Source organism: Leifsonia sp. NPDC056824, assembly GCF_042789575.1.
In the GTDB taxonomy this organism is placed as follows: domain Bacteria; phylum Actinomycetota; class Actinomycetes; order Actinomycetales; family Microbacteriaceae; genus Leifsonia.
Genome location: NZ_JBHUAV010000001.1, coordinates 875,168 through 986,304 on the forward strand (window position 1 = coordinate 875,168; position 111,137 = coordinate 986,304).

Below are 111,137 nucleotides of genomic sequence, written 5' to 3' on the forward strand. Positions count from 1 at the left end.
GGGTCGCCCTCCCTCCTCTCTAACACCCCCCCCCCCCCACCATTCGTTCTATCCGGCGTTAACCACCCTACGCCCTCCGCTATTTTCACACGTCTGGGCGGTGTGGCTAGGGGCGGACGAGGGACTTGATGGCGCGGCGCTCGTCCATGGCGGCGTAGGCCTCGGCGATCTCGGAGAGCGGCAGCTCGAGGTCGAAGACCTTGCCGGGCTCGATCGCGCCGGACCAGACGTCCTGCAGCAGCTCCTCCACGTAGTTGCGGACGGGGGCCACGCCGCCGTTCACGCCGACGTTCGTGTTGAACAGGGGGCGGATGGGCAGCTCGGCGCCGCCGTTCGGCACGCCGACGTAGCCGACCATCCCGCCGGGACGGGCCGAACGGATGGCCTGGTCCATCGACTCCTTCGTGCCGACGGCCTCCAGGACGCAGTCCGGGCCGATGCCGCCGAACAGCTCCTTGACGGCCGCGATGCCTTCGTCGCCGCGCTCGGCGACGATGTCGGTCGCGCCGAACTCGCGGGCGAGCGCCTGACGCGACTCGTGCCGCGACATGGCCACGATGCGGGAGGCGCCGAGACGCTTGGACGCGAGCACGGCGCACAGGCCGACCGCGCCGTCGCCGACCACGACGACCGTGCTGCCCTCGGTGACGCCGGCGGAGACGGCGGCGTGGTGGCCGGTGCCCATCACGTCCGACAGGGTCAGCAGGCTCGGGATCAGCTCCGCGCGCGGATACTCCGGCGTCGCGACGAGCGAGCCGTCGGCGTGCGGGACGCGCACCTTCTCGCCCTGGCCACCGTCGGCGAAGCCGCCGACCTGGTCATCGCCGCCCCACCAGCCGCCGTGCAGGCAGGAGGTGCTGACACCGTTCTTGCAGTTCTCGCAGGTCATGTCGCAGTCGTAGAACGGGGCGATCACGAAGTCGCCGACCGAGATCGTGCTCACGTCGGGACCGACCTCCTCCACGACACCGACGAACTCGTGGCCGATGCGGCGCGGGGAGTCGGTCGCGGTGACGCCGCGGTACGGCCACAGGTCGGACCCGCAGACGCAGGCCGCGACGACGCGCACGATGGCGTCGCCACCGGTCGAGAGGACGGGGTCGGGGACTTCTTCGAGGCGCACGTCGCGCTCTCCGTGGATGATGGTCGCAAGCATGCCTCCAGCCTACGCGTGGGAGGTGAATACCCCCTCTCTGCGGGCCAGAGGAGCGCCCGGTGGATGCCCTAAGCTCGCATCCGTGCTCCACGGAACCCCCGCCGAGGAGCCGAGGAAGGATCGCCAGTGCCCGAGGTGTCGCGACGTGCCGTGACGGCGCTGCGCATGCTCGTGCTCGGGGCGTCCGAGCCTGGCGCCGGGGAGCCGCGGACCGTCCGGCTGCGTCCCGTCGAGCCCGTGGAGACGACGCCCGACGCGACGCCTGCCGGCCCTCCTGGCGTGGTGACGCTCAGGCCGGCGACCCCCGCCGACGAGGCGTTCCTCCGCCGCGTCTTCCGGGACGCCCGGCGCTGGGAGCTCCCGGGGGCGGAGGGCGCAGAGCTCGATCCCGCGCTCGGGCCGAAGTACCGCGCGCACTCGGCCGACCGCCGCGACCGCTACCCCGCCGCCGAGACCGCCATCGTCCTGGAGGGCGGGGAGCCGGTCGGCACCGTCACGCTGCACCACGAAGACGGCCGCACCCACGTCGTCGAGCTCGCCGTGCTCGCCGAGCGCCGCGGCCACGGCATCGCCTCCCGCGTGCTGACCGGGCTGCTCGCCACGCACCGCCGGCTCACCGTCACGGTGTGGGAGCAGAACCTCGGCGCCCAGCGGCTGTACGAGCGGCACGGCTTCGCGGTCGTCGCCGAGCAGTTCGGCTACCTGCTGATGGCGACGGAGGCCGACCGCTGACGGCCGGCACCCGCACCTGCGGCTAGGCCTGCTCCTCGCGCACCGGCGCGACGGCCAGCCGCTCGCCGGACGGGTCCAGGTCGACCCGCACCGTGTCGCCGTCGCGGATCTCGCCCGCGAGCAGCTCGGTGGCCAGCCGGTCCTCGATCTCGCGCTGCATCAGCCGGCGCAGCGGACGCGCCCCGTAGATCGGGTCGTAGCCGCGCTCGGCCAGCCAGCGCCGGGCGTCCGGGGTGACCGCCAGCTCCAGCCGGCGCTCCTCCAGCCGGCGCATCAGCCGGTCGATGTTGAGCTCCACGATCTCGCCGAGCTCCTCCTGGGTGAGCGTCGAGAACACGACGATGTCGTCCAGCCGGTTGACGAACTCCGGCTTGAACGCCTGCCGCACCATCTGCAGCACGGCCTCCTCGCGCTCCATCTCGTTCAGGGTCGGGTCGACCAGGTGCTGGCTGCCCAGGTTGGAGGTCAGGATCAGGATGGTGTTGCGGAAGTCGACCGTGCGGCCCTGGCCGTCGGTGAGGCGGCCGTCGTCCAGCACCTGCAGGAGCACGTCGAACACCTCGGGGTGCGCCTTCTCCACCTCGTCCAGCAGGATGACCGAGTACGGACGCCGCCGCACGGCCTCCGTCAGCTGGCCGCCCTGCTCGTAACCGACATAGCCGGGAGGGGCGCCGACGAGCCGGGAGACGGAGAACTTCTCCCCGTACTCGCTCATGTCGATGCGCACCATCGCCTTCTCGTCGTCGAACAGGAACGCGGCGAGCGCCTTCGCGAGCTCGGTCTTGCCGACGCCGGTCGGGCCGAGGAACAGGAACGATCCGGTCGGGCGGCCGGGGTCGGAGATGCCCGCCCTGGTGCGCCGCACGGCGTCGGCGACCGCCTGCACGGCCTTCTTCTGGCCGATGATGCGGCGGCCGAGCTCGTGCTCCAGGTTCAGCAGCTTCTCGGTCTCGCCCTGGGTGAGCCGGTCCACCGGGATGCCGGTCCAGGCGGCCACGACCGCGGCGATGTCGTCGGCGGTGACCTGCTCGTTCACCATCCGCGGGTGGCTGTGCTCGGCCTGCTCGGCCTCCGCCAGCTCGCGCTCGATGTTCGGGATGGTCTCGTACTCGATCTTGGAGGCCTCCTGGTAGCGACCGTCGCGCAGCGCGAGGTCGCGGTGAGTCTTGGCCTCCTCGAGCTGCGACCGCAGCGCGCCCACCCGGTTGAGTGCGGCCTTCTCGGCGCGCCAGCGCTCCTGGAGCTCTTCGAGGGTGCCCTCCTGCTCGTTGAGGCGCTCGCGGAGCTGCTCGAGGCGGGCTTTGCTGGCGTCGTCCTTCTCCTTCTTGAGCGCGAACTCCTCCAGCTTCATGCGCTCCACCTGGCGTTGGAGGGTGTCGATCTCCACGGGGGCGGAGTCGATCTCCATCTTCAGCCGGCTGGCGGCCTCGTCGATCAGGTCGATCGCCTTGTCCGGGAGCTGGCGCGCGGTGATGTAGCGGTTGGAGAGGGAGGCCGCGGCGACCAGTGCGGAGTCCTCGATCGTGACGCCGTGGTGCGCCTCGTAACGGCCCTTCAGACCGCGCAGGATGGCGACCGTGTCCTCCACGCTGGGCTCGCCGACGTAGACCTGCTGGAAGCGTCGCTCCAGCGCGGCGTCCTTCTCGATGAACTCGCGGTACTCGTTGAGCGTCGTGGCGCCGATGAGGCGCAGCTCGCCGCGGGCCAGCATCGGCTTCAGCATGTTGGAGGCCGCGACCGAGCCCTCCCCGCCGCCCGCGCCCATCAGGATGTGCAGCTCGTCGACGAAGGTGATGATCTCGCCCTCGGCGTCGTTGATCTCCTTGAGGACGGCCTTCAGCCGCTCCTCGAACTGGCCGCGGTACATCGCGCCGGCGACCAGGGCGGAGAGGTCGAGCGTGACGAGCTGCTTGCCCTTGAGCGAGTCGGCGACGTCGCCGGCGACGATGCGCTGGGCCAAGCCCTCCACGACCGCGGTCTTGCCGACGCCCGGCTCGCCGATGAGCACCGGGTTGTTTTTGGTGCGCCGGGTCAGCACCTGGCTGACGCGGCGGATCTCGGCGTCCCGCCCGATGACCGGGTCGAGCTTGCCGCTCTTGGCGATCTCGGTCAGGTTGATGCCGTACTGTTCGAGCGCGCTCTTCGCGTCCTCCTGCGTGGAGGGGGCGCCCTGCATGTTCGCCATGCTGGTGGGTTTCCTTTCGAAGTCCTGTGACAAAGTTGAGTCTAGTAGGCGCAACTTTGGTTCTGCCAGAGGTATTCCGATGCGGCTACCCTGACTCACATGATCGACCCGTTGGACGCGCGAGTGGTATTGCTCGACGGCGAGACCGCGGCCACGCTCGCTCAGGTCCTCCCACTGCTGCTGCTGACACTCATGGTCGAACTTCGGAGGGTGGAGGTCCACCGGCGCGGGCGCATCCGGCTCACGCGCACGCTGCTCGCGCTGTTCTTCATCGCGTTCGGGATCGTGGAGCTGGTGCTGGTGATGTCGATCGACGGAACGCTCATCCCGTTCGAGTGGACCGACCTGTTATTGGCGCTGCTGATCTTCGGACTGCTCGGACTGCTGTTCTGGCTGTCGCTGCTGGACGCGCCCGGTGCGAAGCGCCGCGCCCGCGACGACGCGCGCTCCGAGCACCCGCGCTCCTGAGTCGCCGAAGGGCACGTCGTTGTCACTTCCGCGGGCGAAAAGTGACAACGACGTGCCCCTCGGGTCACGCGTTGGGGTGCTGGGTTACGGGGCTCCGGGGATGCTCAGGATTTCGAGGATCTCGATCGTGCCGCCCCAGGCCACATGCGGGTGCCCGTCGAGCACGCTCTTCAGGGCCTCCAGCGAGTCCGCCTGGAGGATCGAGTAGCCGCCGATGAACGAGGTCGCGCCGGGGTCGGCTCCGTCGACGGTCTCGGTGGGCGAACCCAGGTCGACCAGAGCGTCGCCCGCCTTCTGGGCCCAGTCCATCCAGGGCTTCATGCCCTCCGCGGCGGCCGCGGGGTCCTGGTCGGCCATCTGCTGGGACGCGGGCGCGCTCGCGCGGTACAGGATCAGGTAATTGCTCATGGGTTTCTCCTTCGGACGTGTGTGTGCGATCCGATTCTCACTAAACCGATTGGTTTACGCAAGGTGTCTGTGACGAATTGCAGAGTGCCCCATGGGCGGCGCATACTCAACCACATGGTTTACGTGCAGGAGTCCGCGTCGGAGGTCGAGCTCGACGCCGTGTTCGCCGCCCTCGCCCATCCCGTGCGAAGGGACCTCCTTCGCTTTCTGGCGACCCGTGCGCCGATGCGGATGTCGGCGATCGCGGCCGCCCGCGGCATCTCACCACAGCTGCTCAACAAGCACGTCGCGTCGCTGGAGAAGGCCGGCCTCGCCGTGCGTCGGCGATCGGGGCGCGAGAAGGACCTCGTCATCGACGAGGGCCGTCTCGCCGTCGCGCAGACCTGGCTGCTGGAGACCCGGCGCTTCTGGGAGAGCCGGCTCGACTCGCTCGACGCCTACATCGCCGAGCTCGGGATGCAGCTCGGCAACGACGAAGGAGCCGAACGATGACCGACCTCCAGGTACGGATCGAGCGGGTGTTCGCGATCGACCGCTCTCTCATGTGGACGCTGTGGACCACCCCCGAGCACGCCTCCCGCTGGATGCGCCCCTCGGTGACCGACTACGCTCCCACCACCGCGTGGGTGGACGCGCGGGTCGGAGGCGGCTACCGCTTCGAGATGCACTTCGGCGAGGAGACGTACGCCACCTCCGGTCGCTATCTGGTGGTCGCCCCGATCGATCGCCTCTCGTTCACCTGGAAATGGGACGAGGACGAGTTCGAGACGATCGTCGACGTCGAGTTCACGGACCACCCCGGCGGGACGCAGGTCAGCATCGTGCACTCCCGGTTCGAGGCCGACGACCAGGCCGACCGGCACGGGCACGGCTGGCGGGGTTGCCTCCAGTCGCTGGCGGACGTTTACGAGACGTCGCTAACGGAGGAGATCCGGGCCGACACTCCGCCGCTCAGCAGCTAACGGAGGAGATCGCGGGGGATGGGGGCTGGGACTCCTCCGTTGCCGACGGCCGGAGGGGGCGTCGGCAACGGAGGAGTTGCGGCGGCGGGAGGGGTGGATGTCCTCCGTTAGGCGTCGTTGGTGGGGGTGTGGGGGGTGGACTCCTCCGTTGGCTGCGGGCGCCGGCGTGTGAGGAGGAGGATGACGACGCCGATCACCGCGAGCAGAACGATGCCGATGGCGATGCCGATGACCAGGCCGAGGTCGTTGCCGGAAGAGGCCTTGGTCGGGACGGCGGTCGACGCGGTGGAGGTCGGCGCTGGCGCGGCGGCGCCGGGGGTCGCGACGACGTTCGACGCGGCGGCGCAGCCGGGGGTCGTACGGCCGGCCGCGGCCGACGTCCCGGCCGGCGGCTGGTACGTGAAGCCGTACGACCCGGACACCGTGTGGCCGTCCGCCGAGACGATCTGCCAGTCCACCGTGTACCCGCCGGCGGCGCCGAGCGCGACCGGGGCCGAGACCGCGGTGTCGAGGATGGTCGGGCATCCCGTCTCGTAATGCTTGCCGGCCGCGTCGGTGACCCGGAGGAGCGCCGACGACCCGTTGCCGCCCAGGTCGAGCACGCGGTCGTTGAACGTCAGCTTCACCTGGCTCAGCGGCTCGGTCTGCGTGGCGCCGCTCGCGGGCGACGTGTCCACCAGGTAGTCGTGGGCGCTCGCGGCGACGGACGGCACCAGTGCCAGCGCGACCGTCGCCAGGAGGCCGCCGACCCCGGCGATCATGCGCGTCGTCATTCTCGTCATGTCACTGCTCCTTCTGGGCGCGGGGCCGCCGGGTCGCCGCGAACACCGCGACGACGAGGGCGATGGCGCCCAGCGCGAGGCCGCCGATGCCGAGGCCGATCGCGACCGCCGCGGCGCCGGGCGAGGCGGCCGCGCTGGACGGCGCCGTCGCCCCGGTGGTGGCGAGCACGTTCGACGCGCCGTCGGCCGGGGGCGCGTCGTTGATGTAGACCGTCGGCGCGGGGTGCTCGGGCTCGGCGCCGGAAGCCGGCGTCTTCTGGTCCCAGTTCACGACCGTGCCGTCCGAGTAGTACTGGTGGACCGGGAGGACGATGCTGCCGGTGTCGGGGACCGCCCCCGCCGAGATCACGAACCGCTGGAACTGGCCCGGCGCGACCTGGACACCGGACGCGGCCGTCCAGATGACCTTGACCGGCGCCTCCGTGACCGTGCCGTCGTCTGTCTTGATGGGCGTGGCCAGCTTCTCGGTGACCACCTTCGTGCTCCAGCCGGCGATCGGCTGGTAGACGACGGAGCCGAGCGGGGTGCTGGTCGGGAGGTCGACCTCCAGCTTGACGGTGCCCGCGGACGCGGACTCGGTCGGGACATTGAAGGTGAGCGTCGGGTAGCTGCCGGGCGAGGCCTGGTTCGGTCCGACGGTGACGTGAGCGCTGGCGGCGAGCGGCGACGCCAGGGCGAGGGCGATGGCGGCGATCGAGGCGGCGCCGGCGATGCTCCAACTGCGAGTGCGGGTGCGCGCGTGCGTGCGCGCGGTAGTGCTGTTCATGTTCGTCCGGTTTCTCGGCCGCGCGGAGGCGGCCGGGTGGGGTGGGAGGGTGCGCTGCGTTCCCCGGCGACGAGCACGAGCGCTCAGCCGGCCGGGAGGACGGCCCGCGGCGGACCCCTGTGCCGCAGCGCGCCGATCAGCGCCTCCACCCCGCGCAGGGTCGCAGGAACGGTGTCGATCGGCGTGACGGCACGGCCCAGTGCGACGGGCGTCACCGCGGCGACGCGGTCGACGAACCGGCGCAGCCGGAAGAACGTGAACCGCGCGACGGCGAGCAGCGCCCGCTCGCCGCGCAGCAGCACGGCGATGGTCAGAGCGGCGGCCGCGGCGTGGGCCAGCCACATCCAGGCGTCCTCCCCGAGGAAGGTCGGGCCGGCCGTCACCGCGTCCTGCGCAACGCCTGCGCCCGGCACGAGCGTCAGGTGCATGCCCGCGTGCAGGTGGCCGCCCATCGGCATCCCGCTGAAGCTCGCCGACGGGCTCAGAGTGAACAGGGCGTGGAAGAGGAACTGGCTGACCGCCACCGACAGCGTCACGCGCCAGAGGGCGACCCGGCGGCCGACGAGGACGATGCTCGCGAGCGACGAGAAGACCAGGCTGAGCGTGAGGGCGAGGGCGCTGGGCGCCTGGCCGCCTCCGGCCATGTGGAACAGCGCGGCGACGAGCGTCGCGACGCCGGCGGCCGCGAAGCCGCGGACGACCCGGGCTCCGCGCGAACTCATGCCCCCACTCTACGCGGCGTCGAAGAACCGGCTACGCCCACGAACGCGGGCCGCCGAGCCCCCCGGGGTCAGTGGGGGCTCGGCGGTCGCGTCGGGCAGGAAGGGCCGCGTTGTGCTCGGGTCAGAGCGCGGCCGGGTCCCTGTCGTCGATGTTGGCCGGGGCCTTCGCGTCGAGCTCAGCCGGGAGCTCGAGCGGACGACGGGTGTAGTAGCCCTTCGCCTTGCGGTAGAAGAGTGCGAGCGGCACCAGGCCGAGCACGATCAAGCCGAGGCCCAGGATGTTGACGATCCAGGCGGCGTTGACGAAGTTCAGCCGGATGCCTTCCTCGAAGATGTACCCCATGAAGACGGCGCCGACGGCCGGCCAGAGCCCGATCAGGATGAAGTTCTTCGCCGACTTGAAGAGCACCCGCCGGTAGGCCACCACGACCGCCACCCCGGCGAGCGTGTAGTAGAACGCGATCTGGATGCCGATGGAGGCGATCGCGTTGGTCATGATGTCGCCGATGCTGCCGCCCACGAGGTTCGATCCGATGAACAGCAGGATGGACACCCCGACGACGATGAGCGTCGCGAAGGCGGGCGTCCGCCAGCGGGGGTGCAACGTCCCGAAGACCTTCGGGATCGTGTTGTCGCGGCCCATCGAGAACAGCGTCCGGGTCACCTGGATCAGCGTCGTCTCCAGCGTGGCGATGGTCGACAGGGCGACCGCGATCACCAGGATCTTGCCGCCCCAGCCCGGCCAGACGGCCTCGCCCAGCACCGAGAGGACGTTCGCGCTGTTGTGCTCGATCGTCTTCGCCGGGAGGATGACCATCGTCGCGATGGTGAAGATCTCGAACAGCAGGAAGACGATGACCACGCCGATGATGCCGGCGGAGCCGGCGTTCTTGTGCCCGTCCTTGGTCTCCTCGTTGAGGTTGGACGAGACGTCCCAGCCCCAGTAGTAGAAGGCTGCGACCAGCGCAGCCGCGACGAACACGCCGGCGCCCGTGAGGTGGCTGAAGCCCAGCCAATCCCACGAGAAGGACGGCCCGGCGTGCGTCCCGCCCGAGGCGTGGACGATCATCAGCACGGCGAACAGGACGAGGATGCCGACCTCGATGAGGGACATGATCCACTGCGCCCGCGCGGTCACATGGACGCCGAAGAGCACGCAGGCCGCCATCACGAGGAACCAGATGGACCCGACGCCGGTGACGAGCAGAGTGTTATTGGCCTGGTCCGGGGCGAACAGGGTGACCGTCATCGCTCCCGCGGGAAGCGCGCCGGCGACCATGAAGATCGTCGCCGAGATGACGAGCGCCCAGCCGGAGAGGAACCCCAGGATCGGGTGCAGAGCACGCGCGACCCAGGAGTACGAGGCTCCCGCGTTCACGTCGGCGCGGCCGAGGTAGAGGAACGCCCACGCGATGCCGAGCATCGGGATGCCGCACCAGAGGAGCGCGGCGGGCGCGCCGAGTGCTGCGGCGCCCACGAGGGTCGCTGTCGTGGCTGCGATGGAGTACGCGGGGGCGCTGCCCGCCACGGCCATCACGATGGAGCCGGCGGCGCTCACCCCGTCCGCCTGCAGTGCGTGCTTGTCTTCGCCCCCACGAGGGTCGGCTCCGTTGCCGAGTGCTACGGAATCCGGCCGGGAATATTCCTGCGTCATTGCTCTCCCTGGCTAGGGTCGCGTATGCGACAGGGGGACGTTAGCAATTCCCGGACCCGAGGACAAGACTTTTCGCCACGAAATCGGTTGTGAATGTGAAGAAAACAGACGAAAACCGAGGCGGATGTCGGGCTACTCAGAGATTTTCGACACTTTCCGTTCCCAACGGCGGGGTCTCGACGGCTCCGCGGGACGGCTGGGCCGCGCGTGCAGCGGTGTGATCGGCCTCCGCCAGCACGAAGGTGGCACGCTCGACCGTGCCTCCCGCGAGGCGGAAGCCCAGCCGGAGCGCCAGCCGGGCCGACGAGACATTGGATCGCTCCACGACCGCGGTCACCAGGCACGCCCTCAGCTCGTCGAAAGCGACGTCCAGCATCGCCCGGGCGGCCTCTGTGGCGTAGCCGTGGCCGCCCTCCGACGTGAGCTGCAGCCAGCCGACCTCCGCGATCCGGGTCTCCGGCGCGACCGTGCGCAGGTGCAGGGAGACGTCTCCGATGACGCGGCCGTCGTGCTCCACCGCGAGCACCAGGAGATCGCCGGGAGCGGAGAGCGTGCGGTGTGCCGTGCGAGCCAGGAGGTGCGCGTCCACTTGACGCGAGGTCCGCAGCGGCCAGTCGAGGCCGCGGCGCACCTCCTCGTCGTCCTCGATGCGACGCCAATCGGGTGCGTCCGCCGGGCGGTAGGGCCGCAGCAGCAGGCGCGCCGTCCTCACCTGGTGCGCCTCGACCGGGAGCCCGAGCACGGGCGCGGCCCACAGGGCGCGCAGCGATCGCAGCGGGCGCGGGCGACGCGGGAGAGAGGTCACAGCGTCCTCCTCTCCTGCTTCGACGGTAGAACGCGCGTGCTATGGCTGCGCTGCGACCTGTGCGGTCAGCGTGAGAAGCCTGGAAGCGTCGCATAGTCCACGCACAGGGCGATGCGGTCGACCCCCGACGGGGTGTCTTCAATTCGGGGGCCGAGTGTGCCTAGGGTTGCGCATGAGCGGCGACGAGGAGCGGCAGCCCGGGAAGGTCTCCCGGCGCGCGGTCATCGGCGTGTCGGTGGGCGCCGTCGCAGTGGTGGCCGCCGGCGCGGTCGGCGTCGGCTCGCTGCTCTCCGCGGACCGGTCCGCACCGGGCGGGACGTCCCCCACCGGCTCCGCGATGCTGACCGTCGCGCATCACGGCGGCTCCCGGGACTGGCCGGAGATGTCGATGCTCGGCTACCGCAACTCCGTCCGGCTCGGGGCAAGGGCTCTGGAGGTCTCCCTCGCGCGCACCCGCGACGGAGTCTGGTTCGGGCTGCACGACGCCACCCTCGACCGCACGTCGGGGACCACGGACTTCGTGGCGGCGGAGCACACCTGGGCGGAGGTCTCCCGGCACCGGATCTCGGCCGCAGGGACCACGAACCCGTCGCAACCGGCGCAGCCGTACGCGCGCTTCGAGGACATCGTCGCCGCGTTTGCCGCGACCCATGTGCTCTACGTCGACCCGAAGGTCGTTCCGGGCATCCACTTCCCCGAGCTGTTCGCGATCATGTCGCGCGCGCCGTCGCCGACGCGCGCCTTCGTGGCCAAGGGCTACTGCACGGCGACCGACTGGCCGGGCCAGGCCGCCGCGCGCGGCTACCGCGGCTGGGGGTACTACTACGCGTCGGAGGTGGAGGCCGACAAGAAGCTGCTGCCGTCGACGCAGGCGCGCTGGACGACGCTGGGCCTCGACTACAACGGCTCCCGCGCGGTGTGGGAGCGGATGCGGAAGCTCGGCAAGCCGGTGCTGGCCCACGTCGTTCCGGACGCCACCGGCGCCGAGACCGCACGCGAACGCGGCGCCTCCGGCATGGTCGTCTCCGGCGTCCGCGAAGTCCTCGCGCCGAAGGGCACGTAAACGCCCCTAAAACCGCGTTTTAGGGGCGTTTACGTGCCCCTCGGCCGTTGTGAGACCGAGGCGGTGATGGTGAATTTGGGGTTGCGGGCGATCTGGCGCGTGGGGCCGACGGCGCGCTCCAGGACGGCGCGATAGCCGAGGTGCGAGTTCCACACCGTCCACAGCTCGCCTCCGGGCGCGAGCACCCGGCCGGCGTCGGCGAACATCCGGTGCGCGATCCCGGTGTGCACGGCGCTGCCGATGTGGAAAGGCGGGTTGAGCACGATGAGGTCGGCCGACGCGTCCGGGTGGGATGCCAGGCCGTCGTCGCGAACGACCTCCACCCGGTCGGCGACGCCGTTGGCCACGGCCGTCGCCCGCGCCGACGCGACCGCCGCCGCGGACTGATCGGTCGCGATCACGCGCAGGCCCGGCCGGGAGGCGGCGAGCGCGGAGGCCAGCACCCCCGTCCCGCAGCCGAGGTCGATCGCCGTGCCGGCCTCCGGCACCGCGTCGCCGAGCACGGTCAGCAGGAACCGCGTCCCGATGTCCACCGTCGCGCCCGCGAACGCCGCGCCGTACGCGCAGACGTGGAGGCCGGTCGCGTCGTCGAACGCCCGGTCGGGCCAGCGGTCGAGCGCGGTCGCGGCAGCCGGCTCGGGCGTGCGCGCCGTGAGGACGCGGGCCTTCTGCCGGGCGAGCGACGCCTGCACGTCGCCGAAGACCTCCCCCAGCACGCCGTTCATCGCGGTCGTCATGTGCTTGAGCATCCCTCCCGCGAAGACCACGACCTCCTGATGCGCGTGCTCGGCGGTCAGCGCGGCGATCTCGGCGAGCGCCTCCAGGCTCCGCGGCAGGCGCAGCAGCACGGTGCGGGCGCCGGCGACGAGGGAGGCGTCGAGCGGCCGATGCTCGTACGTGCCGTCGAGTCCGAGGTCGGCGGCGTTGGCGTCGAGCGCCCGCTCGGCGGTGAGCGGGTCCTGGTGCACGCGGATGCCGCGGGCGCCGCGAGCCGCCGCGGCCAGGGTGAGCGCCCCGTACGCGTCGCCGATGACGACCAGCCCGTCGCGGAGGACATCGTCGCCGGCGAGGTCGGCGACGAGGCGGTCGGCGGCGTCCGACCCGAAGAGGTTCGGCGCTTCGACGTCGGGGCGGCGGCGGAGGCGCTCGTAGGGGAACACCGGTTCAGTCAACCAGACCGGGCCGCGCGGTGTGGTACTCCTGAGCCATGACCGACCCCGACCCGCACGTCCTCGCCCCCGGACTCGCGCCGACGCCGTTCACCGCCGCGGAGATCCGCACCGGCTGCCCCGAAGGCCGGGTGTCGGTGGTCCGCAACCGGGACGGGCTGACCGCCATCCGTTTCGTCGAGGGCGACGACGAGGGCGCCTGGATCGAGGACACGCCCCTCGACGAGGAGGGCCGGCCCGCCGGCGCGGTCGAGCGTGAGCGGTCCAGCTGGCTGGAGCTGCAGGAGCACGCCGCCTTCCCCGTGGAGCACACGACGATCGACCGCGTGGAACTCCTCGGGCCGCTGGAGCAGCGCCGCTGCCTCCGTTACCGGGTGCGGCGCGGGGAGGCGACGCTGGTGTTCTGGTTCGCCGTCGACCTGCCGGGGATGCCGATCCGGGTGGACCGCTGCGAGGGCGGGCAGACGGTCACCATCTTCGAGGTGGTGGCGGTCTCCGGGGTCCCCGCCGCCTAGAACGTGACGTCGGCGGCCCCGACGACCTCTGCCGTGCGCCCCGGCGCTCGGTGGTTGCCCCAGTACAGGTTGGTGTGCGCGATGACGAGGTCGGGCGTCGGCGCGCCCCACTCGCTCAGGTCCTCCGTGGTGTGGGCGTCGCCGACCAGCGTCACGTCGTAGCCGCGCACGAGGCCGCCGTGGATGGTCGAGCGGATGCACTCGTCCGTCTGCGATCCGGTGACGACGAGCCGGCCGACGCCCGCGGCGGCGAGCACGTCCTCCAGCTGGGTCTCCTCGAACGCGTCGGCGTAGTGCTTGGGCACCAGGGCCTCCGCCTCGTCGCGCGACAGCTCGGGCACGTACTCCCAGGCCTCACTGCCGTACTCGACGTTCTCGTCGGAGTGCTGGACCCAGACGACCGGGACGCCTTCCGAGCGCGCCCGGTCGACGAGACCGCGGATGTTGTCGACCACGTCGTCCCGGCGGTACGCGCCGCCGATGACACCGTTCTGGACGTCGATCACGAGCAGCGCGGAGCCCTCGCGGCCCTGGAGTGTTGTCATGCGATCCCCCTCACGCCCGCCGGCTGCCGTGCTCGGCGAACGGGACGAGGTTACCCCTCGCCGAAGGGGAACGCGACACGCAGCCGCTCGGTCGCACCGGCCCGGGCGAAGACCGGGATGCGGTCGATCGGCGCGGCCGTGTCGACCGTCCGGCCTCCGGCGATGCGCTCGCCGGTCCAGACGTCCACCCAGTCGCCCTCCGGCAGGTAGACGGCGACCGTGTCGGCGCCCGGCTCCAGCACCGGGGCGACCAGGAGGTCGTCGCCCAGCATCCACTCGCCGCCGGCCCGCCAGACCTCGGGGTCGCCGGGGTGGTCGAAGAACAGCGGGCGCATCAGCGGCCGGTCGGTCGCGATGGTCTTCGCGGCCTCCTCGGCCAGGTAGGGGAGCAAGCGCTCGCGGAGCTGCACGAACTCGCGGAACAGCGGGAGGACGCGCTCGTCGCCGGTGCGCTCGGCGATGTTCCACGGGGTGCGGTCGCGCGACGGGGTGCGGTGGTGGTTGAACTCGGAGTGGTACTGCATGATCGGCATGAACACGCTCGCCGCGGTCGCGCGCAGGTACAGCTCGGCGTCCGGGATGTCGCCGGAGAACCCGGCGATGTCCCAGCCCCAGTACACGACGCCGCTCGCGGCGGCGGAGAGGCCGGCGTTCACCGACCAGCGGAAAGCGTCCCAGGTGGAGTTCTCGTCGCCGGCCCAGAACGCGCCGTGCGCCTGCGAGCCGGAGTATCCGGCGCGGCTGAACGTGACGGGCGCCTTGCCGGAGGAGCGCAGGAGGTCGCCGTAGGCCGCGGCGTACGCGACCGGGAAGAGGTTGTTCTTCTCGTCGCCGCGCCGGCCGTCGAGGTAGACCAGTTCACCGCCCCAGGCGTGCTCGCCGCCGTCGGTCTTGAAGCCGTCCACGCCGACCTCGTCCACGAGGTAGCGGCGCTTCTCCGTCCACCACTCCGCAGCGCGGCGGTCGGTGAGGTCGGGCATCAGGGCGAGCGGGAACCACCAGCCGCGGTTGCGGTACGGACGGGTCCCGCCGCCGGGCGCCGGCTCGGCGATCAGGACATCGGCGTCGATCGCCGCCTGCGCGTCGGCCGCCGCCTGGCCCTGCGGGTGCGGGCGCATCTTCATCAGCGGGATCTGCCACAGGTGCAGGCGGATGTCGCGCGCGTGCAGCTCGTCGGTCATCCCCTTGGGGTCGGGCCAGGCGCCCTCCGCGGGGAAGTCGAAGTCGGCGAGGCGGTGCGGCGCGCCGTCCTCGGTCACCGCGTACCGGGCGTCCCGGAACGCCGTGAAGGTGCTCTCGTCGCTCCACGCCTCGACGACGACGGAGCCGACGGGGATGTCGTGCTCGCGGTGGAGGTCCATCTGCCGCATGACCTCGGCCTGGGTGTTCCACTCGTTGCCGCTCGCCCAGAGCCGGAAGACCCAAGACGGCAGCTCCTCTGCGCGGCCCACGCCGTCAAGGAAGCCGCCCAGCACGGTCGCCGGGTCGCCGTCGAAGAAGCGGACATCGAGCGAGCCGTCCGGCCCGGTCTGCGCCTCCACCCCGATGACCTGGGGGTCGGTGGCGCCGAGGTCGAACCAGACCCGGCGCGAGGTGACGACGTGGAATCCCCAGCCGTCGCCGCCGATCACATGAGCGAAGGGCATCGGGAGGTAGGTCTTCCGCTCCGCGCCCTGGCTCTTGTACTGCTCGAAGACGACGGAGTCGAGCTCGGTGCCGGTGTGGTCGAGGGTGTCGTAACGCTCGCCGAACCCGGTGATGTGCTCGCCGGCCGCCAGGCGGAGGGCGAAGCGCACCCGGTGCACGCGCACGCCGTCGTCGAGGGCCTCGATCGAGCCGGGCACGACGCGGGAGGCGCCGATGGCCGCCACGAGGTCCGGCGCGGGGCGCCAGGTCGCTGCGCGGAAGTCGAACCAGCGGGTGCGCTCGACGCGCCCGTCCTCGTGGTGCGCGGTGAAGCGGTAGCGGTACGTGCCGCCGGCCAGGAGCGCCGGGGTGGCGACCTGCCAGCCGCCGACCGCGCGGGCGAGTTTGGCCTGTGCCGACGCGAGGTGGCCGCCGTCGGTGACCCGGCCGCGGGAGGTCGTCGCGACGCGCTCCAGGGTCAGCTCGGCGGTCTGTGCCTGCTCGACGGTCTGGGCCGCGCCACCGTCCGGCGTCCAGACGAACTCCGCGGTGACGGCGTCGACCGTGGCGTCGGCACGCACGCCGAGGGTTGCGGTCGACCCGGCCTCCGGTTCGACGGGCCAGCGCTGCTCGGTGTCGACGGAGTAGGGGTGACCGGAGCCGGCGGGACGGTGACGGATCATCGTGCGAGTCCTTCCAGGACGGAGTCGGTAGCGGGATCAGAAGCGGTGGCGTCGAGGGCGGCGCCGAGGCGCAGCAGCATGGCATGGCTCCAAAGCAGGGGCGTGGCCACGGTCCCCCACCGTTCCACCCACTCCCAGCGCATGCGCGGCGCGATCAGATGGGCGCCGACCTGCTCGGGGAGGTCGAGCTCCTCGGTGGCGGTGGAGGCCGCCCAGTCGTACAGCTCGACCGCGCGGTCGCGGTCGCCGGCGGCGAGCTGGGCGAGGCCGAGGAAGCAGCTCAGCAGCGGCCACTGGCCTCCGCCGAAGAAGGTGTCACCGAGATACCGGTGCGTTCCGCCGTTGACGGTGAGGTGGCGCTCCAGCACATCGATGGTCGCCGCGCCGAGCCCGGAGGCGGGGTCGGCGAAGCCCAGCGGGGCGAGCGCGGCGGCGAGGCTGCCGTCGACCGCCGTGCTGCCCAGCCACTTCACGAGGTGACCGGAAAGCGTCCCGCGCTCGGCCACCAGCTCGCGGATCGCAGCCGAGGCCTGCCGGGCGCCGGTCTCCCGCGTGCCGTCGAGAAGGCCGGCGTCGGCCACGGCGTCCAGCCCGGCCGCGACGCACGCCAGCGTGGAGACGTGCACATGCTCGCTGTGCTCCTCCCACCAGTCGTAGCAGGGGCGGTCCCACGAGGCGACGAGGTAGTCCACCGTCAGCTCGATCGCCGGCAGCCAGCGCGCGGCGTCCGCGCCGTGGCGACCGGTGTGCTCCACCAGCGCCCACAGCCACGTCCCGTAACCGTCGAGCTGGAAGTCCCACCACTCGTCGTCACCGACGCCGCCGGCGAACGTATAGCGGGCGGGCAGCATCTGCGCGCCGGCCGGGGGCCGTCCGGCCTCCGTCTCCGCGACGATCCAGCGGATGTGGTCAGCGCGCTCCGTGAGGACGGCGGCGCACCAGTCGAAGAACCGCTCGGCGCTCTCCGCCTCGCCGACCGCCGACATGCCGTCCGCGATGAACGCGCCGTCGCGGAACCAGCAGTAGCCGGTGTACGCCGAGAACGTCGGGCTGGCCGGGTAGGCGCCCTCCGGCGTCTGGAGGCGGCCGATCAGCGCGCGGCTGTGCTCGGCGAGGGGGGAGGCGGTGTAACGGGGCACGTCGGTTCTTCCGTGTTGTGGTTGAGCGGGCCCGGCCGCGCCGGAGTGGGGGGACTCCGACGCGGCCGGACGATTTCTCACTTGAGCAGTGAGGTGACCTGGTCGGCCGTCGACGGGATCGAGGAGGACGTCTTCTGGCGTCCCGCGGCGATCTCGCCGAGGGCGTTCGTCACGGTGTCCTGGATCTTCTGCGAGTTGGCGCCGAGCTGCGGAGCGGTCGCGACGTGGTCGAGCGAGTCGAACACGGCCTGACGGTTCGCGGGCGTTCCGGCGGTCAGGTACGGCTTGAGCAGCGCGTCGTCGCTGATCGCGGGGATCTCCCAGCCCGACTTCAGGCGCACGTCCACCATCTCCTTGGAGCTGGTGAGGTAGTCGGCCCACTTCTGCGCTGCCGCCTTGTCCTTCGCGTCCTTGGAGACCACGACCGCGTTCGAGAACGTGGCGCTCGCCTTCTGGGTGTCACCCGGCTCGACCTGCACGTCCCAGCCGAAGGGAAGCGTGCCCAGCGTGCTGAACATCCAGATGCCGGTGTGCCACATGGCGAGCTTGCCCGCCTTGAACAGGTTGGTGTCGAAGTCGGCCGTGCCGGCGCCCTGCGCGGCGGTCGGCATCACGGTGCCCGACTTGCCCGCGATCCAGTCGGCGGCCTTCTGGCCGGCTGCGTCGTCGAACGCGGCCTTCTTGCCCGTGCTGCTGAGGAACTGGCCGCCCGCCTGCTGGACCGCCTTGTAGTACTCGTTGTACGTGACGGGCTGGTAGTCGCCCCAGACTCCGGCCGACTTGTCGGTCAGCTTCTCGGCCGCCGCCTTCTCGTCCGCCCAGGTCCAGTCCTTGGTCGGGTACTTCACGCCCGCCTTGTCGAAGAGGCTCTTGTTGTAGAACAGCACGACGTTCGAGAACGAGGTCGGCAGGCCGAACTGCTTGCCGCCGGTCTTGTAAGTGTCCAGCACCGAGGTGCGGTACTTGGCGGAGTCCACGTTGTCGAGCGGCGCGAGCACGCCGTCCGCCTGGTAGGTCGCGTAGCTTCCCGCGTCGACGTCGAACACGTCGGCCTGCGTGCCGGCCGACAGGTCGGTCTGCAGCTTCGTGAAGTAGTTGGCGTAGTCGGTGGTGGTGACCTTGACCGTGATGTTCGGGTTGGCCTTCTCGAACGCCGAGACGATGGCCTGGAGGTTCTTCTCGTTGCCTCCGTTCGAGATGAAGTTGGAGTACGTGACGGTGGCCTTGCCGCCGTCCGAGCTGCCGGAGGACGAGCAACCGGCCAGTCCGACCGCGGCGAGGGCCGCGACGGCGATGCCGGCGACGAGTGATTTCTTCATGGGGGTGCGATCTCCTTCGATGCTGTGACTGTGTATTCGGGGGATGGGGGGTGGGGATGGAGGGGCTGCCGGGCTACTTGAGACCGGTGCCTGCGACGCCCTGCACGATGTACTTCTGGGCGAAGAGGTAGAGCGCGAACATCGGCAGGATGCTGATCACCGAGCCGGCCATCAGGACGTCCCACTGCGTGGAGTACTGGCCCTGGAGGCTGGAGAGGGCGACGGGCAGCGTCTGCATGAGCGGATCGCGCAGGATGATGAGCGGCCAGAGGAAGCTGTTCCAGGTGTTGAGGAACGCGAAGACCGCGAGGGTGGCGAGCGCCGGCCGGATCAGCGGGAGCACGATCTGGAAGAACACCCGGAAGTGGCCTGCGCCGTCGAGGGTCGCCGCCTGGTCGAGCTCGTAGGGCACGGTGCCGATCGCCTGCCGCAGCAGGAAGACGCCGAACGCGGACGCGATCGTCGGGAGGATGGCTCCCGCGTAGGTGTTGATCAGCCCGAGCGACTTCATCTCGACGAACAGCGGCACGATGAGCACCTGGAACGGGATCATCATGGTCGCCAGGTAGAGCAGGAAGATCGCTCCGCGGCCCCGGAACGGCAGCCGCGCGAACACGTAGGCGGCCATCGCACTCGTCACGAGCTGGAACGCCGTGCTGATCACGGCGATGATCAGCGAGTTCAGGATCACCTGGGCGAACGGCACCCGCTCGAACAGGGCCAGGTACGGCGCCAGCGACGGGTTGTCCGGGATGAGCTTCGGCGTGCTGGTGAGGCTGGCGCCGGGGCTGATCGAGGTGACGACCGTCCAGACGAACGGGAAGATCATCACCAGCGCGCCCACGGTGACGGCGACGTAGAGCAGCGTCTTCGCGACCGGGTTACGCATAGTTCACCCACTTCTTCTGGCCGTAGAACTGCACGAGCGTGACGATGAGGATGACGATGAAGAGGAGCCACGAGAGGGCGGAGGCCATGCCTGCCTGTCCGTAACGGAAGGTCAGGTCGTAGACCTGCTGCACGACCACCTGGCTGGAGTTGTTCGGGCCGCCTCCCGTCATCACGTACACCTGGTCGAAGACCTGGAAGCCGTTGATCAGGGAGAGCACGATCACGAAGAAGGTCGAGGGCGACAGCATCGGCAGCGTGATGCTGAACAGCCGCCGCCACCAGCCCGCGCCGTCGATCTCCGCGGCCTCGTACAGGTCGGGGTTGATGGTCTGGAGGCCGGCCAGCAGGATGACCATGACGAAGCCGAGGTCCTTCCATGCGGACGCCAGGATGATCGACGGCATCGACCATGCCGGGTCCGCCCACCAGCCGGGACCGTGGATGCCGACCAGGCCGAGGACGTAGTTGACGACGCCGACGCTGGGGTTGAGCAGCCAGCGCCAGACCAGCGCCACCACCACCCAGCTCGTGACGACCGGGAGGAAGTACACGCCGCGGAGGAAGGAGCGGCCCTTGAGCTTGGAGTTGAGCGCCAGCGCGAGCCCGAGGCCGCCGACGTAGACGAGCGGCAGGTAGCCCACGATGTAGTAGACGGTGTGCAGGAACGCCTGCTGCGTCGCCGGGTCGGTGAGCAGGTGGGCGTAGTTGTCGAAGCCGACCCACTTCATGTCACCGATGAGGTTCCACTCGTGGAGGCTGGTCCACGCCGCCGAGATCATCGGGCCGATCACGAACGCGAGCAACGGGATGAGGCTCGGCAGGAGGAACACCGCGACGATGCCCCCGTAGCCGAGGCGGCGCTTCAGCGGTCGCTTGCGCGACGGACGCGAGCCGCCTGGCTTGCGCTCCGCGACCTCGGTGGGCCGCACGGCCGACATGACCATCAGCGGCCTCCCGCCGTGGAGACGAGACGTTCGCGGACCAGCCGGCCCTGCTCGCCGGCGACACCGCTGGAGTCGAACGGGGTGGCGAGCACGAGCGCCGCGGCGCCCTGCGCCCAGCGGTCGTCCTGCCAGCTCTCGACGGCGACGGCGACACCGCGCTTTCCGGGCACGAGCGAGGCGCGCAGGGCGGGCTCGAACGTGGCTGCCCAGTGCTGCCAGGCCTCGACGCCCTCGCCGAGGAGGACGACGAGCTCGGGGTCGAGGACGTTGACGACGCCGGCGAGCGCGCGACCGAAGACGCGGCCGGCGTCGGCGTAGATCTGCGTGGCGCGCTCGTCCCCGGCGTTCGCTGCGGCGCGGAGCGTGTCGATGCCGTCGGTCTCGCCGAGCACGCCGGCCTCCCGGCCCGCGGCGACGAGTGCGCCCTGGCCGACGATGGCCTCCAGGCAGCCGCGGTTGCCGCACTGGCAGAGCGGGCCGTCGGGGACCACGGGGACGTGCCCCATGTCGCCGGCGCCGCCCGCGCGGCCGCGGAGGATCGCGCCGGCGGCGACGACACCGGCGCCGACGCCGTTGCCGATCGTCACGACGAGGAAGTCCTGGAAGTCGCGGCCCTGGCCGAAGAGCTTCTCGGCCACGGTCAGCGCGTTCACGTTGTTCTCGACCACGACCGGGAGATCGAGGGCGCGCCGCAGCGTCGCGCCGAGCGGCACCTGGTTCCAGCGGAGCTGGGTCGAGTCCACCACTCCGACGCCCTGTTCGAGAACGGTGCCGGGCAAGCCGACCCCGACGCCGAGGACGGGGGTGCCGTCGCCGGACGCGATGAAGGCGCGGAGGCGCTCGACCAGACCGGAGGCGGCGAACGGCGAGACCGCGTCGAACTCCTCCGTGGCCGAGCGGAGCACCGAGCCGTCGATGCCGACCTCCACGAAGGCGATGTGGTCGGGGGCGACCTTGACGCCGATCGAGGACGCGGTGCGGGAGACGAGCCCCAGCATGCGGGCGGGGCGGCCGCCTCCGGAGCTGGCGTGGTCGAGCTCCTCCAGCAGTCCGTCGGCGAGGAGGTCGCGCGTGAGCTGGGTGACCAGCGCCGGGGAGACGCCGAGCCTGCGGGCCAGGTCGGCCCGCGATGCCGGGCCCTGCGCGCCGAGGTGGGCGAGGATCGCCGTGCGATTCACATCGGTGCGGGAGAGGGAGGAGAGCGCCATTGCCTGCCTTTGTTCAGGAGTAAATAAACCATAGAACATAGTCATGAACAAAGCAACAGCGGAAAATGGTGCGCCCGAGCGCTGTCAGTCGGTGTTGTTGCGGTCTGCGAGGAAGCGGTCCCGCAGCTCGTCGTGCTCCCTGAGCATCGCGTCGTACTCTTCTTCCAGCTCGCCGATCCTGCGGCCCGCGTACGCGACGTTCTCGCCCGCGGCGTCCGAGACGCGCTGGAGTTCCTGCCGGAAGCCCGGGTCGTCACCCACGCCCTCGTGCGCGCCGAGACGATAGAACGCTTCTCGCACCTGGTCGATCCTGGAGCGGTAGTGGCCGATGTACTGCTCGGCCGCCTCGATTCGCATCCGTGCGGCCCTGCGCTCGTCGTCCTGGGCGTCCTCAAGCTCTGCCAGCGATCGGTAGGTCACCATGCGATGCTGTTCACCCCCTTGGCATAGTCGTTCTCGGCCTTCAGCTCGCCGATTCCGCGCTGAACTGTGTCCGCCACGGCGCCGGCGAGGACCGTGTTGCCGACCTCGGCGGAGCCGAGGGCGAGACCGATGCCGGCAGCCGCGGAGACCACGATCGCGGACTCGCTGACCTTCACGGCGGAGTTGCCGGCGTGGACGATCGGCGGCATCAGGCTGTCCAGGAGTTGGACCGCCGCACCGTGGACCTGGGCCTCGATCCAGTCCTGGACCTCCTGGACGCCGGACTGTATCTCGCGGTCGAGGCCGTCGAAGAGCTCCTGCACGAAATCTGCGGGGTCCATGTCTTTTCCTACCCGCCAAGCCCGAACGTCGCAGCCCACTGCGCGTCCTGCGCGAGGGCGTGACGCACCGACCGGGTGATGCCCTCGCTGAGCTGGCCCACCCGCACGAGGTGGCGGTCGACCCGGTCATCGACCTCCCGCACGGCGTCCCGATCGACGTTCTGGTGGACGTGCAAGCGGTTCTTCTCGATGCAGTGCTCGATGTCGAAGGCGGTGATCGTGGGCAGGACCGCGGCGGCGTTCTTCGCCGACAGCAGACCGTCCTCCATCCGGGAGACGACCCGGCCGTTGGCCTGCTTGATGGCGACCAGCGCGGTCGCGGCGCCGCCGACGCTCGCCCCGAGGCTCAGAGCGGCGATCGAGTCGACCGCCACCATCGCCCCCGACGCGTTCTTGGCGAGCGTCTTCATCGCCACCGGGTTACGCGTGATGCCCGCCAGTCCCAGGATGAGCGGATGAACCGCCTCGGACACCCCGGGAAGGAGCGAATCGACGATGTTCGCGAGGATGTCCTCCAGGCCATGGCCTTCAACGCCGGCGCCCACGATCGAACCATGATCGAATGTGAACGCCCCACCCTTACCGATGTTGTGGTACTCTAACGCTTCGCGGCCACGCTCATCGGTCACGAAATCGGCGGCGCCCGTCCGATTGCCATAGAGGTTGCCGATGAGGTCCCACTCGTTGACGTAGTTGTGCAGCCGGCTGCGACCCGCCAGCTTCTCCGCCTCCAACCGCTTCTTCGCCTCGGGGGACAGCCACTCCCACGGGTCCGGCCCGTTGAACGTCGTCGCGTCCCAGTTCTTCTCCGCCGCGATCAGCAACGCGAGGAACCCGCCCAGCGAATGCCCCACGGTCGAGATGGATGAATCAGGATGCGCCTTGCTCACCCGGTCGGCGAACTGCTTCGCGTCGGCCACCTGGCTCAACGGGCCCTGCGTGCTGCCGACGATAGTCACGACGTCCTCCAGGAGGTCGGCACGGTGATCGGGATTCGTACCCGCGTAGGACACGACGATGTGCGACATGTCCGGCACGCCGTCCACGATGGGTGCGACCGCGATTGCCTGGAAGCCGTTCGCGGGGTGGTCCTGGGTGTCGATGACCTGGTAAGCCTGCGTGTGGTCTCCGCTACCAGCGTCGAACTCTTCGCCTACGCTCAGCGGAGGGTCTTGATGTAGTCGGTCTACGTCGTACGCCTTGTTTGCGAGGTCCCTGTACTCTTCCGCAGTCGTCACTCGATCACCTCCGATGTTCCGTCGCTGTAGACCAGTGTCAACGCGAGATGCGGGGCAGGCGTCGGCGCTTCGGGCGGCCTGCCGTCACCGCCCACGAACGATGGGCCGAGGTCTGGGCTGATGATCACGTGATACTCACTGCCATCGACCGTTGCGATCGCATTTGCTCTCCACGACGCACCGGCGGCCGGCCTGCGGCCGTCCTGGGTGAACCGCACCTTCTCGACGTTCGGTTGCCACTCGTCACGGAAGTAGAGCGCGGCCGCTCGCTGCTGTTCCTTGACGGGAGGGTCTGGTGTCATGAGGCGATTCCTTATCGGTGAACAGGCCGTCAGTCCAACGATCAGCGCGACGCCGAGCACCGCGGCGCCCACCACTCGAACAACTCGCATGCCCACCTGCTCCCGCGTCAGTCGAAGACCCGATTCCGCGACTGGACGGACGCGACCGGCCGGATGGAAGACGGGTCGGTCTACTCAACACGATGCCCGCCACGGCGAGCGGGCCCGAGTCGAGCGCCGCCCGGCGTTTCGGCCCAATGATCACCCGACCGTTCACACGCGCAACCTCGGCTGGCAACAGCCGGAAAATGGTGCGCCCCCTCGGCCGGGTCATCACGGCCGAGGGGGCGGGTTTCAGAAAGACGGCGCACGGCCGCCCCGGACTCACACGGTGAACCGGATCGGCTCCCCGAGCGTGGCAACGGACGTGCCGACCTGCACCGCGTACTCGCCCGGCTCCGTGCGCCAGGCGTGGTCGTCGACCGACCAGTACTGCAGTGAGCGCGGCTCCAGCTCGACGGTCGCGACCGCGGCCTCCCCCGCCTCCGCGCGGATCAGCGCGTAGCCGGCCAGCCAGAGCACCGGGCGCTCGATGTCGGACTCGGACACCCGGGACAGGTAGACCTGCACGACCTGCTTGCCCGCGCGGCCGCCCACGTTCGTGACCGGGACGCTGACCGCGTGCCCGTCGAGGGTCGCCTCGCCGAGCTCCCACTCGGTGTAGCCGAGGCCGTGGCCGAACGGGATGGCCGGAGCCGGGCCGCCGAGCGCTGCACGGCGCAGCCACTCGCGATAGCCGACGTCGAGCTTCGCGTCGTAGAACAGCTTCCCGTCGATCGGCTCGACCTGCCAGACCGGCACGTCCTCCTCGTCCGCGGCCCAGGTGGTCGGGATGCGGCCGCCGGGCTCGCGGGCGCCTGTCAGCACGTCGGCGAGCGCGCCGCCGGTCTCCTGGCCCGGGAACCAGGTGAGCAGCACGGCCGGAGCCTCCTCCAGCCAGGGGAGGATGACGGGGCCGCCGGAGTTGACGACCACCACGGTGCGCGGGTTGACCGCGAGCACGCGGCGGACGAGCTCGTCCTGGCCCTCCGGGAGGCGCAGTCCCGCGCGGTCGAAGCCCTCCGACTCCAGGGTCTCGGTGGTGCCGACGACGACCACGGCGACGTCGGAGGCCGCGGCCAGCTCGACCGCGCGCGCCAGCTCGGCCTCGGGGTCGGCGAACGGCTCCTCGTAGCCGAAGGTGAACATGACGGCCGCCAGCCCGGCCTGCTGCTGCGGGCGGTGCTCCAGCCGCAGCGAGACGCTCTGGCCGGCCTTCAGGTCGACGGGGAACGACTGCTTCGGCGGGTTGAGGAACGCCATGAACGGGTCGGTGCCCTCCGGGAAGAACAGTCCGTCGCTCTTCAGCTCGCCGTCCACCTCGAAGCGGAACAGGCCGAGGCCCGCGAAGCCGACCGAGTACTCGCCGTCCTCCGGCGCGGTGAAGTCGGCGGTGGCCTCCACTACGGCGGTCTCGCCGAGGATCGGGTCGCCGAGCCAGACCAGCTTGCCGGAGGCGCGGTGCTCGTCGAGCAGCACGGCGCCGTCCTCCGCGAGGAACCGGACGCGCACGCCGGGCTCGCCGGTCACCGGGTCGGTCGCCACGCGAGCGTCGATCGGGAGGACCGACTCCGACGACTTCACGCCCGCCGCGTAGCGGACCCGCTCTGCGCCGTACGCCTCGACCAGCCCGTCGAAGGGGGTGACGACGTGGTCGGGGAACACCGTCGCGGAGCCGCCGCCCTGCGTGCGGGCGATCCGGGCGTGCTCGCCCACCACGGCGAGGGTCGGCGCGGCGGCCGGATCGAAGGGCAGCACGCCGTCGTTGCGCACCAGCACCATCCCGTCGGCCGCCGCCTCGCGCAGCAGGGCGTCGATGCGCTCCTGCGGCCACGGCTCGGCGAGCGGGGTCGCGGCCTCCACACCCTCGAGAGCGCCGAGGCGCCCGGCGAGGCGGAGGATGCGGCGCACCTTCTCGTCGATGGCGGCCTCGTCCACCTGGCCGGCCTGCACGGCCTGCACCAGCGCGTCGCCCCAGACGCCCTCCGGGCCGGGCATCGCGAGGTCCTGCGCGGAGCTCCCCGCGGCGACGGTGTCGCGCACGCCCATCCAGTCGGAGACCACGACGCCGTCGAAGCCCCACTCCTCTTTCAAGGGCGAGCGCAGCAGGTCGTTCTCGGTCATCGTCACGCCGTTGACCGAGTTGTAGGAGGACATCACCAGCCAGGCGCCGCCCTCCACGACCATGCGCTCGAACGGGGCGAGGTACACCTCGCGCAGGGTGCGCTCGTCCACCTGCACGTCGACCGTCATCCGGTCGGTCTCGCTGTCGTTCGCAACGTAGTGCTTGGGCGTTGCGCCGACGCCGCAGGACTGGATGCCCTTCACGAACGCGGTGCCGACGACGCCCGAGAGCCACGGGTCCTCGCTGTACGCCTCGAAGTGCCGGCCGCCGCGCGGCGAGCGCTGGATGTTGACGGTGGGGCCGAGCGCCACGCCGACGCCCTTGCGCCGGGCCTCCGCCGCGATGAGCTGGCCGAGGCGGTGCACCCGCTCGACGTCCCAGGACGCGGCGAGGGAGGTCGGCGACGGCAGGCTGGCGGAGGAGTCGCGCTCGTCCCAGAGCTGGCCGCGGACGCCGGCCGGGCCGTCGGAGACCACGATGGTCTCCAGGCCGATCTGCGGCTCGTCGTGCAGGGTCCAGAAGGACGCGCCGGTGAGGAGGCGCACCTTCTGCTCGAGCGAGAGGGAGCCGAGCAGGCCGTCGAGGAACTCGTCGGCGACGTCGGTGGCGGTGGTGAGGTCGGTCATGACGGTGGTGCTCCTAGCGGACGGATTTGATCGGGAGGACGGCGAAGGCGCCCAGCAGGGCGATCACGATCCCGATCGGGAACAGCGCGGCGTAACCGCCGAGCGAGAGGATGACGATACTCGCGATTCCGGGGGCGAGCGTCTGCGGAAGGGTCGCGGCGATGTTCAGCACGCCGAGGTCCTTGGCGAAGTCGTTCTTGGACGGCAGCACCTCGCTCATCAGCGCGGTGTCGACGGCCTGGAACGCTCCGAAGCCGAGGCCCGCGACGAACGCGAACAGCATCATCCCGACGAGCGACGGGAAGATCAGCGGGAACACCATCGAGAGGGCCAGCACCGATCCGGCGACGATGACGACGACCTTCCGCCGCCCGAGCTTGTCGGAGAGCGGACCGCCGATGAGGGTGGTGATGATCGTGCCGGCCATGCTGATCAGGCTGAGCACCGGGACGAACGCGCCGGCCTTGGTGCCGAGCCCGACGTAGTCGCGCAGGATGAAGAGCTGGTAGCCGGTGACCATGAAGTAGCCCGCGTACAGCAGCAGGCGGCCGGTGAAGCCCCAGAAGAAGTCGGGGTGCTTGACGGGGTTGACCCAGAACGTGCGGAGGAAGGCGCCGAGGCTGAACGGCGGCTTCGGCTCGCCCTTGTTGGAGCGGTCCGGGTTGAAGACGACGAAGAGCACCAGGACGATCAGCGCGAAGCCGGCGAAGACGAGGTAGCCGGTGGCCACGTTCGAGAGGAACATCGCACCCGCGATGCTGCCGCCGAGTGCTCCGATCATGAGACCGAGGCCGGACAGCGACGAGAACGTGCCCCGGGCGCCGCTCGGGACGCGGTCGGGGAGGATCGCCGACAGCGGACCCTGCGCGAAGTTGTAGCAGACCTGGATCATGACCCACGCGATGCCGACCTGGACGATCGAGTTCGACGCTCCCATGAAGATCAGCGAGAGCCCGCCGAGCAGACCGCCGGCGACCATCCACGGGGCGCGGCGGCCGAAGCGGCTGCGCGTGCGGTCCGAGACCAGGCCGGCGATGGGCTGCGCGACCATCGCGGCGAACGCGCCGATCGTGGCGATGAGGCCGAAGGCGCCGACGCTCGCGTCCTTGCCCACGATGTTCGTGATCTGCGTCGGAAGCAGCAGGCCGGGAACCGCGCCCCAGATGCCGAAGACGGCGATGTTCGCCAGCGACATCCACAGCATCAGCTTCAGGAGCTTGCCGCGCACCTTGACCTTCTGCGGCGCCTGAGCGGACACAGCGGAGGTCGGCGCGGCCGAGAACGCCGAGTCGGCGGTGGTCAGCGTGGAGCCGAACGCCACGCTGTCGGGCGCGCCGGAGAGGTTCGGCGGGAGGGTGGGCTGGACCGGGCGGGGGCCCTCGGGGAAGTCATCAGACGGCGTTGTCACGGGGAAGTGTCCTTTCAGAGCAGGCGACGTTGCGTGCTAACACGCGTAACCATACGCCAGGGTTCTCCCCCAATACAAGCCATCGGTCGGTTTTGCTGACGCGAGTAAGCAAAACCATTGCCGAGACCTAGACTGAGCACACCATGTTCACGCCCCAGGTCGTCAAAGCCCCGACCAGCGCCGACGTCGCGCTCGCGGCGGGCGTCTCGCGCGCGACCGTGTCGTTCGTCCTCAACGACAAGCCGAACTCCCGGGTCTCCGACGACACCAGGCACCGCGTCCTGGAGGCCGCCCGTCTGCTGGGCTACACGCCCAACACCGCAGCCAGGTCACTGGCGAGCGGCGAGTCCGTCGCCGGGCTGCTCGTCGCGTCCTCCGCGATCGACCACGGCGCCACCGTCGCGCGGGCGCTCGACGCACTGCTCGCCCGCACCGTCGACGACGGCATCGACGCCCTCCGGCACGCCGACACCGCGACGACCGGCGCCGAGGCCGGGCAGCTCTGGGCCAAGCTGCGGCCGGAGGCCGTGCTCGCCGAGGCCGCGCGCTGCGACGCGGAGGCCACCGAAGTGCTGCGCCTAGCGGGGGTGCGCGCGCTCGTCGTGCACGGCACCGCCGCGGTCGACTACGCGCCGTCGCTCGTCATCCCGCAGCGCCCGTTCGGCGGCCTCGCCGTCGAGCACCTCGTGGCGCTGGGCCACGAACACATCGTCTACCTCGCGCCGGCGACGCCCAGCCCCGCCGCCGCCGACCGCCTCACCGGCGCCCGTGAGACCGCCGAGCTGCTCGGCGTCCGGCTCGACGTCACGCACGCCGCCGCCTCGGCCGGCACCCTCCGCGACTGGGCGCACGGCCTCCGCTACGACACGCACGCGCCCACCGCCATCGCGGCCTCCGACGACGGACTCGCGATGGCCGCGATCCGCGCCCTCGCGGACGCGGGGCTGCGCGCGCCGGCCGACCTGTCGGTGGTCGGCGCCGACGACCACCCGGGCGCTGCGGACTTCCTGCCGCGGCTGAGCACGGTCACGTTCGATGCGGACGCACTCGCGGGGACCCTGCTGGATGCCTTCGCCCGCATGCGCGCGGGCGAGCGGGTAGAGCTGCTGGAGGCGCCGCCGATCCGGCTGGTGGGGCGGGAGTCGTCGGCCGCGCCGACGCGCTGACGACGACACCACCCCTTCACGAGCGGCACCCGGTTAAGGGGCCGCTCTCCGCCCCGAACGCCTCCACTGCCCGCTTACGCTTTAACCCGTGGGGACTCTCGCCTGGCTCACGCTCGCTCTCGGGCTGCTCGCCGCCTACCCGGTGGTGCGCTTCGCCGCGCGCGGATGGCGGTTCCGGGCGGGGTCGACCGTACGCTTCGTCGTCATCGGCCAGGTCGCCGGGCTCGCCTTCATCCTCGCGTGGTGCCTCTTCGCGCCGCGGGCCGACCTGGGCGGGATCGGCTGGTTCGCGATCGCTATCGCCGCCGTCGGGATCCCGCTCGCGCTCGGCGACGCGCTGCAGTCGGTCGGCCGGCTGCGGGTGCTCTCGATCGCGCTCACGGCCGTCACCGCGCTGACCGCGGTCGCCGCCGGGACGCTCACGATCGCCCCAACCCTCGCGACGGCGACCGTGGCGCGGAAGGCCGTGCCGGTCACCGAGCAGACGCTGACCGACGGCGCCCAGCTCACCGTCCACATCCCGCCGACCGCCTCCGGATTCTCCGCCCGCGACGCGCACCTCTTCGTGCCGCCGGGCTGGCTGCGCGACCCGTCCAGCACGCGTCCCGTCGTCGAGATGATGATGGGACAGCCGGGCAACCCGACCCTGGGCGCGACGCTCGACGCCCTCCACGGCATCGGCGACGAGCGGCTGAACGACGCCCCGTTCATCCTCGTCGTGGACCAGCTCGGGAACGTCGAGGCCAACCCGCCGTGCAGCGACACCAGTGCAGGCAAGATCGACACCTACCTGTCGAAGGACGTCCCGGCCTGGATACGCGGCAACCTCCCCGTGAGCGGCGACCGCGCGAACTGGGCGATCGCCGGATACTCGCACGGAGGCGAGTGCGCGGCCTACCTCGGCGCGACCCACCCCGGGATCTGGGGGAACGTCGTCTCCATCTCGGGGCCGGACAAGCCGGGCGAGCACCGGCCGACCTACACGCGCGACACCTACTACGGCGGCAGCCAGGCGACCTACGAGGCAGCCTGGCCGGAGAACATCCTCGCCGCCACCCACTACCCGCAGCCGACCCGGGCGATCTTCGTCGCCGGCGCGCTGGACCCGCACTTCCGCCCGCAGGTGGAGGCGACCGCGACGGCCGCAGAGAAGGCGGGGTGGAAGGTCACCTACTGGGCCGTCCCCGACTCCACCCACACCCAGGCGCTGGAGCCCGGGCTGAAGACCGCGTACAACCAGCTCATCGGCGTCTGGCTGGCGTCCGGCGCGGTGGCGCCGCAGGCCGACCGTCTGCTCTGCACTCCCGACGTGAACGCGCGGGCCTGCGGCCTGACGCAGGCGGGGGCCGTGGCCGGCACGGTGACGATCGTCGACCTCAGCGTGCTCGCCGTGTTCCTCGGGGCGCAGCTGCTGCTGTTCTTCCGCCGCGGGCGCCGGCTCCGCGCCGAGGCCGACGCCGCGTAGCGCCCACGCCCCGCACTTTCGTGCCGAATGTGGTGTTTCCCGTCGCTATTCGCGACATTCGTCACGAATCGCGGCGCGGCTACGCGGCGACGGTGTCGCGCGCGGCGGTGAACGCGGCGACGCAGCGGCGGATCTCGTCGTCGGTGTGCGCGGCCGAGAGCTGCACGCGGATGCGCGCCTTGCCGCGCGGCACCACCGGGAACGAGAACGCCGTCACGTAGACGCCGTGCTTCTGCATCTCGTCCGCGATCCGCGCGGTGAGCGCGGCGTCGCCGAACATCACGGGCACGATCGGGTGCTCGCCCGGCAGGAGGTCGAAGCCGGCCTCCGTCATCAGCTCGCGGAACAGCGCGGCGTTCGACACGAGGCGCGCGCGCAGCTCGTCGGACTGCTCCAGCAGGTCGAGCGCGGCGAGCGTGCCGGCGACGATCGACGGCGCGAGCGTGTTCGAGAACAGGTAGGGCCGGGCGCGCTGACGCAGCAGGTCGACGACCTCCTGGCGGGAGGAGACGTAGCCTCCGGACGCGCCGCCGAGCGCCTTGCCGAAGGTGCCGGTGTAGATGTCGACGCGGTCGGCGACGCCGCAGAACTCCGGCGTGCCGCGGCCGTGCTCGCCGACGAAGCCGACGGCATGCGAGTCGTCCACGAAGACCAGGGCGCCGAACTCGTCGGCCAGGTCGCAGATCTCGGCGAGCGGCGCGATGTAGCCGTCCATCGAGAACACACCGTCGGTGACGATCACCGTGTGGCGGGCGCCGGCGTCACGCGCCGCGGTGAGCTGGGCGCGGAGGTCGGCCATGTCGCGGTTCTTGTACCGGAACCGCTGCGCCTTCGACAGCCGGATGCCGTCGATGATGGAGGCGTGGTTGAGCTCGTCCGAGACGATCGCGTCCTCCGCGGAGAACAGCGTCTCGAACACACCGCCGTTGGCGTCGAAGCACGACGAGAACAGGATCGTGGCCTCGGTTCCGAGGAACGCGGACACCCGCCGCTCCAGTTCGAGGTGCTGCTCCTGCGTGCCGCAGATGAACCGCACGCTCGCCATCCCGTAGCCCCAGTCGTCGAGCGCGGACTTCGCCGCGTCGCGGAGGGCGGGATGGTCGGCGAGGCCGAGGTAGTTGTTGGCGCAGAAGTTCAGCACCTCAGCGCCGTCAGCGGTGATCAGCGCCGCCTGTGGACCGTGGATGCTGCGCTCGCGCTTGGTGAGCCCGGCCTCCTCGATCTCCGTCAGCTGCGCCGCGAGGTGGTCGCGAAACGTCCCGTACATCAGAGCTCCGTCCAGTCGAGGATGACCTTGCCGCCGCCGGCCGCCGCAGCCGCAGCGAACCCCTTCTCCCAGTCGCGGGCCGCGAAGCGGTCGGACACGATGGAGGCGATGGAGTCGTGCAGCGGCTTGGAGGTCTGCAGCATGGCGCCCATGGCGTTCCAGGTCTCGAACATCTCGCGCCCGTAGATGCCCTTCAGCGTGAGCATGTGCGTCACGACGATGCCCCAGTCGATGGCGATCTGCTGCGACGGGAGGCCGAGCATCGCGATGCGGCCGCCGTGGTTCATGTTCTCGATCATCGAGGGCAGCGCGGTGGGGGCGCCGCTCATCTCGAAGCCGACGTCGAAGCCCTCGCGCATGCCGAGCGCCCGCTGGGCCTCCCGGATGTCGTGCTTCGAGACGTCGACGGTGAAGTCCGCGCCCATGCCCTTCGCGAGCTCCAGCCGCTGCGCGCTCACGTCGGTGCCGACGATGAAGCGGGCGCCGACGTGGCGGGCGACGGCGATGGCCATCAGACCGATCGGCCCGCAGCCGGTGACGAGCACGTCCTCCCCGACGACGGGGAACGCGAGGGCGGTGTGGACGACGTTGCCGAGCGGGTCGAACAGGGCGCCGACCTCCGGCTCGATGCCGTTGTGGTGCACCCACACGTTCGTGGCCGGCAGCACCAGGAACTCGGCGAACGCGCCGTCGCGCTGCACGCCCACGCCCTGCGTGCGGATGCACATCTGGCGGCGGCCGGCGCGGCAGTTGCGGCAGGTGCCGCAGACGATGTGGCCCTCACCGGAGACCTTGTCGCCGACCTCCACGTCGTGGACGAGGGAGCCGACCTCCACGACCTCGCCGTAGAACTCGTGGCCGGGGACCAGCGGTGCGGCGACGGCGGAGGCCGCCCAGTCGTCCCACCGCAGGATGTGCAGGTCGGTGCCGCAGATGCCGGTGCGGAGCACCCGGATCTTGACGTCCTCCGGCCCGATCACGGGCTCCGGAACCTCGACCAGGGCCAGACCTGGCGCGGCTTCGCTCTTGAACAGGGCCTTCATGTTCGCCATCCTCGTGGGTCGTGCGTGTGCGTCTTCGCTGTGGCCGCCGTGCCTTGTGAGCGTGGAGGCCGCGCACCAGCCTACCCGCGGCACGGGCGCACACGGCACAGATGACGGATGCGAGACGGGTGCGGGTCAGTAAGCTCTCGGGCATGGCGGGCGAATTGGTCGGCGGCAGCGGGGGCGGCGCCGCCCTCCCCGCGGGCGGCCGCGAGTGGATGGACGCCGACAGCGCGCTCTGGCACACCGCGCGCATCCTCGACTCGGTGACCGGCGGCGTCGTGCCCGACCAGGGCATCCGCACGCTGTTCCCGCTCCACGACGGGGAGGTCGCGCTCGCACAGGGCACGTACACGCTCGACTCGATGCGCGCGCTCGGCGACGGCAGCTACCAGCGCACCGGCTCGTTCGCGTTCGGGGTGGGCGTGATCGGTCTTGCGGTGACCGCCGGCACCCTCGCCGCCAACGCCTCGCGGAACAATGCAGCCCGCGCGCAGGCCGCGGCCGACGCGCAGGTGGTCTGGCGACCCGACCACGCGGGGCTGCTGACGGTGACGAACCTCGGCTTCTTCATCGTCACCAGCGCCGGCACGTTCTGGTGGGAGTGGGCGTCCGTCGACCTCATGGAGGTGGTCGCCTTCAACACGGTCGTGCTGCAGGGCCGGTCCGATCGTGGGCCGGTCACCTGGCGGGTCTACTCGCACTGGTCGGAGCTGCTGTTCGTGCTGTGGGCGCAGGCCAGGCACCCCGGCCACCCGCAGCTCGCCGGGCGCGCCTGGCTGCCGGAGCGGTGGGAGGCCTGGGCCGGTTCGATGGGGCGTCCGCTTCCGGCCGCGCAGCGTTAGAGTGCGGACATGAAGCGCGCACTCATCGTGATCGATGTCCAGAACGAGTACGTCACCGGCAACCTGAAGATCTGCCACCCCGACCTGATGACCTCCATCCCGAACATCGAGGTCGCGATGGACGCGGCCGCCGACCACGACGTGAAGCTCGTGCTCGTGCAGCACGTCGAAGACGAAGGGTCGCCGCTGTTCGCCCGCGGATCGGAGGGCGCCGCCCTGCACTCGTCGGTCGCCGACCGGAAGCCGGACCTCCTGGTCACCAAGCAGGGCGTCTCCTCCTTCGCGGGCACCGAACTCGAAAACTGGCTGCGCTCGGAAGGCATCGACACCGTCGCGATCGCCGGCTACATGACCCAGCACTGCTGCGCCGGCACGGCACGCGACGCGGCGGCGCTCGGCTTCACCGTCGAGTTCCTGTCCGACGCCACCGGGACGCTCGACCTCGTCAACGAAGCGGGCTCGATCTCCGCGGACGCCCTCCACATCAGCGTGCTCATGACGATGGACTCGGAGTTCGCCGCCCTCGCGACCACCGAGGAGTGGACGCTGGCGGTGGAGGCCGGCGACACCCTCCCGGTCTCGAACCTCTGGGACAGCACCGGCCACGCGCGCGTGCCGGGCAAGCACGAGGAGTTGCACAAGCTGATGCGCGAGGTGCGCGCCGGGATTGACAGCGACATCGCCGCCGAGGAGGCGCGCGAGTTCCGGAACACCCTCTACGTCGGCCAGGGCGCCTCCACCTCGCTCTGACGACGACCGCCGAGGGGCACGTAAACGCCCCTAAAAGTGCGTTTTAGGGGCGTTTACGTGCCCTTCGATCGTGTATGTCTCCGCAGGTGCGCGGCCGTCCAGCTGAGAGGCGCCTGGGCGCCGTCCCCCGCCCGGTGAACGCCGCGTGAAGCGTGGGCGAGCAGTTGCGTGCGCGCATGGCGTCCCGTGCGCGCGCGGGCCACGATCGACGAGGTTGAACGCCCCCGTTCGGGGGCGACCTCTCGAAAGGATGCTGATGGCCCCCATCAGACGGACCGCGCGCCCCCGGGTCCTCGCAGCCAGCGCCGCCATCGCCGGCGGAGCGCTGCTCGTCGGCGTCACCGCGGCGCCCTCCCTCGCCGACGAAGGGCAGGGCCACGGCGCCCGCGCCGATGTGAAGCACGTCCTCCTGCTCTCGGTGGACGGCCTCCACCAGAAGGACCTCGACTGGTACGTCCGCACGCACCCCGCGTCCGCGATGGCGGCGCTGGCGGCGCACGGCACCGACTATACGAACGCCTCCACGCCGGTCCCGTCCGACTCGTTCCCCGGGATGGTCGCCCAGGCCACCGGCGGCAACCCGGGCACCACGGGCGTCTACTACGACGACACCTTCAACCACGCGCTCCTGCCCGCCGGCACGACGAACTGCGCCGGCGTGAAGCCGGGCGCCGAGGTCGCCTTCACGGAGGCCGCCGACAAGGACCAGACGAGCATCGACGCCGGCCAGGGCCTCGCCGGTCTCCCCGGCAGCATCCTGTCGATGACGGGCACCCCCGCCTCCCTGCTCGACCCCGCGCAGCTCCCGGTCGACCCGGCCACCTGCAAGCCGGTCTACCCGCACCAGTACATCAAGGTGAACACGATCTTCGAGGTCGCCAAGCAGGCCGGCCTCCACACGGCGTGGAGCGACAAGCACCCCGCCTACGAGATCCTCAACGGCCCGTCGGGCACCGGAGTCGACGACCTCTTCACCCCGGAGATCAACAGCAACGCCGCAGCGCCGTTCACCGGCGACTGGACCAAGGACAACCTGGCCACGCAGCAGTACGACGGCTACAAGGTGCAGGCCGTGCTCAACGAGATCGACGGCAAGGACCACTCGGGCACGAAGACCGCACCGGTTCCCGGGATCTTCGGCATGAACTTCCAGACGGTCTCGACCGCGCAGAAGCTGCCGACCTCCGACGGCCTCACCGGCGGCTACCTGGCCGACGGCTCGACCCCTGGACCGCTGCTGAGCAAGGCGCTCGGCTACCTCGACGCGTCGCTCGGCGCGTTCACCGCGGAGCTGAAGAAGACCGGTCACGCGGGCGACACGACGATCATCCTGTCGGCCAAGCACGGCCAATCCCCGACGAACCCGGCCGCCCTCAAGCGCGTCGACGACGGCCCGATCATCGCCGGCCTCAACGCCGCGTGGAAGGCCGCCCACCCGGCCGCGGGCGACCTGGTCGCGTTCTCGACGGACGACGACATCATGCAGCTCTGGCTGAACGACCGCACCCAGGCGGCGGCCGACTTCGCCAAGCAGTACCTGGCGACGCACACCGCGGCGGGCAACAACATCTCCGACGCGCCGGTCACGGTCCAGGCCTCCGGCCTCACCACGATCTACGCCGGAGCGGGCGTCGCGAAGTACTTCGGCACCGCCTCCACCGACGCGCGCATCCCGGACGTGCTGGGCATCGCGCAGACCGGCGTCGTCTACACGGGCGGCACCTCGAAGATCGCGGAGCACGGCGGCGCGAGCGCCGACGACCGCAACGTCCCGATCCTGGTCTCGGCCCCCGGCGCGAAGCACGCGCAGCGGATCGGCGCCCCGGTCGAGACGACGCAGATCGCGCCGACGATCCTCAGCCAGCTCGGGCTCGACCCGCGCGCCCTCCAGGCGGTGAAGATCGAGGGGACGAAGGTCCTCCCCGCTTCGCAGCGCTAGCAACACGACTGAGGGGCACGTTGTTGTCACTTTCCACGCGGAAAAGTGACAACGACGTGCCCCTCGGCGTTCGGGCGCGGGGAGGGCGCGGCTAGCGCTCGAGGGGGCGCCAGACGACGATCTGGTTGCTGCGGCGGACGCGGGTGCCGGCGCGCATCGAGACGACCTCGCCCTCCGATCCGGCGGCGAAGACGCGCCGGCCCGGGCGGTTGAGCAGCTCGTCGGCGAGCGCCGACTCCAGGTCGCGCACCCGGTCGCTCAGCGCGCTGACGTGATCCTCCAGCTCCAGGATGCGGCGGATGCCCTCCAGACTGACGCCCTCGGAGCCCAGCCGCGCGACCTCGCGGAGCTTCTCGACGTCACGCATCGAGTAGCGGCGCGACTTGCCGGCCGTGCGGCCCGGGCTCACGAGCCCGAGCCGGTCGTACTGCCGGAGCGTCTGCGGGTGCATCCCCGCCAGCTCGGCGGCGATCGAGATCACGAAGACCTGGGTGTTCTCGTCCATGGCTAGCCCCGAGCCTTGGCCAGGATGTCCTCTCGCGGGTTCTCGTCGGGAAGCTTCTCGGCGAAGGCCTCGAGAGCCTCCTTGGCGTCACTGGAGAGGTGCGACGGCACCGCGATCTGCACGACGGCGAGGAGGTCGCCCGTGCCCTTCGCGGTCTGCACGCCCCGGCCCTTCACCCGCAGCACGCGGCCGCTCGGGGTGCCGGGGGCCACGCGCAGCTTGACCGGCTCGCCGCCGAGGGTCGGCACCTCGATGGTCGCGCCGAGCGCGGCCTCCGCGAAGGTGACCGGCACGGTGACGCGGAGGTTCAGGCCGTCGCGCTCGAACACCGGATGCTTGCGCACGGTGACGGTGAGGACGATGTCGCCGGCCTCCCCGCCGTCCGGGCTGGGCTGGCCCTTGCCGCGCAGCTTGATCTTCTGGCCGTCGGCCACGCCCGCGGGGATCTTGACCTTGAACGGCTTGCCGTCCGCGGCCTGGAGGCTGATGGTCTCGCCCTTGGTGGCCGTGAGGAAATCGATGGTGGTGTGCGCGGTCACGTCGTTGCCGCGGGTCGGTCCGCCGTAGCCGCGGTAGCCGCCGCTCGTCGTGCCGAACCGGCCGTTGCCGAACAGGCCGCCGAAGACGTCGTCGAAGCCGCCCTGGCCGCCTTGCTGGAACGTGTAGCGCTGGCCGCCCTGGCCGCCGCCGAACATCCCGCCGAACACGTCGTCGAAGCCGCCCTGGCCGCCCGTGCCCGGAGCGGTGAACCGCGCACCGGAGCCCATCGCGCGGATCTGGTCGTACTCCTTGCGCTGCTCGGGGTCGGCGAGCACCGAGTGCGCCTCGCTGATCTCCTTGAACTTGGCCTCGGCGGCCGGGTCGCCCGGGTTGGAGTCCGGGTGGTACTTGCGCGCGAGCTTGCGGTACGTCTTCTTGAGGTCCGCCTCGCTGACGTCCTTGGAGACGCCTAGGACCTTGTAGAAGTCCTTGTCGAACCAGTCCTGGCTTGCCACGGCGCCTCCTCTCCTGCCTGAGCTGTCGTGGTCGGTGCCCTCGTGGGGCCCGCTGTCTGTGTCGAAGTCTGCATGTGTCGTGGCGCCAGGAGCGGCGGGACACGCATCCCGCCGCTCCTGGCGCTCGTCGTCCGGCCGGTCAGGCCGGGGTGGCGACGACCACCTTGGCCACCCGGACCACGGTGGAGCCCAGCCGGTAGCCGGTCTCCACCACGTCGGCGACGGTGTCGGCCGTCACGCCGGGTGTGGGCTGCTGGAAGATCGCCTCGTGGACCTGCGGGTCGAAGGGCTCGCCCTTCTCGCCGTACGGGGTGAGGCCGAGCCGCTCGACTGCGGTGCGCAGCTTGGCCGCGATGGTCGCGAACGCGCTGCCCTCCGTGAGGTCGCCGTGCTTGTCGGCGCGCTCCACGTCGTCGAGCACCGGGATGAGACCCTTGACGGCGTCCCCGATCGCGCGCTCGCGCTCGATCTCCCGGTTGGCCTCGGTGCGCTTGCGGTAGTTCGCGTACTCCGCGGTCACCCGCTGGAGGTCGGCGAGCCGCTCCGCCGCGAGTTGGTCGGACGTGGTCTGGCCGGAGAGGATGTCGAGGTCGTCGTCCGACAGGACGCTCGCCTCCTCCTCGTCGGCCGGACCGACGTCCACCAGCTCTTCGTGCGAGAGGTCGTGCTCGTCGCCCTGCGGCTCGCGAACCTTGCCGGTCTCGGGGTCGATCCTCCGCTTGTCGCGGATGATCGGCTCCTCGCGCTCGGGCTCCTGGGAACCCTGCCCGTCTCGGTTCTTGTCGGCCATGGTTACTTCTTCTCCTCGTCCTCGACGACCTCGGCGTCGATGACGTCCTCATCGTCGGAGGAGGAGCCCTCGCCGTCCGCGCCCGCCTCGCCCGCGTCGCCGGCCGGGGCCTCGGACGCCTGTGCGGCCGAGTAGATGGCCTGGCCGATCTTCTGCTGGCTCTCGTTCAGCTTGTCGTACGCGGTCTTCAGGGCCTCGTCGTCGTCGCCGGCGAGCGCGGTCTTCAGTGCGTCGATGTCGCCCTGGACCTCGTTCTTGACGTCCTCCGGGAGCTTGTCCTCGTTCTCCTTGATGAGCTTCTCGTTCGAGTAGACGAGCTGCTCGGCCTGGTTGCGGGTCTCGGCGGACTCGCGGCGCTTCTTGTCCTCCGCCGCGTGCTCCTCGGCCTCGCGCACCATGCGCTCGATGTCGTCCTTCGGCAGGCTGGAGCCGCCGGTGATCGTCATCGACTGCTCCTTGCCGGTGCCCTTGTCCTTGGCGGAGACGTGCACGATGCCGTTGGCGTCGATGTCGAAGGTGACCTCGATCTGCGGGATGCCGCGGGGGGCCGGGGCGATGCCGGTCAGCTCGAAGGTGCCGAGCGGCTTGTTGTCGCGGGTGAACTCGCGCTCGCCCTGGAAGACCTGGATCGCGACGGACGGCTGGTTGTCGTCGGCCGTGGTGAAGGTCTCGCTGCGCTTGGTGGGGATGGCCGTGTTGCGCTCGATGAGCTTGGTCATGATCCCGCCCTTGGTCTCGATGCCGAGGGACAGCGGGGTGACGTCGATCAGGAGGACGTCCTTGCGCTCGCCCTTGAGGACACCGGCCTGCAGGGCGGCGCCGACGGCGACGACCTCGTCCGGGTTCACGCCCTTGTTGGGCTCCTTGCCGCCGGTCTCCTGCTTCACGAGCTCGCTCACGGCGGGCATGCGGGTGGAGCCGCCGACGAGGACGACGTGCGCGATGTCGGACACTTTGATGCCGGCCTCGCGGATGACGTCCTGGAAGGGCTTCTTGGTGCGGTCGAGGAGGTCGCTGGTCATCTGCTCGAACTGGGCGCGGGTGAGCGTCTCGTCGAGGTTGGCCGGGCCGTTCTCGGTCAGCGACAGGTAGGGGAGCTGGATGCTGGTGCTCATCGAGGAGCTGAGCTCCTTCTTGGCCTGCTCGGCGGCCTCCTTGAGGCGCTGCAGCGCGATCTTGTCCTTGGAGACGTCGACGCCGGTGGAGTCCTTGAAGCGCTTGATCAGCCAGTCGACGACCCGCTGGTCCCAGTCGTCGCCGCCGAGGCGGTTGTCACCGGCGGTCGAGCGCACCTGGATGGTCGAGAAGTCGTCGTCCTTGCCCACCTCGAGGAGGGAGACGTCGAAGGTTCCGCCACCGAGGTCGAAGACGAGGATGAGCTCGTCCTCCTTGCCCTTGTCGAGGCCGTACGCGAGGGCCGCGGCGGTGGGCTCGTTGATGATGCGCAGCACGTTGAGGCCCGCGATCTCGCCGGCCTCCTTGGTGGCCTGGCGCTCGGCGTCGTTGAAGTACGCCGGAACGGTGACGACCGCGTCGGTGACGGTGTCGCCGAGGTACTGCTCGGCGTCGCGCTTGAGCTTCTGCAGGATGCGGGCCGAGATCTCCTGGGCGGTGTACTTCTTGCCGTCGATCTCCTGGGTCCAGGTGGTGCCCATGTGGCGCTTGACGGACGAGATGGTGCGGTCGACGTTGGTGACCGCCTGGCGCTTGGCGGTCTCGCCGACGAGCACCTCACCGTCCTTGGTGAACGCGACGACGGACGGGGTGGTGCGGAAGCCCTCCGCGTTGGCGATGACCGTGGGCTCGCCGCCCTCGAGCACCGAGACGACGGAGTTGGTGGTTCCGAGGTCGATTCCTACTGCTCGTGACATATGTGCTTTCTCTCCTTTGTTGCTGGCGTGGATAGCCGGTGAAGTCATGGGGTCAAGAGTTGAGCCTCGACGGCTCAAGCCTGACATCCCGGGTGGGATGCTGTCAAGCCGCGCGGATCAAAACTTGAGTACCTTTGACTCAACTTTGAGAGCGACCGGGCTATTCCGCTCAGCCGAGGAATTCCTGGTCAGAGGCTGAGTCGTCTCACCGACCATGCGCTACGAGGGCGCGCTCTCGGGGGCGAGGCCATGACGAGGGCGGCGGCGAGCGCTTCCCGGACGCCGCGGCGCACGGCCGGGACCAGCCACGCGCCGCGCAGCCTGCGTGGATCGCTGACCGCGAATCCCCCTTTATTCCGCCAACACCTCGTCCTCTTCGATCACAGGGAGGCTTCGACGCTCTATCAATTCACGCGGGAGAACGTGCTGATTCACGGGAGTCGCAGCGAGCACCTGAGAGACCATTCGGGTCATGAACTGTGCAGGGCGAATGTCTTCGGGAACTCGGTCAAGCTCGATCGTGGGTCGAGCAGAATCACCGTCTTCCCAAGAAACGAGAGCTAGCCCTGTCGCCGTGTACCCGTTGTTGCCTCCGACGTCGCGAAGCTTGCGCATCATGTCCACAGTCCGTTCGAATGCAGACGGCTCAGAGTCAACGATCGTCGCCCGCTGGACGAAGAAGAATCCCACTGCCGCGAGAGGGTAACGGCCACGCAAATTGCCTGCATCGCCGTATGCCTCTTCGAACCGATTGGGCAGGTTCTTGCCGAATGAAGACACCTGTGTCTTCGTGCTCAGGAGCAATTCCGGCCCTCGATCCCAACGCGCGATCGCTACATCCACTTGCTTTTCGTACGCACGCCCCAGGAAGTGCGCGTCCGACGGAGCCACCGAAGGCATGGATTCGACTCTGGCGCGGACCTCCTGAGCGAGAGCTAACGGAAGCCGCTCAAGAAGTACCGCGACATCGCGAGGGAGAATGCGCGGGCGAACTGGCCGGGGCCACACTTCGTCCAGGCCGAATCCCGCGCGACGCAATTCGTAGGACAACCACGAATCCACAGCGTTTGCCAACGCGCCTGTTGCCGACGCTTTGCCGGCCTTGATGGGGATCTCAAGCAGTTGCTCGAAAGCATCGTAGTCCGGCGCGTAGTGAGGCTCGTCGCCCGCTTCGTGAATCCACGGATCTTCTGGAATGAGGTCAGCGAGAAGATCGTCAAACGCGGAAAAGCTATCGGTTCGTGCCATCGTTCAACCTTGGCCGGGCTCTGCGCCTCTCGCAACACGCCTCGCGGTCAACCCCCGCCTCGCCTCTCGTAGGTGCTCCAAAGCGTCGTTGCCGATGGTGAACCCGTTGCGCCGGAGAACCTCGTCGACGCAACCAACCGCTCCGAGCAGGTCGTTCGATCTGAGGCGCGCTCGGACGGTGCGTTCGATGGCCAGCAGGTCCTCGATCGAGCGTTCGACGACGTCCACGCTGGGAACAGGAAGCTCATCTGCCTCTCGTGGTTCCAGTTTCAACATCCCCCCGCCATAAGATCGGCCGACGATCTCAGATCCCAGAAGCGTGATGCTGTTCAAAGTGGCCAACGGGAGGGCCCGAGAGCCTACCCATCTGAGCTCCGGATGCAGGAAAAGACCGTGCACGCTGTTCAGGTTGTGGACTCGGGCCGAGTTGGCAGCGAACCTCGGGGTGTCTGAGTTCATGTAGGTAACGAAAAGATCCGGGGCTGGAACAAGTGGCACGCGCCACCAGGGTGTCCGCACCCGGCATTTGTAGGCCTCATTCACACCGGCAGCCTCGCCGCTTGAGATGTACTCGCGCGCGGCCTTCGACGGCTCCGACGGAGGCCGGAACAAGTACGTCGAACTCCCAGACGCCCCTAGTGCATTCCAGTCAGAGCGTGAGAAGCGAAGCGACCTCAAGTGCTTGCTCCCCGGTGGGGCGAGGGCAATGACGTCTTTGCGCTCCAGTCCAAGCTCACGCACGCGGTGCGGCGACAAAGCGAAGTACTTGTTGTTCCCGGTCACCGCACCCAGCGTGGTTTCACCCCAGGTGTTCAAACGGGCGAAGGAATCACCACCCACGATCGACGCATAGATGTCGCGCGCGCCGCCGGACATCATTGATGAAGTCCACTTAGCTTCGGGCGAGGCCGGCGTCCATTTCTGCGCCGTCAAGTTGTCCGAGAGCTCCGTCGGATCTTTGACTTGAAAAATGGACGCGTGCCCGGCTGATCCCTCATCGAATCCGTCCGCAAGAAGAAGAACGACTTCCTCCAAGACGCCCGGAAACACGCGTTCCTCGAAAAGCACGATGCTCACGTCACGGAAGCGTTCAAAGAGGAACTTACGAACAGGGGAAGCGTAATTGACACTCAGGAGTTCCGCGGGGAGGACAAGACCCATCCGACCGCCCCTCTTGAGGAACAAGGCTGCGTGCACCGTGAATGCGGCCCAGCTGGAGGCCAAGGCCGTGAGGTTGACGCCGGCCCGAAGCGCGGCGCCTCGCGATCGGACCCGCGACTCTCCAGAAAAACTCTGGTAACGAACGTAAGGCGGATTGCCGACGACCGCGTCAAATCGCGGTGATGGATCAACTAAAAAGAAGTCACCCACGTCAATAGTCGAACCGGCCCCCTGCGCCGCCAAAAGCGCCGCCGCGCGCGCAGCCGAGTCAGCGTGAAGTTCAACACCATGCAACTGATGACCGCTCGACAGATCGTCGGCTCCGAGCTCGTTGAGCCGTCGCGAAGCCGATAGCAAGAAGGCAGCCTCGCCGCACGACGGCTCCATTACCGTTTCGTGTTCACCTCGGATCGCCCAGCAGGCAATGAAGTCCGCGATTCTCTGCGGCGTAAAGAACGCACCGCGAGCCTTCCGAACCTCGGCAGTGTCGGGTTCGGAATGCGCGGCGGTTGACATACGTCAATCCTGCCTCAGCCCGCCGACACAGCCACACGCAACGGGAGCGAGTCGCTGGTTTGAGGTAACGTCATCCGGTTCCGCTCAGCCCAGAACCGGGGCGTCGCTGTCCGACGGCGCCGGGTCGGGCAGACGCCGCATCCGCAGCGCGTTGCCCGCGCCCAGCAGGCCGGCGGCGAGCGGGACCAGCAACGCGACCTGCAGCGCGAGCGGCCGCGCCTCGGTGTTGATGCGGACGACCTCCGCGCGCACCTCCGGCGTCTCGGTGGCGAGCTGCTTCTCCAGCTGGGTGTTCGACATCACCTGGGCGTCCTCCTCCAGCGCGGTCGCCACCTGCTGCTTGTCGGCGGCCGGGAGCACGGTGCTCGCGTTCGTCAGCGAGGTGAAGGCGAAGGCCAGCGTCGCGAGCATGATCGCGCCGGCGAACGCCAGGCCGAACGACAGTCCGAACGAGCCGGCGGCGGAGTTGACACCGGCGGCCTCGCTGACGCGTTCGTCGCTGATCGGCGACAGCGTGTAGTTGTTGAGCTGCGAGACCAGGAGGCCGAGGCCGCTGCCCGACACGATGAGCGGGATGGTCAGGAACCAGCCGTTCGTGGCGATCGGGACGATCGGCAGCAGGATCGCGATGCCGGCCACGTTGAGCAGGAAGCCCCACAGGATCAGGTTCGCCGGGCGGCCCTTCGCCCTCCGGCCGGCGAGCAGCGCGACGACGAACATGCTCAGCGACAGCGGGGCGATCGAGAGGCCGGCCTGCAGCGCGTTGTACTCCAGCACCATCTGCAGGTAGATGGGCAGCGCGATCATGGTGCCGCCGAGCGCCACCTGCTGGAGGAGCTGGCCGCTGACGCCCGTACGGAACAGCTTCGACGAGAACAGCGCGGGGTCGAGGAGGGTCGGCTTGGCGCGGCGGGCGCGCGACCGCAGCCAGAACACCAGGCCGACGAGGGCCGCGACGCCGACGACGATGAGCAGGAGCACGTACTGGCCACCCTCCTGCCAGACCAGGATGCCGGTGACGATGCCGCCCATCCCGACCACCGACAGCAGCGCGCCGACCAGGTCGATCGAACGCGAGCCGGTGTACGGGACGTCGTGGACCAGCCCGATCCCGGCGAGCACCACCGCGATGATGACAGCCTCCAGCAGGAAGCCGACCCGCCAGGACAGGAAGGTCGTGATGAACCCGCCCAGCAGCGGCCCGACCGCGGCGGCGATGGCCGCCGAGGCGCCCACGAGCGCATAAACGCGCTTCTGGTGGGCGCCCTCGAAGTTGCCGTGAATGAGCGACTGCATCGCCGGCAGCAGCAGCGAGGCGCCGATCCCGCCGACCACCGCCCAGAAGATGACGATCGCGAGGAGGTTCTGAGCGAGGGTCATCGCGATCGCGCCGACCGCGTAACCGAGCAGGCCGAGGATGTAGGCGAGCTTGCGGCCGATGAGGTCGCCGGTCTTGCCGCCGATCAGGATGAACGCGGCCGAGACCAGGGCCTCGAGCGCGATCGCGCCCTGGACTCCGCTGACCGTGGTGTGGAGGTCGTGGACGACGGCGGAGATCGACACGTTCATCAGCGAGGTGTCGACGACGAGCACGAACATCGCCATCGCGAGCAGGATCGCAAGGCGGACGTTGAAAGGCGCGTCCCCGCCGGCCCCGCCGTCCCCGCCGCTCATGCGCACAGGAAAGCACAGCGGGCGCAGGTTTGGCGACAGCCGATTCACACCCGTTCCACAACCCGCGTCGATAGCGTCGTGAGCATGGATTCGGACCCGGCCCCGTTGCTCTCCACCCGGGCTATCGAGGCTCTGCAGAGCATCGACCCGGCCACGCTGAGCGAGGTGCAGGCGTTCCGCGAGGACTTCGCGCGGTTCATCATGCCGTACAAGTTCGGCATCGACGAGATCTCCACCAAGGTGTCCATCCTGCGCGAGGAGTTCGCCGAGCTGCAGGACTACAACCCCATCGAGCACATCTCCAGCCGGCTGAAGTCGGCCGAGAGCCTGGAGCAGAAGGTCATCCGCAAGAACTGCGAACCGTCGTTCGACGCGATCCGGGAGGCCATCACCGACATCGCAGGCGTGCGGATCGTGTGCTCGTTCGTCTCGGACGTCTACCGCGTGTTCGAGCTGCTGACGGCGCAGGAGGACGTGCGCGTGCTGCGGGTGAAGGACTACATCGCGCATCCGAAGCCCAACGGCTACAAGAGCCTGCACGTCATCGTCGAGGTGCCGGTCTTCCTCAGCGGCGGCCCGGTGGCCGTGCCGGTGGAGGTGCAGCTCCGCACGGTGGCGATGGACTTCTGGGCGAGCCTCGAGCACAAGATCTACTACAAGTACGACGGTGAGGTGCCGGAGCCGCTGCTGCGCGACCTCACCGCGGCGGCGGGCACGGCGGGGCAGCTCGACATCACCATGGAGGACATCCACCGGCAGGTTCGCGGGGACGGCGGGGCGGAGCAGTACGCGTTACCGGTGTCGGTGTAGCAGGGCGCTCGTCGATTCGCGCGCCGCGAGCATGCGAGGATAACCCGGTGAGCGAGAGCACCGAACCGTCCGAGCCGTCAACGGACGCCGAATTCCCGCGGCGCCGCTCGCGCGCGCTGGTCCTCATCCTGGTCATCGCCGTCGTCGTCGTTCTCGCCGACCAGCTCACCAAGCTGTGGGCGACCGCCGGCCTCCAGGTGGGCGTCTACCACTCGCTGATCGGGAACCTTCTCGGCATCCAGCTCATCTACAACTCGGGGGCGGCGTTCTCGTTCCTGGTGGACCAGACCTGGGTGTTCACGATCATCGCCGCGCTGGCGGTCGTCGCGCTCCTCTGCTTCTCGCGGCGGGTCGGCGCGCGATCGTGGGCGGTCGCATTCGGCCTCCTGCTCGGCGGCGCGGTGACCCACCTGGGCGACCGGCTGTTCCGGGCGCCGTCGTTCGGGCAGGGGCATGTGGTCGACTTCATCGCCTACGCGAACTGGTTCATCGGGAACGTGGCGGACATCGCGATCTTCTGCGGCGCGGTGCTGGCGCTCATCCTCGCCGTCGTCGGGGTGCCGCTCCGCGGCGGCCCGCGCCACCATCACGGCGACGATTCCGCACGAATCGACGCTTAGCGCGCGCGAAACGCGACATTCGTCACGAATCGCGGGACGGACATTCCGCACGAATCGCGGCTTAGCGCGCGCGAAACGCGACATTCGTCACGAATCGCGGCGCGCGACAGTGGCGAGGTAGTCGTCGAAGGTGGTGGTGCCGAGTTGCGCGTCGGGGCCGGGCAGGAGCGTGCCGTCGCGGAGGGCGCGGCCCCAGCGGCCGGGCAGCGGCACCGCGAAGACGCGGGCCTGCGACCCCGTTGCGGCGAGGTAGCGGCGGACGAGGGTGGGCATGTCCTCCACCTTCGGGCCGCCGAGGTCGCGGCTGAGCCCGATCGGCTCCCCGGTCGCCAGCTCGGCGAGACGCGCGCCGACCTCCGCCGCCGCGACCGGCTGCGAGCGCACCGCCGGAACCGCCTTCACGCGACCGCGGGAACGGGCCGCGAGCTGGGACGCGAACTCGTGGAACTGCGTCGCCCGCAGCAGGCTCCAGCCGTCCCCGCTCGCCATCACCAGCCGCTCCTGCGCGGCCTTGCCCGCGTAGTACGCGTACGGCGCCGCCGCCGCGCCCACGATCGAGAGCGCGACATGGTGCTTCACGCCGGCCGCTCGCTCCGCGGTGAGGAGCGCCGTCGTCACCGCCTCGAAGAAGCGCGTGGAGGCCGCCCCTCCCATCGTCGTCACCGACGTCACATCCACGACGGCCGCGCAGCCGTCGAGGGCGCGGGCGAGCCGGTGCGCCTCACCGGTGTCGTGGGCCGCCGCGAGGAGGTCCGTGCCCGCGGAGCGGCTGAGCACCACCGCCTCGTGCCCGGCCTTCCTCAACGCGTCGACCGTGCGAGCGCCCACCACGCCGGTGCCACCGGCGACTGCGACCTTCATCGTGTCCATACCGACAGCATCCGCACCAATGGCCTCCTGGACAACCTCTCATCCGAGCGGGCCGCGCGCCGACGTACGATCGGGCCATGACATTCACCGGGTTCGACGAGGACGCGCTCGCGTTCTACCGCGAGCTGACCGTGCACAACGACAAGGCATTCTGGCTGGAGAACCGGGAGCGCTACGAGACGCGCGTCGCGGGCCCCCTCCACGCGCTCGCCGACGCGCTGGAGCCGGAGTTCGGCGCGGGGAAGCTGTTCCGGCCGTATCGCGACGTGCGGTTCTCGGCGGACAAGTCGCCGTACAAGCTGCACGCGGCGATGACCTTCGAACGCGGCGGCTACGTGCAGGTGTCCGCCGAGGGGCTGGCCGCCGGAGCCGGCGCGCACCAGCTCGACAAGCAGCAGCTCGACCGGTACCGCCGCGCGGTGGACGCCCCGAATACCGGCGGCGAGCTGACGGCTGCGGTGGAGGCCGTGCGGGCGGCTGGGATCGGCATCGAGGGCACCGACCAGCTCAAGACGGCGCCGCGCGGGTTCACGGCCGACCATCCCCGCGCCGAGCTGCTGCGGTACAAGGGACTGATCACCTGGGAGCAGTGGGGCGTCCCCGACTGGTTCGCGACGCCGGAGGCCGCCGAGCGGATCGCGGGGTTCCTGCACGACAGCGAGCCGGTGACGGAGTGGCTGCGGGTGAACGTTCTCGACGGCGGCGACGGCACGAGCTGACCTCGGACACGCGGTTCACCGCGCGTTCCCCGCCACGCCCTACGCTGTCCCCATGACGACCGAACGACCGGCGGGCGGCGACGGCGACGCCCTCGCGACCGCGGCGAGCCCGATCTTCGCCGACAGCTCCACCGAGCGCCGCATCCCGCGCAGCTGGGTGGCTTCGTGGGCGCTGTGGGATGCCGGCGGCGCGGCCTTCAACGCGGTCATCACGACGTTCGTCTTCACCGTCTACCTGACCAGCAGCTACTTCATCTCCCCCGCGCTCGTCTCGGCGCAGGACGCGGAGAAGGACGCCTCCGGCCCGGCGCACCACGCGGTGACCGGCGCGATCGCTGGACTCTCCAGCGGGCTGGCGTGGGGCATCGGGATCGCCGGGATCGTCGTCGCCGTCCTCGCGCCCGTGCTCGGCCGACGAACGGACGGGTCCGGCCGCCGCAAGCTGTGGCTCGGGATCAACACCGGCGTCGTGGTGGTCATCACCGCGCTGATGTTCTTCGTCGTGGGCGAGCCGTCGTTCTTCCTGTTCGGCGTCGTCCTCGTCGCGGTCGGGACCGTGTTCTACGAGATCGCGACCGTCAACTACAACGCGATGCTGGTGCAGGTCTCGACGCCGAAGACGGTCGGCCGGGTGAGCGGACTCGGCTGGGCCAGCGGCTACTTCGGCGGCATCCTGCTGCTCGTCCTCGTGCTCGTGCTGCTCGCGTCCCCCAACGGCGACGGCACGGGAGGCGTCCTCCACGTCTCGACGGACCAGGGGCTCAACTACCGGCTCGTCGCACTGGTGGCCGCGATCTGGGCGCTCGCGCTGTCCATCCCTGTTTTGCTGAAGGTGCCGGAGGCGCCGGCCAACCGGCGGCTGCCGCGGGTCGGGTTCTTCGCGTCGTACGGGCAGCTGTTCCGCGACCTCGGGGTGCTGTGGCGGGAGAGCAGGAACACGGTGCTGTTCCTCATCTCGTCCGCGCTGTTCCGGGACGGGCTGGTCGGCGTGTTCACGTTCGGCGGCATCCTCGCGAAGGGGACGTTCGGGTTCAGCCAGTCGGGCGTGATCGTGTTCGCGATCGCAGCGAACGTGGTCGCGGGGCTGAGCACGGTGCTGTCCGGGCGGTTCGACGACCGGTTCGGCGCGAAGCCGGTGATCGTCACGGCGCTGGTCGGGCTGGTGATCGCCGGACTCGCGGTGTTCTTCCTCCACGACGGCGGGGCGATCGCGTTCTGGGTGTTCGGGCTGATCCTGTGTCTGTTCGTCGGGCCGGCGCAGTCCGCGAGCCGGACCTTCCTGACCCGGGTCACGCCGGCCGGGCGCGAAGGCGAGGTGTTCGGGCTGTACGCGACGTGCGGGCGCGCGGTGTCGTTCGTGGCGCCGCTGCTGTTCGCGCTGTTCGTCGCGATCGGCGGGGCGCAGTACTGGGGCATCCTCGGGATCGTGGTCGTGCTGCTGGTGGGGTTGGTGCTGCTGATTCCGGTGCGGTCGCCGCGGTAGCGAACGGAGGAGATCCGGGGCGACGCGCCGGGGTGTGGCAGTGAGCGGAGGAGATCGGGGCTGCGGGGAGTGGGAAGTCCTCCGTTGGCTACGGGGTCAGGGGCGGCAGGGGCGGGCCGGTCAGCGGGGCCAGGCTTGGACGAAGCGGGCGAAGAGTTCGGCGAAGGTGCGGGCCTCCTCGGGGGTGAAACTGGCGAGGGCGGTCTCGACCGCGGAGCGGCGGTGGTCCTGGACCTCGCCGAGCTGTGAACGTCCGGCAGTGGTGAGCTGGATGAGCGCCCGCCGTGCGTCGGACGGGTCTGGCACGCGCCGCACGAGCCCGCGCTCGACGCCCTCCTGCACGAGCCGGCTCGCGCGCGGCTGATCGACGCCGATCGCGGTGGCGAGCGAGCTGACCGAGAGCTGCCGCCCCTCCGCGTCGGCCGCCGCCAGCGCCTCCAGCATCCGGATGCGGGCGAAGCGGCCGAGCGAGCCGTCGCGTCCGCGGCGACCGGGGCCGGGGCGGGCGGAGTCGCCGAACGGTCCGGGGAAGCCGGCCCACGGGCCGCGCGGGGACCAGGTGTGCGGGTCGAAGCCGTGCGGGGTGGGGTGGGAGTGGCCGTGATGGTCGTGGGGGGTGGCGCCGTTGCGGGAGTCGGTGCTGTCGCCGGCGGAGTGCATGGAGTCCTGGTCGGCGCCATCGGTGGCGCGGGTCTGGTCCGTGCCGTTGCCGTGGTCGTGGTTCGCGTGGCCGTGGCCGGGGTAGGCGCCGTGGTCCCACGGTCCCGTCGGGCGGCGGCGCGACTGGTCACGGCGGACGGCGACCAGTGAGCGCTCGATGAGTGCGACCACGTCCGCTTCGGGCGAACGGTCCTGCTCTTGACGATCCTCAGCCATGCATGTAACTATACATTTACTTGTAACAGTACATAGAAACCGAAGGGAGTCTCCCGATGACGACCATCGACGACTCGAACACCCACGATTCATCCGATACCCCGCCGTACTTCTGGTTCGGCGAGATCAGCGGGCGCCTCCGCGCCCGGACGCGCGACGAGCTCCACGAGCTCGACCTCGGGCGCCGAGGCTGGCGCGTGCTGCACACCCTCGCGGACGGCCCGGCCACCGCCGACGAGCTCTACGCCGCCCTCCCGCACCGCGGACGCCGCGGCGGCACATTCGGAGGCCGGCCCACCCGCGCCGACCGTCCAGCCGAGGCGGACGTGCGCGCGGACGGCGACGCCCCCTCCGGCGAGCAAGCCCACGCGGCCGCCGCGCCGCGGGAGTGGCGCGGCCACCCCGACTGGATGCGGCGCGAGTGGGAGCGCCGCCAGCAGATGTACCGCGCGTGGATGGAGCACGACAGCGCCCGCGCGCAGGCCGGGCCGCACGACCACGACGGGCACGACCACCACGGACCCGACCACGGCGGACACGCGCACGGCGACGAACAGCAGGGGCACGACAGCTACGGACCCGACCACGGCGACGCCCACCAGGTACACGACGGGCACGACCACAGCGACGACCACCAGGGGCACGACCACGACCACCACCACGAGCACGACGACCACTCCCACCACGACCACCACGGCGCCGAGCAGGCGTTCGAGCGCGGCTTCGAGCGCGGCTTCGTCCGCGGCGTCGAGCGTGCGCACGCCGGGCATGGCTTCGGCCCAGGCGGGTTCGGCTACGGCGGCTTCGGGCCCGGCCGCTACGGACGCGGCTACGGCCCCGGCCGGTTCGGTCCGGACGCGTGGGCTCACGAGCACTCCGGGCACGGTCGCCCGCCGTTCGCCGGCGGGCACGGCTTCGACGGGCGCTGCCGCGGCGGCGTCGACCGCATCCTCGCGGACTTCGTCGAGCGCGGCTGGGTCTGGTTCGACGGGGACCGCGCGACGCTGACCGACGAGGGACGTGCGGCGCACGACGGCGCCGCCGAGCGCATCCGCACGGCGCGGGCGACCGCCTCCGAGGGCATCGATCCCGCCGACCTCGCCACCACGCTCGCCACCCTCGAGGCGATGGCGCGCAACCTCGGCTGGACGCCGAACGCGCAGGAGGCCGAGGAGTCCGCCACGACCACTGACACCGAAGAAGGCACCGAAGAGGGCACCGACGCCGACTGACCCGCCGGCCCGGACCCGAGGGGACGCGACCACCGGCCGCGCCCCCTCGCCGCGTCCCCTCCGTGCGCCCCCTCACCCCGTCCCGCCCGCGCCTAGGATGGACGTATGACCTCACCGCGCGAAGAGGTCGTCCTGCTCGCGGAGGACGGCACCCCGATCGGGACCGCGGACAAGGCGACCGTCCACACCACGGACACGCCCCTCCACCTGGCCTTCTCCTGCCATCTCTTCGACGGCGAGGGCCGCATCCTCGTGACCCGCCGCGCGCTGAGCAAGGCCACCTGGCCGGGCGTCTGGACCAACTCGTTCTGCGGGCATCCCGCGCCGGGCGAGTCGATGGAGGACGCGATCGCGCGCCGCGCCGCCGACGAGCTCGGCACCGCGGTGGAGAACCTGGTGCCGGTGATCCCCGACTTCCAGTACCGCGCCACCGACGCCGGCGGCATCGTCGAGTACGAGGTCTGCCCGGTGTTCACCGCGACGATCGCCGGGGACCTGAAACCGTCCTCCGACGAAGTCGCCGAATGGGAGTGGGTCGACCCGCGCGCACTGCTGGCCGCGGTGGAGGCCACACCGTGGGCGTTCAGCCCCTGGCTGACCCTCCAGCTGCCCGCCCTCTATGCCGACGATGCACCCGAAGCTTCAGGCCAGCTGTGAGTCTGACTCACTATTTTCCACCTGTGTAATCGACTGTGGATAACTCCGCGGCGCGTATGCCGCGAAGCGAATCCATTCGGAGACGAAGCAGTTCGCCGGGGTAGCAGTTGCGGGACCGCACGGCCACTGCGCGAAACGGATCAGCCCGTGCGCACCGCGTCGACGTGCTGCTCCAGCCACCAGGTGCGGCCCTCGTCGTTCGAGACCCAGCCGTCCCATTCGAACGACTCGCCGGTGATCTTCGAGAAGTTCCAGCGGATCGGCCGACCGTCGGTCTGGGTGCCGTCCTGTCGGATGCCGTCGCGGCGATGCGGTGTGGCGACCAGGGTGCAGAAGTCGCCGGCCCCGGCGCCGAACCAGCTCACCCGCCACGCGCCGAGCGTCGAGTCGTAGACGCGCACGGTCGAGCCGTGGGCGACGAGGGACCCGGGATGCTCGGGATCAGGCGCCACCAGCACGTCCTGCACGGCCCGGCCGCCGAGCGTGTACGCGAACACCCACTCCTCGACCCGCTCCGTCCACGCGCCGGACGCCTCGTCGAGGAAGCGGACGTCGGCCCGCCAGCTCCCGACGAGCTGCCCGAACAGGTGCATCCGCTGCGGACGCTCCGGCGTCGGCTCGGCCGCGATCAGGGCTCGCGCGAAAAGGGAATCGGTCGACTCGCTCATGGGCAGCCCTCTCGGGTCGGGGGGACTAGCTGGACGGGCGTCCGGCTTCGGTAGCGGACACGTCGGTCCGGTGGAAGTTGAGGAACGAACGCGAGGCCGTCGGCCCGCGCTGGCCCTGGTACCGCGAGCTGTACTCGGCCGACCCGTACGGCTTCTCGGCCGCGGACGACAGCCGGAAGAAGCACATCTGGCCGATCTTCATCCCCGGCCACAGCTTGATCGGCAGCGTCGCGACGTTGCTCAGTTCCAGGGTCACATGCCCGGAGAAGCCGGGGTCGATGAAGCCGGCCGTGGAGTGGGTGAGGAGGCCGAGCCGCCCGAGCGAGCTCTTGCCCTCCAGCCGCGCGGCGACGTCGTCGGGCAGGCTCACCAGCTCGAAGGTGGACCCGAGCACGAACTCGCCCGGGTGCAGGATGAACGCCTGGTCGGGGTCCACCTCGACGAACCGGGTCAGCTCCGGCTGGTCGATCGCGGGGTCGATGAACGGGTACTTGTGGTTGTCGAACAGCCGGAAGAAGCGGTCGAGCCGCACGTCGATGCTCGACGGCTGGACCATCGCCGGCTCGTACGGCTCCAGCGCGATCCGCCCGGCACCCAGTTCGGCCTTGATGTCACGATCGGAGAGAAGCACGCGCCCAGCCTATCGGGTGCGCGGGGAGCGGGATCGGGGGTTACGCCGGAGGTCGACGGTCACAACCGCAGCCCGCCCTCCAGGAACGAGAACGCCCTGTCCACGAGCGGGGCGAGCTCGGCGTCCGGGTCCTCCGCGAGCTCCGAGAGCACCGCGAACATGCTGCCGATGATGGCCCCCGCCAGGGTGCGGACGGCGAAGTCGTCGCGCGGGCGGCCGGCACGGTCGGCGATCGTCTCGGAGACCAGGAGCATCGACTGCATGAGCTGGTCGAGGATCGCGCCGCGCAAGGCGGGGACGGCCAGGACCAGATCGAGGCGCTCGCGCTGCTCCTTCAGCTGCTCCGCGGTCAGGTCACCGAAAGCCTCCCGGAGTGCGGCGCGCATCGCCGCGATCGGCGGGACGTCGGCGGGCTGGGCGAGGAAGGCGGCGACGATCTGCGGGTCGAAGTCGTCGAAGAGGACGACGGACTCCTTGGTCGGGAAGTATCGGAAGAACGTGCTCGCCGACACCTCGGCCGCGTCGATGACCTGGTCGATCGTCGTGGCGTCGTAGCCCTGCTCGGTGAACAGGCGCAGCGCGTGCGACTGGATGGCCGCCCGCGTCCGCGCCTTCTTGCGCTCGCGGAGGCCGGGCCTGTCAGACGTGCCGTCCGGCATGCGTGCTCCTTCCGTCCGGGATGGTGGCGGCCACCGCTGCGGGCGCCGAGGCGAGGTGCGCACCGCGCTCCGTACGCGGCAGGACCACCATCGCCATGATGCCTCCCGCGACCGCGATGCCGGCGGAGACCCACAGCGACACGCTCATCCCCTGCGTGAACGCGTCGCGCACGGCCGCCGCGAGCGCGGTCGAGTGGAGCCGGTCGGCCACCGCGATACCGGCGTAGACGCTGGACTTCGCCGCCGAGGCGACCGCCGCGGGCACCGGCGCCGACGCGAACACCGAGGCGAGCTGCGCCGTGTAGACGGCCGCGACCACGCTTCCGAGGATGGCGGTGCCGAGCGGGGCGCTCGTCTTCTGGAGCGCCTGGACGACGCCCGATCCCACCCCGCTGTGCTCGGCGGTGAGCCGGGACAGCGCGGCCGACATGGCGGAGGTGAGCGCGAGTCCGGCGCCCGCGCAGACCGTCGCCATCCAGGCCGCGACGACGACCTCGCTGGTCGAGCCCGTCGTCCACGATCCGATCGCGGAGCCCGCCGCGATCACGACGAAGCCGATGGTCACCGTCGCGCGGAAACCGATGGCCGCGGCGATGCGGGAGGCCGGCAGCGCGCCGATCAGCATGCCGCCGACGAACGGGAGCAGGCGCAGCCCGGAGGCGAACACGTCCACGCCCTGCACCGCCTGGAAGAACTGGGGCATCACGAACAGCAGCCCGACCATCCCCATGCCGGCGACCCCGGCGAGCGCCGCGCCCCCGGTGAACGTCCGGGACCGGAACAGCGTCGTGTCGACCAGCGGCGAGCGACCACGCCGGGTGAGCGCCACCTCCCACGCGACGAACCCGGCGAGGATGGCGACGCCGAGGCCGAGCGCGGTCAGCGCCCCCGCGTCCGACCAGCCGTGCTGTCCGACCTCGATGATCCCGTAGGTGAACACGACCAGCCCGGCCACCGAGGCCAGCACGCCGACCGCGTCGAACGACGGACGCTCTTCCGCCTTCGACTCGGGGACGAGCAGCGCCACGGCGACCAGGCCGATCGCGACGACGGGGAGATTGAGCAGGAACACCCAGCCCCACCAGAGGTTGGCGAGCATCCAGCCGCCCAGGATCGGCCCGAGCGGCAGCGACAGGAAGTTCGCCGCCGCGAACACGCCGACCGCCCGGGGCCGGGAGGCCTCGTCGAAGAACACGGTCAGCGCCGACAGCGCCATGACCGCGACACCGGCGCCCGCCACGCCCATCAGCAGCCGCGCGGTCAGGAACACCTCGGGCGTCGTCGCGAACGCGCACAGCGCCGAGCCGCCCCCGAACGCGGCGAGCGAGACGAGCAGCACGGCCTTGCGGCCGAACCGGTCGCCGAGGAGGCCGAGCGGGAGCACGGCGGCGGCCAGCATGAGCAGGTAGCCGGACGAGAACCATTCGAGTTGCGTCTCGGACGCGTGCAGCGCGCCGGCGAGGGTCGGCAGGGCGATCGAGAGGACCGTCCCGTCGATCCCGACGGCCAGGACGCTCAGGCTCACGGCGCCGAGCGCCCACCATCTCCGGGTCTCCTGCTTCATGACACTCACCTCCTTTTGGATGGTAACTCCGTTTTGGGAGTTTGTGTCAGTTTGTTTGTGAGCAAAACCGCAGAAACTCTTTTGCAGAATCTTTTCTGCGATTACACTGCCCGGTATGACCGACGAGCCGTCCCCGTTCCCGGAGCTCGATCCCGCACATGATGTGCTGCTCAGCCCCTCTGCCATGCGCGGGCTGGTCAACCCGCTGCGACTCCGGCTGCTCGACCTCCTCCAGGCCGACGGACCGTCCACCGCGACCGAGCTCGGCCGGCGGGTGGGCCAGTCCACGGGCGTCACCAGCTACCACCTCCGGGTGCTCGCCGAGCACGGCTTCATCGTGGAGGACGCCGAGCGCGGCAACGACCGGGACCGCTGGTGGCGCGCGGTGCACCGGTCGACCTCCTTCTCGTTCCGTGTGCCGGGCGACGCCGCCACCGAGGAGACCGTCGACCAGGCCGTGCAGTTCGTGCGGCTCAACGCCGAGGAGTCGCACCGGCGCGTGCTGGCCTGGGTGGACACGCTGTCCAGCCGGGTGGAGGAGCTGCCCGAGCTGCCGTGGACGGTCAGCGACTGGCCGCTCACCCTCAGCGTCGAGCAGGCCCGGGAGGTCACGGCGGCCGTGCGCGAGCTCGTGTCGCGGTTCCGGCGCGAGCCGGGGGCGGACGCCGGCGACGGAGTCCGGGTGCACGCGCAGTTCCAGCTGTTCCCGGAGCCATGACCGACATCGCGCCCCGCCGCACTCCGCTGCTCGGGCTGATCGGCGCGTACCTGGTCTCCGGCGCGGGCACGGCCCTGTCGGCCATCGCCATCCCGTGGCTCGTGCTCGTCACGACCGGCAGCGCCGTCGCCACCGGCCTGGTCGGGTTCGCAGAGATGGCGCCGTACGTGCTGCTGCAGGCGACCGCTGGGCCGCTGGTCGACCGGGTCGGTCTGCGCCGCACCTTCCTGATCGGCAACCTCGTCGCCGCGGCTGCCGTGTTCGCGGTGTTCCTGCTCGGCGCGCTGCACGACCTGCCGCTCGGCGCACTGGTGGCGCTGGTCGCAGTCGCCGGCGCCGTCCGCGGCGCTGCGGACGCGGCCTCCACGCCGATGATCCCCCCGCTGGCGCGGCTGGCCCGCTGGAGCGACGAGCGCGCGGTCGGGCTCTACTCCGGCGCGAACCGGGCGGCGCTGCTGGTCGGGATGCCGCTGGCCGGCGTGCTGGTCGCGCTGGTCGGCCCGGCGGTCACGATCCTGATCGACAGCCTGAGCTTCCTCTGCGCGGTCGTGGTGGTGGCCGCGACGGTGCCGCGGGTCCAGCCGACGTCGGAGTCGGAGACGCCCGCCGCCGCGCCACGGCTCGGCCCGCGCGCCTACTTCGCCGAACTGCGGGAGGGGCTGCGCTTCCTCCGCGCCGACCGGCTCCTGCTCAGCCTGATGGCCCTGATCGTGCTCACGAACCTGCTCGACCAGGCGATGAGCGCAGTGTTCCTCCCGGTCTGGGCGCACGACCGGGTGCACGACGCGGTCGCGTTCGGCGCGGTCGGCGGCGCCTCCGGGCTCGGGATGCTCGCCGGAGTGCTGCTCACCGCGTGGCTGGGCCGGCGGCTCCCGCGCTGGCTGACCTTCGCCTGCTGCACGCTGCTGGCGTCGGCCCCGCCGTTCTTCGCGGTGGCGGGCTGGACCTCCGTCGTCGCCGTCGCCGCGGTGTTCTTCGTCTGCGGGGTCTTCGGCGGGGTGCCGAATCCGATCATCGGGGCGGTGCAGTACGAGCGGGTGCCCGCGCTGCTGCAGACCCGCGTGCTCGGGGCGATGAAGGCGAGCGCCTACCTGGGCGTGCCGTTCGGGTCGCTGCTCGGCGGCCTCCTCGCGCAGGGCGTCGGCCTGACCTGGGCGTGCGTCGGCGCAGGAATGGTGATGCTGCTCGCGACGATCGCGCCGTTGGTGTTCCCGGTCTGGCGGCAGCTGGACCGGGCCGCTCCCGCGCCGGGTTCGCCGCGGCTCGGTCCCGAGGCGGCGTGAGCCCGACTCGTCAGTACCCGGCGGGCCAGGCGAACGCCTTCGGCGCGGAGGCCGTCGTCCCCTTCTTCGCGACGACGAAGTCGATGTCCTCGTGCGAGGTGAGCGTGATCGTGCGCGGGTCGCCGGTGAACGGCTTGCCGTTCACGAAGACGGTGACCGTCTGGCCGTCGACGCCGTCCCGGTACGCACCGACCTGGCCCGGCCCGAGCTTCTGGCCCCACTCGTCGAACACCTGGCCCAGCGTGAACGTCCGGACCTCCGCCGACTCGACGTGGATGATCCCGGACTCGTCGTGCGTGTGGATCGGCGAGATCCGCTGCTGCGCCTCGTCGATGCCGATGCCGGCGGGAACGGCGACGGGCGCGCCGTCCACCGTGACGGTCAGGTGCTGGTGGATGTGCAGCGCCGACCCTTCTGCGGTCAGCATCTGCAGGCCGGCTGCCCGCACGGCGCCCTCCACATCGGCGGGGGCGGTCCAGGCTCCGGCGCTCGCGGAGGCGGTGGAGGTGCGCCCCGCGGACGCGGACGTCGACGACGGCTGCCCGTTTACCACGACCGCGGCGACGATTCCGCCGACGGCGAGCACCGCGACCACGACACCGCCTCCGATCAGCAGCTGGCGGCGGCGGGCCCGGCGCTGCTCCTGCCGCCGCAGCTCGGCCGCGCGCTTCTGGGCCTCGAGCCGGCGATCTCGCTTGGGGGTGTCGTTCACCCTCACAGTCAAGCAAGTCGCTGCTGTGCGCCCGCCGCGGACTCGGTGCGAAAAGTCCCGGAATCCTCAGGTAGCGCTCGCCTGTCGCCCCGCCGAACGTCCGGCCAGGATGTCCGCGGCGTCCCGCGCACCCTCCCGCAGCGCGTGCGCGACGGCGGCGACCGCGGGATGCCGCAGCGAGTCCGGGTGGACGACCATCCAGTACGGCAGCGTGGCGTGGAGCTGGTCCGGCAGCAGCCGCACCAGGTCGTCGTGGCGGTCGGCCATGAAGCACGGCAGCAGGCCGATGCCGGCGCCCGCGCGGGTGGCCTCGACGTGCACGAACACGTTCGTGGAGGTCAGCGCGTCGCGCATCTGCGGGGCGAGGCGCCGCGGCAGGTCGAGGTCGTCCACCTGCAGGATCGAGTCGATGAAGTAGACGAGCGGGTGCGCGAAGACCTGGTCCGGCGTCGTCGGGGTGCCGTTCCGCTCGAGGTAGTCGTGGGAGGCGTACATCCCGAGCGCGTAGGAGCCCAGCTCGACCGTGTGGGCGCGACGGGTCTCCGGCCGGCCGACGACGATCTCGATATCGAGCCCCGAGCGGTGCTGCAGCGCACGCCGGGTCACGGTGAGGATCTCCACCGAGAGGCCCGGATGCTCCCTGCGGAGCGCGGCGATCGCCGGGGCGGCGATGTACGCGCTGAAACCGTCGGTCGCCGACATCCTGACCACCCCGTCGATGGGGTCCGCCTCCGCCTCGGGACGGGTGAGCGCCGCCACCGCCGCCTCGATGCGGCCGGCTACGTCCACCGCGCGGCTGCCCAGCGGCGTGAGCTCCCAGCCCCCGGACGCCTGGGTCAGCAACCGTCCGCCCAGAGTCTCCTCGAGCGCGTCGATCCGCCGGGAGACCGTGGTGTGGTCGACGCCGAGCTGCTCGGCCGCGCGGGCGTACCGGCCGGCCCGCGCCACCGCGAGGAGGACCAGCAGGTCGTCCGATCTGGGCTTCTTCGACGCGTCCATGTGTGCAATTATGCACAGCGCCATCGCATCCTTGGGCATTGATTCGCACTTGTACCCCGGGTTGACTGGCCCGCGGATGTCACCGTCGACATCGAAGGAGAGAGTATGGAAACCACCGCGAGTCCCCGCACCCTCAAGACGATCGTCGCCGCATCGATGGCAGGCACGGTCGTCGAATGGTATGAGTTCTTCCTCTACGCCACCGCCGCGAGCCTGGTCTTCGGCACGTTCTTCTTCCCCGCCACCGGCAGTCCGCTGGACGGGGTCATCGCCGCATTCGTCACGTACGCGGTGGGATTCATCGCCCGCCCGCTCGGCGGGATCGTCTTCGGGCAGATCGGCGACCGGCTCGGCCGCAAGCCCACGCTGCAGGCGACCATCATCATCGTCGGCGCCGCCACGTTCCTGATGGGCTGCCTGCCCGGCTTCGCGAGCGTCGGCTACTGGGCGCCCGCCCTGCTGGTCGCGCTGCGCTTCGTCCAGGGCTTCGCGCTGGGCGGCGAGTGGGGCGGCGCGGTGCTGCTGGTGGCCGAGCAGAGCCCCGACCGCAGCCGCGGGTTCTGGTCGAGCTGGCCGCAGGCGGCCGTGCCGGTCGGCAACCTCCTCGCCACCCTCGTGCTCCTGGTGTCGTCGTGGGTGATGAGCCCGGAGGCGTTCCTCAGCTGGGGCTGGCGGATCGCGTTCTGGCTGTCCGCGCTGATCGTGCTCGTGGGCTTCTACATCCGCACCCGGGTCAGCGAGGCGCCGATCTTCATCGAGGCGAAGGCGCAGGCCGAGAGCGACCAGCGCGGCGGCTACGGCGTGGGCCAGGTGCTCAAGCGCTACCCCGGAGGCGTGCTGAAGGCGATGGGCCTGCGCTTCGCGGAGAACATCTTCTACTACATCGTGGTCAGCTTCACGATCGTCTACCTGAAGGAAGTGCACGACTACAACACCGGCCAGCTGCTGCTCGCACTGTTGATCGCGCACGTCGTGCACTTCCTCGTCATCCCGCAGGTCGGCCGCCTCAGCGATCGCGTGGGACGCAAGCCGGTCTACCTGGTCGGCGCAGTGCTCGCCGCCACCTGGGCGTTCTTCGCCTTCCCGCTGTTCGACACCCTCAACCCGCCGCTGATCGTCCTGGCGGTGACCATCGGCCTGGTGTTCCACGCCTTCATGTACGCCCCGCAGCCCGCCATCATGGCCGAGCTGTTCCCCACCCGGATGCGCTACTCGGGCGTCTCCCTCGGCTCGCAGGTGGTGTCGATCGTGGCCGGCTCGCTCGCGCCGATCCTGGCGACGGCGTGGCTGAAGGACTATCACAGCTGGATGCCGGTGGCCGTCTACATCGTGATCGCCTGCGTCGTGACCCTGGTCGCCGTGCTGACGCTGCGCGAGACGAAGGGCATCTCGCTGGAGGCCGTGGACCAGGCCGACGCCGCCCGCGACGTCCGCAGCGCAGCGCCGTCCGTCGCGCGCTGACCCCGACCCACCCCACCGAAAGGCACCACCCATGAGCCCGTTCCAGGGACGCCGCGCACTCGTCACCGGCGGCGCGAGCGGAATCGGCGCAGCCTGCGCCCGTGCGTTCGCCGCCGCCGGCGCGCACGTCACCGTGGCCGACATCGACGGCGACGCGGCCTCCCGCGTCGCCGCCGAGATCGGCGGCTCGAGCTGGAAGGTGGACCTCGCCGACACCGGCGCGCTCGCGGACCTGCGGCTGGACACCGACATCCTCGTCAACAACGCGGGCATCCAGCACGTCAGCCCGATCGAGGACTTCGACCCGGAGCGGTTCTCGCTGATCCTCCGCCTCATGCTGGAAGCGCCGTTCCTGCTCATCCGCGCCGCGCTCCCAGGGATGTACGAACGCGGCTTCGGGCGCGTCATCAACCTGTCCAGCGTGCACGGGCTTCGCGCCTCGAAGTACAAGGCGGCCTACGTCTCGGCCAAGCACGGCCTGGAGGGGCTCTCGAAGGTGACCGCACTGGAGGGCGGCGAGCACGGCGTGACCAGCAACTGCATCGACCCCGGCTACGTGCGCTCCCCGCTCGTGGAGAAGCAGATCGCGGACCAGGCCCGCCTCAACGGGGTCGACGAAGACGAGGTGCTGTCACGGGTGCTGCTCGCCGAGTCGGCTGTGAAGCGGCTGGTCGAGCCGCACGAGGTCGCCAGCCTCGCGCTCTGGCTCGCCGGGCCGGACGCGGGGATGGTCACCGGCGCGAGCTACACCATGGACGGCGGGTGGAGCGCCCGGTGACCGCGGGGATCGACACGACGGTCGCGTCGGCGGCGGCGACCGGCTGAGGTCCCTGCCGTCACTGCGCCGCGGGCAGGCTTCTCGGCAGCTCGATCGTCGCCAGGGTGCCGCCGTTCGCGGGCGACGCGAGCCGGACGGAGCCCCCGTTGCGCTCCACCAGCTCCGCGACGATCGCCAGCCCCAGACCCGTGCCGGGTACGGCGGCCTTCTGCATCCCCGGCGCGCGATAGAACCGGTCGAAGGCGTGCGCGAGGATCTCCTCGCTCATGCCCGGCCCGGTGTCCGCCACGACCACGGTGATCGTCGCCTCGTCCGCGGACGACGTGACCGTCACGCGCCCGCCCTCCGGCGTGAACTTGACGGCGTTGGCGATCAGGTTGGTCAGGATCCGGCCCACGTCCGCCGACTCCGCGCGGGCGATCCCGGCGTGACCCATCGCCGAGAGATCGATGTGCTTCTTCGCTGCGATGACGCTGGACGCGGTCACCACGTCGCGGATCTGCGCGTCCATGTCGACCTCGGTGGGCGCGGCGCCCGCGGGATTCCCCACCGTCGCCCCCAGGGTCAGGAGGTCCTCGACCAGGGAGGACAGCCGCGCCGCGTTCCGGTCGATCACCTCCACCCAGGCCTTCTCCTGGTCTCCGAGCGCGTCCGACTCGGCGAGCAGCTCGCAGAATCCGACGATGCTGGTGATCGGGGTGCGGAGCTCGTGGCTCGTCGTCGCGACGAAGTCCTCCCGCTGCCGCTCCAGGTCCATCCGGGTGGTGCGTGCCGCCTCCTGCTCGCGTTCGGCGGCGAGCGTCGCCGCCTGCAACCGGAGCGTCTCGGTCACGTCGACGAGCTGCACGGCGAAGCGGTCGGGCTCGTCCGGGATGCCGTTCGCCGCGACCGTGAGCGTACGCGACTCGTCGGCGACCGTGACGGGCGCCCCGTCGGCGAGCGCCCACCGCGCCGCGTCCGCGAGCTCCCCCTCCCATCGCCGGCCGTTCCCCTGGGGAAGCAGAGCCTCGGCGGTGGGGTTGCGCCAGATCACCCGCAGCTCGCCGGCTTTGGAGCGCTCCCCGATCAGCAGTCCGACGGATGCTTCGACGAGGCTGCCGGAGAGGAGCCGGGTGGTGGCCTGGAGCTGCCGGGTGGTGGACCGCAGGTCGTACTGGGCGGCCGCGAGGACGATCGCGAAGCCCGCGAAGGTGACCAGGAAGATCTCCGCGAGCGCAGCCCGCTCCGTGAGGTCCACGGTCGACCGATTGAACGGGCCGCCGCCGGCGATGGTGAGCGCGAGGATGGCTATCGACGCCAGGAGCGTCTCGGTCACCGCGATGCGGATGGGGAACCGGAACGCCGCCCACGAGAGCACCGGGTACGGGAGGAACTCCAGCGGCAGGCTCGTCGCGGGATGGAAGACGATGACGATCACGACCGCCAGCGTGACGCACTGGACCCCCACCTCCACGAGGTTCGCGCGCATCGGAAGGGTGGGCGGGAGCAGCCTGAACGGAGCGATCATGAACACGGCGGCCGCGTGCGACGCGGCGACGAACGCCGCCGTGGCGACGAAGCCGCCGCCCTCGAAGACGACGACGGTGGTGGCCGCCAGCACCCCGATCGTGACCGCACCGGCGAGCACCGCGGCGGTGAACCTCAGCGCCGAGTCGAGGTCGCGCAGGCGGAAGCCCGTGCCTCCGATACGGAGCAGGATCGCGACGACCACAAGGGCCTCGACGGCGTTCGCCAGCCCGAACGCGGACGAGACCAGGAGCGGCCGCCCGGCCACGGCGTTCGCCAGGGCTGTGGCCACGAAGACCACGCCCAGCGCCGCGGCCCGCTCCCTCCGGCCGCGCACGAGCAGCACGAGCAGCACGGCGAGGCCTGCCGCCGGCCACCAGATCGCGACCTGGCTGCCCGGCGGAGCCAGCCGGACGCCGAGCACCGACGCGGCGAAGAGGAGGACGGCGGCCAGCAGCCACCCCCACCACGGGAAGGCGGCACGGGACCGCTCGAAGTCCTGTTCGTCGGCAAGCGCAACGTCGGCAGGGCTGAGGATCACATCAGGGACCGTACCCGCGGGCGGCGCGATCGGCGTGCAGGCTCGCCCTCACGGCGGCCCGGGCGTACGTTGCCGACGACACGACGAACGACAGGAGGGACGAGAACGATGACCGATCGCGACACGCACCACCCCGACCCCGACGACCTCCCCGACGGCTCCGGCCCACAGTCTGAAGAGTCCGACGACGGCGCCGACACCGCCTCGGGCGGCGGAGCGGACGACCGCTGACATGACCCGGGGATCAGAGGACCTCAAGCGCCGCGGCGGCTGGCTCCCGCACGACCAGGACGAGCTGGAGGCCTGGCTGGACGGCCGGATCGAGCGGCTCGGCGACGACGACACTGCCCCGTACCGGCATCCCGTGATCCAGGAGTTCGCCGACCTCATCGGCCGGGACGCGATCGTGCGCATGTACCTGACCCGGATGATCCAGGAGGTGCCGCAGACCCGTCGGTACAGCACGCGTCACATCGAGAGCGTCGGCCAGCTCCTCCGGCTGATCGACGACGTGCTGGACACGGCGCCGGAGTTCAGCGAGGGCGCGATGGTGACCACACCGCTCACGGGCATCCTCGACTGGACGATGGGCACCCCCTCCGGGATGGCCGCGTATCGCGACCCGCGGGTCAACTCGATCCTGAAGAAGGTCCTCGACGCCTGGGCCGAGTTCCTCAACGGATCGGGCTCGCTCTCGGTGCTGAACGACTCACCGCAGGGCTGGATGTCCGAGAAGGCACGCGAGGTCGTGGGCATCGACCAGTTCGAGCACGACCCCGACGCCGAGCACTGGGGCTTCACCTCCTGGAACGACTTCTTCACCCGCCGGCTGAAGGAGGGCGCGCGGCCGGTCGACTCCCCCGACGACGACGCGGTGGTGGTGAGCGCCTGCGAGTCCACGCCGTACCGGATCAGCCGGGATGTCGCCCGGCACAGCGAGTTCTGGATCAAGAACCAGCCGTACTCGCTGCAGGACATGCTCGCCGACGACGAGTCGGTGGACGAGTTCGTCGGCGGGACGGTGTACCAGGGCTTCCTCAGCGCGCTGAACTACCACCGCTGGCACAGCCCCGTCGCAGGAACGATCGTCCGCGCGTTCGTGCAGCCCGGCACCTACTTCTCCGAGGCGGACTCGGAGGGCGCGGAGGCGGTGGAGGCGACGGTCTCGCAGGGCTACCTCGCCCATGTCGCCGCGCGGGCGATCATCCTCATCCGGGCGGACAACCCGGCGATCGGGCTGATGGCGGTGGTGCCGGTGGGAATGGTGGAGGTGTCCTCCTGTGTGATCGGCGACGACATCGTGCCCGGACACCGCGTCGGGAAGGGCGACGAACTGGGCTACTTCCAGTTCGGCGGCTCCACCGAGTGCCTGGTCTTCCGGCCCGGGGCGATCCAGGAGTTCGCCCTCGGGGCGATCCCGCAGACCGGCGCGGCCGGCGCGTCCGTGCTCAAGGTGCGCTCGAGGCTCGCGGTCGCGCCGCGGTAGGACCGCTGGTCAGACGCCATAGTCCTCGTACGCGTCGAACGACGGGAAGACCGCGTCGAGCCCGTTCGGCCCCACCGGCACGGGCCGGAGCGTCCGCGCCGCCTCCGCGAGCGGATGCACGGTGACGGTGGTGGAGGGCGTGATGAGCACACTGATCACGCGCGCGCCGTCGACGAAGTCCACGAAGTCGCCGCCCTCCCGCACGGCGTCGACGATCTGTGCGCGGGTGGTCTCCAGATCGGTGACCGGGTCAAGGCGGCGGTTGGCGACCCTGACGTAGAAGTCGGGCATGTCAGCCTCCTCGGATTCGTGGTGAACGTTACACCCGGCGGCTGATTCGGCTAGCGGGGTCCCTCCGCCGCGCCGAAGGCCGACCCGTACGCTCGGCGGAAACGGTCTTCCGAGGCGAATCCCCAGCGGGCGGCGAGCGCCGCGTCGCTCAGCGCGGGCTCCGCCATCCGGTCGACCTGCGCAGCAGAGAGGCGGGCGCCGCGCAGGTAGCTGCCCGCTCCGGTGCCCGTGCGCGACCGGAACACCGCGGTGAGGGTGTGGAGGTCGGTTCCGGCCGCGGCGGCGACGTCGCCGAGCGTGATCGGCAGCGACAGGCAGTCGTCGATGAACCGCGTCGCGCGGCGGTAGACGGTCGCCTCGGCGCGCCGCGTCACGGGCGCACGCTCGCCGTCCCGGAGCAGCGGGAAGGTCTCGAGCGCGCCGACCGCGAGCTGGTGGAACAGGCTCGCACGGACCAGCGGATGCCCGATCGCCCCGGACCGCACGTACTCCGCGGCCACCTGGAGGGTCTGCAGCATGACGAGGCTGCGCTGCGGGTCGATCGGCCGGGGCGAGTCGAAGACCGGGGCGATGCGGTCGTCGGCGTAGACCTGACGGGCGACCTCCGTGAGTCGTTCGGGGGTGATGTAGACGTTGACGATCGTCAGGTCGTCGCCGTGGCCGAACAGTTCGTGCCCGGGCCGTGACAGGAACGGTGTCGCGTAGCCGGAGTCGCGGTCGCCGTCGATCTCCCAGCGGTAGTCGCCCGAGAAGACGCCGGAGACGCCGAACCGGTCGAACTCGCCATCGGACTGCCACTCCCCGTCGATGCGGTACACCCCGACGTCGACGCCCTCGTCGCCGGCCTGGTTCACCCGGAAGGCGAAGTCCGACCCGGGGTCGCGCGAGAACGCGAACCGGCCGCCCGCCTCGCGCAGCAGTGCGTCGGCCTCCGCCGGGTCGCCCGTGCTGCTCTGCACGCGCCTGAGAGCGTCCACACGGGAACAGTACTCCCGGGAGGCCGGACACACCTACTGGTTCTTGCGATCCGGGCGGCCGTTATGGAATGCTCTCCCTCGTGATCCTCTAGCAGAGCCCCTTCCTCCCCACGACCGTGGGTGAGTCGATCGACCCTGCAAACGAAGAGGTTTCATGTCTACGTCAGAGAACACCACCACCACGCTCACGGGCTTCACCGTCGAGCCGCTCGTCGTCCCGGTCAGCGTCGACGCCGCGGATGCCGCGGACTTCGTCGCCTTCGCCGCAGTGCGCAGCGCCGTCGAGGCGGAGCAGCGCGGCCACGCCGGCGAGGTCATGACCGCCGCCGAGCTGCTGCCGGACTGGAGGGACGAGTCGCGGCAGATGGCCGGGCTCGTCGCCAAGGTCGACGGCCGCGTCGTCGCCCGGGCGAACCTGGCCCTGCCGGCCGACGCGCCGGAATGCTGGGGCGCAGTCTCCGTCCTCCCGGAGTTCCGCGGCCGCGGCATCGGCTCGGCGCTGTTCGCCCGCCTGGAGGAGCTGGCCAGGGAGGCCGGACGCGCGACCATCCAGAACCAGTCGACCTACCCGGCCGGCGTCGAGGGTGAGGCGGTCGCAGCGCCGACCGGCTTCGGGTCGGTGCCGATCGGCCTCCCGTCGACCCGGTTCCTGCTCCGCCAGGGCTTCTCGCTCGAACAGGTCGGGCGCATCAGCGCCCTGCCGCTGCCGGTCGACGCGGACGTGCTCGCCACGCTTCTCGCCGACGCGGTCGCGGCGGCCGCCGGCTACCGGACGGTCTCCTGGCAGGGCCGGACGCCGGAGGAGTGGGTGGAGTCCATCGCGTTCCTGCGCACCAGGATGAACACCGACGCCCCCAACGCGGGCATCGAGCTGACCGACGTCTGGACGGCGGAGCGCGTGCGCGCCGTCGACGACCTCTGGGCCGAGAGCCCGAGGGTCGCGCTGACGTCGATCGTGGTCCACGAGGAGACCGGACAGGCCGTCGGGTTCACCGAGCTCGACGTGTCCAGCGAGTCCGACCGTCCGGCCGAGCAGATGGACACCCTGGTGCTGCGCGAGCACCGCGGACACCGCTTGGGGATGCTGCTGAAGCTCGCCAACCTGCGCGAGCTGACCGCCCGGTTCCCGGGGTGCGCGCTCGTGGAGACGGTGAACGCGGAGGAGAACGTGCCGATGCTCGAGGTCAACGACGCGATCGGGTTCGCGGCGAACGCCTTCTCGGCGCGCTGGCGGAAGCGCCTCGACGGGTAGCCCGGGACGCGGGCCGCTCTCAACCGGAGCGGCCCGCGCCCTGGATCGTCGCCGTCAGCCGCGCGAGCGCGCTCGTGTAGGCGTGCTCCGGCGGCGTGGCGTAGCCGATCACGAGCGCGGACGGGCGGAGCTGTCCCGGCGCGGCGTAGTGGGCCAGCCCGTCCAGAGCCAGCCCGCGGGACGCAGCATCCGCGACGATGGCCGACTCGTCGGCACCGTGGGGCAGCGAGAGCACGGCGTGCATCCCGGCGGGGAGGCCCTCCAGCTCGAGCGCGGGCGTCGTCCGCGCGAGCTGCCGGACCAGCACGTCACGACGGCGACGGTAGGCGAGACGGCTGCGCCGGATGTGGCGGTCGTACCCGCCCGACCGGATCAGCTCGGCGAGCGTCAGCTGATCCAGCACCGAGGGGAGGGCCAGGTCCCGCGCGAGCCGCTCGACCGCCGGCCCGATCAGCCGGGCCGGGAGGACCATCCACCCGAGCCGGATGCCGGGAGCGAGGGTCTTGCTGACGGTGCCCAGGTACGCGACGTGCTCGGGAGCGAGCGCCTGCATCGCCCCGATCGGGCGTCGGTCGTAGCGGAACTCGGCGTCGTAGTCGTCCTCCACGATCACGCCGTCCGTGCCCGTCGCCCACTCCAGGAAGGCCGCGCGCCTGACCGGGTCCAGGGCCGCGCCGAGGGGGAACTGGTGGGCCGGTGTGAGGAGCGCGATGTCGGCGGCGCCGGCCTCGGGCGGGTGCGCGCCGAGCGCGTCCACCGGCACCGGCTGACAGCTCAGCCCGAGCCCGGCGAGCAGATCGCGATGCTGTCGGTGCCCGTGCGACTCGACCGCCGCGCGGCGGGCGCCCTGCGCGTGGAGCACCGCTCCCACGATCGAGAGGCCGTGCGTGAAGCCGGAGCAGATCACCACCCGCTCTGGCGTGACGCGCACTCCCCTGGCCCGCGCGAGGTAGCCGGACACCGCCTCGCGGAGGACGGGCAGCCCCTGCACGTCGGCGTAGCCGAACGTGCTCGCCGGGGCCGCGTTGATCGCGGCTCGGGACGCGGCGATCCAGGCCGACCGCGGGAACGACGAGACGTCGGGGTAGCCAGCGCGGAGGTCGAAGGCAGGGGCAGGCGCAGGCGCGAGAGGCTCCGGACTCGGGGACGGCTCGACGGCCGCGTCGGCGACCCGGGTGCCTGACCCCTGCCGCGCGATGAGCCAGCCCTCCGCGACGAGCTGGTCGTACGCGTTCGCGACGGTGTTGCGGCTGATCCCGAGGTCGGCGGCCAGCGTCCGCGTCGGCGGCCGCAGGGCGCCGGCCGGCAGCCTCCCCTCGCGCACGGCGAGCCGGAGCGACTCTTCGAGCGAGGTCCGCACCGCGTTGCCGCCGACCTCGACGTGGAGGTCACGGCCGGAAATGGCCCATCTTTCTGTCATGCGATTGGATCTTACTCGTGGGCCTCTTGGCCAATAGTTTTGCAGCATGACGACAACGACCATCCCCGTCCGCCTCGACCTCGACACGCACGCCGCGATCTTCGGCAAGGCGATGAACCACCTCGACAACGCCGCCACCCGCGAGCTGGACCGCGTCGACTTCGACGCACGCCTCCGCGAGCTCATCCGCATCCGCGCCTCCCAACTGAACGGCTGCGCCTACTGCGTCGACACCCACTCGCGCGACGCCCTCGCGGTCGGCGAGACGGCCCAGCGGATCTTCGCGCTGCCGGTCTGGCAGGAGTCGATGTTCTTCACCAACCGCGAGCGCGCGGCCATCGCCTTCACCGAGTCCGTGACCCGGGTCGCCTCCACACATGTCCCCGCCGAGGACTTCGAAGCCGTCGCCGAGCACTTCAGCCCCGACGAGATCGGCGCCATGCTCTCCCTCATCGTCACGATCAACGCGTGGAACGCCCTCGGCGCCGCGGCCCGTCCCTGGCAGCCGGAGCGGGAGGACGCCCGCTGAGGTCGCGGGGACTCCCCGGTCAGTCGTCGTCGAAGTCGACGGCTCGTCCGCGCAGCGCGGCCACGGCCTTCACGATCAGCCGCACTGCGGCGACGGCGATGACCAGCGAGACGCCGAGCGCCAGGACCGGGTCCAGCCAGTAGGCGCCGCCCGTGACCAGGATGATGACGCCGGCGATCACGATGGCGGCGGCGACTGCGGCGTCGGCCAGCGCGTCCAGGAGCACCGACCGCATGTGGATGTCCTCGTCGCCGGCCGAGAAGCCGAGGACGAACGCGCCCGCCAGCATCACGATCATGGTCACCAGGCTGACGATGACAACGGGGAGACCTTCGACCGGCGGCGAGCCCTCCCGCAGCCGGGCGACCGCCTCGACGACGACGGTCGCGGTGACCACGAGCAGGAGGGTCCCGTTGACGAGCGCGGCCACGGCGATGGGCCGGTTCGCGTGCGGATGTTCGGGGTCCCTGTCGCGCAGAGCGATCGCGACCAGGCCGAGGGCCAGGGCGAGGCAGTCCGCGACGGTGTCCCCGGCCGCGGCCAGCACGCTCACCGATCCGGCGACCACGCCCACGACGACCAGCCCCACGATCAGGGCGGCGTTCAGCCCGAGCACGATCGCGACCCGGCGCGCCTGACTCCACCTCGGCCTCCGATCGGCCGCGGCGCTGCCCGGCTCGGAGTCCACGCTCCCGATACTGTCACATGGCAGGATCTGACCGAGCGCACTGACGCTGCCGAGAGGACCTCCATGAAAGACCCCGCGATCACCAGCCCGCGCCTCGCCCGGGTAGGCGGCTGGTTCGGCATCGCCGGCCCCGTGCTCCTGGCGGCCTCCTTCGTCGTCACCGCATTCGCGGGCCGGCCGCCCTTCGCCGTCGTGACCGCCTCCCAGCTCATGACGTCCGTGCGCTCGCACGAGACCCTCTTCTCCGCCGGCGCCTGGCTGCTGGTCACCGGCACCCTCCTGAGCGCGGTGTTCTTCCTCGTCCTCGTCACGCGGACCGGCAAAGGGGCCTGCTTCATCGGCCAGCTCGTCACCGTTGGCGTCGCGCTGCTGATCGGCGTCGCGGTGGTCGAGGCGGCACTCCTGATCGCGGTCCCGACGGCAGCCGCGGCTCGCTCCACCGAGGGGACACTGACCGCGCTCACGCTGAGCGGCGTGTTCGCGAGGGTGTCCGCGCTGGCGACGGCGCCCCCCTTGTTCGCCGCGACCGGCCTGGCGCTGCGCTTCACCTCGGTGCTCCCACGCGCGTTCGGCCCGCTCGCGCTGGTCATCGCCGGACTGTTCGTGGCCTCCGGAATCGTGGCGATCTTCAGCGAAGCGGGCCTGATCGCCGCCGTCGCGGTGTCGGTCCTGCAGGAGGCGTGGATCGTGGCTGCCGCTGTCGCGCTGCTGCTGCGGGCGCGGGGATCGAAGGGACTGGTGCCGGAGCACGGCTGACCGGATACTGAGCGCGTGGAGATTCTGCAGGTCGCACAGCACGCCGACGACCTCGACCGAGCCGCGGCGTTCTACGAGAACCTGCTCGGCGAGACGGCAGCCGCCCGCTTCGACCCGCCCGGCCTCCTCTTCTTCAACATCGGCATCGGCCGCCTCCTCCTCGAGAAAGGCGCCCCGTCGGCGCTGGTCTACCTCCAGGTGGACGATGTGGCCGAGACGGTGGAGCGGTTGCGCGGCGACGGTGTGACCGTGACCACCGAGCCGCATGTGATCTTCACGCACCATGACGATGCGATCGGCCCCGCGGGAAACGACGAGTGGATGGCGTTCATCGAAGACAGTGAAGGGAACACTGTGGGGCTGGTGAGCTACGAGCCGCGGCACGACCCGTGAGCGGGTTTGGCCGATTCACGGAGAGCGGGTAGTGTTGGCGGAAGCCTGAATTCCCAGTGTTTTACTGGGATTCCGGGCCATGCGAGTGTAGTTCAATGGTAGAACTTCAGCTTCCCAAGCTGATAGCGCGGGTTCGATTCCCGTCACTCGCTCCGTTTTTGGGTCGATCCCTGCTCGTCGCTTCAGCAAATCAACGAATCGTGCCCAGCGGTCGGCGAGCTCCAGTCGACGAAGGCAGATCAGGAGCGGCGCCGCCCCTCATCAGAGCGGCGCCGCAACTCGTCAGGCGGCGGAGTTCTCCGCTTCGGTGGAAGTATCGAACTCGATCACGTACTTCACGCCGCGTGAGCGACCCGTCGCGACGATGGCCTCGGTAGCCGGGGCCTGCTCGGCTCTGACCGTCGTCACATCCAAGGTCAGTTCCCCGGCGGCGGCCAGCTTCGCGAGCCGCTCCAGGTCGGCACCGTCAGGCACGATGTAGAGGTTGTTCGTCGTGATCCCGCGGGTCGGCTCCGGCGCGTCGGACGTGAGCGAAGTCAGACGGCCGCCGTCGTCGATGAGCTTCATCGCCTCCTGAGAGGTGCCGTCGGCAGCGATGAGTACTGCGTCGAAGCGACGATCCGTCGTCCGAGCCCAGTCGTCGGCATGCGAGTCGATGATGTCCACCGCGCCCAGCTTCCGGAGCCGGTCGCTGTGCCGAGGGCTCGCAGCGGCAACGACCTCGGCGCCGGCGAGCACGCCGAGCCGGATCGCCATGACGGCCGTGGGACCCGAGCCGACGACAAGCAGCCGGGTTCCAGGTGCGACCTGGAGCTCCGTGAGGGACTGACTGGCCGTGAGGGCAGCGACCGGCAACGCGGCCGCCGCTTCCGGGCTCAAGCCCGACGGCAGAAGTGCTGCGCTGGAGGCGTGCACGAGGACCTGCTGAGCCCAGAATCCGCTTCCGCCGGGCAGAGGCGTGTCGTGAACAACGACCACGTCGCCCACCGTGAATGCCGCGACGTCCGCGCCGATCGCGATGACGCGCCCGACACCCTCGACGCCGAGCGCGGCCGGCGGCTTCAGCTCGACGTCCCACCCGTTGGTGATGTGCAGGAGGGCGTCCCACGGCCCGATACCCGCAGTGATGGTCTCAAGCAGAAGCTCTCCTGCTTCCGGCTGGCGAGGAGTGGGCAGGTCGAGGACCTCCACGGTCCCGTCGACAACCTGGGCTCCAATCCCGATCATGATGTTCTCCTATCCTGTGACGCGTTAGTTTCCGCTCGCATGACTGCTGTATTTCGCACTGGGTGTGCGTCGATGTCTTGAGTCTCTCCCAGCCCAGTTGATTCACACAGCCCATTGCGTGTCGATTTTTCGCCCTAGAGTTGCAAGTCCGTGTGCGATTGTTCTGCACTGCCGAGCTTGGGCGAGCTTGCCCACTTCATCGGCGTCGACGTGTGCGGCCGCTCTTACCCCCAGCCGAGAGAAAGGCCGTCGATCGCTTCCGCACGGAAACACTCTTCACTCGCCCCAGGCAGCACACACAAGGCCTGCGTTGGAACTCTAGGGCTAGTATCTGACACCCAGTAGCCGGTTTGTAACATCCTGCGCGTACGACACTCGATGCATGGACACTTCCACAGCTCTCACGGCCGATGTCATCGTTCTCGGATTCGGGAAGGGAGGGAAGACCGCGGCTCACGCGCTTTCAAGCGCGGGTAAGCGCATCATCCTGATCGAACAGTCCGAGGACATGTACGGAGGGACCTGCCCGAATGTCGGCTGCATCCCGACAAAGATGCTCGTGCACTATTCGAACTCGAGGCGCCTTGAAGACGCGGCCCAGGAGTTCTTCGCCAGCTCCATGGAGGGAGTTCGGGCACTGACTGCAGCTGGTCGCGCCGCCAACTTCAACGCCATCGACAGCAAAGACCTCGCCACCGTCATCACCGGGAAAGCACGTTTTGTCGACTCCCACACCATCGCGGTCGGCGAGGGCACGGATGAGATCACCGTCACCGGGTCGACGATCCTCATCAATACGGGATCTGAGCCGATCGTTCCGCCGATCGAGGGAATCGAGTCGAGCGAGCATCTGGTCAGCAGCAGCGACCTCACTCGCCTGGCCACGCTGCCTCAGCACTTGGTGATCATCGGCGGCGGCTACCTGGGGCTGGAATTCGCATCGATCTACCGGCACTTCGGGTCCGAGGTGACCGTCCTGGAGGCGGCGGACCGACTTCTGCCCAAGGAGGACGAGGATGTGGCAGAGGTTGCAACCGAAATCCTCGCCGGTGACGGCATCACGCTGATCACTGGTTCAGCTGTCACCCGCGTTCAGGATGTAGACGGGGGGACGGTCGTCACCTACGTCAAGGATGGCGTTGCCCAGACAGTCCAGGGTGACGCTGTCCTGCCGGCAACAGGGCGTAAGCCCGCGACCGACGGGCTGAACCTCGATGCCGCCGGCGTGGAGGTCGCACCTCGAGGTGCAGTCGTCGTCGACGAGTATCTACGGACGTCGCAGCCGCACATTTTCGCCCTCGGCGACGTCAACGGCGGACCGCAGTTCACCTACATCTCGTTGGACGACGCGCGGATCGTGCTCGACCAGCTGCTGGGCGACGGCAAACGGAGCACGAGAGATCGAGTGGCCGTCCCGCGGACCGTATTCATCACGCCGCCTCTGGCAACCGTCGGCCTGTCGGAGCGGGAGGCCCGAGAGCGCGGGCTGAACATCACGGTCGCGCGTGAGAAGGTCGCGAACATCGTCGCGTTCCGACGCGCATACACGGTCGAGGAGACTCGTGGAGTGATGAAGTTCATCCTCGATGCAGACACCGACCTCATCCTCGGCGCGGCGATTCTGAGCATCGACGCCCAGGAGGTGATCAACGTGGTCGCCTTGGCGATGCAACAGGGTGTCACCGCGACGACGCTGCAGAACGGGATCTACACCCACCCGAGTACGACGGAAGCCTTCAACGAGATCTTCACGAAGATCGTGGCCTGAAGTCGAGCTTCACCGGAAGGTTTCCGGGTCCACCGGTTGTTGTCCCTGCGGCAGGGCTTCGACAACAAGTCGGTACGAATCGGAGACGAGGTCGCCGACGAGCTCCGCCTGCACCGATCCGCCCGGATGGACCGTGATCCAGTGCACCTTGTTCATGTGGTAGCCGGGCGTGATGTCCGCGTGAGCTTCGCGCAACGCCAGCGCATCTGCGGGATCCGCCTTGAGAATGACGACGGGTTCTCCCGGCATCGCGGTCTGGAGCATGAACACCTTGCCCGACACTTTCCATACCTCCCAGTCGCCCGTGGACTGATGTGATCGAGTAGCGCCCGGCAATCCGTCCGCCCGAGTCGCAGCCCATAGCTGCACTGGCGTGTTCTGAGCCATTTCTTGTCTCCTTTTCGTGTTCGGGTCGCCGGAACACGGCCGGCGCAGTCGTCTGCGCCGGCCGAGCTCCGGTCGATTACATGAAGGTGAAAATGCGATCGTGGTCGAACCTCGAGATCGGTGTCGCGTACACCTTCGTCGGGTCCGGATAACCGAGCGCGAGGAGCACTGTCGTCGTGTAGCCGGTCGCCGGAAGGTCGAAAGCGGAATCGACGCTGTCCCGATCGAAGCCCTCGAGAGGGGTGGCGTCGATTCCGAGCTCGGCGGCCGCCATCATGGTCATTCCCACCGCCATGTACGTCTGCTTCTCCATCCAGTGGTCCAGGTCGTCATACGTGGTGCCGCGGATGTTGAGGAAGTCGCGCGTCATCGACTCCCAGAGGTCGTGCGTGGCGACTTCGGGGAAACGCCCATCAGCGCGCTCCTTGGCGAAGATCGCATCGAGGTGGGCGTCCGGCACGTCTGTGCGCGTGGTGAGGATGACCACCTGCGAGGCGTTCATGACCTTCTCGGCGTTGTCCTGGAAACGCTCGCCGAGGTTATCGGCCAGCTTCCGCTTCCCGGCTTCGGTGGAAAGCACGTAGAAATGGTTCGGCTGGATGTTGACCGACGACGGCGTGGAGCGCAGGAAGCGCAGCAGCTGATCGAGCGTCTCCTCGGGGATGGTCTTGGTGCCATCGAAGTACCGGGTCAGGTGTTTGCTCATCAGTTTGTCGAGATCCATCAGTGTTCTTCTTTCGTTTCGTGGTGGTTGGGTCGTGAGGGGCGACGTGGACCTGATGCGGTCACTGGTCGCCGCGGTGGAGGAGCGCGTCGATTCGCCCGAAATCCATGCCGTCAGTCGCGGCCGCGATGTCTCCTCGTCCGAGTGCGGCGACCGCTTTCTCGACCGCCCCCATCGCATGCACATAGAGGGCCGGGCCGAGGCTGATGCGCTTCACGCCGATCTGGCGCAGCTCGTCCACCGACAGGACGGCGTCAGCCGGGGAGATCAGGACGTTGACCGGTGTCGGCGCAACGGCGCGAACGATCGCCCGAAGCGCGCCAGCGTCCGGAGGGTACGGCGCGTACACGACGTCGGCTCCGACCTCGGCGAACGCGGTGAGCCGACGGATCGTGTCGTCCAGGTCCGGCCGCCCGTGCAGGAAGTTGTCGGTCCGGCCGGTGACGACGATGCGACCGTGTGCCGCGTTCGCGGCGGCGCGCACTCGCGCCACAGCCTCGTCGAAGTCGCGGATCGGGTTGGCCGGATCAGCTGAGGTGTCCTCGATGCCGATTCCTGCCAGCCCGTGCTCGATCGCTGCGTTCACCGTCGCCGCAACATCTTCGGGTGTGTCCCCGTAGCCGTCCTCGAAGTCGCCGTTGACGGGCAGCCCCGTGAGACGGGCGAGCAACGCGGCGTGCGTCAGGTGCTCGTCGCGAGTCACCTGGTGCCGGCCGTCCGGGCGCCCCAACGAAGCCGCGAGGGCGAAGGAGGATGTGCCGATCGCCTCGAACCCGGCAGCTGCGAGGAGCTGTCCCGAAAGGCCGTCCCACGCGTTCGGCATGACGAAGCCGTCGTCCTTTGCGTGCAGGGCGAGGAACTTCTCGTAAAGCTCGGAACCGGGCATGTCAGGCCGCCTTCGCGTCGGCGGCGGGCACGTCGACCACCGTCTGGTTGACGTTGTTGATGAAGTTGGTGAGGAGGAACACCACGGTGATCGTCACGATCGCGAGGATTTCGGCGTCGGTGTAGCCGGCGCCACGGATCGCAGCGATGTCCGCGTCACCGACCTGCCCGCGCGTTTCGGCGACACGCTGCACGAAGCGGGCGACGGCGGCTCGACGAGGATCGGTCGAGCTTCCAGCGAGCGCCAGCTCGATGTCATCGGACGTCATGCCACCGAGTTCGGACGACACGAACGAATGGAGGGCTTGGCAGTAGTCGCACCCGTTCGAGCGCGAGACGGCCAACGCGATCGTGTGTCGCGTCTTGGCGTCGAGCAGTCTGCCGATGCTGCGCTGCAGGGTCATCACGATCTCGAGGACGGCGGGGTTGGCCGCGATGGTGGTGAACATCCCTGGCGCGAACCCGAACTGGTTCTGGATGGTGTCGAGGATGCTCTGCGCCCCGTCGGGGATCTCCTCGGGCTGGGGTGCGGTCAGTCGCGACATGGCAAGTGCTCCTCTGTGGTCATTTAGGGACTATTTCGTCCACTCCACGAGTGTGAACCATGCAAACTGGGTTGTCAAGCCCAGTTTTGATGATAGGGTGACGGCATGATGAGCACGCTGGAATCGAGGACCTCACCGAAGCTCACCGCCAAGGGGGAGGCCACACGCGATCGGATTCTCAAGCACGCGGCGGAGCTGATCTACGCGAACGGCGTCCAAGCGACCAACAACGATGCGATCCGCAGCGCTGCCGGCGTCAGCGGATCACAGCTCACCCATTACTTCCCCACAAAGGAGGGTCTGGTCCTCGGGGTCATCGACTGGCAGGCCGCCGACATTCTCGAGTTCCATCGAAGCGACGAATTCGGTGGTTTCGACACGATCGAGGCCTTCCAAGCCTGGGCCGATTTCTATGTCCTCACTGGCCGGCCCTTTCAGGATGGCTGCAGCCTCGGCTCACTGGCCGGTGAGCTCATCAAGACCGACCTCGACATCCACGACGCGCTCGCACACGCCTTCCAGCAGTGGAGAGATGTCTTCAGCGAAGGCCTCGAGCGGATGCAGAGGCGTGGACGACTCGCCCCGTCGGCCGACCCGGTTCGGCTGGCCAACATGTTCATCGCCGCGTATCAGGGCGGAATACTCCTCGCCCAGGTCGCACAGGAGATCGCGCCGCTGAAGGACGCCCTCTATGCCGCAGTGGACCACTTGCGCACGTTCTCACTCGAGCCCGGCGACCAGCAGTAGGCTGCGCGTCGGCACAGGTGGTGGAACCGAACCTAAGTGGACGATATAGACCACTTAGGGTCAGGGCAGGTAATCAGTTGCCGCGATGGTCCCTTGTCGGGGTGCTCGACGAAAATCCGATGGCGTCTGCCCCGTTGCGGAACGAAATGCTCGCGTGAAGGCCGACTCGGACTGGTAGCCGACTTCAGCGGCGACGACGGCGATGTTCCGGTCGGAGTTGTCCAGCAGGTCGGCCGCGATCATCAGTCGTGCCCGCGTCAAGAACTGACCGAACGTCATACCGGTCGCCGTTCGGAACCGGCGAATCAATGTGGCTCTCGACATCGAGGACTGTGCGGCGAGTCCTTCGAGAGACCAGCGGTCGGCCGGGCGAGCCAGGATCTCCTGGATGATCTGGCTGATATGCGGGTCGGGAACCGCCGTCCACAGCCTGCCATGCGCGTTCGGAGTCGCGGCCGCGGTCCGAAGCACGAGTGCGATGAGTACCGTGCAGAATGCCGACATGATCGCGGCCGATCCCGTGCCGTCATGCTCCGCTTCCGCGCGCATGAGCTCACTGAGTCCGCCCAGGGTGTGTCGCCCTCGGGTGTCGTTGAAAAGAGAGACATGGGTCGGAGCGGGCAGGGACCCGAAGAGGATCGCTCCCGCGCCCGCACCGACTGTGTAGTGACCGCAGAACAAGTCGATGACCGGTTCCCTGTCGTCGTCGCTGGTCTTGATCGAGAACGTGGCGCTGTCGCGGATGGCGATCGATCTCTTCGGTCCAGTGCCCGCGGTGATGATGCGGTGGCGCTCTCCGGTCGTGACGATGACCACGTCGCCGGCAGTCATGTGATGGAGCGTCCCGCCGACCTCGAGATCGCATTCGCCTTCGAGCAGGACATGAAACGGGATCTCTCGCGGTGCGCGCGGGCCGGGCTCCATCGTGGTGGAACCGCCGAGCAAGCACCGGGTGTCCAAGCGTGCTTCAAGCCGCGCTATCCGCAGCAGCTGACTGATCTCATCCATTTTTGACACTCTCGGGCGACTCGATGACATCGAATAGTCTACCCGTAGCATCATGCGGCAGATCGGCAGGAGCCCGTCTCGACCACGCATCTCGTTCTGTACTCGATATTCCAGTCCAGTACGACTAGGAATTAACCGCGTTGGGAGCATCGGCGTGATGTCCCTTGCAGCCTCACCCTGAAACCACGCGCTGAGAGGTGCAGCAATGAACTCAACCGAGAGCTTCGAGCAGAACCGCGCAGCTGGGATCGAGCCGAGCCCGAACACCGAGGCACTCAGCCGCGCCGGCGTGTCGATCTGGCTGGACAACCTCTCGCGCGACGCCGTGGCATCCGGCGAACTCCGGACACTGATCGCCACGCGCAATGTCGTCGGGGTCACGACCAATCCGACGATCTTCGCATCCGCGCTCAGCGGTACCGACGCCTACGACCCCCAACTCCGGACGCTCGCCCGCCAGAGTGCGACAGTGGACGAGGCCATCCACGCTCTGATCAGATCGGACATCACCGACGCCGCCCGATTACTCGAACCGACCTACAGACGAACCAATGGATACGACGGTCGAGTGTCTGTGGAGGTCGAACCTGCACTGGCGTTCAACGCACATCTGAGCTTCGAGCAGGCGACCGACCTCTGGACGACTATCAACCAACCGAACCTCATGATCAAGATCCCCGCCACCCCCGAAGGCATCGAGGCGATCGCCGAGGCAACCGCATCGGGTATCAGCGTCAACGTCACGCTCTTGTTCAGCGTCGACGTCTACCGTCTCGTGATCCGCGCGTACCTTTCCGGCCTGGAGCGGGCCCAACTGGCCGGGCACGACATCACCCGCATCCACTCCGTCGCGTCCTTCTTCGTCTCCCGCGTCGACGCCGAAGTCGATGGCCGGCTCAGCGGCCTGGAGACCCCTGACGCCGCAGAACTCCGCGGAACAGTCGGCGTTGCGAACGCACGACTGGCCTACCGGGTCTATCAGCAGGAGTTCGCGACTCCGCGCGCGCAGCGTCTTCTCGCACGCGGCGCGCACATCCAGCGCCTGCTATGGGCGTCGACCGGCGTCAAGAACCCCGACCTCGCCGACACCTATTACATCGACGAGCTCATCGCTCCTGAGACGATCATCACGATGCCGCCGGCGACATTGGCGGCTTTCGCCGATCATGGAGCGGTGAGCGCGAACTCGATCACCGCTGGCTACGCGGGTGCTGTCGACACATTCCAACGCCTGAAGGCTGTCGGCATATCGTATGAGAACGTCACCGACAGGCTGCTCGCTGACGGTGTCGCGAAGTTCGAGGACTCGTGGCGGAAACTCACCGCAACGGTCTCGAAAGCACTGCAACGCTCGCTCTAGTGGTGCCGATGGTCGTGGATGCTGATTCGGCGTCACACGGAACCCGTGCCTGCGAATCCCCGTCTCGCTCCCGTGCACTTCGGAGCAGATGCCCTCGCTTTGAAACTTGGGCACTATTCGGGCACTCTTGAATGGTTCTGGGTTGGTCTGCAGTCCGCTACCCGAAGCGGAGACAACTCAGCTGCGGGAGGCAGCGTGTCAGTGTTCAACGGCTTGGAGTCGAGTGGCCCTCGCCGCCTCATCCGCGATCAGGCTCATGACGCGATCAGAGACGCGATCCTCGCCGGCGTCCTGGAGCCCGGCGAGCAACTCGACGATGCAGAGCTGCAGCGTTGGCTCGGCATCTCACGAACTCCGATCCGGCAGGCGCTCTTCGCCCTGACCCTGGAAGGTTTCGTTGAGACCGCCCCTCAAGCACACACTCGAGTAGTGAAGCCTCGATCCGAAGAGGCCGAGCAGTATCTCGAAGCCGTCGGAGTCCTCATTGCCGGCGTAACGAATGCCTCCATTCGGGTCGCGGACGCCGATCAGCGTGCAGGCGTGGTGGCCCGATTACGCGATGCCCTAACCGGCATCGACGAGCACAATATGGACACGTATGCGGCTCGGATGACCGACTATTACCTCGAGGTCAGGGCCATCTGCCCGAATCGGAGCCTTCTCGAGGCGGTCGACCATTCGGCACGCTCACTCGGCTACAAAGTCCTGGTAGCGCTCAAGACGAAGCCCATTGCGTGGGTCGCACTCACCGAACACCACCATCGCCTGCTCAGTGCGTGGGAAGCCGGATCCCCGGAGGCAGTCGAAATTGCGACTCGGCGCCTGTTCGGTGGAAATCCCTTCGAATCCGCAGCCTGAACTCTCTTTCGACTCCACTGAGTTGACGCCTGCGCAACGACGCTACGCGGTCTCCGAATTTTTATTGACCCATCAATTTTGATTGTTGTTCCAATTTCAGTATCCTTATTGTGGCGCGTCATCCCCCATGGCGCGCCGCTTGGTGTGGCATGGCCGCCCGAGCGGGGCTCCGGCATTCGGGTTGCCGGGGCCCTCCCAACGCAGCCTCACGCTCAAAGGAAATCCACCCGTGAAGCGTTGTCCTCGTTGTGGCCATCGGATGAAGACGGAGCGGAACCCGTACTACGGCATCGGTTTAGCGGTCCACCAGTTCACGAATGACTGCAATCACTGCGGTCACGTCGAATTCGTCCCTGAACGGCCCACGATCGCGGACGAGCGGAGGAGCTCCGACGACAGACGGAGCGCACCGAGGTCCGGCATCGGCACTGTCTGGCGGCGGCTCACGAAGCGGCGCTGAGCCCACTGCAGTTCACAGCGCCTCAAACGATCCAGCGGGATGTGGATTTCTGGCGCCGAGTAGGGTCCACACAGTGGCGATCAACGCGAACGCACCATATCCGAGCACGATCTGCGACAGGGACAGGACACTGGTGAGCTGTCCGGCAATCAATGCCGGTACGGTCGCCCCGCTGTAGCTGATGAGATAGATGACACTGAAAGTCGGTGCCCGATCATCGATGGTGCTTCCCGACAACAATCCTCGCGTCGCCGCGCTGATTGCGATTCCTTGCGATGCGCCCGCGATGACCGTGGATGCGATGAACAACGGCAGCGCCCCTGTGGCGATGGCGGAGATGACCCCGATGATGCCGATCAGAAACACGGCCATCCCGAGTCGTTGGGCGGTCGCGGGTGCGAATCGGCTGCCGAGCGGTGCGCCGAACGCGCTCGGCGCCATGTACGCCGCGAACACCAACCCGAGGATGAGAGGGCTGGCCGTGTGAAGCTGGTTCTCCACCAATGCCGGCACGAACGCTTGGTAGAACGCGCCGACCGACCAGGTTGAGAGCAGCACCGCCGCAGTGATCGGAATCAGGTGCCGTACGCGCTGTGGCACGCGCACACTCGGCATCATCGAGCGTCGTGCGCCCGGCTTTCGACTCACTGTTTCCGGGCTGAGCACGATGAGCACAATGGAGACGAGGAGCGCGACGACGTCGACGAGGTAGATCAGCTGCCGCGGCCACGGCCCGAATTGCACCAGCGCACCCGAGGCTACCGCGCCGACGGCGAGGCCGAGCATCACTGTCTGGCTCGATGCGACGGAGGCGAGCCACGCCGGCTTTGCCGGCGCGGTATCGACGATGTAGGAGGTCACGCTGCTGCTTGCAAGTCCTGCGCCGAGACCGAGGAGCAGCCGTCCAGTGACGAGAATCCCGAGATCGTGAACGTTGAGCAGCAGCACGCACCCGAGCAGGAGCAGGCTCAGGCTGGCGATCGAGATCGGACGACGGCCGACGTGGTTGGACAACCGGCCGAGCACGAGCAGAGTGGTGAGCGTCGCAGCCGAATAGACGACGACGGCGACCGATATTCCTGCGTTGGTGAACCCATCCTGAGCTCGGTAGACGTTGAAGAGCGGCACAGTGGACCCCACTGTGGCGAACGTGGCGATCAGGGCGATGATCGCTGCGGCGAAAGCGAATCGAAGCCGGACGGCCGGCCCTTCGATGTCCGCGACGGTTGTACTTGCGTTCATTGGATCGCGGTCGTAAGGCTCATCGTTCGGCTCCTTCTACTCGTGCCCCAAGTGGCGAAAGCTCGACCGTTGGCGTCGCGCGAGTGCTCGGTCTTACCTCGTGGACCGGACGAGTTCGATCAGGACCTGACTGCTTCCTCGCGCAGCCGGGCAGCCGGGCAGCCGAGATCAGGCGAGCAGCTCGTTGAGGGTGTCTTCGTTCACGCGCGAAAGCAGTTCGAGATGGGCTATCGCCATGTCGATGGCCGAGGCCATCGGCGCCACGTCTCGTGCGGTCTGAGCCAGCAGATAGCCGCCCTGGACGGCGGCGACGAATCCGATCGCGAGCTGTTCGACGTCGACGGAGGGCGGAATGATCCGTTCTTCCTGAAAGCGCCGGAGCACAACACGGAAAAGCTCTATCCAGGCGTCGAACAACTCGTTCAGTTTGAGCCGTGCGACCCAATCGTTGTCGGCCACCTCGTTCGCCAACGATCCCAGAGCGCAGCCGTAGCGACCGTCTTGCAACGCATTCGTTTCGACGATCGCGTCGCGCCACCGTCTCAACCCGGCGAACGTGCGGACGTTCTCGAGCCGCTCCCGCTCACCGTCGATCTTCCGGTCACCGACGTATTCGATCACCGCCCGCACAAGAGCAGGCTTGTCCTCGAAATGGCGGTACAGCTGTGACTTGCTCACCTTGCTCGTGGACACGACATCATCGAGGGTCGTTCCTCCGACTCCGCGCACGCGTATCAGGTCGGCTGCGGTCGACACGATCTTCGACCTCGTCCTGATGCCACGAGTCGTCAAGCGCGTGACTGCGCCTGTCCCCGAGCTCTCCTCCACGACGTCATCCTACGGCCGGCCGCCCGCATAAATCTGACAAGGATCGTTGCCGAGGGCAGCGCCGCAGTCGCCAACGGTCACCGTTCGGCGCAGTCGCTGGATCAGGTGCGACGACGTCCTGGAACCATATCGTCCAGTCTAACCCAGGTATTAGCGTCCCGCCAGTGGCATTTCGTCCCTTTGGTCCCAGTTTTGCACCGAGCGAACGATCTGGCCTGATTTCTATATGGACGAAATCGTTCCGTCGTAGCCGAATCCGGCTCCGATCGAGGCGCGATCTACAAGACGGTGTTCGATGCGCGTCGTAAGATTCGCGCCTACTTGACCGCTCATGGGTATGTCGAGGACCATTCGGCACATGACGGGGATTCGACCTGAGCCGCGGATCACCCTACTGAAAGGAACACCCCATGTCTGGAACATTCGAGCCAGCCCGTTACGACTTCGAGTACCCCGACACCGCCGGCTACCCGGACGGCGTCGGCACCCTGAGTCAAGACCAAAAGGTTCTCATCGACGAGGTCCTCGATGAGGAGTCGAAACCGGGATTCGACTTCGCGTTGGTCGATGACAACGAGAACAGCGTTTACATCGCATTCGTCGGAGATACCGAAATCGGCGGTGTGACGTACTCCCTGCAGGGCAATCGAATTGTGCTTCTTGCGGCGTCGGTCTACCCGGAGTTCCGCAACCAGGGCGTTGCGACGGAGATGATCCGGCGGATTCTCGAGGACGTGAAAACAGAGAAGAAGACGGTGACGATCATCTGTCCGATTGTCCGTACTTTCATCGACAGTCATCCCGAGTTCGAATCGCTGGTGGATCCTGAGAACCCTGGTGTGAAGAACACCGGCCGGCTGTGATGCTCGAGTGAGTTTCGAGAGCATAAACACAGCACTCATCACAGCCGCGGAGAATGCCTGGGCACATGACCTGGGATACCTCCCGCTTTACGCGGCCGGGCCACGCGCCCGAATCGCGATCATCGGCCAGGCGCCCGGTCGTCGAGCTCAGGAGTCAGGCATCGCATGGAACGACGCCAGCGGGATAACCCTCATGAACTGGCTCGGCGTCTCGGAGGAAGAGTTCCGAGACCCCAACCTGTTCGCGCTCCTCCCGATGGACTTCTACTACCCCGGTAAGGGAACGAGTGGCGACCTCCCCCCGCGTCGAGGGTTCGCGGAACGCTGGCATGTGCCTTTGCTCGAACTCATGCCCGACATCCGGCTTACGGTCTTGATCGGCACGTACGCGCAACACCACTATTTGGGCGGGCGAGCGAAGCGGAACTTGACAGAGACGGTCTACGCGTTCCGGGAGTACTTGCCCGAATTCCTGCCGCTCGTCCACCCCTCGCCGCTGAATTTCCGATGGCAGGCGCGCAACCGCTGGTTCGAATCGGATGTGATCCCGGCGATCAGGCACAGTGTCGCCGCCGCGATTCGCTGAGGCGACCGCACACGACTCCTGCTCATCCCAGGCCGGCGGCCCCGCGACGCTCCAACTTCTGCACGTCCCAGTAGAGGCATTCGACAAGGTCGTGCGCGGGGCAGTGCGGAGCCTCGCCCTCCTCTGAACTGGTGGCCACTCTCGCGAATTCACCTCGAGCCTTCGCCAGCAAGGCCGCGAACTCCTCGTCGCGGACGACGCATCCTTCGACGCCGAGCCACTCCCTGAGGAGCGTCTCGACATCCTGGTGGTACACCATCGAATCGGCCCAGACCCGCTGCACGATGCCTGCGATCTGGTCTGCCCGCGGCGCTGGGCCGGCACCGTCCATCACCGGGAAGGTATGCGGATTCTTGGGCTTCGTGTTTTTCATTGCTCCTCCGTCGCAGCTCCACCCGCGATCCGGGCCGGGCCTAACACCCAGTCGGGACGGACCTAGTGACAGGTGTAGCCGAATGGGTGGCGATTACTCCAGCCGGGCGCCGGAGCATCTCCTGCGCACCCCAGAAACCTCCGGCGGCGAGAATCACGCGTCGTGTGGTCACTGGAGTGTACGCAGGAGATGAACGCGGTCGCGATCTAGGCCGTCTGCCCGCTCTCGCGGAGGTCGCCATTGAGGCCGTTCGGGTAGAAGCCGCCCGATGTGGCGCGGTCGCCGGTCAGGTACACGATGTTCAGGATGTGCTCGGGGGAACGGCCGTACGCGCGCCCTTCAGCGTCGTTGGGGACCAGGTTGAGCGTTTCGGAGTCTCCGATGCTCTGGTCGTCGTATCCGACACCATCGACGGCGCCGCGCACATTCGAGATCTTCTCGACCGCGTTGAAGACGGTGTCGTCGATCATGCCCTCGTTGTAGAGGGACGTGCGGACGATGCCTGCGTGGTACGCCTCGGTGGCGAGGAGCCCTGCCGCGGCGTCGAGGTAGGTCTTGTTGGTGATGAACGGTGCCGCGCCCTTGAAGGCGGTGACGCCGACGTCCTCGAACAGGAAGGCGGCGAACAGGAAGTTGAGGTCGTTGGCGTACGCGTCGAAGGTCTCCCCCGGCTTGATGAGCCCGGCGGCGAGAGCAGCTGCAGTGAAGCTTTCGTCGAGGGAGATCGCCGGGCGGGAAACCGCCGCGTTGCCCAGCGCGTTGCGCAGGAAGACGACGTGCGCGCGCTCGTCTCCGGCGATCTCCGCAGCGATCCTCCGGATTACACGGCTCTTGAACGGCACCGGGCGCCCCCCGGTCACCTCGCCGCGCGTGCCGGTACCGGTCGTCAGCTCGTCCGGCAACGTCATGCCGCTCGCACGCAGGTAGAACTCGGCTTCCAGGTACTCGAGGTTCAGCGCGAAGTTCAGGATCGAGCCGTCGCTGATCTCCGGCGTCGTAGCGGCCGCGTCGTCGGTTCCCGCAGCCGTAACCATGCCCGCAAGGGCGGCGCGGTCGGCGCTCGTCTCCCCGCTTCGATTGATCGCGTCTTCGAGGAAGTGGTTGTCGGACATGTCAGACCCTTCTTTCGTTCATACGGATGACGGTCACCCGTTAGCGTCGCCAGGCCCGTCGACCTTTCGTACTGGCGCCGAAGATTTCGGTCCAGTCGAGGTCTTCGTAAGAGTCGTTCGACACCGAGACGCAAATGGAATGTCGAGTCCAGAATCAGGAGGAAAAGTGACCGAGACCACAGCTGCCCGTTCGTTGACGGTGAAGGGCGAGCGGACGCGCGCGAAGATCGTCGAGGTCGCTGCGTCTCTGATGTTCCAGGATGGTGTCGCCGGCACGACTGTCGAGACCGTCTGCGAGGCCGCGGGAGTCGGCAAGTCGCAGATCTACCACTATTTCCACGACAAAGCCGAACTTGTTCGGACCGTGATCGAGTCGCACACCGAGCGTATTCTCAGCGCCTACGATCCGTTTCTCTCCACTGTCTCCGGCTGGGAAAGCTGGGACGACTGGCGCGACTTCATCGTTGATGCGCAACGGGATGCGGAGTGCATCGGCGGCTGCCCCCTCGGCTCCCTTGCACGCGAGCTCGTGGACTGCGACGACCTCACTCGGGCGTTGCTCATTCGGAGCTTTCAGCGGTGGGAGCTCGCTTTGATGGACGCAGTTCAGCGCATGAAGGACCTGGGACTGATTCGACCGGAAGCGAACAACAAATTCCTCGCCACCGCGCTTCTGGCCGGCCTCCAAGGCGGTTTCCTGTTGTGTCAGACCTGGAGGGATGTGATGCCTTTGCAGGCCTCGCTCAATAGCGCGATCGGCCTGCTCCGAATGTACGCCGCGTGAGTGCGCGACGTCCCCGAAAGGACCTCCTCCTCGATCGCCCGCGCTCTCATCCCTCCGCGTGAGACGGCAGGCCCGGGTGCTCACGATCGACCATGTCCGCGTACTGCGGGTGGCTGTCGATGAACGAACGCACCAACGGGCAATAGACCGTGACCAGTCGACCGTTGTGGCGCAGCTCGTCCAGGACCCGTCCGATGAACTCCGTGGCGACTCCTTTGCCTCTCACTCGGCCAGGGGCGCACGACCCGGCGCGGACGTGTCCATACCGTTCTGGAGATCGGCGTCCACGACCGCCGCAAGCAGGCCGCGGACACTTTCCGCACAGGCGCCGCACGAATCGAGATGCGATGTGACTCCGACATACCGCTCTTCCGGATCGAGTCCGGCAGCCCGCCGGTCGACATAGACGTGCATAACCGCCATCACCTCGTCGCATCCGACATCGCGTGGGTCCGCGGCCAGAAGCCGTTCGATCCACTCCGGCGTGCCGCTCACGCTCGTTCAACCCCTACCCGTTGCTGCGTCATACGGTCCACCCGCGACTGCCCGTCCAGATAACCATGAGCAGTGAGGTACGCACGCACTTTACGACGTGCGTCGAAGATCGTCTTGTAGATCGCGCCGGGCGTGGAGCCGGACCGGGCGGACATCGCATCGATGGAGACCTCGTTGACGACAACCGCGACGAACAAACGGCGTTGATGGTCGGTCAGCGTGTCGACAGCCCGTTGTACGGCCTCGATCAGGTCCCGATGCTGTGCGTGGGCCAGCGGATCCGCCGCACCGTATCGTTCGGGCAATCGGTCCCAGTCCTCAGCTTCCATCGCTACCGTCGGGCGGCGCCAGAAGTGGCGGCCGAACTTGCTTGCGATCTCGAGAACGACAAAACGATATGCCCATGTCGTGAAGCGGCTCTCGCCACGGAATGTCGGGAGCTTCTCGAGCAGGGCGACCATTGCGTCGTCTGCGGCTTGATGGGCGATGTCGTCGAGCTCCGGACCGCCAATGCGGGCTGCCGGGCCGCGCCGGTACGCCTCCTTCAGACCGACCTTGAGCAGCAGCTCATGGAGGCGGGACTGCGCGGCGCGACACTCAGCGCTCTGACCGCTCAACGCGGTCACCCACGAGGATGAGTCTTTGTCCATGCTGGTGGACCCCATTCGATCTACGGAACTATTTCGTCCAGAATAAGTCGCCAGATGCGCTTCCACAACGGTTGTGCGCGGGCCAACAATGTGCGTCTTTGGGGACTTTCTCGGCTATGACGCAGATGGACACTCAGATCGCGACGTTAGATACTGGACGGAATAGGCCGTTTATTTCGATTAAATCCTTCACCCGGGAGAAACCATGCCGGAACACATCCTCGACACCGGCGACGCGGTGGGCACACTACGGTGCGTCACTCCGCTCGGAAGCGAGGGCTTGCCCGTTTTCGATCTCGAGCTGCCGTACGCGCCGGAACCGAAGGAGACCGAAGGTACGGACTGGGTCTCGATTCTCGAGTACGCCGTGAATGAGTACCTCGACAAGCACGAGATCAGCCAGCCGGGCTACGTCGAGTGACGGACGCACTGCCGACCTGTTACGACCGCGCCCGCAACTACTTCAGGCCGCAGAGGTCCGCGTCGAACACGAGCTCCACGAAGCGGGCGGCCATCAGGGCCTGCACGTCGTCGCCCGGATGCAGGTTGTCCGGCATCGGCATCGTCTCGGCATCCGCGGCGCCGTAAAGTTCCAGGCCGTTCAGGTAGTGGATCGCGGGGTCCCACTCGCGACGCTGTTCCACGATGCGGGACAGCTCGGCGCGGATGCCGGTCAGGCTCAGCTTGCCGGCCGCAGCCTCCTCGACGGTCCCCGCGGTCGTCGTCCATGGCTCGGTGCGCGCCGGGTCCTGGATCGTCGGCCCGGCGGCATCTTCGACCGGGCCGCAGAAGATCGGGGAGACGACGAGGAGGGGCGTCGCCGGATGGCCGTCACGGATGGTGTCGAGAAAACCGTGGACGGCGGTCGTGAACACGCGCATCCGCATCGCGTCGGCGTTGACCAGGTTGATGCCGACCTTGAGGCTGATGAAGTCAGCCGGCACATCGCGCATCGTGCGTGCGGTCAACTGGTCGAGCATGGCGTTGCCCGAGAAGGCGACGCTCGTCAGTTCCGCGTGCGCCGCCTGGGCCGCTGCGACCGGCCAGGTGGCGGTGGTGCTCGACGCCACGTATCCGTGACTGATCGAGCTACCGTGATGGAGCCAGCGCAGTCCTTCCGCAGGCGCCGGGCCGGTCACCGGGGCGTCGGTCCGCAGCTCGAGGAGCTCCACCTCGTCGGTGTACGGGAGCCAGAGCTCGATGTCCTTCTCGTGCGGCGGGAGTGATTCGAACCGCAGCGTGTCCGGCTCACCGGGCACCAGGTAGGCGTCCGGCTTCTCGAAGGTGAACACGAGGCGGTTGCCCGCCGTGGACGACCGGCGCTGGAAGAGCTCCCCGTCCACGCACAGTTCGTAGTGCGCCGGCGGCATGGGGGCGATCTCGCTCTCGATGAGCTTGGTCGCGAGCACACGCAGTTCGATCCGCGTGGCGGTGGTGCGGAAGGCGAGGCGGATGCCGGCGCACTGGGAGACGGACGCCCGCATGAAGTCGTCGGGGATCTGGCGCTCCGACTCGACGCTCAGCCGTTTGGGCAGCACTCCACGCTCGGTGCGTTCGACGCGGACGGCTCCGCGGAGCTCCACCGGGCCGTCGACCAGGGGCACCCGGATCACTCCTGTTCGACCTTCCCCGCGGAGTCGATCCGGTAGGACGCGTCTCCCACCCGGAAGCCCGAGAGCGTCGCGGTCGGGTCGAGCTGCGCGACGCAGCCGTCGGCGCTCACGGTGCCGTCGATAGCGACGGCGACCCCGAAGATCGAGGTGAGCACGAGGTCGACCCAGGCACCCGATGACGAGCACGCCCAGTCGTTGATGTACGGCAGCTGCGGCGGTGCCTTTCGCGCTCCTCCGTGGATGGCCGGCTCGGCTTCCTCCACGAAGTGCGCCTGCCCGGCCGGCCCCTGGTTCGTCGATCGGACCAGGCCGTGCAGCCACTCGAGGGCGACGTCCGGAGCACCGAGTGCGATGAGCGAACGGGCGGCGTCGGCCGGCCACGCGGGATACGCGCCGTTCCACTGGTGGTCAGGACGCACGCTGAAACTCGCGTCGGGATCCCAGGGCGAGAGCGCACGCATCCAGTTCGGCGTCTGCAGGTCGTGCTGGAAGAAGCGGACCATCTCGGAGCGCGTCGACTCGTCCAGGTCATCGGCGATGGTGGTCCCGACGATGTTGAAGTCGTAGCAGTGCTTCACCGGGATGCGCGTGCCGTCCGGCTGGCCGGCGGCGAAGTGCCCGGAGCCGTCCACGTACAGTCCGGCGACGTCGGGGAGCAGCTCGGCCGCAGCGGCGGCGAGTCGCCCGGACCGCTCGTGGTCGCCGAGGTGTGCGTGGATCTCGGCGGCGGTCCGGAGATTCCACACGTTCGCCGCGTTGAGGCTTGCGACCTCGTGCGTGTACGAGCTGACGCATTCGAGCAGGTTGTCGATTTCACCGTAGTCGGCGAGCTTCGACCCGGACCGCAATGCCATCCAGGCCTCGGCCCAGTCGACGACATGGTCGGAGACCGGGAGCGCAGCGGCGCCCGCGGCACCGATCCTCTCGCCGAGGAAGGCGTCGTCGCGGTTGTAACGGAGGTAGTCGCTCACCAGCCGGGTCATCGCATAGTCGTTGACCGAGTACCACCGGCCGACGCCCCCACCCGTGAGGGAGGACGTTCCGAAGTACGCGTGGATGTCGGTCTCGATCCAGTGCCGCAGCTGGCTGCGCATCTCGGCGGGGTCGAGCAGGGCGTGCACGAGTGAACTGAGGCTGTAGTCCCAGATGAAGGTGGTCGTGGACCAGTAGTTCGGCATGAGGGTGTCGTAGGAGCGCCCGAGCACGTTGCCCGCGAAGTCGCGGCGGAACCAGATCACACCGAGCGCGCCCCACCAGTAGAGGCGGCGCAGGGTGTCGGACTCGGTGTGGAGCTGCGGGAGGTGGCCGGAGTACTCGGTGTTGCCGGGCGTGAAGATCGCCTCGAGCTGGCCGTTCCAGAAGGTCTCCGACGCGGCGACGGCTGCGGGAACGTCCTCCGCGACACGATCGAAGGCGCCCTCGGCCGCCTCCCGTGTCGTGCCGACGGCGTGGACGTAGCCGAATCGTTCCGTCGCTCCGGCGGCGATCAGCAACTCGGTCTCGAGCTCCCCACCGCGACCGGCGCCGCCGATCCCGACCTCGAACTCGTCGACAGGGGTCGGCGGGACGGCGCTCCGCCTGACCTGACCCGCCCGGTCGAGGCCCTGCACGCTCCACGCTCGCGCCTCGTCGTCGCAGAACGTCAGCCTCACCCGGGCTTCGTCGGTCTCGAGAGTGTTGCGCACGCTGGGCGCCTCGGCGTTCGGCCACTGCCCCTCGGCGCTCACCGCTCGCGCGTTCACGGCGAGGGCGAACCTCACCGGACGCGATTCGGACGACGTGTTCGTCACCCGCACGTCGATCGCGACAGCGGTCTCACCCGGCACGCACACTGTCGTCGTCTCGATCGAGAGGTCGCCGAGGACTGCTCGGCGGACGACGCGGTCGGGCCGCCAGGTGTGGGCCACCGGGACGCCGAACGACTCGAAGACCCTGCCGTCCACGAAGAGGACGGCAGTCGATGCGAGTCCCTGGGAGACCGGAGGGAACGTCACGGCGTAGATCCCGGTCAGGTCGTGCCCGACCGCCGTGGTTCCGAGGAAATTGGTGAGACCCGCCGGCGCGACCATGTCGTCGTAGTGGTGGGAGATCTCATCCGCCGCCAGGTCTTCGACGGAGGGGATCGTCTTCGTCATGCTGACTCCGAATCGGGTGACTAGTACTGCCCGAGCGCGAGGCCCCGGGAGAAGAACTTCTGGGTGAAGAGGAAGAGGACGACCGTCGGCAGCGAGATCACGAGTCCGGCGGCGAGAACGGTGGAGAGCTGTGCCCCGCCGTAAGTGCTCTGCATACCGCTCAGTGTGGTCACGATCGGCCGCACGTTGTCCGACTGGCTCAGGGTGAGCCCGAGCAGGAGGTCGTTCCAGATGAACGTCGCCTGCAGGATGAACACGGCGACCAGGGCGCTCGATGCCATCGGCACGTACACCCGGAAGAAGATGCGGACCGTGGAGGCTCCGTCGATCACCGCGGCCTCGAAGACGTTGTGCGCGATCCCGGTGAAGAAGTTGCGCATGACGAAGGCGGCGAACGGGATCGAGATCGCCGTGTACACGATGATCATGCCGGTCTGCGTGTCGAAGAGCCCCGTCCGGGAGTACCCGTCGAACAACGGCAGCAGCACCATCTGGAGCGGGAACACCGTGCCGCCGAAGATGAACACGAACCACCAGAAGCCGTGGCGGAGCCCGAGAGCGACGATCGCGAACCCGACCGCTGCGCCGACGATCACGGCGATCGCCGGCGAGACGAGGCTGTAGACCGTGGTGCTGAGGAGGCTGTCCCCGAGGTTGCTCAGGTTCCACGCCTGGATGATGTTCGGGATCAGGGACATGCCGTTCGGGATCCACGACTGCCGCGAATCGTACGACTCCGGCGACTTGGCCGCGTTGATGACCAACAGGTAGACCGGGAGCAGCCAGACGATGCCGACGAGCACCAGCAGCGACGTCTTCGTGATACGGGAAACCATCTCGACGCTCCTAGATCGCGTTCTTCTGGGACAACTGCTGGCGCAGATAGAGGATCGACGCGACCAGCGTGACGACGGTGAGGAACACGGCGATCGCCGATCCGAGGCCGTATTGGCTGTTGACGAAGGTGTCCTTGTACATGGTGAGGGCGAGCGTCTCCGAGATGCGTCCAGGCCCGCCCTTGGTCATTCCGAGCACGATGTCGAACGTCTTGAGGCTGGCGACGATCGAGAGACCGATGACGACGGTGGTCAGGGGGCGGAGCATCGGCCACAGGATGTTGGCGAACAGCCGGAACCCGTTCGCACCGTCGAGTCTCGCGGCCTCCAACGGCTCCTTGGGAATGGACTGGAGACCGATCGTGAAGAGGAGCGCGTTGACACCGACGCCCTGCCAGGCTGCGGCGAGGATCATGACAATGGTGTTCGTCGGCGCGTCGAGCAGCCAGCGGGGAGTGCTCATCACGCCGAAGAAGTGCATGGCCTGGTCGAGTGCGCCATTGCTCTGCAGCACGAACGACCAGATCAGACCGACGCCGATGCCGGAGATCGCATACGGGATGAGGAACGGGACCCGCAGCCAGACGCCGCCCTTCATGTTGAAGGTCAGCAGGGCCAGCACGAGGCCGAGTCCCACGGGGACGATGAGGGTCCCCGCGACCCACAGCAGCGTGTTGATCATGGACCCGACGAAGTCAGGGTCCTCGAACATCAGCTTGTAGTTGGCGAGACCGACCCAGGCCGGGTCGGCGAGCCCGTTGTAGTTCGTGAAGCTGAGGAACAGCGTCCACAGCAGCGGGAGGTAGAGAAGGACGGCGACCAGGAGGGCGCCCGGGGCGACGAAGCCCAGGGCGGCCCACCTGTATTGCTCTTTTTTCACAGTCGAGGACTATTTCTGGGTCGCCCAGTACTGGTCCGCCGCGTCCTGGATCTTCGTCAGGTACGGCATCGGGTCACCGGGGTTGGCTTCGAACGCACCGAACTGCTCGAGTGCGACATTGAGGATCGGAGTCGGCGCCGCCTCGAAGTAGCGCGTCACGAGCTGGTACTTGCTGCTCGCGACCGTCTGGCCGAGAGCCTTGAGGCCCGCGTCCTTCGCCTGGGCCTTCGGGTTGAACGGAACGTCGCCGCGCGCGTTGCTCCATGCGGTCTGCGCGCCGGCGGTCATCCACCACTTCGAGTAGTTGAGACCGAGGTCCTTCTGCTTGGACGTCGCCGCGACGCACAGCGGGCCGGTCTCGACCGGGACGGGCGTCGGGCTCGCCTTGGAGGACACGGCCGGGATGAGGAAGTAGTCGTAGTCCGTGCCCGCCTTCATGCCGACACCGTCGAGCGACGCTCCGAAGAACGTGCCGAAGTTGATCATCGCCGCGTCGCCCTGCTTGAGCATCTGCGCCGGATCGGTGGTGCTTCCGGCGTCGCTGAACCAGCCCTTCTTCTCCTGCGACTGCCACTCGTCCATGATCTTGACGATGCGCGGGTCGGTGTACTTGACCGAGCCGTCCGAGAGCCCCTTGTAGAGCGCGGGGTCGGTGCCGGCCACGAGGGTTTCGAACCAGGGGAAGGTGAACAGCTGGCTGGTCTGGTAGAACGGCGTCACACCGTTCTGCTTGAGCTTCGCGGCGTCGGCCATCAGCTCGTTCCAGGAGGTCGGCTTCGAGATGCCGTACTTGTCGAAGATCGTCTTGTTGTAGTACATGACCCAGTACGCGATGTTCATGGGGACGCAGTACTGCTTGCCCTTGAACGTGTAGTACTTCTCGAGGTCCTTGCTGACGTTGCCGTCGGCGATCGCCTGCTTCCAGATGTCCGAGGTCTCCGCGACCAGCTTCTGGTCGACCAGCTGCTTGAGGTTGTCACCCGTCGACCAGGTGAAGAGCCCAGGGCTCTGCTGGGTGCGGAACGACTGCTTGACGAACGCCTGGTACTGGTTCTCGTCGGAGTAGCCCGTCGTCGCCAGGTCGATCTTCACGTCCTTCTTCGACGTCGGGTTCAGCGACTGGAACTGGGGCTTCCAGGCGGCCTTGTCCGTGTAGAACTTCAGCGTTCCGGTGGCGGAGCCGCCGGCGTTGGCTCCGCCGGAGCAGGCTGCCAGGAGCAGGCTCACCGCCAGGAGGGGGGCGATCAGAGCGATCTTTCGTTTCGTGTTCAAGTGAACTCCCTTGTTCGTGTGTCGCGGTGAGTGTGCGACACGGCCGTGGTGCGCCCCCGGGATGGCCTCGGCAATTGTATGTGGTTGCCTCGAACGAATTGGTATCGTTATCAAGACCGTTTGCCAAGCTAGCAGGGTTGGTACTTCTCTGCAAGGACGCGAGTGTGATGCTGTTGCTGTTTTCAGGTGCAGTTACCGGTATTGAGTTGTCGTGTCAGTCAGTCATTCAGTCATCGTTCGTCCGCGTGCCCCGGACGTACGCCTTCACCGTCGCGAAGCTCTCGGACATCGAGTCCGCCGTACGGCGGATCACGTAAGGCCCCACCGACGCGGGGACGATGAACGTCTCCGCGTAGTGGATGACATAGGGAGCGAAGGCCCCCGTGGGGCTCGCCACCTCGACCTCGTCGCCCTCGACCAGGTTCAGCACGTTGACGGTGCCTTCCGTGTCGTGGACGGCGTGGTCCTGGAACCAGTGCCGGCGCACCTCGATGAACTCGAGCTCGTGCAGGCCGGTGCGCTCCTCGCGCACGCCATCGCCTTCCCGGACGAGCTCCACCTGGTCGAGCAGGTGCTCGGAGACCCACTCGGTGTCGCGATCCCATTGGATGTTCCGGCCGCCGTGCTCGAGGTGGATGGGCCTGGGCAGGCCGTCGAGGCCGACCCGCCCCCAGTCCCACAGCTTGAAGGTGAAGATGAACGGCGTGGCCGAGATCTCCAGGACCATCGAGTTCGCGCCGGACGCGTGGACCGTCCCGGCCGGGATCGCGAAGTGATCGTGCTTCTTCGCCGGGATGCGGTTGACGAACTCCTCGGCGAGGAACGGCGCGACCCCGCGCGAGGCGTCGTCGAGCGCGCCGAGCATCTCGGCCGGCTCCGTGCCGGTCTTCAGGCCGAGGTAGACGACGGCGTCGTCTTCGGCGTCGAGGAGGTAGTAGCTCTCGTCCTGCGTGTAATGCATGCCGAACGTGTCCTGGATGTACTCCGTCAGCGGGTGCACCTGCAGCGAGAGGTTGCCGCCGCCCATCGTGTCCAGGAAGTCGAACCGGATGGGGAACTCGGCGCCGAACCGGGCGAAGGTCTTCTCGCCCAGCAGTTCGCGCGGGTGCATCAGGACGAGATCGAGCGCGGGGACCTCGACGACACCGCCCGCCCCCTCCAGCAGGAGCGAGTTCTCCTCCGGAACGCAGTCGAAGCACCAGGCGTAGTTCGACTTCGCGGGATCGAGGTCGAGACGCCGCTTCATCCATTGGCCGCCCCACACGCCGGGGTCGAAGAACGGGACGACCCGGAACGGGCCCGCAGTCGCAGAACGGAGGGTCTCGCGGAACGCCGCCCCGGTGATGAGCTTGGCGTCCGTGGTTCCGGCGTTCGTGTCCAGCACGAAGTCGACGCGGTCGAAAAGGGTCCGTTTGTGCCGGTCGGCGACCCGCCACTCGACGAAGAAGCCGCGCTTGTACTTCCGGAGGGGATCCTCGCCTCCGTTGCCGGCCCGCCAGTTCGTGGCGCCCTCGCGCTGCCGCTGCTGGATCTCCCAGCGGGCGAGGTCCGCGAGCACGATCACGTCCGCCTGGACGGGCACGAGACTCGCACCCCAGCCGACGAGGACCGTCGGCACGTCCGACCCGAGAACCCTCTGCGCCAGCGCCTCCAGTTGGTCGGCGTCGTAGAACTCGGCCAGGGCGAAGTGACTCATCACGCCGAAGACACGGTCGTCGGTGAGGTTCCGTTCGATGATGGCTTCGACGGCCGCATTCGGGAGAGCGGCTTCTGCCTCGACGTCGACGACCTGGTACTCCGGCAGGGTGCGGCGCAGCTCGTCCAGCAGCTCGGCCAGCTCGACCCCGGGGTAGCAGTCGATCACGACGAGGGGTGAGCGGCCGGCCGTCGCGAGGCGGGCGAACCGATCGATCTCGGACCACGCGGCCGCGCCGGTCCAGACGTTCGCGCCCTCAGGCAGGGCGAGGGACGGCTGTTTGTCGTACCCGGTTCTCGGTCGTGCGTCGATCGTGGTCATCGAGGGTCCGTTCGTAGAAAGCCCGAAGGGGCCGATTGCATATCGTTGAGGCCGTCAGCCAACGCCGAAAGCCCGAGGAGGACAGAGTGCTCAGGTGCGGTCGGGACGACGAATGCCGGCCGGTTGGACGAGGACCAGAGGTGCGCGTCCACGTACGACTCGAGCCGCGGGAGGATGACGCCGGCGGCACGCATCACCCCGCCGGTGACCACCACGACGTCCGGGTCGTAGGCGTGGCAGAGGGAGACCGTGGCGGCTCCCCACGCGCGGACGTAGCGATCGAGGAGGGCGGACGCGTCAGGGTCGTCCGCCCCCTCGATCAGTTCCCTCAGGCCATCGCGGCCGGAGAGGCTCCCGGATCGCCCGGCGGCGACATCCCGGGCCAGAGCCCAAGTGCTTGCGACGGCCTCCGCGCAGCCGATGTTCCCGCAGTTGCAGGCGGGGCCGTCGAGCTCGACGGTGACATGGCCGCCCAGGATGCCCGCATGCCCGTGCGCACCGCGCACCAACCGCCCGTCCATGATCGCGGCGGTGCCGATGCCGGTACCCAGGATGAGGAGGGCCGCATCGGTCGCGCCCGCGGCGCTGCCGGACGTCACTTCGCCCACCAGGGCGGCTCGCGCATCGTTCTCGACGACGACAGGAACGCCGAAGGCAACCTCGGCCCAGCCGCGGATGTCGTAGCCGATCGCCCAGCCGTATTTGTCGTGTGCGGCGACGAGCGCGCCGCTCCGCGCGACCACACCCGGCATCGCGATGCCGACCGCGGAGAACGCGGCGCCATCGCCCGAGTGGCGTGTCAGCAGCCCGAGCGCGGTCTCGCGGACCCCCTCCAGGTCGGCTCCCCCGCCGGTGTTCGGCAGGGCGGCGTGCGCCGCGATGGACCCGTCGGCGACGAGGCCGAGTTTGATCGTGGTTCCACCGAAATCGATAGCCAGGGTCGGCACGACACTCCTCTCCTCTTGCGCGTTGTCCGTTGTTGGTAACGTTACCAGATTTTGATCGGCGCCGCATGACACGATGATCCGGCGGGACCTCCGGCTACGCCCGAACGGTGCGGACCAGGGTCGGCATCTCGATCCGCCGCGTCGCCGGATCGTCCCGTTCCCCCGACAGCCGGGAGAACAGCAGCCGGCCGGCCTCCCGCCCGAGCTCGTGCGCGTCGTGATCGACCACGGTGACCGGCACCGGCATCATCTCCGCCAGCTCGAAGTCGTCGAAGCTCAGGATCGACGGCAACAGACCTGCGCCGCTCCCCGCTCCGATCCGCGCGCCGATCTCCTTGAGCGCGCCGACCGTGTTCCGGTTGTTCGCGCTGAACACCGCGGTCGGCGGATCCGCGAGGTCGAGCAGTTCTTTCGTGGCCGCCTTGGCGGTCCCGATGTCCTGCTGGTCCCGCCTGACCAGGAGAGGGTCCACCTCGATGCCGGACTCGCTCAGCGCCTGCGCGTAGCCCTCGAACCGGCGGCGACCGGTGAAGACGCTGCTGACGTTTCCCAGGAACGCGATCCGCGTGTGCCCGGCCTCCAGCAGGACCCGCGTTCCCCGGTACGCGCCGCCGACGTCGTCGAGCACCACGGAGTCCGCGTCGACTCCGTCGACCATCCGCGAAGCCAGGACGAGCGGCACGCCGCGCAGCGCCTCGGGCTGGAGGTGGACGGCGTCGTCGCCCGCCGGCACGACGATCAGGCCTTCGACCTGGCGGCCGATGAAGTCGGCGATGAGCTGTCGCTCGCGCTCCGGGTTCTCACCCGTGTTCCCGAGAACGATCCGCCGGCCGTACATGGACGCGACCTCTTCGACCCCCAGCGCGAAGTTGCCGTAGTACGGATTGCCGAGGTTGGTGATCGCGACGCCGACGAGCCCGCTCGGCTGGCCCGGCCGAATGCTGCGCGCGTTCTCGTTCCGGTGGTAGCCGAGTTCGGCCACCGCTTCGAGGACGCGCTCCTGCACCTCGGGCCGCACGTTCTTGCCGCCGGCCAGAGTCCGCGAGACGGTCATGGGACTGACGCCCGCAAGCTCCGCGACCTCCTTGACCGTCGGCTGCCGAGTACCGCCGACCTGAGCGACGTGCTGCATTGTGGCTCCTCGGGTCAGGTGATGTCAGGTGGCGCGGGACTCATGCTAACGGACCGCCGGTAGCGTTACCAGGCGAAGCATCCGCCGGTCAGCCGGCCGGTCGAAGGCGGAGGCCGTCCATTCCTCCGTCGACCGCGAGACCGACCCCGGTCGTCGATCCGGCGAGCGGGCCGCACAGATAGGCGACCGCCGCGGCGACCTCGTCGGGCGAGACGAGGCGGCCGTGCGGCTGTCTCGCCTCCAGCGCGCGGCGTTCGGCGGCCGGGTCGGCTGCACTGGAGAGCAGCCGCCCGATCCAGGGCGTGTCCGCGGTTCCCGGGCTCACGCAGTTGACGCGGATCCCCTCGGCCAGATGATCGGCGGCCATCGCGCGGGTGAGGGAGAGCACGGCCCCCTTCGACGCGCTGTACAACGCCCGCTGCGGGAGGCCGGCCGTCGCCACGACCGAGCACATGTTGACGATCGCCGCGCTCGTCGACCGCCGAAGGTACGGAAGGGCGGCGCGGGACACGCGCACCATCCCGAGGACGTTGATGTCGAACACCCGGTGCCACTCGTCGTCGCCGTTCGCCTCGATCGTGCCCTGAGCGCCGACCCCGGCATTGTTGACCACGATGTCGATGCCCCCGAGTTCGGCGGCGACGAGGTCGACGGCGGCGCGCACCGACTCATCGTCCGCGATATCGCACTCGACGGCGAGCCGGCCTTCGACCGGAGCGCCGAGGACGCGATCCAGGATGGCGACCCTCGCTCCACGCTCGCTCAAGAGTGCTGCTGTCGCCGCGCCGATTCCGGAGGCGCCCCCGGTGACGATCGCCTTGAGTCCATCGAGTTCCATCAGCCCAGCTCCCTCGTCCGCGTTCCGTATGCCGACTGCTCCAGCCCGCGGATGTAGCCGAGCGCGAAGATGCGCCCGAGCGTTCCGTAGGCCGGTCGGTCGTTCGTCTCCCCGAACATCGTCGGCACATGGTCAGGGCGCATCGGACCCGAGAATCCGATCTCGGCGTAGGCGCGCATGCACTCGGGCATGTCGTTCTGCCCTTCGTCGTGGAAGCATTCGCGGAAGTCCTCGACGGTGCCCTGGACATCCCGGAAGTGCACGAAGGCGATGTGATCGCCGCGTCCGAACTCCCGGATGAGCGCGGGGAGGTCGTCGGCCATCAGAGCGAAATTTCCCTGGCAGAACGTGATCGCGTTGCTCGCGGAGGGGCGCAGCGACAGCATCCGCCGATACGCCTCGGGCGACGACATGATGCGCGGGACGTTGCGGACCTCCGGTCGCGGAGGGTCGTCCGGGTGCATCCCCAAGCGGACGCCGGCCTCCTCGGCGACGGGGACCACGGCGTCCAGGAAGTACTGCAGCCCACCCCAGAGCTGCTCGGCTGTGATCTCACCCGGCTGGGCGAGGGGCTCGAGGCCGTCGAGATCGGCCGCCCGGAAGCCGGTGACGAGGGCGCCTCCTCGGCCTGGCAGGTCGATCGCGGTCCGCGCCCAACTGGAGATCGCCATCCAGTTGTAGCAGAGGGTCGGAATCCCGAGCCGCCCCATCGCCCGCACCTGGGTGAGGACGTTGTCGATCTGCTCGTCGCGCCCCGGCAGGCCGAGTCGGACCTTGTCGATCGGCGCCGTGTCCTCGAGAGCGACCAGGGTGAAACCGTAGTCCTCGAACACGCCCATGTCGTGCCGGATCGCGGCCTCGCTCCACGGCGAGTCGCCGCCGCGGGATGCCCCGAATCCAGCCGCGCCGACCGACGCGAACATCCGCTGGTCCTGTTCCGCGCCATTGAGGAGGCCGACGACCTCGTTCACACCGCATTGCTTGATCAGGCGCCACTCCGGCTCCGGTCGCGGAGACAGCAGTTCTGTCAGCTGGATCATCTGGCGCCTCCTCGGGCCGTGTCGCCGGGAATCGGAGCGGCGAGCCGTGCCAGCAAGCCGCCGTCGACGCGGATGTCGTCGCCGGTCACGAAGCCGGCGCGGGGGCTGGTGAGGAACGAGACGACCTGGCCGACCTCGGCTGCCGTCGCCACCCGCCCCAGCGGATGCGCGGTCCCCCACTCGGCGAGCACGCGCTCCACACCCTGCTGCGAGCCGTCCCCGAACAGCGCCGCCGAGGTCCGAAGCATGGGAGTGTCCACCGACCCGGGGCTGACACTGTTGACGCGCACCCCGTACTGCGCCTCGTCCACGGCCATCGCGCGCGCGAGCGCGAGCAGCGCTCCCTTGCTGGCGGTGTAGGCGGCCACCCCGTTCTGCGTCGCCGTCGCCTGGACGGAGGCGACGATCGCGACACTGCCCGCCCCGCTGCGCCGAAGGTGCGGCAGCGCGCACTGCGCCGCGAGGAAGACGCCCTTGACGTTGACGTCGAACACCTCGTCCCAGGTGGCCTCGGAGGTGGACGCCACGTCGCCGTAGCGCTGGATGCCCGCCGATGTCACGAGCGTGTCCAAACGTCCGAACGCCGCGAGCGCGGCCTCGACGGCGAGAGAACTCGTCTCCCGCTCGTCGATGCGCCCGCAGAGCGCGGTCGCCCGGCCGCCGCGCTCCTCGATCTCGCGGGCCGTCTCCCACGCCGGCCCCTCGGTCTCCCCGTGCACGACGACCGCGGAGCCCTGGCGAGCCAGCTCGAGGGCTACGCCTCGCCCGATTCCCTGCGACCCGCCCGTGACCAGCGCCACGCGCCCCTCATGCTCGCCCATCGTCCATCCCGTCTTCGAGGCTGATGCTCATCGTGAGCGTGACATCCGCGCCCGGATCGAGGCGCAGCGTGCTGCGCCGCCCCGGCCCGCTCGTCGTCGTGCTCGCCGGCTCGATCGCGACGACCCGTGCACGCTGGTACCAGGGGAACGTCGCGGTCGCGTTCAGCTCCTGCCAGAACCAGGCGTACGGGAGGCGCTCGCCGTCCCAGGCGACGTGGGCGGCGAGACCGAGGTCGCGGTTGACGATCGAGGCGCGGTGCTCGCTGAAATCGTGGAGCCACCCGAAGACGCTTCCCGCGCTCCGGTCCGTGGACCCGGGATCGCTCGTGAAGCGCCGGGCGCCGGTCTCGATCCGCACGTCGCCGCTGAGGAACTCCCCGCCGAAGGCCGGATGCTGCACGTAGTCCACGTCGAGCCCGGCACCGCTGCGATTCAGGAGCCTGTCCTCGACGGTCGCCGTCGCGCCGGCGAGCCGCACCGTGCGCTCGATCCTCACGGGCACGGAGAAGAGGTCCACATGCAGGGTTGCCGCGTCGGCCGAGACCGAGTCGACCTCCCACGGCACGACGGACGCCTCGCCATGGAACGGCACGGGTGCACCGCACACGGAACGCGCCGGGCCGGCGTTGGGGAAGAGCGTCTGCCACCCTCCGCGGTAGTGCTCCAGCCAGACCGCGTCGGGGTCGAGGCTCGCGGGAGTCCGTCCGGCGCAGACGGCATCGGCGTGCTCGCGCCACGGTGTCCGGAAGAGGACGTCCACCCCCGTCGGCCGGTGGACCAGGGACAGGATGTCCGCGCCACGGTCGGGATCGATCGTCACAGCGATGTCGGCGGAGCCGAGTTCCAGAGTCGCCATCGTCAGCCCGCGAATGAACGGACGGGAACGCCGCGGGCGCTCGTACTCACCGCGAACACCGAGCCGGCGAGGGGCTGCTCGGCGAGCTCGGCCTCGGAGAGCTCCGCGGACGCAGACGTGATGAAGAGCGTGCCGTCCGTGCCGAAGCAGCAGCTGGAGGGCTTCTCCACCGGCATCGCCACCCTGGCCAGCAGTTCGCCGCGCGGCGAGTAGCGTCGCACCTCGGAGCCGCCCCAGACCGCGATCCAGAGGCAGCCGTCGAGGTCGACGCACATCCCGTCCGGGAGGCCGCCCTCGACCGCGAACGCCTGATCGAACGCGCCGACCCAGCCGTCGTCCGCCCGGAACTCTGCCGCGAGGACGGTGTGCTCGACCGAGTCGATCAGGTACATGGTCGTGTCGTCGGGGCTCCAGCCCATCCCGTTCGGGAGGGTGAACCCGGAGTCGACCACAGCGCTCCGGCCGCCGTCCCACCGGTGCAGGGCCCCGCCGCCTGGCGCGAAGTCGACGTGGGTGCTTCCCGCCCACAACCGCCCCTTCGAGTCGCACGCGGCGTCGTTCATCCGACGCGACGCCTCGGGCAGCGCGCGATCGACCAGCACGAGCCCGTCGTCGGCGAACAGGCCGAAGCCGTCGGACACCGCGACCGCGAAACCTTCCCGCTCGGCACGCGGCACGGCAGCGCCGAGCATCGTCGGCATCCGGGACGCGGCGTCCTCCCCGGTCGAGAGGTCGCTCTGGAAGAGGGCTCCCTCGACGATGTCCACCCAGCACAGCCGACCGGTCCGCGGGTCCAGCACCGGCCCCTCGCCGACGGTGGAGCGCGCCCGGACGACCACCTCGGGCTCCGACAGGATGATCACCGGCCGCCCTATCGCCCGGCGGGCGGCACGGGCGCCAGCACGCGCTGGCGCTGCGACCCGAGACCGTCGATGCCGAGCTCCATGACGTCCTCCGGCTGAAGCCAGATCGGCGGCTCGAATCCCATCCCGACACCAGGAGGAGTGCCCGTATTGATGAGGTCGCCCGGCTCCAGCACGAGGAACTGGCTGAGGTAGTGGACGATGACATAGGGGTCGAAGACCATCGTCGATGTCGAACCGGTCTGACGCCGGACACCGTTGACGTCGAGCCACATCCCCAGCGACATGACGTCGTCGAGCTCGTCGGGGGTCGCGAGCCACGGGCCGGCGGGATTGAACGTCGCGCAGGACTTGCCTTTGGACCACTGGCCGCCGCGATCCAGCTGGAACGCCCGCTCGCTGACGTCGTTGACGAGGGTGAAGCCGGCGATCGCGCCGCGAGCCTCCTCCACGGAGTCGAGGTAGCTGGTCCGTCTGCCGATGACGATTCCGAGCTCGACCTCCCAGTCGGGTTTCGTCGACCCGCGCGGGATCTGCACATCGTCGTTCGGACCGACCAGCGTGTTGGGCGACTTGGTGAAGAGGATGGGCTCGTCCGGCACGGCCTGTCCGGTCTCCGCGGCGTGATCCCGGTAGTTGAGCCCGATGCACAGGATCTGGTGCGGCCGGGACATCGGCGCCCCGATCCGCTCACCCGCGAACCGCGCGGTCTCCCCACGCTCGACCCGATCGGCCACGATCGGCTCGAGGCGCTCCAGGCCGCCGCCCCCGAAGAACCGTTCGTCGAAGTCCGCGACGACGTCCGAGACATCCACGTAGGACTCGTCGTCGATCCGGACGACGGGCTTCTCCGAGCCTGCGTCTCCGATGCGCATCAGGTACATGGGTGCTCTCCATCGAGTTCGGGCCGAAAGGATCGGCGGGACGGCGCGCGCGGTGGTAGCATCCGACGTGGTAACGATACCAACAATTGATCGGAGAAACAATGAGGTTACGACGACGTACCCGTTTCGGTAGCGCGGCAGCCCTCGCTGTCGGCGTCGCGCTGGCGTGCTCTGCCGCCCCGCTCGCCGCTTCGGCGGCGCAGGACGGGTCCACCGGTGGCGCCCCCGCCGCCACAGCGGCCGCCCCGGCGCAGGAGACGATCACCACCAGCGCCTCCGTCGACACGTCCCTGACGAACACGTTCGAGACGTACGGCGACTCGGGCAAGGGGTGGACGGGAGCGGACTCCGCATACAGCGTGAAGCTGCCCGGCGGAAAGGTGGCGTGGCTCTACTCGGACACGTTCCTCGGCACCGTGAACGCCGACCACTCGCGCTCGACGAGCGCCCCTTTCATCCACAACTCGATCGTCGTGGACGACCACGGCACGATGACCACCTACGCGGGAGGCACCACTGCCGCCCCGTCGTCCCTGGTCCGAGTGCCGGGCGGAGACGAGAACAGCGACTGGTACTGGTTCGGCGACGGCACCGTCGAGGGGTCCCACCTCCAGGTCTCGCTGCTCGAGTTCAAGAAGACCGGTGACCAGGCGTTCGACTTCGCCTTCGTGCGCACGGCGATCGCCTCCTTCGACCTCTCCACCATGAAGCTCGAGAGCATCACCCAGCGCCCCGCGGGCCTGGTGGAGTGGGGTTCCGCGATCTACGAAGACCACGGCTACACGTATGTCTACGGAGTGGAAGACCTCGGTGCGGTCAAGTACATGCATCTGGCTCGCGTGCGGACGGAGCACCTCACCAGCGACGACTGGCAGTACTACGGGGCGACCGGTTGGACATCGGACGAGTCCGCATCCACCCGGATCATGGGCGGCGTCGCGAACGAGTTCAGCGTGACGCGCTTCCAGGGCAAGTACACCCTCGTCACCAGCGACGCGACGGAGCCGCTGAGCACCAAGATCGTCATGTACCGCAGCGACTCCCTCACGGGCCCGTTCACGGGCAAGACGCTGCTCTACTCGACCCCGGAGACCTCCGGAAACGTCTTCACCTACAACGCGAAGGCCCATCCGGAACTCGGCACCGACAACCGGCTGGTCGTCACGTACAACGTGAACAGCTTCGACACCGCCGATGTTTACAAGAACGTCGACAACTACCGTCCGCGCTACGTCGACGTCGACGTCACCAGCACGGATCCGGCGGCCGCTCGCAACTGAGGTCGCGGGGGCGGGACATCGTTCGGGTCGATGCCCCGCCCCTCGGCACTCCCATTGCCACCCCTCCACCCCCCTTGCTACCATCGGCACCGATCTGGGGGAGACCGCAGGAGGTACCCCTCATGTCTGTCCTCATCGCAACCCGGTTCACCGGCGACACGGCGGCGTTCACGACGTCGCTCACGGAGCGCGCGGGCGAGTATCGGGAGATCGCGGATCGCGCCAAGGCGGCCGGTGCGTTGCACCATCAGTTCGCCGTCGGTGACGGCTTCGTCGTCATCATGGACGAGTGGGAGACGCAGGACGCGTTCCGCGCGTTCTTCGCCGACCCGGAGCTCCAGGGTTTCATCGCGTCCGTCGGGGGCGACGCGAGCACGCCGCCGCAGGTGCTCGCCGGGGAGAAGATCGACTCGCCCGATAAGTTCTAGGGTTCCTGCGCGGCGGAACGCGCATATCTTGCCGGAAGCGAAAGATCGCGGGATCTTTCGACGCTCAACCGCGCCAAGAACACGCGTTCGCCCGTTACGGTCGCAGTGCGGGCGACCTCCGCAGCCGACGAACAGACGCGTTCATCCGACGCGGAAGGGCCCTGAGTACCGAGCGTGACCACCTTCAACACCGACCACCCGCACGCCTTCGAGTCCCACCGCGCGGCATGGGTCGCACGGGAGGTGCAGGCCGAGCAGCTCATCCCGCTCATCGGGCGCCTCTACCGCGACCACGGCGTCGTCACCTCGATCCACGGCCACCGGCTCATCAACCTGTCCGCCACCGGCGTCATCTCGGTGCACGACCGCGCCCGCGAGCTCGGGCACGAGGAGCTGACGCTGCAGGAGACGGCGACGGTGCTCACTGCCCTGCTCGGGATCGCGCCGTCGCCGGCCTCCATCGACGTCGCGCGGCTCGCCATGTCGGTGCGGGGTCTGGACGACGCCGACGTGGAGGCACGGGTGCGGGCCGAGCTCGACAACGCGCACTCCACCTACGCGGCGGGGCCGACCGACGTGGTGCTCTACGGCTTCGGCCGTATCGGGCGGCTGCTCGCGCGCATCCTCATCAACCACGCCGGCAACGGGAACGGGCTGCGCCTGCGGGCGATCGTGGTGCGCCGCGGGTCGGACAACGACCTCGACAAGCGCGCCAGCCTCCTCGCCCGCGACTCGGTGCACGGGCCGTTCCCCGGTTCGGTCACCGTCGACGCCGAGAACGACGTCCTCGTGGCCAACGGCACCCGCATCCAGGTCATCTACTCGGACGACCCGACGAACGTCGACTACGCCGCCTACGGCATCCGCGACGCAATCGTGGTCGACAACACCGGTCGCTGGCGGGACGAGGCCGGGCTCGCGCAGCACCTGGTCAGCCCCGGCGTGGCGCGGGTGCTGCTGACGGCGCCGGGCAAGTCGCCGCTCAAGAACATCGTGCACGGCATCAACGACGACACCATCACCGACGACGACCGCATCGTCTCGGCGGCCTCCTGCACCACCAACGCGATCACCCCGGTGCTCAAGGCACTGGAGGACGCGTACGGCATCGTGCGCGGGCACGTCGAGACGGTCCACTCGTTCACGAACGACCAGAACCTCACCGACAACTTCCACAAGGGCGACCGGCGCGGCAGGTCGGCGGTGCTCAACATGGTGATCACCGAGACCGGGGCGGCGAAGGCTGTGGCCAAGGCGCTGCCGTCGCTCGCGGGCAAGCTCACCGGCTCCAGCATCCGCGTCCCCACGCCGGACGTCTCCCTCGCGATCCTCAACCTGACGCTGGAGCGGCCGGCGACGAAGGACCAGGTCAACGACTACCTGCGCCGGGTGTCGCTGCACTCGCAGCTGCGGCAGCAGATCGACTACGTGGAGTCCCCGGAGGTCGTCTCCAGCGACTTCGTCGGCTCGCACCGCGCCGGCATCGTGGACGGCCTCGCCACCATCGCCGACGGGACCAACCTCGTGCTGTACGTCTGGTACGACAACGAATACGGCTACTCCTGCCAGGTCGTGCGGGTGCTGGAGCGGATGGCGGGGACGCATCCCGCGGTCGTCCCGCCGCGCGCGGAGGTGCGGTTGCTGGAGGGGGCGACTACCGTTCAAGGGTGAGCACCCCCGAGAACGCAGCCGAGACCGAAGCCGACACGACGAGCACCGGCGACCCCGCCGAGACGGAGGCCTCCCTCACCTTCGCGGACCTGGGCCTCGACGCCCACGTCCTGAAGGCCGTGAAGGAGCTCGGCTACGAGACGCCGTCCGCCATCCAGGCGGCGACCATCCCGCTGCTGCTGGAGGGCCGCGACGTCGTCGGGCTCGCCCAGACCGGCACCGGAAAGACGGCGGCGTTCGCCCTCCCGATCCTGTCCCGGCTCGAGCTGTCGCAGAAGACGCCGCAGGCGCTCGTGCTCGCGCCCACCCGCGAGCTCGCCCTGCAGGTCGCGGAGGCGTTCGAGAGCTACGCGGCGCACATGCGCGGCGTCCACCTGCTGCCGGTGTACGGCGGGCAGGGCTACGGCGTGCAGCTCTCGGCGCTGCGGCGCGGCGTCCACATCGTGGTCGGCACGCCCGGCCGGATCATGGACCACCTCGACAAGGGGACGCTCGACCTCTCGGAGCTCCGCTACCTCGTGCTCGACGAGGCGGACGAGATGCTGAAGATGGGGTTCGCGGAGGACGTGGAGACGATCCTCGCCGACACCCCGGACGACAAGCAGGTCGCGCTGTTCTCGGCGACGATGCCCGCCTCGATCCGTCGCATCTCCCAGAAGTACCTCCACGACCCGGAGGAGATCACGGTCAAGACGAAGACCTCGACCTCCCCCAACATCACCCAGCGCTACCTCGTCGTCTCGTACCCGCAGAAGGTGGACGCGCTCACCCGCATCCTCGAGGTCGAGAACTTCGAGGGGATGATCGTCTTCGTCCGCACCAAGAACGAGACCGAGACACTGGCCGAGCGGCTGCGCGCCCGCGGCTACTCGGCGGCCGCGATCAACGGCGACGTGGCGCAGGCCCAGCGCGAGCGGACGGTCGAGCAGCTCAAGTCGGGCAAGCTCGACATCCTGGTCGCCACCGACGTCGCGGCGCGCGGCCTCGACGTCGAGCGGATCAGCCACGTCGTCAACTTCGACATCCCGGTCGACACCGAGTCGTACGTGCACCGGATCGGCCGCACGGGCCGCGCGGGACGCAGCGGCGCGGCGATCAGCTTCGTCACCCCGCGCGAGCGGCGCCTGCTGACGGCCATCGAGAAGGCGACCCGCCAGCCGCTCACGCAGATGCAGCTGCCGAGCGTGGACGACATCAACGTCACCCGGCTCGCCCGCTTCGACGACGCGATCACCGCGGCGCTGGCGCAGGTCGAGCGGGTCACGCGGTTCCGCGACATCATCGGCCACTACGTCGAGCACCACGACGTGCCGGAGGCGGACGTCGCGGCGGCGCTCGCGGTCGTGGCGCAGGGCGACGAGCCGCTGCTGCTGAATTCGGACGACGCGCTTGCGCGGAGCGTGGAGCGGGACGGGCGCGACACCCGCTCCGCCGGACGCGACGACCGCGGCGGGCGCGGTGAGCGGGGTGAGCGTGGTCCGCGTCGCGAGCGCAGCGACAAGCCGATGGCGGCCTACCGCATCGAGGTCGGCAAGCGGCAGAAGGTGGAGCCGCGCCAGATCGTCGGAGCACTCGCCAACGAGGGCGGCCTGAGCCGGGAGGACTTCGGCCACATCAAGATCATGCCCGACTTCTCCCTGGTGGAGCTGCCGGCCGACCTCCCCGGCGACACGCTGTCCCGGCTGTCGGGGACCCGGATCAGCGGCAAGCTGATCGAGATCCGGCCGGACAACGGGCCGGGGGCGCGGCGGCAGCGCGGAGAGTGGGAGGAGCGGCGGCCGCGGGAGCAGCGGCGCGGGCGGGATGACCGGCCGGCACGGAGCGACCGCTACGACCGGCCGGCGCGCGACGAGCGCCCGCCCCGCAAGCCGCGGCACAGCTAGGCGTAGTTGTCTGGCACGTCCGTGGGCGGAAGTGGCGACGGCTCGCCACAAAGCAATCCAAAGGGTATAAAGGATCTAAATAATCTAAACGGATCCTAAGGACAGTCCATGCGAAACCCCTTCAAGCCGACCGCCGGCGCGATGCCGCCGCTGCTCGTCGGCCGTGGCGACGCGTTGGACTCGTTCGAGGAGGGCATCGAGGACGGCCCAGGGTCGCCCGGGCTGCTGACGATCTTCACCGGGGCCCGCGGCGTCGGCAAGACCGTGATGCTGTCGGCCGCCGAGGACCTCGCCAAGGAGCACGGCTGGGTCACCATCAGCGACACGGCGACGCCGGGGCTGATGGCGAGGCTCGGCACGGCGATGAAGCAGCACCTCGAGAGGCTCGGCGACGGCCCGACGCGCTCGCGCGTCACCGCGATCTCCGTGGCGGGCTGGGGCGTCACACGCCAGCTCCCTCCGGAGAAGCAGGTCGAGTGGCGGCAGATCGCGACCGAGCTGTTGGACATCCTGTCCGGTCATGAGACTGGGCTCCTGATCACGGTCGACGAGATCCACGCGGTGGATCGCGACGAGCTCACCCAGCTGGCCGCGGCGATTCAGCACCTCATCCGCGAGGAGCAGCCGATCGCGCTGCTGATGGCGGGCATCCCGAAAGCGGTGTCCGACCTCCTGAACGAGGACGTCTCGACGTTCCTGCGGCGCGCTGAGCGGGTAGACCTGCGCGACGTGCCGATCGCCG

The 111,137-nt window shown here is 69.2% G+C and carries 111 protein-coding genes and 1 tRNA gene (1 of these 112 cut by a window edge); 41 read left to right on the forward strand and 71 right to left on the reverse strand.

Annotated features, from left to right (window positions below; genetic code table 11):
- Positions 1-106: 106 nt before the first annotated feature.
- Complete coding sequence (locus ACFRFH_RS04275; protein ID WP_382461765.1) at positions 107-1,156, reverse strand: zinc-dependent alcohol dehydrogenase family protein; 1,050 nt, start codon at positions 1,154-1,156, stop codon at positions 107-109.
- A gap of 126 nt (positions 1,157-1,282) precedes the next feature.
- Here ACFRFH_RS04275 and ACFRFH_RS04280 point away from each other — a divergent pair, with 126 nt between their 5' ends.
- Complete coding sequence (locus ACFRFH_RS04280) at positions 1,283-1,888, forward strand: GNAT family N-acetyltransferase (protein WP_382461766.1); 606 nt, start codon at positions 1,283-1,285, stop codon at positions 1,886-1,888.
- 22 nt (positions 1,889-1,910) lie between these two features.
- On the opposite strand, the gene ACFRFH_RS04285 is transcribed toward ACFRFH_RS04280, so the two are convergent.
- Positions 1,911-4,073, reverse strand: a complete 2,163-nt coding sequence (locus tag ACFRFH_RS04285; protein ID WP_382461767.1) for an ATP-dependent Clp protease ATP-binding subunit — start codon at positions 4,071-4,073, stop codon at positions 1,911-1,913.
- Between the two features lie 99 nt (positions 4,074-4,172).
- Here ACFRFH_RS04285 and ACFRFH_RS04290 point away from each other — a divergent pair, with 99 nt between their 5' ends.
- Positions 4,173-4,541: a hypothetical protein gene (locus tag ACFRFH_RS04290; protein ID WP_382461768.1), complete on the forward strand. Its 369-nt coding sequence runs from the start codon at positions 4,173-4,175 to the stop codon at positions 4,539-4,541.
- 84 nt (positions 4,542-4,625) lie between these two features.
- Here ACFRFH_RS04290 and ACFRFH_RS04295 read toward each other — a convergent pair whose 3' ends face one another.
- The gene (locus tag ACFRFH_RS04295) at positions 4,626-4,949 is read right to left on the reverse strand and encodes a YciI family protein (protein WP_382461769.1); all 324 of its coding nucleotides are present in this window, start codon (positions 4,947-4,949) and stop codon (positions 4,626-4,628) included.
- Between the two features lie 114 nt (positions 4,950-5,063).
- Between ACFRFH_RS04295 and ACFRFH_RS04300 the strand changes: the two genes are divergently transcribed.
- Both ACFRFH_RS04300 and ACFRFH_RS04305 read left to right on the forward strand, forming a co-directional pair.
- Positions 5,064-5,441, forward strand: a complete 378-nt coding sequence (locus ACFRFH_RS04300; RefSeq protein WP_382461770.1) for an ArsR/SmtB family transcription factor — start codon at positions 5,064-5,066, stop codon at positions 5,439-5,441.
- Positions 5,438-5,911 carry an SRPBCC domain-containing protein gene (locus ACFRFH_RS04305; RefSeq protein ID WP_382461771.1) on the forward strand — a complete coding sequence of 158 codons (474 nt, stop codon included), beginning with the start codon at positions 5,438-5,440 and terminating at the stop codon, positions 5,909-5,911. The genes ACFRFH_RS04300 and ACFRFH_RS04305 overlap by 4 nt, the downstream gene beginning before the upstream one ends.
- A 107-nt stretch (positions 5,912-6,018) precedes the next feature.
- Here ACFRFH_RS04305 and ACFRFH_RS04310 read toward each other — a convergent pair whose 3' ends face one another.
- The 5 genes from ACFRFH_RS04310 to ACFRFH_RS04330 all read right to left on the reverse strand — a co-directional run bounded on the left by ACFRFH_RS04310 (position 6,019) and on the right by ACFRFH_RS04330 (position 10,640).
- On the reverse strand, positions 6,019-6,693 hold the full coding sequence (locus tag ACFRFH_RS04310) for a copper resistance protein CopC (protein WP_382461772.1): 675 nt from the start codon (positions 6,691-6,693) through the stop codon (positions 6,019-6,021).
- A 1-nt stretch (position 6,694) separates the two neighbouring features.
- Entirely contained in the window at positions 6,695-7,459 is a 765-nt protein-coding gene (locus ACFRFH_RS04315) for a YcnI family protein (protein WP_382461773.1), read from the reverse strand.
- Positions 7,460-7,542: 83 nt separating this feature from the next.
- Positions 7,543-8,181 (reverse strand): hypothetical protein, encoded by a 639-nt coding sequence (locus ACFRFH_RS04320; protein ID WP_382461774.1) that lies wholly within the window; start codon positions 8,179-8,181, stop codon positions 7,543-7,545.
- Positions 8,182-8,302: 121 nt separating this feature from the next.
- Positions 8,303-9,835, reverse strand: coding sequence for an APC family permease (locus ACFRFH_RS04325; protein WP_382461775.1), 1,533 nt, complete (start codon positions 9,833-9,835; stop codon positions 8,303-8,305).
- 136 nt (positions 9,836-9,971) lie between these two features.
- Positions 9,972-10,640: a GNAT family N-acetyltransferase gene (locus tag ACFRFH_RS04330; protein ID WP_382461776.1), complete on the reverse strand. Its 669-nt coding sequence runs from the start codon at positions 10,638-10,640 to the stop codon at positions 9,972-9,974.
- 172 nt (positions 10,641-10,812) lie between these two features.
- Between ACFRFH_RS04330 and ACFRFH_RS04335 the strand changes: the two genes are divergently transcribed.
- A complete protein-coding gene (locus ACFRFH_RS04335) occupies positions 10,813-11,703 on the forward strand; it encodes a glycerophosphodiester phosphodiesterase (RefSeq protein WP_382461777.1) in 891 nt (296 codons plus the stop codon).
- A gap of 29 nt (positions 11,704-11,732) precedes the next feature.
- Here ACFRFH_RS04335 and ACFRFH_RS04340 read toward each other — a convergent pair whose 3' ends face one another.
- Positions 11,733-12,863 (reverse strand): class I SAM-dependent methyltransferase, encoded by a 1,131-nt coding sequence (locus tag ACFRFH_RS04340; RefSeq protein WP_382461778.1) that lies wholly within the window; start codon positions 12,861-12,863, stop codon positions 11,733-11,735.
- A gap of 47 nt (positions 12,864-12,910) precedes the next feature.
- On the opposite strand from ACFRFH_RS04340, the gene ACFRFH_RS04345 reads away from it, so the two are divergent.
- A complete protein-coding gene (locus ACFRFH_RS04345) occupies positions 12,911-13,387 on the forward strand; it encodes a hypothetical protein (protein WP_382461779.1) in 477 nt (158 codons plus the stop codon).
- Here the strand turns inward: ACFRFH_RS04345 and ACFRFH_RS04350 are convergent.
- From ACFRFH_RS04350 to ACFRFH_RS04410, 13 genes are all read right to left on the reverse strand, one after another.
- The gene (locus ACFRFH_RS04350) at positions 13,384-13,932 is read right to left on the reverse strand and encodes an isochorismatase family protein (protein ID WP_382461780.1); all 549 of its coding nucleotides are present in this window, start codon (positions 13,930-13,932) and stop codon (positions 13,384-13,386) included. The two genes, ACFRFH_RS04345 and ACFRFH_RS04350, sit on opposite strands and share 4 nt — an antisense overlap.
- A 50-nt stretch (positions 13,933-13,982) precedes the next feature.
- Positions 13,983-16,241: a TIM-barrel domain-containing protein gene (locus tag ACFRFH_RS04355; RefSeq protein WP_382461781.1), complete on the reverse strand. Its 2,259-nt coding sequence runs from the start codon at positions 16,239-16,241 to the stop codon at positions 13,983-13,985.
- The gene (locus ACFRFH_RS04360; protein WP_382461782.1) at positions 16,238-17,380 is read right to left on the reverse strand and encodes a glycoside hydrolase family 15 protein; all 1,143 of its coding nucleotides are present in this window, start codon (positions 17,378-17,380) and stop codon (positions 16,238-16,240) included. Before ACFRFH_RS04360 ends, ACFRFH_RS04355 begins: the two co-directional genes overlap by 4 nt.
- Positions 17,381-17,457: 77 nt before the next feature.
- Complete coding sequence (locus ACFRFH_RS04365; protein WP_382461783.1) at positions 17,458-18,699, reverse strand: ABC transporter substrate-binding protein; 1,242 nt, start codon at positions 18,697-18,699, stop codon at positions 17,458-17,460.
- A gap of 73 nt (positions 18,700-18,772) precedes the next feature.
- Complete coding sequence (locus tag ACFRFH_RS04370; RefSeq protein WP_382461784.1) at positions 18,773-19,588, reverse strand: carbohydrate ABC transporter permease; 816 nt, start codon at positions 19,586-19,588, stop codon at positions 18,773-18,775.
- Positions 19,581-20,534 carry a carbohydrate ABC transporter permease gene (locus ACFRFH_RS04375; RefSeq protein ID WP_382461785.1) on the reverse strand — a complete coding sequence of 318 codons (954 nt, stop codon included), beginning with the start codon at positions 20,532-20,534 and terminating at the stop codon, positions 19,581-19,583. The genes ACFRFH_RS04370 and ACFRFH_RS04375 overlap by 8 nt, the downstream gene beginning before the upstream one ends.
- Positions 20,534-21,742 (reverse strand): ROK family protein, encoded by a 1,209-nt coding sequence (locus ACFRFH_RS04380; RefSeq protein ID WP_382461786.1) that lies wholly within the window; start codon positions 21,740-21,742, stop codon positions 20,534-20,536. The genes ACFRFH_RS04375 and ACFRFH_RS04380 overlap by 1 nt, the downstream gene beginning before the upstream one ends.
- 84 nt (positions 21,743-21,826) lie before the next feature.
- Positions 21,827-22,162 carry a hypothetical protein gene (locus ACFRFH_RS04385; RefSeq protein WP_382461787.1) on the reverse strand — a complete coding sequence of 112 codons (336 nt, stop codon included), beginning with the start codon at positions 22,160-22,162 and terminating at the stop codon, positions 21,827-21,829.
- Positions 22,159-22,506, reverse strand: a complete 348-nt coding sequence (locus ACFRFH_RS04390; protein WP_382461788.1) for a hypothetical protein — start codon at positions 22,504-22,506, stop codon at positions 22,159-22,161. The genes ACFRFH_RS04385 and ACFRFH_RS04390 overlap by 4 nt, the downstream gene beginning before the upstream one ends.
- An 8-nt stretch (positions 22,507-22,514) precedes the next feature.
- Positions 22,515-23,744, reverse strand: coding sequence for a hypothetical protein (locus tag ACFRFH_RS04395; RefSeq protein WP_382461789.1), 1,230 nt, complete (start codon positions 23,742-23,744; stop codon positions 22,515-22,517).
- Positions 23,741-24,046, reverse strand: a complete 306-nt coding sequence (locus ACFRFH_RS04400) for a hypothetical protein (protein WP_382461790.1) — start codon at positions 24,044-24,046, stop codon at positions 23,741-23,743. The genes ACFRFH_RS04395 and ACFRFH_RS04400 overlap by 4 nt, the downstream gene beginning before the upstream one ends.
- A 363-nt stretch (positions 24,047-24,409) precedes the next feature.
- Positions 24,410-26,875 (reverse strand): glycoside hydrolase family 3 protein, encoded by a 2,466-nt coding sequence (locus ACFRFH_RS04405; protein ID WP_382461791.1) that lies wholly within the window; start codon positions 26,873-26,875, stop codon positions 24,410-24,412.
- Positions 26,876-26,888: 13 nt separating this feature from the next.
- The gene (locus ACFRFH_RS04410; protein WP_382461792.1) at positions 26,889-28,283 is read right to left on the reverse strand and encodes an MFS transporter; all 1,395 of its coding nucleotides are present in this window, start codon (positions 28,281-28,283) and stop codon (positions 26,889-26,891) included.
- Between the two features lie 143 nt (positions 28,284-28,426).
- On the opposite strand from ACFRFH_RS04410, the gene ACFRFH_RS04415 reads away from it, so the two are divergent.
- Complete coding sequence (locus ACFRFH_RS04415; RefSeq protein WP_382461793.1) at positions 28,427-29,449, forward strand: LacI family DNA-binding transcriptional regulator; 1,023 nt, start codon at positions 28,427-28,429, stop codon at positions 29,447-29,449.
- Positions 29,450-29,537: 88 nt separating this feature from the next.
- Positions 29,538-30,914 (forward strand): alpha/beta hydrolase, encoded by a 1,377-nt coding sequence (locus ACFRFH_RS04420; RefSeq protein ID WP_382461794.1) that lies wholly within the window; start codon positions 29,538-29,540, stop codon positions 30,912-30,914.
- Between the two features lie 79 nt (positions 30,915-30,993).
- On the opposite strand, the gene ACFRFH_RS04425 is transcribed toward ACFRFH_RS04420, so the two are convergent.
- Both ACFRFH_RS04425 and tdh read right to left on the reverse strand, forming a co-directional pair.
- Positions 30,994-32,181, reverse strand: coding sequence for a glycine C-acetyltransferase (locus ACFRFH_RS04425; protein ID WP_382461795.1), 1,188 nt, complete (start codon positions 32,179-32,181; stop codon positions 30,994-30,996).
- On the reverse strand, positions 32,181-33,224 hold the full coding sequence (gene tdh, locus ACFRFH_RS04430; RefSeq protein ID WP_382461796.1) for an L-threonine 3-dehydrogenase: 1,044 nt from the start codon (positions 33,222-33,224) through the stop codon (positions 32,181-32,183). The genes ACFRFH_RS04425 and tdh overlap by 1 nt, the downstream gene beginning before the upstream one ends.
- A 152-nt stretch (positions 33,225-33,376) precedes the next feature.
- Here tdh and ACFRFH_RS04435 point away from each other — a divergent pair, with 152 nt between their 5' ends.
- From ACFRFH_RS04435 to ACFRFH_RS04445, 3 genes are all read left to right on the forward strand, one after another.
- Positions 33,377-34,069, forward strand: coding sequence for a hypothetical protein (locus tag ACFRFH_RS04435; protein ID WP_382461797.1), 693 nt, complete (start codon positions 33,377-33,379; stop codon positions 34,067-34,069).
- A 9-nt stretch (positions 34,070-34,078) separates the two neighbouring features.
- On the forward strand, positions 34,079-34,819 hold the full coding sequence (locus ACFRFH_RS04440) for a cysteine hydrolase family protein (protein WP_382461798.1): 741 nt from the start codon (positions 34,079-34,081) through the stop codon (positions 34,817-34,819).
- A 256-nt stretch (positions 34,820-35,075) separates the two neighbouring features.
- Positions 35,076-36,758: an alkaline phosphatase family protein gene (locus tag ACFRFH_RS04445; protein WP_382461799.1), complete on the forward strand. Its 1,683-nt coding sequence runs from the start codon at positions 35,076-35,078 to the stop codon at positions 36,756-36,758.
- Positions 36,759-36,849: 91 nt separating this feature from the next.
- Here ACFRFH_RS04445 and ACFRFH_RS04450 read toward each other — a convergent pair whose 3' ends face one another.
- The 7 genes from ACFRFH_RS04450 to ACFRFH_RS04480 all read right to left on the reverse strand — a co-directional run bounded on the left by ACFRFH_RS04450 (position 36,850) and on the right by ACFRFH_RS04480 (position 45,518).
- Complete coding sequence (locus tag ACFRFH_RS04450) at positions 36,850-37,263, reverse strand: heat shock protein transcriptional repressor HspR (protein WP_382461800.1); 414 nt, start codon at positions 37,261-37,263, stop codon at positions 36,850-36,852.
- 2 nt (positions 37,264-37,265) lie between these two features.
- Positions 37,266-38,258 (reverse strand): DnaJ C-terminal domain-containing protein, encoded by a 993-nt coding sequence (locus ACFRFH_RS04455; RefSeq protein WP_382461801.1) that lies wholly within the window; start codon positions 38,256-38,258, stop codon positions 37,266-37,268.
- A 139-nt stretch (positions 38,259-38,397) separates the two neighbouring features.
- Complete coding sequence (locus tag ACFRFH_RS04460) at positions 38,398-39,048, reverse strand: nucleotide exchange factor GrpE (protein WP_382461802.1); 651 nt, start codon at positions 39,046-39,048, stop codon at positions 38,398-38,400.
- A 2-nt stretch (positions 39,049-39,050) separates the two neighbouring features.
- A complete protein-coding gene (gene dnaK / locus ACFRFH_RS04465) occupies positions 39,051-40,919 on the reverse strand; it encodes a molecular chaperone DnaK (protein ID WP_382461803.1) in 1,869 nt (622 codons plus the stop codon).
- Between the two features lie 351 nt (positions 40,920-41,270).
- Positions 41,271-42,167, reverse strand: coding sequence for a hypothetical protein (locus ACFRFH_RS04470; RefSeq protein WP_382461804.1), 897 nt, complete (start codon positions 42,165-42,167; stop codon positions 41,271-41,273).
- 3 nt (positions 42,168-42,170) lie between these two features.
- Positions 42,171-43,844 carry an N-6 DNA methylase gene (locus ACFRFH_RS04475; protein WP_382461805.1) on the reverse strand — a complete coding sequence of 558 codons (1,674 nt, stop codon included), beginning with the start codon at positions 43,842-43,844 and terminating at the stop codon, positions 42,171-42,173.
- An 84-nt stretch (positions 43,845-43,928) separates the two neighbouring features.
- The gene (locus tag ACFRFH_RS04480) at positions 43,929-45,518 is read right to left on the reverse strand and encodes an MFS transporter (protein ID WP_382461806.1); all 1,590 of its coding nucleotides are present in this window, start codon (positions 45,516-45,518) and stop codon (positions 43,929-43,931) included.
- 84 nt (positions 45,519-45,602) lie between these two features.
- On the opposite strand from ACFRFH_RS04480, the gene ACFRFH_RS04485 reads away from it, so the two are divergent.
- A complete protein-coding gene (locus tag ACFRFH_RS04485; RefSeq protein WP_382461807.1) occupies positions 45,603-46,328 on the forward strand; it encodes a GTP pyrophosphokinase family protein in 726 nt (241 codons plus the stop codon).
- 47 nt (positions 46,329-46,375) lie between these two features.
- A complete protein-coding gene (locus ACFRFH_RS04490; RefSeq protein ID WP_382461808.1) occupies positions 46,376-46,948 on the forward strand; it encodes a signal peptidase II in 573 nt (190 codons plus the stop codon).
- An 87-nt stretch (positions 46,949-47,035) separates the two neighbouring features.
- Here the strand turns inward: ACFRFH_RS04490 and ACFRFH_RS04495 are convergent, their stop codons facing one another.
- Positions 47,036-47,818, reverse strand: a complete 783-nt coding sequence (locus tag ACFRFH_RS04495; RefSeq protein ID WP_382461809.1) for an SDR family oxidoreductase — start codon at positions 47,816-47,818, stop codon at positions 47,036-47,038.
- A gap of 77 nt (positions 47,819-47,895) precedes the next feature.
- Between ACFRFH_RS04495 and ACFRFH_RS04500 the strand changes: the two genes are divergently transcribed.
- Both ACFRFH_RS04500 and ACFRFH_RS04505 read left to right on the forward strand, forming a co-directional pair.
- Positions 47,896-48,537 carry a DUF2461 domain-containing protein gene (locus ACFRFH_RS04500; protein WP_382461810.1) on the forward strand — a complete coding sequence of 214 codons (642 nt, stop codon included), beginning with the start codon at positions 47,896-47,898 and terminating at the stop codon, positions 48,535-48,537.
- 52 nt (positions 48,538-48,589) lie between these two features.
- Entirely contained in the window at positions 48,590-50,020 is a 1,431-nt protein-coding gene (locus ACFRFH_RS04505; protein ID WP_382461811.1) for an MFS transporter, read from the forward strand.
- A 120-nt stretch (positions 50,021-50,140) separates the two neighbouring features.
- On the opposite strand, the gene ACFRFH_RS04510 is transcribed toward ACFRFH_RS04505, so the two are convergent.
- Positions 50,141-50,896: a MarR family winged helix-turn-helix transcriptional regulator gene (locus ACFRFH_RS04510; RefSeq protein WP_382461812.1), complete on the reverse strand. Its 756-nt coding sequence runs from the start codon at positions 50,894-50,896 to the stop codon at positions 50,141-50,143.
- Between the two features lie 56 nt (positions 50,897-50,952).
- Here ACFRFH_RS04510 and ACFRFH_RS04515 point away from each other — a divergent pair, with 56 nt between their 5' ends.
- Both ACFRFH_RS04515 and idi read left to right on the forward strand, forming a co-directional pair.
- Complete coding sequence (locus tag ACFRFH_RS04515; protein ID WP_382461813.1) at positions 50,953-52,128, forward strand: hypothetical protein; 1,176 nt, start codon at positions 50,953-50,955, stop codon at positions 52,126-52,128.
- 105 nt (positions 52,129-52,233) lie between these two features.
- Positions 52,234-52,785 carry an isopentenyl-diphosphate Delta-isomerase gene (gene idi / locus ACFRFH_RS04520; RefSeq protein ID WP_382461814.1) on the forward strand — a complete coding sequence of 184 codons (552 nt, stop codon included), beginning with the start codon at positions 52,234-52,236 and terminating at the stop codon, positions 52,783-52,785.
- Positions 52,786-52,925: 140 nt separating this feature from the next.
- On the opposite strand, the gene ACFRFH_RS04525 is transcribed toward idi, so the two are convergent.
- Genes ACFRFH_RS04525 through ACFRFH_RS04540 form a run of 4 tightly spaced genes read right to left on the reverse strand, consistent with a single transcriptional unit; the run spans position 52,926 to position 56,307 of the window.
- A complete protein-coding gene (locus tag ACFRFH_RS04525) occupies positions 52,926-53,453 on the reverse strand; it encodes a hypothetical protein (protein ID WP_382461815.1) in 528 nt (175 codons plus the stop codon).
- A gap of 25 nt (positions 53,454-53,478) precedes the next feature.
- Positions 53,479-54,084, reverse strand: a complete 606-nt coding sequence (gene dcd / locus ACFRFH_RS04530) for a dCTP deaminase (protein WP_382461816.1) — start codon at positions 54,082-54,084, stop codon at positions 53,479-53,481.
- Between the two features lie 59 nt (positions 54,085-54,143).
- A complete protein-coding gene (locus ACFRFH_RS04535) occupies positions 54,144-54,743 on the reverse strand; it encodes a TetR family transcriptional regulator (RefSeq protein ID WP_382461817.1) in 600 nt (199 codons plus the stop codon).
- Positions 54,724-56,307 (reverse strand): MFS transporter, encoded by a 1,584-nt coding sequence (locus ACFRFH_RS04540; protein WP_382461818.1) that lies wholly within the window; start codon positions 56,305-56,307, stop codon positions 54,724-54,726. The genes ACFRFH_RS04535 and ACFRFH_RS04540 overlap by 20 nt, the downstream gene beginning before the upstream one ends.
- A gap of 115 nt (positions 56,308-56,422) precedes the next feature.
- Between ACFRFH_RS04540 and ACFRFH_RS04545 the strand changes: the two genes are divergently transcribed.
- Positions 56,423-57,025 (forward strand): helix-turn-helix domain-containing protein, encoded by a 603-nt coding sequence (locus ACFRFH_RS04545; RefSeq protein ID WP_382461819.1) that lies wholly within the window; start codon positions 56,423-56,425, stop codon positions 57,023-57,025.
- On the forward strand, positions 57,022-58,308 hold the full coding sequence (locus tag ACFRFH_RS04550) for an MFS transporter (protein WP_382461820.1): 1,287 nt from the start codon (positions 57,022-57,024) through the stop codon (positions 58,306-58,308). Before ACFRFH_RS04545 ends, ACFRFH_RS04550 begins: the two co-directional genes overlap by 4 nt.
- A gap of 10 nt (positions 58,309-58,318) precedes the next feature.
- Here the strand turns inward: ACFRFH_RS04550 and ACFRFH_RS04555 are convergent, their stop codons facing one another.
- Complete coding sequence (locus tag ACFRFH_RS04555) at positions 58,319-59,020, reverse strand: hypothetical protein (protein WP_382461821.1); 702 nt, start codon at positions 59,018-59,020, stop codon at positions 58,319-58,321.
- Between the two features lie 66 nt (positions 59,021-59,086).
- Positions 59,087-60,019, reverse strand: a complete 933-nt coding sequence (locus ACFRFH_RS04560) for a LysR family transcriptional regulator (protein WP_382461822.1) — start codon at positions 60,017-60,019, stop codon at positions 59,087-59,089.
- Between the two features lie 105 nt (positions 60,020-60,124).
- Here ACFRFH_RS04560 and ACFRFH_RS04565 point away from each other — a divergent pair, with 105 nt between their 5' ends.
- Entirely contained in the window at positions 60,125-61,480 is a 1,356-nt protein-coding gene (locus tag ACFRFH_RS04565) for an MFS transporter (RefSeq protein WP_382461823.1), read from the forward strand.
- A 31-nt stretch (positions 61,481-61,511) separates the two neighbouring features.
- Complete coding sequence (locus ACFRFH_RS04570) at positions 61,512-62,258, forward strand: 3-hydroxybutyrate dehydrogenase (protein WP_382461824.1); 747 nt, start codon at positions 61,512-61,514, stop codon at positions 62,256-62,258.
- A 58-nt stretch (positions 62,259-62,316) separates the two neighbouring features.
- On the opposite strand, the gene ACFRFH_RS04575 is transcribed toward ACFRFH_RS04570, so the two are convergent.
- A complete protein-coding gene (locus tag ACFRFH_RS04575) occupies positions 62,317-64,305 on the reverse strand; it encodes an ATP-binding protein (RefSeq protein ID WP_382461825.1) in 1,989 nt (662 codons plus the stop codon).
- Positions 64,306-64,413: 108 nt separating this feature from the next.
- Here ACFRFH_RS04575 and ACFRFH_RS04580 point away from each other — a divergent pair, with 108 nt between their 5' ends.
- Positions 64,414-64,536 carry a hypothetical protein gene (locus tag ACFRFH_RS04580; RefSeq protein WP_370055144.1) on the forward strand — a complete coding sequence of 41 codons (123 nt, stop codon included), beginning with the start codon at positions 64,414-64,416 and terminating at the stop codon, positions 64,534-64,536.
- A gap of 1 nt (position 64,537) precedes the next feature.
- Positions 64,538-65,791 carry a phosphatidylserine decarboxylase family protein gene (locus tag ACFRFH_RS04585; protein ID WP_382461826.1) on the forward strand — a complete coding sequence of 418 codons (1,254 nt, stop codon included), beginning with the start codon at positions 64,538-64,540 and terminating at the stop codon, positions 65,789-65,791.
- Positions 65,792-65,800: 9 nt separating this feature from the next.
- Here ACFRFH_RS04585 and ACFRFH_RS04590 read toward each other — a convergent pair whose 3' ends face one another.
- On the reverse strand, positions 65,801-66,082 hold the full coding sequence (locus tag ACFRFH_RS04590) for a hypothetical protein (RefSeq protein ID WP_382461827.1): 282 nt from the start codon (positions 66,080-66,082) through the stop codon (positions 65,801-65,803).
- Between the two features lie 50 nt (positions 66,083-66,132).
- Complete coding sequence (locus ACFRFH_RS04595) at positions 66,133-67,059, reverse strand: helix-turn-helix domain-containing protein (RefSeq protein WP_382461828.1); 927 nt, start codon at positions 67,057-67,059, stop codon at positions 66,133-66,135.
- Positions 67,060-67,213: 154 nt separating this feature from the next.
- Between ACFRFH_RS04595 and ACFRFH_RS04600 the strand changes: the two genes are divergently transcribed.
- Positions 67,214-68,311: a GNAT family N-acetyltransferase gene (locus tag ACFRFH_RS04600; RefSeq protein ID WP_382461829.1), complete on the forward strand. Its 1,098-nt coding sequence runs from the start codon at positions 67,214-67,216 to the stop codon at positions 68,309-68,311.
- A 19-nt stretch (positions 68,312-68,330) separates the two neighbouring features.
- Here ACFRFH_RS04600 and ACFRFH_RS04605 read toward each other — a convergent pair whose 3' ends face one another.
- On the reverse strand, positions 68,331-69,731 hold the full coding sequence (locus ACFRFH_RS04605) for a PLP-dependent aminotransferase family protein (RefSeq protein WP_382461830.1): 1,401 nt from the start codon (positions 69,729-69,731) through the stop codon (positions 68,331-68,333).
- Positions 69,732-69,777: 46 nt separating this feature from the next.
- Here ACFRFH_RS04605 and ACFRFH_RS04610 point away from each other — a divergent pair, with 46 nt between their 5' ends.
- Positions 69,778-70,260 carry a carboxymuconolactone decarboxylase family protein gene (locus ACFRFH_RS04610; protein WP_382461831.1) on the forward strand — a complete coding sequence of 161 codons (483 nt, stop codon included), beginning with the start codon at positions 69,778-69,780 and terminating at the stop codon, positions 70,258-70,260.
- 19 nt (positions 70,261-70,279) lie between these two features.
- Here the strand turns inward: ACFRFH_RS04610 and ACFRFH_RS04615 are convergent, their stop codons facing one another.
- On the reverse strand, positions 70,280-70,948 hold the full coding sequence (locus ACFRFH_RS04615) for a cation diffusion facilitator family transporter (RefSeq protein WP_382461832.1): 669 nt from the start codon (positions 70,946-70,948) through the stop codon (positions 70,280-70,282).
- A 63-nt stretch (positions 70,949-71,011) separates the two neighbouring features.
- Here ACFRFH_RS04615 and ACFRFH_RS04620 point away from each other — a divergent pair, with 63 nt between their 5' ends.
- The 3 genes from ACFRFH_RS04620 to ACFRFH_RS04630 all read left to right on the forward strand — a co-directional run bounded on the left by ACFRFH_RS04620 (position 71,012) and on the right by ACFRFH_RS04630 (position 72,249).
- A complete protein-coding gene (locus ACFRFH_RS04620) occupies positions 71,012-71,704 on the forward strand; it encodes a hypothetical protein (RefSeq protein ID WP_382461833.1) in 693 nt (230 codons plus the stop codon).
- A 15-nt stretch (positions 71,705-71,719) separates the two neighbouring features.
- Complete coding sequence (locus tag ACFRFH_RS04625; protein WP_382461834.1) at positions 71,720-72,097, forward strand: VOC family protein; 378 nt, start codon at positions 71,720-71,722, stop codon at positions 72,095-72,097.
- Positions 72,098-72,178: 81 nt separating this feature from the next.
- Positions 72,179-72,249: transfer RNA gene (locus ACFRFH_RS04630), tRNA-Gly, on the forward strand.
- Positions 72,250-72,379: 130 nt separating this feature from the next.
- On the opposite strand, the gene ACFRFH_RS04635 is transcribed toward ACFRFH_RS04630, so the two are convergent.
- Positions 72,380-73,288 (reverse strand): alcohol dehydrogenase catalytic domain-containing protein, encoded by a 909-nt coding sequence (locus ACFRFH_RS04635; protein ID WP_382461835.1) that lies wholly within the window; start codon positions 73,286-73,288, stop codon positions 72,380-72,382.
- A gap of 418 nt (positions 73,289-73,706) precedes the next feature.
- Here ACFRFH_RS04635 and ACFRFH_RS04640 point away from each other — a divergent pair, with 418 nt between their 5' ends.
- Positions 73,707-75,092 carry an FAD-dependent oxidoreductase gene (locus ACFRFH_RS04640; RefSeq protein ID WP_382461836.1) on the forward strand — a complete coding sequence of 462 codons (1,386 nt, stop codon included), beginning with the start codon at positions 73,707-73,709 and terminating at the stop codon, positions 75,090-75,092.
- A 9-nt stretch (positions 75,093-75,101) separates the two neighbouring features.
- On the opposite strand, the gene ACFRFH_RS04645 is transcribed toward ACFRFH_RS04640, so the two are convergent.
- The 4 genes from ACFRFH_RS04645 to ACFRFH_RS04660 all read right to left on the reverse strand — a co-directional run bounded on the left by ACFRFH_RS04645 (position 75,102) and on the right by ACFRFH_RS04660 (position 77,633).
- A complete protein-coding gene (locus tag ACFRFH_RS04645) occupies positions 75,102-75,479 on the reverse strand; it encodes an MmcQ/YjbR family DNA-binding protein (RefSeq protein ID WP_382461837.1) in 378 nt (125 codons plus the stop codon).
- Positions 75,480-75,555: 76 nt separating this feature from the next.
- Complete coding sequence (locus tag ACFRFH_RS04650) at positions 75,556-76,203, reverse strand: nitroreductase family protein (protein WP_382461838.1); 648 nt, start codon at positions 76,201-76,203, stop codon at positions 75,556-75,558.
- 61 nt (positions 76,204-76,264) lie between these two features.
- Entirely contained in the window at positions 76,265-77,089 is an 825-nt protein-coding gene (locus tag ACFRFH_RS04655; protein ID WP_382461839.1) for an isocitrate lyase/phosphoenolpyruvate mutase family protein, read from the reverse strand.
- Position 77,090: 1 nt separating this feature from the next.
- Complete coding sequence (locus ACFRFH_RS04660; RefSeq protein ID WP_382461840.1) at positions 77,091-77,633, reverse strand: carboxymuconolactone decarboxylase family protein; 543 nt, start codon at positions 77,631-77,633, stop codon at positions 77,091-77,093.
- A 105-nt stretch (positions 77,634-77,738) separates the two neighbouring features.
- Between ACFRFH_RS04660 and ACFRFH_RS04665 the strand changes: the two genes are divergently transcribed.
- Positions 77,739-78,380, forward strand: a complete 642-nt coding sequence (locus ACFRFH_RS04665) for a TetR/AcrR family transcriptional regulator (protein ID WP_382461841.1) — start codon at positions 77,739-77,741, stop codon at positions 78,378-78,380.
- 60 nt (positions 78,381-78,440) lie between these two features.
- Here ACFRFH_RS04665 and ACFRFH_RS04670 read toward each other — a convergent pair whose 3' ends face one another.
- Positions 78,441-79,388, reverse strand: coding sequence for a cupin domain-containing protein (locus tag ACFRFH_RS04670; protein ID WP_382461842.1), 948 nt, complete (start codon positions 79,386-79,388; stop codon positions 78,441-78,443).
- Between the two features lie 205 nt (positions 79,389-79,593).
- On the opposite strand from ACFRFH_RS04670, the gene tal reads away from it, so the two are divergent.
- On the forward strand, positions 79,594-80,748 hold the full coding sequence (tal, locus tag ACFRFH_RS04675; protein WP_382461843.1) for a transaldolase: 1,155 nt from the start codon (positions 79,594-79,596) through the stop codon (positions 80,746-80,748).
- Between the two features lie 195 nt (positions 80,749-80,943).
- Positions 80,944-81,606, forward strand: a complete 663-nt coding sequence (locus ACFRFH_RS04680) for a GntR family transcriptional regulator (RefSeq protein ID WP_382461844.1) — start codon at positions 80,944-80,946, stop codon at positions 81,604-81,606.
- A gap of 472 nt (positions 81,607-82,078) precedes the next feature.
- Here the strand turns inward: ACFRFH_RS04680 and ACFRFH_RS04685 are convergent, their stop codons facing one another.
- Both ACFRFH_RS04685 and ACFRFH_RS04690 read right to left on the reverse strand, forming a co-directional pair.
- Complete coding sequence (locus tag ACFRFH_RS04685) at positions 82,079-83,308, reverse strand: MFS transporter (RefSeq protein ID WP_382461845.1); 1,230 nt, start codon at positions 83,306-83,308, stop codon at positions 82,079-82,081.
- Between the two features lie 168 nt (positions 83,309-83,476).
- Entirely contained in the window at positions 83,477-84,064 is a 588-nt protein-coding gene (locus ACFRFH_RS04690; RefSeq protein WP_382461846.1) for a TetR/AcrR family transcriptional regulator, read from the reverse strand.
- Positions 84,065-84,546: 482 nt separating this feature from the next.
- Between ACFRFH_RS04690 and ACFRFH_RS04695 the strand changes: the two genes are divergently transcribed.
- Both ACFRFH_RS04695 and ACFRFH_RS04700 read left to right on the forward strand, forming a co-directional pair.
- The gene (locus ACFRFH_RS04695; RefSeq protein WP_382461847.1) at positions 84,547-84,999 is read left to right on the forward strand and encodes a GNAT family N-acetyltransferase; all 453 of its coding nucleotides are present in this window, start codon (positions 84,547-84,549) and stop codon (positions 84,997-84,999) included.
- A 7-nt stretch (positions 85,000-85,006) separates the two neighbouring features.
- The gene (locus tag ACFRFH_RS04700) at positions 85,007-85,585 is read left to right on the forward strand and encodes a uracil-DNA glycosylase family protein (RefSeq protein ID WP_382461848.1); all 579 of its coding nucleotides are present in this window, start codon (positions 85,007-85,009) and stop codon (positions 85,583-85,585) included.
- A gap of 22 nt (positions 85,586-85,607) precedes the next feature.
- Here the strand turns inward: ACFRFH_RS04700 and ACFRFH_RS04705 are convergent, their stop codons facing one another.
- Both ACFRFH_RS04705 and ACFRFH_RS04710 read right to left on the reverse strand, forming a co-directional pair.
- A complete protein-coding gene (locus ACFRFH_RS04705) occupies positions 85,608-85,958 on the reverse strand; it encodes a hypothetical protein (RefSeq protein WP_382461849.1) in 351 nt (116 codons plus the stop codon).
- A 206-nt stretch (positions 85,959-86,164) separates the two neighbouring features.
- Positions 86,165-87,070, reverse strand: coding sequence for a ferritin-like domain-containing protein (locus ACFRFH_RS04710; protein WP_382461850.1), 906 nt, complete (start codon positions 87,068-87,070; stop codon positions 86,165-86,167).
- A gap of 166 nt (positions 87,071-87,236) precedes the next feature.
- Between ACFRFH_RS04710 and ACFRFH_RS04715 the strand changes: the two genes are divergently transcribed.
- Positions 87,237-87,854, forward strand: a complete 618-nt coding sequence (locus tag ACFRFH_RS04715; RefSeq protein WP_382461851.1) for a TetR/AcrR family transcriptional regulator — start codon at positions 87,237-87,239, stop codon at positions 87,852-87,854.
- Between the two features lie 46 nt (positions 87,855-87,900).
- Here the strand turns inward: ACFRFH_RS04715 and ACFRFH_RS04720 are convergent, their stop codons facing one another.
- From ACFRFH_RS04720 to ACFRFH_RS04730, 3 genes are read right to left on the reverse strand one after another with little or no spacing between them, the layout of a single operon-like run.
- On the reverse strand, positions 87,901-88,188 hold the full coding sequence (locus ACFRFH_RS04720) for an N-acetyltransferase (protein ID WP_382461852.1): 288 nt from the start codon (positions 88,186-88,188) through the stop codon (positions 87,901-87,903).
- Positions 88,077-88,349, reverse strand: a complete 273-nt coding sequence (locus tag ACFRFH_RS04725; protein ID WP_382462749.1) for a hypothetical protein — start codon at positions 88,347-88,349, stop codon at positions 88,077-88,079. Before ACFRFH_RS04725 ends, ACFRFH_RS04720 begins: the two co-directional genes overlap by 112 nt.
- Positions 88,346-88,999, reverse strand: coding sequence for an RNA polymerase sigma factor (locus ACFRFH_RS04730; protein ID WP_382461853.1), 654 nt, complete (start codon positions 88,997-88,999; stop codon positions 88,346-88,348). The genes ACFRFH_RS04725 and ACFRFH_RS04730 overlap by 4 nt, the downstream gene beginning before the upstream one ends.
- A 205-nt stretch (positions 89,000-89,204) precedes the next feature.
- Here ACFRFH_RS04730 and ACFRFH_RS04735 point away from each other — a divergent pair, with 205 nt between their 5' ends.
- Positions 89,205-89,420 carry a hypothetical protein gene (locus ACFRFH_RS04735; RefSeq protein ID WP_382461854.1) on the forward strand — a complete coding sequence of 72 codons (216 nt, stop codon included), beginning with the start codon at positions 89,205-89,207 and terminating at the stop codon, positions 89,418-89,420.
- 37 nt (positions 89,421-89,457) lie between these two features.
- Here the strand turns inward: ACFRFH_RS04735 and ACFRFH_RS04740 are convergent, their stop codons facing one another.
- The 14 genes from ACFRFH_RS04740 to ACFRFH_RS04805 form a co-directional block, all read right to left on the reverse strand.
- Positions 89,458-90,603 carry an SGNH/GDSL hydrolase family protein gene (locus tag ACFRFH_RS04740; RefSeq protein ID WP_382461855.1) on the reverse strand — a complete coding sequence of 382 codons (1,146 nt, stop codon included), beginning with the start codon at positions 90,601-90,603 and terminating at the stop codon, positions 89,458-89,460.
- Positions 90,604-90,608: 5 nt separating this feature from the next.
- Complete coding sequence (locus tag ACFRFH_RS04745; RefSeq protein WP_382461856.1) at positions 90,609-92,747, reverse strand: hypothetical protein; 2,139 nt, start codon at positions 92,745-92,747, stop codon at positions 90,609-90,611.
- Between the two features lie 20 nt (positions 92,748-92,767).
- Complete coding sequence (locus ACFRFH_RS04750; RefSeq protein ID WP_382461857.1) at positions 92,768-93,583, reverse strand: carbohydrate ABC transporter permease; 816 nt, start codon at positions 93,581-93,583, stop codon at positions 92,768-92,770.
- A gap of 10 nt (positions 93,584-93,593) precedes the next feature.
- The gene (locus tag ACFRFH_RS04755) at positions 93,594-94,463 is read right to left on the reverse strand and encodes a carbohydrate ABC transporter permease (protein ID WP_382461858.1); all 870 of its coding nucleotides are present in this window, start codon (positions 94,461-94,463) and stop codon (positions 93,594-93,596) included.
- A gap of 9 nt (positions 94,464-94,472) precedes the next feature.
- Positions 94,473-95,735 carry an ABC transporter substrate-binding protein gene (locus ACFRFH_RS04760; protein ID WP_382461859.1) on the reverse strand — a complete coding sequence of 421 codons (1,263 nt, stop codon included), beginning with the start codon at positions 95,733-95,735 and terminating at the stop codon, positions 94,473-94,475.
- 226 nt (positions 95,736-95,961) lie between these two features.
- Positions 95,962-97,752, reverse strand: a complete 1,791-nt coding sequence (locus tag ACFRFH_RS04765; RefSeq protein ID WP_382461860.1) for a class I mannose-6-phosphate isomerase — start codon at positions 97,750-97,752, stop codon at positions 95,962-95,964.
- Positions 97,749-98,699: an ROK family protein gene (locus ACFRFH_RS04770; protein WP_382461861.1), complete on the reverse strand. Its 951-nt coding sequence runs from the start codon at positions 98,697-98,699 to the stop codon at positions 97,749-97,751. The genes ACFRFH_RS04765 and ACFRFH_RS04770 overlap by 4 nt, the downstream gene beginning before the upstream one ends.
- 94 nt (positions 98,700-98,793) lie before the next feature.
- Positions 98,794-99,831: a LacI family DNA-binding transcriptional regulator gene (locus tag ACFRFH_RS04775; RefSeq protein ID WP_382461862.1), complete on the reverse strand. Its 1,038-nt coding sequence runs from the start codon at positions 99,829-99,831 to the stop codon at positions 98,794-98,796.
- Between the two features lie 88 nt (positions 99,832-99,919).
- On the reverse strand, positions 99,920-100,669 hold the full coding sequence (locus tag ACFRFH_RS04780) for an SDR family NAD(P)-dependent oxidoreductase (protein WP_382461863.1): 750 nt from the start codon (positions 100,667-100,669) through the stop codon (positions 99,920-99,922).
- Positions 100,669-101,709, reverse strand: coding sequence for a mannonate dehydratase (locus ACFRFH_RS04785; RefSeq protein ID WP_382461864.1), 1,041 nt, complete (start codon positions 101,707-101,709; stop codon positions 100,669-100,671). The genes ACFRFH_RS04780 and ACFRFH_RS04785 overlap by 1 nt, the downstream gene beginning before the upstream one ends.
- Positions 101,706-102,530, reverse strand: coding sequence for an SDR family NAD(P)-dependent oxidoreductase (locus ACFRFH_RS04790; protein ID WP_382461865.1), 825 nt, complete (start codon positions 102,528-102,530; stop codon positions 101,706-101,708). Before ACFRFH_RS04790 ends, ACFRFH_RS04785 begins: the two co-directional genes overlap by 4 nt.
- A complete protein-coding gene (locus ACFRFH_RS04795) occupies positions 102,517-103,386 on the reverse strand; it encodes a hypothetical protein (RefSeq protein WP_382461866.1) in 870 nt (289 codons plus the stop codon). The genes ACFRFH_RS04790 and ACFRFH_RS04795 overlap by 14 nt, the downstream gene beginning before the upstream one ends.
- Before the next feature lie 2 nt (positions 103,387-103,388).
- A complete protein-coding gene (locus ACFRFH_RS04800; RefSeq protein WP_382461867.1) occupies positions 103,389-104,249 on the reverse strand; it encodes an SMP-30/gluconolactonase/LRE family protein in 861 nt (286 codons plus the stop codon).
- An 8-nt stretch (positions 104,250-104,257) separates the two neighbouring features.
- Positions 104,258-105,133 carry a fumarylacetoacetate hydrolase family protein gene (locus ACFRFH_RS04805; RefSeq protein WP_382461868.1) on the reverse strand — a complete coding sequence of 292 codons (876 nt, stop codon included), beginning with the start codon at positions 105,131-105,133 and terminating at the stop codon, positions 104,258-104,260.
- Positions 105,134-105,234: 101 nt separating this feature from the next.
- Here ACFRFH_RS04805 and ACFRFH_RS04810 point away from each other — a divergent pair, with 101 nt between their 5' ends.
- From ACFRFH_RS04810 to ACFRFH_RS04830, 5 genes are all read left to right on the forward strand, one after another.
- Entirely contained in the window at positions 105,235-106,413 is a 1,179-nt protein-coding gene (locus ACFRFH_RS04810; protein ID WP_382461869.1) for a DUF4185 domain-containing protein, read from the forward strand.
- Positions 106,414-106,535: 122 nt separating this feature from the next.
- The gene (locus ACFRFH_RS04815; RefSeq protein ID WP_382461870.1) at positions 106,536-106,841 is read left to right on the forward strand and encodes a hypothetical protein; all 306 of its coding nucleotides are present in this window, start codon (positions 106,536-106,538) and stop codon (positions 106,839-106,841) included.
- Between the two features lie 174 nt (positions 106,842-107,015).
- Positions 107,016-108,512 (forward strand): glyceraldehyde-3-phosphate dehydrogenase, encoded by a 1,497-nt coding sequence (locus ACFRFH_RS04820; RefSeq protein WP_382461871.1) that lies wholly within the window; start codon positions 107,016-107,018, stop codon positions 108,510-108,512.
- The gene (locus ACFRFH_RS04825) at positions 108,509-110,395 is read left to right on the forward strand and encodes a DEAD/DEAH box helicase (protein ID WP_382461872.1); all 1,887 of its coding nucleotides are present in this window, start codon (positions 108,509-108,511) and stop codon (positions 110,393-110,395) included. The genes ACFRFH_RS04820 and ACFRFH_RS04825 overlap by 4 nt, the downstream gene beginning before the upstream one ends.
- Positions 110,396-110,503: 108 nt before the next feature.
- Positions 110,504-111,137, forward strand: the 5' portion of a protein-coding gene (locus tag ACFRFH_RS04830; RefSeq protein ID WP_382461873.1) for an AAA family ATPase. It continues 488 nt past the right edge of the window; the window shows 634 of its 1,122 coding nt (coding positions 1-634); it begins with the start codon at positions 110,504-110,506; its stop codon lies beyond the right edge, outside the window.

Coding starts and splice junctions, on each gene's coding strand:
- ACFRFH_RS04660 (WP_382461840.1), bottom strand. CDS start 77,633: ATGTCGCGACTGACCGCACCCCAGCCCGAGGAGATCCCCGACGGGGCG.
- ACFRFH_RS04435 (WP_382461797.1), top strand. CDS start 33,377: ATGGCGGGCGAATTGGTCGGCGGCAGCGGGGGCGGCGCCGCCCTCCCC.
- ACFRFH_RS04425 (WP_382461795.1), bottom strand. CDS start 32,181: ATGTACGGGACGTTTCGCGACCACCTCGCGGCGCAGCTGACGGAGATC.
- ACFRFH_RS04610 (WP_382461831.1), top strand. CDS start 69,778: ATGACGACAACGACCATCCCCGTCCGCCTCGACCTCGACACGCACGCC.
- ACFRFH_RS04370 (WP_382461784.1), bottom strand. CDS start 19,588: ATGCGTAACCCGGTCGCGAAGACGCTGCTCTACGTCGCCGTCACCGTG.
- ACFRFH_RS04535 (WP_382461817.1), bottom strand. CDS start 54,743: ATGCCGGACGGCACGTCTGACAGGCCCGGCCTCCGCGAGCGCAAGAAG.
- ACFRFH_RS04565 (WP_382461823.1), top strand. CDS start 60,125: ATGGAAACCACCGCGAGTCCCCGCACCCTCAAGACGATCGTCGCCGCA.
- ACFRFH_RS04775 (WP_382461862.1), bottom strand. CDS start 99,831: ATGCAGCACGTCGCTCAGGTCGGCGGTACTCGGCAGCCGACGGTCAAG.
- ACFRFH_RS04670 (WP_382461842.1), bottom strand. CDS start 79,388: ATGGATGAGATCAGTCAGCTGCTGCGGATAGCGCGGCTTGAAGCACGC.
- ACFRFH_RS04540 (WP_382461818.1), bottom strand. CDS start 56,307: ATGAAGCAGGAGACCCGGAGATGGTGGGCGCTCGGCGCCGTGAGCCTG.
- ACFRFH_RS04640 (WP_382461836.1), top strand. CDS start 73,707: ATGGACACTTCCACAGCTCTCACGGCCGATGTCATCGTTCTCGGATTC.
- ACFRFH_RS04305 (WP_382461771.1), top strand. CDS start 5,438: ATGACCGACCTCCAGGTACGGATCGAGCGGGTGTTCGCGATCGACCGC.
- ACFRFH_RS04600 (WP_382461829.1), top strand. CDS start 67,214: ATGTCTACGTCAGAGAACACCACCACCACGCTCACGGGCTTCACCGTC.
- ACFRFH_RS04405 (WP_382461791.1), bottom strand. CDS start 26,875: ATGACCGACCTCACCACCGCCACCGACGTCGCCGACGAGTTCCTCGAC.
- ACFRFH_RS04325 (WP_382461775.1), bottom strand. CDS start 9,835: ATGACGCAGGAATATTCCCGGCCGGATTCCGTAGCACTCGGCAACGGA.
- ACFRFH_RS04350 (WP_382461780.1), bottom strand. CDS start 13,932: ATGACAACACTCCAGGGCCGCGAGGGCTCCGCGCTGCTCGTGATCGAC.
- ACFRFH_RS04290 (WP_382461768.1), top strand. CDS start 4,173: ATGATCGACCCGTTGGACGCGCGAGTGGTATTGCTCGACGGCGAGACC.
- ACFRFH_RS04345 (WP_382461779.1), top strand. CDS start 12,911: ATGACCGACCCCGACCCGCACGTCCTCGCCCCCGGACTCGCGCCGACG.
- ACFRFH_RS04380 (WP_382461786.1), bottom strand. CDS start 21,742: ATGGCGCTCTCCTCCCTCTCCCGCACCGATGTGAATCGCACGGCGATC.
- ACFRFH_RS04655 (WP_382461839.1), bottom strand. CDS start 77,089: ATGCCCGGTTCCGAGCTTTACGAGAAGTTCCTCGCCCTGCACGCAAAG.
- ACFRFH_RS04705 (WP_382461849.1), bottom strand. CDS start 85,958: ATGAAAAACACGAAGCCCAAGAATCCGCATACCTTCCCGGTGATGGAC.
- ACFRFH_RS04275 (WP_382461765.1), bottom strand. CDS start 1,156: ATGCTTGCGACCATCATCCACGGAGAGCGCGACGTGCGCCTCGAAGAA.
- ACFRFH_RS04375 (WP_382461785.1), bottom strand. CDS start 20,534: ATGGTCATGTCGGCCGTGCGGCCCACCGAGGTCGCGGAGCGCAAGCCA.
- idi (WP_382461814.1), top strand. CDS start 52,234: ATGACCTCACCGCGCGAAGAGGTCGTCCTGCTCGCGGAGGACGGCACC.
- ACFRFH_RS04515 (WP_382461813.1), top strand. CDS start 50,953: ATGACGACCATCGACGACTCGAACACCCACGATTCATCCGATACCCCG.
- ACFRFH_RS04650 (WP_382461838.1), bottom strand. CDS start 76,203: ATGGATCTCGACAAACTGATGAGCAAACACCTGACCCGGTACTTCGAT.
- ACFRFH_RS04645 (WP_382461837.1), bottom strand. CDS start 75,479: ATGGCTCAGAACACGCCAGTGCAGCTATGGGCTGCGACTCGGGCGGAC.
- ACFRFH_RS04470 (WP_382461804.1), bottom strand. CDS start 42,167: ATGGCACGAACCGATAGCTTTTCCGCGTTTGACGATCTTCTCGCTGAC.
- ACFRFH_RS04605 (WP_382461830.1), bottom strand. CDS start 69,731: ATGACAGAAAGATGGGCCATTTCCGGCCGTGACCTCCACGTCGAGGTC.
- ACFRFH_RS04300 (WP_382461770.1), top strand. CDS start 5,064: ATGGTTTACGTGCAGGAGTCCGCGTCGGAGGTCGAGCTCGACGCCGTG.
- ACFRFH_RS04795 (WP_382461866.1), bottom strand. CDS start 103,386: ATGGCGACTCTGGAACTCGGCTCCGCCGACATCGCTGTGACGATCGAT.
- ACFRFH_RS04400 (WP_382461790.1), bottom strand. CDS start 24,046: ATGACACCAGACCCTCCCGTCAAGGAACAGCAGCGAGCGGCCGCGCTC.
- ACFRFH_RS04730 (WP_382461853.1), bottom strand. CDS start 88,999: ATGGACAAAGACTCATCCTCGTGGGTGACCGCGTTGAGCGGTCAGAGC.
- ACFRFH_RS04590 (WP_382461827.1), bottom strand. CDS start 66,082: ATGCCCGACTTCTACGTCAGGGTCGCCAACCGCCGCCTTGACCCGGTC.
- ACFRFH_RS04390 (WP_382461788.1), bottom strand. CDS start 22,506: ATGGACCCCGCAGATTTCGTGCAGGAGCTCTTCGACGGCCTCGACCGC.
- ACFRFH_RS04320 (WP_382461774.1), bottom strand. CDS start 8,181: ATGAGTTCGCGCGGAGCCCGGGTCGTCCGCGGCTTCGCGGCCGCCGGC.
- ACFRFH_RS04335 (WP_382461777.1), top strand. CDS start 10,813: ATGAGCGGCGACGAGGAGCGGCAGCCCGGGAAGGTCTCCCGGCGCGCG.
- ACFRFH_RS04415 (WP_382461793.1), top strand. CDS start 28,427: ATGTTCACGCCCCAGGTCGTCAAAGCCCCGACCAGCGCCGACGTCGCG.
- ACFRFH_RS04550 (WP_382461820.1), top strand. CDS start 57,022: ATGACCGACATCGCGCCCCGCCGCACTCCGCTGCTCGGGCTGATCGGC.
- ACFRFH_RS04665 (WP_382461841.1), top strand. CDS start 77,739: ATGATGAGCACGCTGGAATCGAGGACCTCACCGAAGCTCACCGCCAAG.
- ACFRFH_RS04710 (WP_382461850.1), bottom strand. CDS start 87,070: ATGTCCGACAACCACTTCCTCGAAGACGCGATCAATCGAAGCGGGGAG.
- ACFRFH_RS04570 (WP_382461824.1), top strand. CDS start 61,512: ATGAGCCCGTTCCAGGGACGCCGCGCACTCGTCACCGGCGGCGCGAGC.
- ACFRFH_RS04450 (WP_382461800.1), bottom strand. CDS start 37,263: ATGGACGAGAACACCCAGGTCTTCGTGATCTCGATCGCCGCCGAGCTG.
- ACFRFH_RS04440 (WP_382461798.1), top strand. CDS start 34,079: ATGAAGCGCGCACTCATCGTGATCGATGTCCAGAACGAGTACGTCACC.
- ACFRFH_RS04585 (WP_382461826.1), top strand. CDS start 64,538: ATGACCCGGGGATCAGAGGACCTCAAGCGCCGCGGCGGCTGGCTCCCG.
- ACFRFH_RS04315 (WP_382461773.1), bottom strand. CDS start 7,459: ATGAACAGCACTACCGCGCGCACGCACGCGCGCACCCGCACTCGCAGT.
- ACFRFH_RS04460 (WP_382461802.1), bottom strand. CDS start 39,048: ATGGCCGACAAGAACCGAGACGGGCAGGGTTCCCAGGAGCCCGAGCGC.
- ACFRFH_RS04510 (WP_382461812.1), bottom strand. CDS start 50,896: ATGGCTGAGGATCGTCAAGAGCAGGACCGTTCGCCCGAAGCGGACGTG.
- ACFRFH_RS04735 (WP_382461854.1), top strand. CDS start 89,205: ATGCCGGAACACATCCTCGACACCGGCGACGCGGTGGGCACACTACGG.
- ACFRFH_RS04495 (WP_382461809.1), bottom strand. CDS start 47,818: ATGGACACGATGAAGGTCGCAGTCGCCGGTGGCACCGGCGTGGTGGGC.
- ACFRFH_RS04765 (WP_382461860.1), bottom strand. CDS start 97,752: ATGACCACGATCGACGCACGACCGAGAACCGGGTACGACAAACAGCCG.
- ACFRFH_RS04285 (WP_382461767.1), bottom strand. CDS start 4,073: ATGGCGAACATGCAGGGCGCCCCCTCCACGCAGGAGGACGCGAAGAGC.
- ACFRFH_RS04780 (WP_382461863.1), bottom strand. CDS start 100,669: ATGGAACTCGATGGACTCAAGGCGATCGTCACCGGGGGCGCCTCCGGA.
- ACFRFH_RS04620 (WP_382461833.1), top strand. CDS start 71,012: ATGAAAGACCCCGCGATCACCAGCCCGCGCCTCGCCCGGGTAGGCGGC.
- ACFRFH_RS04750 (WP_382461857.1), bottom strand. CDS start 93,583: ATGGTTTCCCGTATCACGAAGACGTCGCTGCTGGTGCTCGTCGGCATC.
- ACFRFH_RS04365 (WP_382461783.1), bottom strand. CDS start 18,699: ATGAAGAAATCACTCGTCGCCGGCATCGCCGTCGCGGCCCTCGCCGCG.
- ACFRFH_RS04310 (WP_382461772.1), bottom strand. CDS start 6,693: ATGACGAGAATGACGACGCGCATGATCGCCGGGGTCGGCGGCCTCCTG.
- ACFRFH_RS04480 (WP_382461806.1), bottom strand. CDS start 45,518: ATGAGCGGCGGGGACGGCGGGGCCGGCGGGGACGCGCCTTTCAACGTC.
- ACFRFH_RS04475 (WP_382461805.1), bottom strand. CDS start 43,844: ATGTCAACCGCCGCGCATTCCGAACCCGACACTGCCGAGGTTCGGAAG.
- ACFRFH_RS04485 (WP_382461807.1), top strand. CDS start 45,603: ATGGATTCGGACCCGGCCCCGTTGCTCTCCACCCGGGCTATCGAGGCT.
- tal (WP_382461843.1), top strand. CDS start 79,594: ATGAACTCAACCGAGAGCTTCGAGCAGAACCGCGCAGCTGGGATCGAG.
- dnaK (WP_382461803.1), bottom strand. CDS start 40,919: ATGTCACGAGCAGTAGGAATCGACCTCGGAACCACCAACTCCGTCGTC.
- ACFRFH_RS04815 (WP_382461870.1), top strand. CDS start 106,536: ATGTCTGTCCTCATCGCAACCCGGTTCACCGGCGACACGGCGGCGTTC.
- ACFRFH_RS04745 (WP_382461856.1), bottom strand. CDS start 92,747: ATGACGAAGACGATCCCCTCCGTCGAAGACCTGGCGGCGGATGAGATC.
- ACFRFH_RS04295 (WP_382461769.1), bottom strand. CDS start 4,949: ATGAGCAATTACCTGATCCTGTACCGCGCGAGCGCGCCCGCGTCCCAG.
- ACFRFH_RS04810 (WP_382461869.1), top strand. CDS start 105,235: ATGAGGTTACGACGACGTACCCGTTTCGGTAGCGCGGCAGCCCTCGCT.
- ACFRFH_RS04580 (WP_370055144.1), top strand. CDS start 64,414: ATGACCGATCGCGACACGCACCACCCCGACCCCGACGACCTCCCCGAC.
- ACFRFH_RS04785 (WP_382461864.1), bottom strand. CDS start 101,709: ATGATCCAGCTGACAGAACTGCTGTCTCCGCGACCGGAGCCGGAGTGG.
- tdh (WP_382461796.1), bottom strand. CDS start 33,224: ATGAAGGCCCTGTTCAAGAGCGAAGCCGCGCCAGGTCTGGCCCTGGTC.
- ACFRFH_RS04500 (WP_382461810.1), top strand. CDS start 47,896: ATGACATTCACCGGGTTCGACGAGGACGCGCTCGCGTTCTACCGCGAG.
- ACFRFH_RS04355 (WP_382461781.1), bottom strand. CDS start 16,241: ATGATCCGTCACCGTCCCGCCGGCTCCGGTCACCCCTACTCCGTCGAC.
- ACFRFH_RS04525 (WP_382461815.1), bottom strand. CDS start 53,453: ATGAGCGAGTCGACCGATTCCCTTTTCGCGCGAGCCCTGATCGCGGCC.
- ACFRFH_RS04790 (WP_382461865.1), bottom strand. CDS start 102,530: ATGGGCGAGCATGAGGGGCGCGTGGCGCTGGTCACGGGCGGGTCGCAG.
- ACFRFH_RS04805 (WP_382461868.1), bottom strand. CDS start 105,133: ATGTACCTGATGCGCATCGGAGACGCAGGCTCGGAGAAGCCCGTCGTC.
- ACFRFH_RS04445 (WP_382461799.1), top strand. CDS start 35,076: ATGGCCCCCATCAGACGGACCGCGCGCCCCCGGGTCCTCGCAGCCAGC.
- ACFRFH_RS04695 (WP_382461847.1), top strand. CDS start 84,547: ATGTCTGGAACATTCGAGCCAGCCCGTTACGACTTCGAGTACCCCGAC.
- ACFRFH_RS04560 (WP_382461822.1), bottom strand. CDS start 60,019: ATGGACGCGTCGAAGAAGCCCAGATCGGACGACCTGCTGGTCCTCCTC.
- ACFRFH_RS04505 (WP_382461811.1), top strand. CDS start 48,590: ATGACGACCGAACGACCGGCGGGCGGCGACGGCGACGCCCTCGCGACC.
- ACFRFH_RS04685 (WP_382461845.1), bottom strand. CDS start 83,308: ATGAACGCAAGTACAACCGTCGCGGACATCGAAGGGCCGGCCGTCCGG.
- ACFRFH_RS04545 (WP_382461819.1), top strand. CDS start 56,423: ATGACCGACGAGCCGTCCCCGTTCCCGGAGCTCGATCCCGCACATGAT.